The 115,343-nt window shown below is 35.8% G+C and carries 96 protein-coding genes, 1 pseudogene and 1 riboswitch (1 of these 98 cut by a window edge); of the genes and pseudogenes, 38 read left to right on the forward strand and 59 right to left on the reverse strand.

The features are described from left to right. Window positions 1-211: 211 nt before the first annotated feature. The 3 genes from mqnC to CRT24_RS20950 all read left to right on the forward strand — a co-directional run bounded on the left by mqnC (window position 212) and on the right by CRT24_RS20950 (window position 2,196). On the forward strand, window positions 212-1,336 hold the full coding sequence (gene mqnC, locus CRT24_RS16285) for a cyclic dehypoxanthinyl futalosine synthase (RefSeq protein WP_099372239.1): 1,125 nt from the start codon (window positions 212-214) through the stop codon (window positions 1,334-1,336). A gap of 12 nt (window positions 1,337-1,348) precedes the next feature. Further along, window positions 1,349-1,909, forward strand: coding sequence for an SMC-Scp complex subunit ScpB (gene scpB / locus CRT24_RS16290; protein WP_099372240.1), 561 nt, complete (start codon window positions 1,349-1,351; stop codon window positions 1,907-1,909). A gap of 113 nt (window positions 1,910-2,022) precedes the next feature. After that, the gene (locus CRT24_RS20950; RefSeq protein ID WP_171017625.1) at window positions 2,023-2,196 is read left to right on the forward strand and encodes a hypothetical protein; all 174 of its coding nucleotides are present in this window, start codon (window positions 2,023-2,025) and stop codon (window positions 2,194-2,196) included. A gap of 234 nt (window positions 2,197-2,430) precedes the next feature. On the opposite strand, the gene CRT24_RS16295 is transcribed toward CRT24_RS20950, so the two are convergent. From CRT24_RS16295 to fbaA, 9 genes are all read right to left on the reverse strand, one after another. Beyond that, on the reverse strand, window positions 2,431-4,728 hold the full coding sequence (locus tag CRT24_RS16295) for a GH92 family glycosyl hydrolase (RefSeq protein ID WP_099372241.1): 2,298 nt from the start codon (window positions 4,726-4,728) through the stop codon (window positions 2,431-2,433). Window positions 4,729-4,801: 73 nt separating this feature from the next. Further along, window positions 4,802-5,776, reverse strand: coding sequence for an NAD(P)H-quinone oxidoreductase (locus CRT24_RS16300; RefSeq protein WP_099372242.1), 975 nt, complete (start codon window positions 5,774-5,776; stop codon window positions 4,802-4,804). Window positions 5,777-5,784: 8 nt separating this feature from the next. Next, a complete protein-coding gene (locus tag CRT24_RS16305) occupies window positions 5,785-8,511 on the reverse strand; it encodes a TonB-dependent receptor (protein WP_144034601.1) in 2,727 nt (908 codons plus the stop codon). Between the two features lie 149 nt (window positions 8,512-8,660). Then, on the reverse strand, window positions 8,661-9,188 hold the full coding sequence (locus CRT24_RS16310; protein WP_099372244.1) for a ferritin: 528 nt from the start codon (window positions 9,186-9,188) through the stop codon (window positions 8,661-8,663). A gap of 171 nt (window positions 9,189-9,359) precedes the next feature. After that, on the reverse strand, window positions 9,360-9,722 hold the full coding sequence (locus CRT24_RS16315) for a DUF6686 family protein (RefSeq protein WP_099372245.1): 363 nt from the start codon (window positions 9,720-9,722) through the stop codon (window positions 9,360-9,362). Between the two features lie 162 nt (window positions 9,723-9,884). Beyond that, entirely contained in the window at window positions 9,885-10,226 is a 342-nt protein-coding gene (hpf, locus tag CRT24_RS16320; protein ID WP_099372246.1) for a ribosome hibernation-promoting factor, HPF/YfiA family, read from the reverse strand. 13 nt (window positions 10,227-10,239) lie between these two features. Then, window positions 10,240-11,121 carry a tyrosine-type recombinase/integrase gene (locus CRT24_RS16325; RefSeq protein ID WP_099372247.1) on the reverse strand — a complete coding sequence of 294 codons (882 nt, stop codon included), beginning with the start codon at window positions 11,119-11,121 and terminating at the stop codon, window positions 10,240-10,242. Window positions 11,122-11,297: 176 nt separating this feature from the next. Then, window positions 11,298-11,996 carry a DUF5025 domain-containing protein gene (locus tag CRT24_RS16330; protein WP_099372248.1) on the reverse strand — a complete coding sequence of 233 codons (699 nt, stop codon included), beginning with the start codon at window positions 11,994-11,996 and terminating at the stop codon, window positions 11,298-11,300. A gap of 185 nt (window positions 11,997-12,181) precedes the next feature. After that, entirely contained in the window at window positions 12,182-13,261 is a 1,080-nt protein-coding gene (gene fbaA, locus CRT24_RS16335; RefSeq protein ID WP_099372249.1) for a class II fructose-bisphosphate aldolase, read from the reverse strand. Between the two features lie 177 nt (window positions 13,262-13,438). On the opposite strand from fbaA, the gene CRT24_RS16340 reads away from it, so the two are divergent. The 4 genes from CRT24_RS16340 to CRT24_RS16355 all read left to right on the forward strand — a co-directional run bounded on the left by CRT24_RS16340 (window position 13,439) and on the right by CRT24_RS16355 (window position 17,221). Beyond that, window positions 13,439-13,783 (forward strand): ArsC family reductase, encoded by a 345-nt coding sequence (locus CRT24_RS16340; protein WP_099372250.1) that lies wholly within the window; start codon window positions 13,439-13,441, stop codon window positions 13,781-13,783. A gap of 7 nt (window positions 13,784-13,790) precedes the next feature. Next, on the forward strand, window positions 13,791-15,755 hold the full coding sequence (locus tag CRT24_RS16345) for a M1 family metallopeptidase (protein ID WP_099372354.1): 1,965 nt from the start codon (window positions 13,791-13,793) through the stop codon (window positions 15,753-15,755). A 2-nt stretch (window positions 15,756-15,757) separates the two neighbouring features. Next, window positions 15,758-16,462, forward strand: coding sequence for a carboxypeptidase-like regulatory domain-containing protein (locus CRT24_RS16350; protein ID WP_180269158.1), 705 nt, complete (start codon window positions 15,758-15,760; stop codon window positions 16,460-16,462). Window positions 16,463-16,570: 108 nt separating this feature from the next. Further along, window positions 16,571-17,221 carry an NAD(P)-dependent oxidoreductase gene (locus CRT24_RS16355; protein ID WP_099372252.1) on the forward strand — a complete coding sequence of 217 codons (651 nt, stop codon included), beginning with the start codon at window positions 16,571-16,573 and terminating at the stop codon, window positions 17,219-17,221. Window positions 17,222-17,230: 9 nt separating this feature from the next. Here the strand turns inward: CRT24_RS16355 and CRT24_RS16360 are convergent, their stop codons facing one another. Next, window positions 17,231-17,800 carry a DUF1543 domain-containing protein gene (locus CRT24_RS16360; protein WP_099372253.1) on the reverse strand — a complete coding sequence of 190 codons (570 nt, stop codon included), beginning with the start codon at window positions 17,798-17,800 and terminating at the stop codon, window positions 17,231-17,233. Window positions 17,801-17,845: 45 nt separating this feature from the next. On the opposite strand from CRT24_RS16360, the gene CRT24_RS16365 reads away from it, so the two are divergent. The 3 genes from CRT24_RS16365 to CRT24_RS16375 all read left to right on the forward strand — a co-directional run bounded on the left by CRT24_RS16365 (window position 17,846) and on the right by CRT24_RS16375 (window position 19,672). Next, window positions 17,846-18,742 (forward strand): serine hydrolase, encoded by an 897-nt coding sequence (locus CRT24_RS16365; protein ID WP_099372254.1) that lies wholly within the window; start codon window positions 17,846-17,848, stop codon window positions 18,740-18,742. Between the two features lie 73 nt (window positions 18,743-18,815). Continuing rightward, on the forward strand, window positions 18,816-19,250 hold the full coding sequence (locus CRT24_RS16370; protein ID WP_099372255.1) for an Rrf2 family transcriptional regulator: 435 nt from the start codon (window positions 18,816-18,818) through the stop codon (window positions 19,248-19,250). Between the two features lie 23 nt (window positions 19,251-19,273). Continuing rightward, entirely contained in the window at window positions 19,274-19,672 is a 399-nt protein-coding gene (locus CRT24_RS16375; protein WP_099372256.1) for a group III truncated hemoglobin, read from the forward strand. A 57-nt stretch (window positions 19,673-19,729) separates the two neighbouring features. On the opposite strand, the gene CRT24_RS16380 is transcribed toward CRT24_RS16375, so the two are convergent. From CRT24_RS16380 to CRT24_RS16410, 6 genes and pseudogenes are all read right to left on the reverse strand, one after another. Continuing rightward, entirely contained in the window at window positions 19,730-20,245 is a 516-nt protein-coding gene (locus CRT24_RS16380; RefSeq protein WP_099372257.1) for a thioredoxin family protein, read from the reverse strand. A 539-nt stretch (window positions 20,246-20,784) separates the two neighbouring features. Next, window positions 20,785-21,525 (reverse strand): annotated as a pseudogene (locus CRT24_RS21295) (sulfite exporter TauE/SafE family protein). A 319-nt stretch (window positions 21,526-21,844) separates the two neighbouring features. Beyond that, window positions 21,845-23,311, reverse strand: a complete 1,467-nt coding sequence (locus CRT24_RS16395) for an efflux transporter outer membrane subunit (protein ID WP_099372259.1) — start codon at window positions 23,309-23,311, stop codon at window positions 21,845-21,847. A gap of 5 nt (window positions 23,312-23,316) precedes the next feature. Continuing rightward, window positions 23,317-26,478, reverse strand: a complete 3,162-nt coding sequence (locus CRT24_RS16400; RefSeq protein ID WP_099372260.1) for an efflux RND transporter permease subunit — start codon at window positions 26,476-26,478, stop codon at window positions 23,317-23,319. 91 nt (window positions 26,479-26,569) lie between these two features. Next, window positions 26,570-27,736: an efflux RND transporter periplasmic adaptor subunit gene (locus tag CRT24_RS16405; protein WP_257214068.1), complete on the reverse strand. Its 1,167-nt coding sequence runs from the start codon at window positions 27,734-27,736 to the stop codon at window positions 26,570-26,572. Window positions 27,737-28,112: 376 nt separating this feature from the next. Further along, the gene (locus CRT24_RS16410; protein ID WP_257214069.1) at window positions 28,113-29,855 is read right to left on the reverse strand and encodes a chloride channel protein; all 1,743 of its coding nucleotides are present in this window, start codon (window positions 29,853-29,855) and stop codon (window positions 28,113-28,115) included. Between the two features lie 266 nt (window positions 29,856-30,121). On the opposite strand from CRT24_RS16410, the gene CRT24_RS16415 reads away from it, so the two are divergent. Further along, the gene (locus tag CRT24_RS16415) at window positions 30,122-32,293 is read left to right on the forward strand and encodes a S46 family peptidase (RefSeq protein ID WP_099372355.1); all 2,172 of its coding nucleotides are present in this window, start codon (window positions 30,122-30,124) and stop codon (window positions 32,291-32,293) included. Between the two features lie 90 nt (window positions 32,294-32,383). Here CRT24_RS16415 and CRT24_RS21100 read toward each other — a convergent pair whose 3' ends face one another. From CRT24_RS21100 to pckA, 3 genes are read right to left on the reverse strand one after another with little or no spacing between them, the layout of a single operon-like run. After that, on the reverse strand, window positions 32,384-33,238 hold the full coding sequence (locus CRT24_RS21100) for a DUF6265 family protein (protein ID WP_099372263.1): 855 nt from the start codon (window positions 33,236-33,238) through the stop codon (window positions 32,384-32,386). A 54-nt stretch (window positions 33,239-33,292) separates the two neighbouring features. Further along, window positions 33,293-34,318: a class 1 fructose-bisphosphatase gene (gene fbp, locus CRT24_RS16425; RefSeq protein ID WP_099372264.1), complete on the reverse strand. Its 1,026-nt coding sequence runs from the start codon at window positions 34,316-34,318 to the stop codon at window positions 33,293-33,295. A gap of 4 nt (window positions 34,319-34,322) precedes the next feature. Continuing rightward, window positions 34,323-35,903 carry a phosphoenolpyruvate carboxykinase (ATP) gene (gene pckA / locus CRT24_RS16430; RefSeq protein WP_099372265.1) on the reverse strand — a complete coding sequence of 527 codons (1,581 nt, stop codon included), beginning with the start codon at window positions 35,901-35,903 and terminating at the stop codon, window positions 34,323-34,325. 541 nt (window positions 35,904-36,444) lie between these two features. On the opposite strand from pckA, the gene CRT24_RS16435 reads away from it, so the two are divergent. The 9 genes from CRT24_RS16435 to CRT24_RS16475 all read left to right on the forward strand — a co-directional run bounded on the left by CRT24_RS16435 (window position 36,445) and on the right by CRT24_RS16475 (window position 50,638). Further along, window positions 36,445-37,458: an LLM class flavin-dependent oxidoreductase gene (locus CRT24_RS16435; RefSeq protein WP_099372266.1), complete on the forward strand. Its 1,014-nt coding sequence runs from the start codon at window positions 36,445-36,447 to the stop codon at window positions 37,456-37,458. Window positions 37,459-37,931: 473 nt separating this feature from the next. Further along, on the forward strand, window positions 37,932-39,833 hold the full coding sequence (locus tag CRT24_RS16440; RefSeq protein WP_180269159.1) for an FAD/NAD(P)-binding protein: 1,902 nt from the start codon (window positions 37,932-37,934) through the stop codon (window positions 39,831-39,833). A 363-nt stretch (window positions 39,834-40,196) separates the two neighbouring features. Then, complete coding sequence (locus CRT24_RS16445; protein WP_099372268.1) at window positions 40,197-40,751, forward strand: RNA polymerase sigma factor; 555 nt, start codon at window positions 40,197-40,199, stop codon at window positions 40,749-40,751. A gap of 46 nt (window positions 40,752-40,797) precedes the next feature. Then, a complete protein-coding gene (locus tag CRT24_RS16450; RefSeq protein ID WP_099372269.1) occupies window positions 40,798-41,958 on the forward strand; it encodes a FecR family protein in 1,161 nt (386 codons plus the stop codon). 94 nt (window positions 41,959-42,052) lie between these two features. Further along, window positions 42,053-45,721: a SusC/RagA family TonB-linked outer membrane protein gene (locus tag CRT24_RS16455; RefSeq protein WP_257214070.1), complete on the forward strand. Its 3,669-nt coding sequence runs from the start codon at window positions 42,053-42,055 to the stop codon at window positions 45,719-45,721. Window positions 45,722-45,731: 10 nt separating this feature from the next. Then, complete coding sequence (locus CRT24_RS16460) at window positions 45,732-47,207, forward strand: RagB/SusD family nutrient uptake outer membrane protein (protein ID WP_144034602.1); 1,476 nt, start codon at window positions 45,732-45,734, stop codon at window positions 47,205-47,207. A gap of 17 nt (window positions 47,208-47,224) precedes the next feature. After that, window positions 47,225-48,070: a substrate import-associated zinc metallohydrolase lipoprotein gene (locus CRT24_RS16465; protein WP_099372271.1), complete on the forward strand. Its 846-nt coding sequence runs from the start codon at window positions 47,225-47,227 to the stop codon at window positions 48,068-48,070. Between the two features lie 8 nt (window positions 48,071-48,078). Continuing rightward, window positions 48,079-49,353, forward strand: a complete 1,275-nt coding sequence (locus CRT24_RS16470) for a DUF4302 domain-containing protein (protein WP_099372272.1) — start codon at window positions 48,079-48,081, stop codon at window positions 49,351-49,353. 10 nt (window positions 49,354-49,363) lie between these two features. After that, window positions 49,364-50,638, forward strand: coding sequence for a DUF4302 domain-containing protein (locus CRT24_RS16475; protein WP_099372273.1), 1,275 nt, complete (start codon window positions 49,364-49,366; stop codon window positions 50,636-50,638). Window positions 50,639-50,696: 58 nt separating this feature from the next. Here the strand turns inward: CRT24_RS16475 and CRT24_RS16480 are convergent, their stop codons facing one another. The 3 genes from CRT24_RS16480 to CRT24_RS16490 form a co-directional block, all read right to left on the reverse strand. Beyond that, complete coding sequence (locus tag CRT24_RS16480; protein ID WP_099372274.1) at window positions 50,697-51,770, reverse strand: acyl-CoA dehydrogenase; 1,074 nt, start codon at window positions 51,768-51,770, stop codon at window positions 50,697-50,699. Beyond that, window positions 51,763-52,383 (reverse strand): nicotinamide riboside transporter PnuC, encoded by a 621-nt coding sequence (gene pnuC, locus CRT24_RS16485; protein WP_218962655.1) that lies wholly within the window; start codon window positions 52,381-52,383, stop codon window positions 51,763-51,765. Before pnuC ends, CRT24_RS16480 begins: the two co-directional genes overlap by 8 nt. 36 nt (window positions 52,384-52,419) lie before the next feature. Beyond that, window positions 52,420-52,556: riboswitch (TPP riboswitch) on the reverse strand. A gap of 4 nt (window positions 52,557-52,560) precedes the next feature. Next, the gene (locus tag CRT24_RS16490; RefSeq protein WP_099372275.1) at window positions 52,561-54,057 is read right to left on the reverse strand and encodes a malate:quinone oxidoreductase; all 1,497 of its coding nucleotides are present in this window, start codon (window positions 54,055-54,057) and stop codon (window positions 52,561-52,563) included. Window positions 54,058-54,292: 235 nt separating this feature from the next. Here CRT24_RS16490 and fabG point away from each other — a divergent pair, with 235 nt between their 5' ends. Together fabG and CRT24_RS16500 are read left to right on the forward strand one after the other, a co-directional pair. Continuing rightward, complete coding sequence (gene fabG / locus CRT24_RS16495) at window positions 54,293-55,036, forward strand: 3-oxoacyl-[acyl-carrier-protein] reductase (protein WP_099372276.1); 744 nt, start codon at window positions 54,293-54,295, stop codon at window positions 55,034-55,036. A gap of 82 nt (window positions 55,037-55,118) precedes the next feature. Further along, a complete protein-coding gene (locus CRT24_RS16500; RefSeq protein WP_099372277.1) occupies window positions 55,119-56,099 on the forward strand; it encodes an acyl transferase in 981 nt (326 codons plus the stop codon). A gap of 1 nt (window position 56,100) precedes the next feature. Here the strand turns inward: CRT24_RS16500 and CRT24_RS16505 are convergent, their stop codons facing one another. Beyond that, complete coding sequence (locus CRT24_RS16505) at window positions 56,101-56,970, reverse strand: neutral zinc metallopeptidase (protein ID WP_099372278.1); 870 nt, start codon at window positions 56,968-56,970, stop codon at window positions 56,101-56,103. A gap of 150 nt (window positions 56,971-57,120) precedes the next feature. On the opposite strand from CRT24_RS16505, the gene CRT24_RS16510 reads away from it, so the two are divergent. From CRT24_RS16510 to CRT24_RS16520, 3 genes are read left to right on the forward strand one after another with little or no spacing between them, the layout of a single operon-like run. Continuing rightward, window positions 57,121-57,696 carry an alkylphosphonate utilization protein gene (locus tag CRT24_RS16510; protein WP_099372279.1) on the forward strand — a complete coding sequence of 192 codons (576 nt, stop codon included), beginning with the start codon at window positions 57,121-57,123 and terminating at the stop codon, window positions 57,694-57,696. A 25-nt stretch (window positions 57,697-57,721) separates the two neighbouring features. After that, window positions 57,722-58,423, forward strand: coding sequence for a rhodanese-like domain-containing protein (locus CRT24_RS16515; protein ID WP_099372280.1), 702 nt, complete (start codon window positions 57,722-57,724; stop codon window positions 58,421-58,423). A gap of 20 nt (window positions 58,424-58,443) precedes the next feature. After that, window positions 58,444-58,818, forward strand: coding sequence for a DUF423 domain-containing protein (locus CRT24_RS16520; protein ID WP_099372281.1), 375 nt, complete (start codon window positions 58,444-58,446; stop codon window positions 58,816-58,818). Window positions 58,819-59,350: 532 nt separating this feature from the next. On the opposite strand, the gene CRT24_RS16530 is transcribed toward CRT24_RS16520, so the two are convergent. The 5 genes from CRT24_RS16530 to CRT24_RS16550 form a co-directional block, all read right to left on the reverse strand. Beyond that, window positions 59,351-60,073 (reverse strand): menaquinone biosynthetic enzyme MqnA/MqnD family protein, encoded by a 723-nt coding sequence (locus CRT24_RS16530; RefSeq protein ID WP_099372283.1) that lies wholly within the window; start codon window positions 60,071-60,073, stop codon window positions 59,351-59,353. After that, window positions 60,066-60,692, reverse strand: a complete 627-nt coding sequence (locus tag CRT24_RS16535) for a histidine phosphatase family protein (RefSeq protein ID WP_099372284.1) — start codon at window positions 60,690-60,692, stop codon at window positions 60,066-60,068. Before CRT24_RS16535 ends, CRT24_RS16530 begins: the two co-directional genes overlap by 8 nt. Window positions 60,693-60,706: 14 nt before the next feature. Continuing rightward, complete coding sequence (mqnE, locus tag CRT24_RS16540; protein ID WP_099372285.1) at window positions 60,707-61,906, reverse strand: aminofutalosine synthase MqnE; 1,200 nt, start codon at window positions 61,904-61,906, stop codon at window positions 60,707-60,709. A 61-nt stretch (window positions 61,907-61,967) separates the two neighbouring features. Continuing rightward, on the reverse strand, window positions 61,968-63,794 hold the full coding sequence (locus CRT24_RS16545) for an ABC transporter ATP-binding protein (protein ID WP_099372286.1): 1,827 nt from the start codon (window positions 63,792-63,794) through the stop codon (window positions 61,968-61,970). 182 nt (window positions 63,795-63,976) lie between these two features. After that, window positions 63,977-65,023, reverse strand: coding sequence for a LacI family DNA-binding transcriptional regulator (locus tag CRT24_RS16550; protein WP_099372287.1), 1,047 nt, complete (start codon window positions 65,021-65,023; stop codon window positions 63,977-63,979). A gap of 508 nt (window positions 65,024-65,531) precedes the next feature. Between CRT24_RS16550 and CRT24_RS16555 the strand changes: the two genes are divergently transcribed. From CRT24_RS16555 to CRT24_RS16565, 3 genes are read left to right on the forward strand one after another with little or no spacing between them, the layout of a single operon-like run. Next, on the forward strand, window positions 65,532-66,692 hold the full coding sequence (locus CRT24_RS16555; RefSeq protein ID WP_099372288.1) for a pyridoxal phosphate-dependent aminotransferase: 1,161 nt from the start codon (window positions 65,532-65,534) through the stop codon (window positions 66,690-66,692). Between the two features lie 43 nt (window positions 66,693-66,735). Further along, window positions 66,736-67,575, forward strand: a complete 840-nt coding sequence (locus CRT24_RS16560; RefSeq protein WP_099372289.1) for a prephenate dehydrogenase — start codon at window positions 66,736-66,738, stop codon at window positions 67,573-67,575. A 5-nt stretch (window positions 67,576-67,580) separates the two neighbouring features. Next, complete coding sequence (locus CRT24_RS16565; protein ID WP_099372290.1) at window positions 67,581-68,087, forward strand: GNAT family N-acetyltransferase; 507 nt, start codon at window positions 67,581-67,583, stop codon at window positions 68,085-68,087. A 49-nt stretch (window positions 68,088-68,136) separates the two neighbouring features. Here CRT24_RS16565 and CRT24_RS16570 read toward each other — a convergent pair whose 3' ends face one another. Further along, on the reverse strand, window positions 68,137-68,730 hold the full coding sequence (locus CRT24_RS16570) for a hypothetical protein (RefSeq protein ID WP_099372291.1): 594 nt from the start codon (window positions 68,728-68,730) through the stop codon (window positions 68,137-68,139). Window positions 68,731-68,900: 170 nt separating this feature from the next. Between CRT24_RS16570 and CRT24_RS16575 the strand changes: the two genes are divergently transcribed. Next, on the forward strand, window positions 68,901-70,784 hold the full coding sequence (locus CRT24_RS16575; protein WP_180269160.1) for an alkaline phosphatase: 1,884 nt from the start codon (window positions 68,901-68,903) through the stop codon (window positions 70,782-70,784). An 879-nt stretch (window positions 70,785-71,663) separates the two neighbouring features. Here CRT24_RS16575 and CRT24_RS16580 read toward each other — a convergent pair. From CRT24_RS16580 to CRT24_RS16630, 11 genes are all read right to left on the reverse strand, one after another. Continuing rightward, window positions 71,664-72,188 carry a hypothetical protein gene (locus CRT24_RS16580; RefSeq protein WP_099372293.1) on the reverse strand — a complete coding sequence of 175 codons (525 nt, stop codon included), beginning with the start codon at window positions 72,186-72,188 and terminating at the stop codon, window positions 71,664-71,666. A 10-nt stretch (window positions 72,189-72,198) separates the two neighbouring features. Then, window positions 72,199-75,303 (reverse strand): efflux RND transporter permease subunit, encoded by a 3,105-nt coding sequence (locus CRT24_RS16585; protein ID WP_099372294.1) that lies wholly within the window; start codon window positions 75,301-75,303, stop codon window positions 72,199-72,201. Window positions 75,304-75,305: 2 nt separating this feature from the next. Then, window positions 75,306-76,295 (reverse strand): efflux RND transporter periplasmic adaptor subunit, encoded by a 990-nt coding sequence (locus CRT24_RS16590; protein WP_180269161.1) that lies wholly within the window; start codon window positions 76,293-76,295, stop codon window positions 75,306-75,308. 116 nt (window positions 76,296-76,411) lie between these two features. Next, window positions 76,412-77,668, reverse strand: coding sequence for a TolC family protein (locus tag CRT24_RS16595; protein WP_099372296.1), 1,257 nt, complete (start codon window positions 77,666-77,668; stop codon window positions 76,412-76,414). Window positions 77,669-77,732: 64 nt separating this feature from the next. Continuing rightward, window positions 77,733-79,067 carry a HAMP domain-containing sensor histidine kinase gene (locus tag CRT24_RS16600; protein ID WP_099372297.1) on the reverse strand — a complete coding sequence of 445 codons (1,335 nt, stop codon included), beginning with the start codon at window positions 79,065-79,067 and terminating at the stop codon, window positions 77,733-77,735. Continuing rightward, window positions 79,064-79,753: a response regulator transcription factor gene (locus tag CRT24_RS16605; RefSeq protein ID WP_099372298.1), complete on the reverse strand. Its 690-nt coding sequence runs from the start codon at window positions 79,751-79,753 to the stop codon at window positions 79,064-79,066. The genes CRT24_RS16600 and CRT24_RS16605 overlap by 4 nt, the downstream gene beginning before the upstream one ends. A gap of 140 nt (window positions 79,754-79,893) precedes the next feature. Further along, window positions 79,894-81,453: a ribonuclease Y gene (gene rny / locus CRT24_RS16610; RefSeq protein ID WP_099372299.1), complete on the reverse strand. Its 1,560-nt coding sequence runs from the start codon at window positions 81,451-81,453 to the stop codon at window positions 79,894-79,896. A gap of 271 nt (window positions 81,454-81,724) precedes the next feature. Further along, complete coding sequence (locus CRT24_RS16615) at window positions 81,725-82,015, reverse strand: cell division protein ZapA (RefSeq protein ID WP_099372300.1); 291 nt, start codon at window positions 82,013-82,015, stop codon at window positions 81,725-81,727. A gap of 50 nt (window positions 82,016-82,065) precedes the next feature. Next, complete coding sequence (locus CRT24_RS16620; protein ID WP_099372301.1) at window positions 82,066-82,374, reverse strand: hypothetical protein; 309 nt, start codon at window positions 82,372-82,374, stop codon at window positions 82,066-82,068. Window positions 82,375-82,401: 27 nt separating this feature from the next. Further along, window positions 82,402-84,795, reverse strand: coding sequence for a phenylalanine--tRNA ligase subunit beta (gene pheT, locus CRT24_RS16625; protein WP_099372302.1), 2,394 nt, complete (start codon window positions 84,793-84,795; stop codon window positions 82,402-82,404). 178 nt (window positions 84,796-84,973) lie between these two features. Next, window positions 84,974-86,158, reverse strand: a complete 1,185-nt coding sequence (locus CRT24_RS16630; RefSeq protein WP_099372303.1) for an SAM-dependent methyltransferase — start codon at window positions 86,156-86,158, stop codon at window positions 84,974-84,976. A gap of 45 nt (window positions 86,159-86,203) precedes the next feature. Here CRT24_RS16630 and CRT24_RS16635 point away from each other — a divergent pair, with 45 nt between their 5' ends. Beyond that, a complete protein-coding gene (locus tag CRT24_RS16635; RefSeq protein ID WP_099372304.1) occupies window positions 86,204-86,992 on the forward strand; it encodes a Cof-type HAD-IIB family hydrolase in 789 nt (262 codons plus the stop codon). Window positions 86,993-87,116: 124 nt separating this feature from the next. After that, window positions 87,117-87,851, forward strand: a complete 735-nt coding sequence (locus CRT24_RS16640; protein ID WP_180269162.1) for a DUF3575 domain-containing protein — start codon at window positions 87,117-87,119, stop codon at window positions 87,849-87,851. 201 nt (window positions 87,852-88,052) lie between these two features. Here CRT24_RS16640 and trxB read toward each other — a convergent pair whose 3' ends face one another. The 4 genes from trxB to pyrE form a co-directional block, all read right to left on the reverse strand. Further along, window positions 88,053-89,030 (reverse strand): thioredoxin-disulfide reductase, encoded by a 978-nt coding sequence (gene trxB, locus CRT24_RS16645; RefSeq protein WP_099372306.1) that lies wholly within the window; start codon window positions 89,028-89,030, stop codon window positions 88,053-88,055. Between the two features lie 17 nt (window positions 89,031-89,047). Then, on the reverse strand, window positions 89,048-89,992 hold the full coding sequence (locus CRT24_RS16650; protein ID WP_099372307.1) for a 3'-5' exonuclease: 945 nt from the start codon (window positions 89,990-89,992) through the stop codon (window positions 89,048-89,050). Window positions 89,993-90,160: 168 nt separating this feature from the next. Then, window positions 90,161-90,559: an SRPBCC family protein gene (locus CRT24_RS16655; protein WP_099372308.1), complete on the reverse strand. Its 399-nt coding sequence runs from the start codon at window positions 90,557-90,559 to the stop codon at window positions 90,161-90,163. A 3-nt stretch (window positions 90,560-90,562) separates the two neighbouring features. After that, the gene (gene pyrE, locus CRT24_RS16660; protein ID WP_099372309.1) at window positions 90,563-91,210 is read right to left on the reverse strand and encodes an orotate phosphoribosyltransferase; all 648 of its coding nucleotides are present in this window, start codon (window positions 91,208-91,210) and stop codon (window positions 90,563-90,565) included. On the opposite strand from pyrE, the gene CRT24_RS16665 reads away from it, so the two are divergent. Beyond that, window positions 91,209-91,820: an NUDIX hydrolase gene (locus CRT24_RS16665; RefSeq protein ID WP_099372310.1), complete on the forward strand. Its 612-nt coding sequence runs from the start codon at window positions 91,209-91,211 to the stop codon at window positions 91,818-91,820. The genes pyrE and CRT24_RS16665 overlap by 2 nt on opposite strands. A 58-nt stretch (window positions 91,821-91,878) precedes the next feature. Here the strand turns inward: CRT24_RS16665 and CRT24_RS16670 are convergent, their stop codons facing one another. The 3 genes from CRT24_RS16670 to CRT24_RS16680 form a co-directional block, all read right to left on the reverse strand. Next, on the reverse strand, window positions 91,879-92,520 hold the full coding sequence (locus tag CRT24_RS16670) for a gluconate 2-dehydrogenase subunit 3 family protein (protein ID WP_099372311.1): 642 nt from the start codon (window positions 92,518-92,520) through the stop codon (window positions 91,879-91,881). Window positions 92,521-92,526: 6 nt separating this feature from the next. After that, a complete protein-coding gene (locus tag CRT24_RS16675) occupies window positions 92,527-94,260 on the reverse strand; it encodes a GMC family oxidoreductase (RefSeq protein WP_099372312.1) in 1,734 nt (577 codons plus the stop codon). A 242-nt stretch (window positions 94,261-94,502) separates the two neighbouring features. Next, a complete protein-coding gene (locus tag CRT24_RS16680) occupies window positions 94,503-96,128 on the reverse strand; it encodes an ABC-F family ATP-binding cassette domain-containing protein (protein WP_099372313.1) in 1,626 nt (541 codons plus the stop codon). Between the two features lie 233 nt (window positions 96,129-96,361). Between CRT24_RS16680 and CRT24_RS16685 the strand changes: the two genes are divergently transcribed. Then, entirely contained in the window at window positions 96,362-96,742 is a 381-nt protein-coding gene (locus CRT24_RS16685) for a PEGA domain-containing protein (RefSeq protein ID WP_099372314.1), read from the forward strand. Between the two features lie 57 nt (window positions 96,743-96,799). Here CRT24_RS16685 and CRT24_RS16690 read toward each other — a convergent pair whose 3' ends face one another. Beyond that, a complete protein-coding gene (locus CRT24_RS16690) occupies window positions 96,800-97,753 on the reverse strand; it encodes a hypothetical protein (protein ID WP_099372315.1) in 954 nt (317 codons plus the stop codon). A gap of 205 nt (window positions 97,754-97,958) precedes the next feature. Between CRT24_RS16690 and CRT24_RS16695 the strand changes: the two genes are divergently transcribed. Both CRT24_RS16695 and CRT24_RS16700 read left to right on the forward strand, forming a co-directional pair. Continuing rightward, window positions 97,959-99,410: a sodium:alanine symporter family protein gene (locus CRT24_RS16695; RefSeq protein ID WP_099372316.1), complete on the forward strand. Its 1,452-nt coding sequence runs from the start codon at window positions 97,959-97,961 to the stop codon at window positions 99,408-99,410. 335 nt (window positions 99,411-99,745) lie between these two features. After that, window positions 99,746-101,071 carry a Na+/H+ antiporter NhaC family protein gene (locus CRT24_RS16700; RefSeq protein WP_099372317.1) on the forward strand — a complete coding sequence of 442 codons (1,326 nt, stop codon included), beginning with the start codon at window positions 99,746-99,748 and terminating at the stop codon, window positions 101,069-101,071. 5 nt (window positions 101,072-101,076) lie between these two features. Here the strand turns inward: CRT24_RS16700 and CRT24_RS16705 are convergent, their stop codons facing one another. The 4 genes from CRT24_RS16705 to CRT24_RS16720 all read right to left on the reverse strand — a co-directional run bounded on the left by CRT24_RS16705 (window position 101,077) and on the right by CRT24_RS16720 (window position 106,789). Further along, window positions 101,077-101,793 (reverse strand): AAA family ATPase, encoded by a 717-nt coding sequence (locus CRT24_RS16705; protein WP_099372318.1) that lies wholly within the window; start codon window positions 101,791-101,793, stop codon window positions 101,077-101,079. Beyond that, window positions 101,794-102,198: a GNAT family N-acetyltransferase gene (locus CRT24_RS16710; RefSeq protein ID WP_257214072.1), complete on the reverse strand. Its 405-nt coding sequence runs from the start codon at window positions 102,196-102,198 to the stop codon at window positions 101,794-101,796. 66 nt (window positions 102,199-102,264) lie between these two features. Continuing rightward, window positions 102,265-105,912, reverse strand: coding sequence for a M1 family aminopeptidase (locus tag CRT24_RS16715; RefSeq protein ID WP_099372320.1), 3,648 nt, complete (start codon window positions 105,910-105,912; stop codon window positions 102,265-102,267). Continuing rightward, complete coding sequence (locus CRT24_RS16720) at window positions 105,905-106,789, reverse strand: ABC transporter ATP-binding protein (protein ID WP_099372321.1); 885 nt, start codon at window positions 106,787-106,789, stop codon at window positions 105,905-105,907. Before CRT24_RS16720 ends, CRT24_RS16715 begins: the two co-directional genes overlap by 8 nt. 166 nt (window positions 106,790-106,955) lie before the next feature. On the opposite strand from CRT24_RS16720, the gene CRT24_RS16725 reads away from it, so the two are divergent. Further along, window positions 106,956-107,312, forward strand: a complete 357-nt coding sequence (locus CRT24_RS16725; protein ID WP_099372322.1) for a hypothetical protein — start codon at window positions 106,956-106,958, stop codon at window positions 107,310-107,312. A 379-nt stretch (window positions 107,313-107,691) separates the two neighbouring features. Here the strand turns inward: CRT24_RS16725 and CRT24_RS16730 are convergent, their stop codons facing one another. The 4 genes from CRT24_RS16730 to CRT24_RS16745 all read right to left on the reverse strand — a co-directional run bounded on the left by CRT24_RS16730 (window position 107,692) and on the right by CRT24_RS16745 (window position 110,578). After that, entirely contained in the window at window positions 107,692-108,492 is an 801-nt protein-coding gene (locus CRT24_RS16730) for a M48 family metallopeptidase (protein ID WP_099372323.1), read from the reverse strand. Between the two features lie 75 nt (window positions 108,493-108,567). Next, the gene (plsY, locus tag CRT24_RS16735) at window positions 108,568-109,218 is read right to left on the reverse strand and encodes a glycerol-3-phosphate 1-O-acyltransferase PlsY (RefSeq protein WP_099372324.1); all 651 of its coding nucleotides are present in this window, start codon (window positions 109,216-109,218) and stop codon (window positions 108,568-108,570) included. A 13-nt stretch (window positions 109,219-109,231) separates the two neighbouring features. Next, window positions 109,232-110,089, reverse strand: coding sequence for a carboxylating nicotinate-nucleotide diphosphorylase (gene nadC / locus CRT24_RS16740; RefSeq protein ID WP_099372325.1), 858 nt, complete (start codon window positions 110,087-110,089; stop codon window positions 109,232-109,234). Between the two features lie 75 nt (window positions 110,090-110,164). Beyond that, window positions 110,165-110,578, reverse strand: a complete 414-nt coding sequence (locus CRT24_RS16745) for a DUF4783 domain-containing protein (RefSeq protein WP_144034603.1) — start codon at window positions 110,576-110,578, stop codon at window positions 110,165-110,167. Window positions 110,579-110,744: 166 nt separating this feature from the next. Between CRT24_RS16745 and gpmI the strand changes: the two genes are divergently transcribed. Beyond that, window positions 110,745-112,304, forward strand: a complete 1,560-nt coding sequence (gene gpmI, locus CRT24_RS16750) for a 2,3-bisphosphoglycerate-independent phosphoglycerate mutase (protein WP_257214073.1) — start codon at window positions 110,745-110,747, stop codon at window positions 112,302-112,304. Then, window positions 112,288-112,848 (forward strand): hypothetical protein, encoded by a 561-nt coding sequence (locus CRT24_RS16755; RefSeq protein WP_099372328.1) that lies wholly within the window; start codon window positions 112,288-112,290, stop codon window positions 112,846-112,848. The genes gpmI and CRT24_RS16755 overlap by 17 nt, the downstream gene beginning before the upstream one ends. An 805-nt stretch (window positions 112,849-113,653) precedes the next feature. Here CRT24_RS16755 and CRT24_RS16760 read toward each other — a convergent pair. The 3 genes from CRT24_RS16760 to CRT24_RS16770 all read right to left on the reverse strand — a co-directional run. Further along, window positions 113,654-114,433: a TerC family protein gene (locus tag CRT24_RS16760; protein WP_099372329.1), complete on the reverse strand. Its 780-nt coding sequence runs from the start codon at window positions 114,431-114,433 to the stop codon at window positions 113,654-113,656. Window positions 114,434-114,651: 218 nt separating this feature from the next. Continuing rightward, window positions 114,652-115,182: an adenine phosphoribosyltransferase gene (locus CRT24_RS16765; RefSeq protein ID WP_099372330.1), complete on the reverse strand. Its 531-nt coding sequence runs from the start codon at window positions 115,180-115,182 to the stop codon at window positions 114,652-114,654. Continuing rightward, on the reverse strand, window positions 115,182-115,343 hold the 3' portion of the coding sequence (locus tag CRT24_RS16770) for a helix-hairpin-helix domain-containing protein (RefSeq protein WP_180269163.1). It continues 726 nt past the right edge of the window; the window shows 162 of its 888 coding nt (coding positions 727-888); the start codon falls outside the window, past its right edge; the stop codon is at window positions 115,182-115,184. Before CRT24_RS16770 ends, CRT24_RS16765 begins: the two co-directional genes overlap by 1 nt.

The raw sequence follows: 115,343 nt of genomic DNA on the forward strand, positions 1-115,343 counted from the left end.
AAAATAAATGTGACGTTACAATGAAAACAACTGATTGATTCTTAAGTTTTTAAAATATGAAAATATATACTCCAACAGCAATTAAAAAATTTATCATGAGATAAAAAGACACCCATGAACATTTATTTAAAGAGTTACGGCATTATTGCGGATTTTCAATTCTTTTGTACGTCTTTCGTTTTCATAAAAAGCTACGTATCTTTGTTATTACATGAATGTAAACAAACTGTTAGAACGTGCCTTAAATTTTGACTTTCTAAGCAAGGAAGAAGGCATTTTCTTATATAAAGAAGCCGCTACTGCAGACTTAGCTTATGTAGCTAATGAATTGCGTAAAATTCAAGTTCCTCATGGTAAGGTTACTTGGCAGATAGACAGGAATGTCAATACAACGAATGTGTGTATTGCAAATTGTAAATTCTGTAATTTTTTCAGACGTCCGGGTCATGAAGAAAGTTACATTACGGATATTGAAACCTATAAACAAAAGATAGAAGAAACATTCCGATATGGTGGTGATCAGTTGTTGCTACAAGGTGGCCATCATCCAGATTTGGGTCTGAATTTCTATACGACTCTTTTCAAGCAATTGAAGGAGCTCTATCCTACCCTAAAGCTTCACTCACTTGGTCCTCCCGAAATTGCTCACGTTGCAAAATTGGAAGGCATGAGCCATATTGAGGTTTTAACTGCCATGAAAGAAGCAGGGCTTGACTCATTACCAGGTGCTGGTGCTGAAATCCTTAACGACAGAGTCCGTAGGCTTATTTCTAAAGGTAAATGTGGTGGTCAGGAATGGTTGGATGTCATGCGTGCTGCCCATAAAATAAACCTACCAACATCAGCAACCATGATGTTTGGCCATATAGAAACCATTGAAGAACGTTTTGAGCATTTGGTTTGGATCCGTGAGGTACAAAGCGAGAAACCTGCCGATGCGCACGGCTTTATCGCATTTATTCCTTGGCCATTCCAAGATGATGGAACTTTATTGAAGAGACTCAGAGGAATTACCAATGATGTAACGGCGGATGAATATATTCGCATGATCGCATTGAGCAGGATTATGCTTCCTAATGTCAAAAATATTCAAGCATCGTGGTTAACCGTTGGAAAGCAAACAGCACAAATCTGTTTGCATTCCGGAGCAAATGATTTTGGATCCATCATGATTGAAGAAAATGTAGTATCGGCAGCTGGTGCTCCGCATAGATTTACTTCAAAATCAATCCAGGATGCGATTACAGAAGCAGGATTTGAACCTCAGTTAAGAACTCAAACCTACCAATTCAGGGAATTGCCAGAACAAATGGAAGAGCAGGTGATAAATTATTAATAGTATAGGATTTTGAAGGATATTATATTAAATATAGAAGCTATCATTTTTGCATCTGCAGAGGGTATCAGTCAAAAGGATCTTCGGGAGGTTTTGCAGGATTCGTTGGCCATTGAAATCAGCAAGGTAGAATTGGCTGAGTTTATTGGCAAATTGAAGGCTAAATATGAGTCAGAAGACTATGCCTTAGCATTAGTGTCCATCAACGACCAATTGCAGTTCTTGACAAAGCCTGAGTACCATGAATCTATCAATCAATTGCAGGTTCATAAGGAAAGAAAAAAACTGAGCCAATCAGCATTGGAAACCCTAGCAATCATTGCATATAGGCAACCGATCACGAAATTGGAAGTAGAACAAATCAGAGGTGTAAACTGTGATTATTCGATCCAGAGGCTGTTAGACAAGGGCTTGATACAGATTGCTGGAAAATCAGACAGCATAGGAAAACCATTGCTTTATGCAACAAGTGGTGAATTTATGAATCATTTTGGTTTAACTAGTACAAGGGATCTTCCTCAGCTTAAAGATATTGTTGCTGAAGAGAACAGTATCGGTGAAATAGTTGATTAAAATATGTAAAATGAATATTCGAGACATGTTCCAATTATTTTAAAAAAAAATTTACGAATTGAATATTCTTATATAATTTTACATAACAATAGAAAAATATCATAATAAACAACATGGCTACAATGCAAGCAATTGAAACAGATGAAATGGTTGATGAAAGAGTTCTCAACTTCAACGGTCCTGATGACGATGATGATGTCTTTGATGACGATGATGATTTCGGGTTAGATGATATCGATTCGATCGGTGGATACGATGACATGGATGATGATGACGATGATTTTTAATCTTCACTAGCCAACAACAATTATTTTACCAGAAAATATCTCGTAAAAGGTACATGTGCGCGCCCAATTGGGTTAGATACAAAAGATTTTTTTTATAGGCTTGGAATAATTCCAAGCCTTTTTATTTTTAGATATTTATCATCCCTCAGATTCTATCAATTTATCCTGTAAACCTCATAAAATAAGGCCCCAAAGTTACTTGGAGCCAATTTATAGGTTGATTATGAATTCTTTTTATTGATCATCCTTGCTGATCGAGAATGGTAAGTCTGCTTTATCAATTCCTCTCTTCTTATTAGGCTCTGGTCCCATATCGAAAAATAGGTTTGCTCCTTTTACCAAATCACTGTGTTTAACGTAATTTTTGGTATAATTTTTCCCGTTCAATTTCATGGATTGGATATACCGATTTTTATCAGAATTGTTTTTGGTTTCGATCGTTACTTTTTTACCATTGCTTAAGTTTAATGTTACTTTATCAAAGATCGGCGATCCAAGTACATATTCATCAACAGCAGGGGTCACTGGATAGAAACCAATAGCTGAAAACACATACCATGCAGAGGTCTGGCCATTATCCTCATCTCCACAATAACCATCAGGATTTGGGGAATACATTCTGTTCATGGTTTCTCTCAGCCAATATTGAGCTTTCCAAGGTGTACCTACATGATTGTATAAATAAATCATATGCTGTATAGGTTGGTTACCATGAGCATATTGCCCCATATTGGCAATCTGCATCTCCCTGATTTCATGGATTGGAAACCCATAGTAACTATCGTCAAATACTGGTGGCAAAGTAAATACTGAATCTAATTTGATTTCCATTGCTTGATGACCACCCATTAACTTAGCTAATCCCTCAACATCCTGAAAAACAGACCAGCTATAGTGCCAGCTATTACCTTCTGTAAAAGCATCGCCCCATTTGAATGGATTAAATGGTGTAGACCATGAACCATCCTTATTTTTACCGCGCATCAATCCAGTAGACGGATCAAATAACTTTTGGTAATTGTAGGATCTTTGTTTATACAGATCTTTGTCTGCTTGCGGCTTATCCAATGATTTTGCCAATTGGTAAATAGCAAAGTCATCATAAGAATATTCTAAAGATCGAGCGGCATTTTCATTGATTTTAACATCATAAGGAACATAGCCTAATTCATTGTAATATTCAGCTCCAGCACGACCTACAGCAGTCAATGGTCCGGCATTTTTAGATCCTTTTAAGACAGCTTCATAAAGGGTTTCAATATCTTTTGATTTTATTCCTTTAATCCATGCATCAGCGACGACAGATGCGGAGTTATTTCCTACCATGACGCTTCTATAACCAGGGCTTGCCCACTCTGGTAACCATCCTCCTTCACGATACGCATTAGCTAAACCTTCCTGCATTTTTTCACTCATCTCAGGATACATCAAATTCAAGAATGGAAACAACGCTCTGAAAGTATCCCAGAATCCCGTATCAGTAAACATGTATCCCGGAAGAACCTTGCCATTATATGGTGAATAATGAACAACCTCTCCCGCTGCATTGATTTCGTAGAACATCCTAGGAAATAACAAAGACCGATAAAAGGAAGAATAAAATATACGCATTTGATCTATGCTTCCACCTTCGATTTCTATCTTGCCCAATTCTTTGTTCCAAATATCCTCTCCTTTTTGAACCTGCTGATCAAAAGTTACCCCATCAAGTTCTTTTAAATTGATTTCCGCCTGTTCAGGACTAATGAATGAGGAAGCAGCCTTCATCAATAGCTGATCTCCAGCATTCGCATTCTGAAAACCAACGATCGCTCCAACATGGTCAGCTTTGACCATATAACGCCCATCCGTAAGAACTGAATCTGCAAATGTTGAAACATTTGCAAAAGGCTTATCAAAAGTCATCACAAAATAGTTTTTGAAATTATCTGGAACCCCACCACTATTTTTGGTACTGTATCCGATGATCTTCTGGTCCTTAGGGATTACTTCTACATAAGAACCTTTGTCAAAAGCATCAATTAAGACATATGCTGAGTCAGTTTTTGGAAAAGTAAACCTGAAATAGGAAGCTCTTTCTGTAGGAGTTAACTCTACTTTTGTATCGTAATCTGCCAAGTAAACCGAATAGTAATGAGGTTTAGCTACTTCTGCTTTATGCGAGAAATAACTTGCTCTTTTATCTTGATCAAAAGTTTTGTTGTTCACCATGGCCATAATGGAGAATTGACCGTAGTCGTTCATCCAAGGGGAAGGTTGATGAGTCTGCTTGATTCCGCGAAGTTTTTCTGCAGTATATGTATACATCCATCCATCACCCATCTTGCCCGTCTGAGGGCTCCAGAAGTTCATGCCCCATGGCAAAGCAATGGCTGGATAGGTATTTCCACTTGATAAGAAATAAGTAGATTGAGTTCCCACCAAAGTACTGACCAAATCAATCGGCTTTTCAACTTTTCCGATCTTTTGACCAAAACTTGTCAAGACACTCGTACCTATCAATAAAGCTGTTGTAAGAAATTTTAGTTTCATTGTATAGAAAATAGGTTTTATCAATTTTGTTAAATATAATAAAATAAAAAGGTTTACAAACAGCTAAAAGTATTTAGCTATGCATTTTAAGCACTATTTTACCAAATTGATCTGGACTTTCAAAATAGATATGTGCATCAGAAACGCTTTCAAATGGGAAGATTTTCGACATAATGGGTTTAAACTTTCCATTTTCTATGAGAGGTAAAATATTTGTTTCAATTTCTTTAGTGAGCTTTGATTTGAAATCTTTTCCTCTTCCTCTCAAAGTTGAACCTGTCAAAACAATCCTTTTCTGCATTATTTTCATAATGTTAAGTTCCACTTTTGGCCCCTTCATAGCGTTGATATAAACCAAACGACCATCATCCTTAAGAACCTCTATGTTTTTGCCAAAATAATCACCACCTATACTATCTAAAATAACATCAACCCCATTTTCTTTTAATACTTCAACAAAGTCTTGGGTTTTATAATTTATGGCTATATCAGCACCTAATTCCTCGGCTACTTTCACTTTTTCCTGTGATCCAACCGTTGTATATACCACCGCCCCAAATAATTTTGCCAATTGAATTGAGACGGTTCCAATACCTCCCGTTCCGCCATGGATCAGAACATGCTCTCCAGCTTTTAATTGGCCACGTTCGAATATATTGTCCCATACGGTATAGATAGTTTCTGGAAGAGCCGCTGCTTCTTCAAATGAAATGTTTTTAGGCTTGTGCAAGCAAATCTTTTCAGAAACCAATGCTTGGGTTGCATATCCTTCTCCAGGCAATAAGGCCATGACTTCATCACCGATTTTATAATTCTTGACATCGGGACCAATACGGATGATCACACCAGCAACCTCAAGTCCTGGAATATCGGGAGCTGTTCCACTCGGTGCAGGGTAGTTACCTTTTCTCTGAAAAACATCCGGTCTATTGATACCTGCTGCTTTAACCTCAATCAATACTTGATCATTTGAGGGTATCAAATCTGGTCTTGTCTCTATTTCAAAAACTTCAGGACCTCCAAATCCTTTCATTACAGCTACTTTCATCTTAATTCTTATTTTGGATAATTTTGTAATCTCAAATTAAAGGTAAGCATAAAATATCTGCCAAGTCTGTTGTTTCTGGATTCAAAGACATCATTGCCAACATATGACGTCAATACACCAACATCTTTATTTTGATCCATGATATCATTGCATTGCAAACGAATTAATGCTGATTTATTTTTAAGGAAAGAATATTCAATATAGGTATTAATAATGGTGGGATTTACATCACTTAATTCACTAACGTATCCATCATAAAACTTCTGAGACATCTCTGCCCCTATTACAAAATTGTCTGACAGATACCCTCTCCCCGCTAAACTTAATAAAAAAGAATGTGCCGCAATTTTATTAATATAAGGAAGCTCATATGTTGCTCTATTTAAAAAATAGTTGGTGTTGAAAACGGATTCAAAATATTCTGAAGGTAAATACCTTACCTGCAGATTCTGATTGAACAATACTTGTTTTGTCGTGCTTTTAAAGCCATTTACATAGGAAAGATTATTATAGTAATCTACATTACCTGAGAGACCTAGATTCAATTGATCCGTAAACACTGGAGAATTGAACTCATAGTACCATTTAATATCATAATATCCATCGGTGTTTTCAAAGGTTGTCTCTTGGATAGTTTCGTTAAAAAGGGCTTTTTTGGAGCTTACAATTTTATTTGCAATGAATGTATAGGCAAAATCGGTTTGAAAATATTGACCACGAGTTGGCAAAAACTTCCTTAGTGTAGTGGAGAATTGATTTGAGAACTCTGCTTTTAAGGAAGGGTTACCTACAATAATATTCCTCGAATTAGAGTTATCCCTAACCGGTGAAATATGTAAAAACGTAGGTTGAATATTCCGGCCTAAATAAGCTAGCTTAATTTCTAGATCATTACTGAATTTATACCTTACCGTTGTGGAAGGGACAAGATTAACATTATTGTAATCATATACTGCTGTATCGCCTTTTACTCGCCCAGAGAGCGTTACTGGCTGAACAGTAAAACCCATATTGACCCTAAACTTTTTATTGGGCTCATATTGGTAGTTTAGACCTGTTTTAAAACTCTTAAATTGATAGGCATAGTTTACTGCTAAAGAATCAATAAATCCACCACCAAAAAAATTTGGATCTCTTACAGTACGTACCGCTTCGATATTATTGATATCCATATCGTGCATGATCTCCAACAAACTGTGTTCATAAAATGGTTCGACATAGGATACGGCAGCTTTGATACCAGCCACATCATTTCTAGCATCAACAAATTGCTTTTGACTGAAGCTTGTGATAATTGGTTCTGTACCTGTTGAATCGAAACTTTGGTAATACTCTGAAACCTCATCCTTTTTTGAAATGGATTGGTAGTTCAGTTTTAGATCAGCCACCAATTTTCTGCCGGGCTTGTTGAAATGCTTTGAATAAAGCATAGAAATATCAGCAGAAGGCTTGGAGTTGACGGAAGTATCTTGCCTTAGACCTTCATCAAATATCCTTCTGTTTGTAATATCTGTTATCCGTTGATTGTAAAAATGCTCACGGTTATAAGATAATTTTGGATTGATTTTTAACACATCATTGTTCTTGAATTTAGCATTCAACTCTAAATTCAGGGTATGGAGGTTGTCATAGGATTTGTTTTCATACTCTTCTCTCCTATGAATTTTGTAGCCTGTATAAGATGATGTCAATAGAGAGTTACCTTTAGTAAGGTTATATTTACTTTGGTAAGTATATCCACCATTGAGTGTCATATTATTTCCAATATTGTCTGTGAAAGAAATACCGATGGAGCCAAGTTTATTCAACCCATCATTTGGGTCTGAGAAATCGCCAATTTCCGAAAGATCAGTGTTTCTACTCCCTGCTCCATCCGGCGATCCAAACAGAAACAAACTCGTATTCGTGTTATTAATAGATCCTACAATGGACATTTCTTGCCCATCATTGAATTTATTGATTCCCAAGCTTCCTATAAATCGGTCACTTGTACCGATTCCAATGGTACCTTGTCCGAAGGTTATTCGTTTTTTATCGGGCTGGAGTACGATATTGATGATTTTTTCTGGATCTGAGGTTTTAATACCCTTTGCCATATTCAGTTCACCATAATCATTGATAACCTCGATCTGTTTGACAAATTCAGAAGGAAGGTTTCTTGTAGCTGTAAGTAGGTCTCCACCGAAGAATTTTTTACCGTCAACTCGAACTCCCCTGATCAACTGGCCATTATAATAGGTTGTACCATCTCGCAGGACTTGAAATCCTGGAAGTTGCTTGATAGCCTCTTCTAGGAGAGAATGCGTTGGAAAGGTAAATGCCCCCATATTGAATTGGATAGTATCTCCACGATCAACAACAGGGATAATCTTTGTAATCCTAACCTCAGGAATAAGGGTCGTTTGTGGGTACAGGGTTATTTTGGGAACAAATATATTATTGATTAAAAAAGAGGTTGATATACTTTTGTTTATGATTTGGTAACCAAGCATACTGAAAGAAAGATTGATGTTCTTTCCTTTTACGTTTGAGAAAGTATAGAAACCATTTTCATTCGTTGTAGTCGTCATGGTGTCGAGCTGGCTTACCAATCTTACCGACGCACCTTTCAGTCCCATACCGCTAGTATCTGTGACCACACCTTCGACGCTTTTCAAATCCACCTGAGCATTTGCATCCTGAAGATTCAGTAAGGTCAAAAGTAAAACAGCTATACTTATTAAGTAATTTCTCACAAAAGCAGTAGACTAAATTGGTAATCTAAAATTCACAAAAAAACTATAAAATGAAATTTACTATTAAAACGTATAAACTAAAAATAATTGTATAAAAAAAACGGGCTAAAATGATATTTTAGCCCGTTTTTTTAAATTATTGTGAAATATTATTCGCCATCGAATGTTACCTTCACTAAATGACGGTCAATTTCCCAACGACCAGTACCTTCTTCACCAATCACGTCGAATAATTCAAGGATACGTCTAGCTACGTATTCTTCTTCAACTTGCTCTTCTAAGAACCATTGGATAAAGTTGAAAGTAACGAAGTCTTTAGCTTTCATACATTTGTCAGCAATTTTGTTGAATTGCTCAGTAACGAACATTTCTTGCTCCAATGTTTGTTCAAATACGCCTCTAAAAGATTCAAAATCTACAGGAACATTTGTAATTTCTGGAGAAATCGAACGACCACCGCGGTCACTGATGTATTTGAAGATTTTCAACATGTGAGTACGCTCTTCGTCAGATTGTTTTGCGAAGAATGCTGCTGAGTTGTCAAGACCTTGATCATCACACCATGCAGACATTGCTAAATATAATGCTGATGAGTGAGCTTCAACCTTAACTTGTTCGTTCAATATGTTTTCAATCTCTTCAGAGATAGATGTTTTTAATTTCAATAAATCTTTCATAATATATTTTCCTTTATGTGTAATACAATTAGAAACCTATTTCGGATTTCTTATATACAAAGATAAGCTTAAGTGTAGGAAAACGTCTGAAAAATCTGCAATACAAATTCAGTCTAAATTAGCCTAATGAATCCTTAAACTATTTAGAATCAGTATAATTATAAAGAATTATTAAAATGCTAGTACAGCTTTGGAATTTAAGCAGGCTTTGATCTCACTGTTCAGTTCAATCATGAATTTCGCACCAGCAAGAATCTCTTTTAATGTTAAGACTTCGTCTACCGATAAAACAAAAATACTGTCAGTTCTAAAAGGCATAATGATCTCAAAATCTGCTGATCTTGATGGATCGGTTAACATTTTTTCAATGTTGATGCTGTCAATTCTCTTTTTAAAAGCAAAGAAATCTCTGACCTTAAAGGCTGTTGTAGATCCTTTAAAGTCTAACCAATAACAGTTTTTGCGGCTACATTGATATACCGCACCCTTCTCAGTTTGGAAAATCTCTTCAAAATTTGCTAAAGGACAAATCATCTGCTTTTTTAATTTGGAACAAATCTAAATATTGTTAAGAATTATTCCAAATAAAAATAGTTAATATAATTTTTAAATGAAGTTATAACAAGATTTATACAATTATCATCAACAAAAAAGGCTCCCTACTGGGAGCCTAGTCTGTTATTATATTTTATTTTTTTAAAATTCTTCTTCTTGATTTAACAATTCTTTGTGATTACTTAGATTACCTCTGGTCTTGGTTTTATGTTTATTGATTTGACGTCTAATAGATTCGATGGCAAGGTCAGTTGCCTCTTCAAAACTCTTAGCCTGTGCTTTGGCAAACAATTGATTGCCTGGAACATTAAATTTAAGTTCTACTATCTTATTCGCTTCATCTTCCACATTTTCCAACCTTAAATAACATACTCCTTCGATAATATTATCCAAGAATTGATTTAATTTTTCCGTTCTCTTCTTAATGAACTCGATTAGCTTACTGTCAGCATTAAATTTAATAGATTGCACTGTAATGTTCATTTTTCCTCCTTTTTTAAGCCTTTGGATGAGCTTGTTTATAAATTGATTTCAAACGTTCTGCTGAATTATGGGTGTATACTTGTGTTGCCGATAACCCAGCATGACCTAATAATTCTTTAATAGCATTTAAATCTGCGCCATTATCCAACAACGCGGTTGCAAAGGTATGTCGCAATACATGCGGACTTCTTTTTTTCTGGGAAGTGATGGTACTCAAATATTTATTGACTATCCGATAAATAAGTTTAGGATAGGCCTCCTTCCCTTCTTTGCTAACGATTAATTCTGCTGAAATGTTTTTGAAATTCATCTCTTTTTTGAGATTTAAATATCTCTTCAGTTCTTCAGCAAGTGTTTGGTGTATCGGAACAAAACGCTCTTTGCTCCTTTTTCCGAATATAAGTATTTTTTTATTATAAAAATCAATATCCTGTTCCTTTATTTTTAACAATTCAGCCAAGCGAATCCCCGTTCCAAACAGCATTTCCAAGACTATAAAATCACGGGTCTGTTCAAAATCCTGCGGCTCGGAATTCATGTGATCGAGCAACCTAACCATCTTTTCCTTTTCAACTACGACAGGTAGTTTCTTGGCCGTCTTCAGTGATTTAATTAATGCTATAGGATTTTGTTTTATCAATCCCTCACGCATCAAAAATTTATAAAAAGACTTCAAAGATGAAATTGCCCGGTTGACGGAAGAGGCTTCTTTTCCCTGCTCCTTCAGATTCGAAAAATAATACCTCAAAAAACGATAGTCGATTTCTTCAAATGGAACAGATTCAGCGGAAATAAAATCAAATAATCCTTGAATCTCCCTTTCATAAGCAATAATGGTATGTTCAGAATATCTCTTCTCAAATTTTAAATAATTAATGAATCGTTCTTTATACATATCCCCTTGCTTGTTATTGTAATATTAAGGATAAATTATCACAAAACATGTGATAACGGACAATTTTACTTTTGACTGATTTCACATTTTTAAATTATGACCTCTTTACAAAAAGTCCTTAATATATATACGTAAAAACTGAAAGGATAGTGTTAAGAATCATGGGAAATTGGAACTTAATTTCTTTCAGACTCTTCATAATAACGCGACCCAAAGTCAAATTTCAAATGGAGAACGTCCTCTTTATTTTCAGGATTGGAAAGCTCACCCTCAACTGACCCTTCTATTACAGGAATTGGATAAAATGGGTCTTCATAGACCTTATTGATGATGATACTTATAGGTTTGTTTTTAGGTATATATGTTGTGGTAAATTGATTGCCATCAGGACTACTGTATCGTACAGAGGTATATATGGAGTTTATATCTGTCCTATTTATATCATCGGTCTTATTTAAAGTAATATTTATTCTAGAAGGCTTAGGGGTTTTATCCAAATTGATTGCCATCATAAAATCTTCAACCTTATTGTTTTGTATGAAAAGACCATAATTTTGAATGCCGAATTTTATTTTATAGGGTTTTGACCCATCCTCTGCAAGCTCATTTTCAGCATAAAGTTTCACCACAGCAATCAAATTTCTCATATCTCCTCCAATCAATGGGGAAATATTTCCTCTGAAATACCCTAATTCCTCATCTTTATATTTGTGGTAGTATTTTTCGTTGTCGTCTTTTTTATATTCAAAAATTTCATCCTCCCGGCAAGAGGTTAACCCTAATAAAAGAATCAATATAGTAGCCAAATAAAATTGAGGGAAATTATTAAACAGGAATAAATTATTCGTTGGGAATTTTAAACATGTAAAAATCATAATTTTAACTTTAATAATAGTTTTGGTTTTTATATTTAAATATATAAAATTAAAAACAAAAAACTTATTAAAGCTAAACTTTAATTGTTTGGTTTTTAAATAATTATATCAAATTTCTAAATAGTAGATAAAAAAAGAGAGCTGTCAAATTTGACAGCTCTCTCAAGTATTTAAGAAGCTTTAGCTTATAGTTTGCTATTAGAATCTACAGCGTTTAATTCAGCGAACGCTTGTTCTAGACGTTCAACAAATGCTTCTTCACCTTTGCGCAACCATACGCGTGGGTCATAATATTTTTTGTTAGGAGAATCAGCACCTTCAGGGTTACCGATCTGAGCTTGTAAGAAATCACGGTTTTTAGCTTCGTATTTTCTTACGCCATCCCAGAATGCCCATTGCATATCTGTATCGATATTCATTTTGATAGCACCATAAGAAATAGCTTCTTTAATTTCCTCAGGTGAAGATCCCGAACCACCGTGGAAAACAAAGTTCACTGGTTTTTCAGCAGTAAGGTTGAATTTCTCACGAATGTATTCTTGAGAATTGTGCAAAATAACAGGTTGTAACTTTACATTTCCTGGTTTGTACACACCATGCACATTTCCGAATGCTGCTGCAACAGTGAATTTATCTGATACTTTGGAAAGTTCTTCAAAAGCGTAAGCTACTTCTTCAGGTTGAGTATATAATTTAGAACTATCTACATCTGAATTGTCAACACCATCTTCCTCACCACCAGTAACACCTAATTCAATTTCAATAGTCATACCTAGCGGTTTCATGCGCTCTAAATATTTTCTTGAGATTTCGATGTTTTCTTCTAATGGTTCTTCAGAAAGATCCAACATATGAGAAGAGAACAATGGTTTGCCATGTTGAGCAAAGAATTTCTCACCTGCATCTAATAAACCATCAATCCAAGGTAATAATTTCTTAGCAGCATGGTCAGTGTGCAAAATTACTGCAACGCCGTAATGCTCTGCCAATAAATGTACGTGCTGAGCAGCTGAAACCGCCCCTAAAATACATGCTTGTAAATTATCATTGTTCAATGATTTACCAGCATAGAATTGCGCACCACCATTTGATAATTGAATGATCACTGGTGAATTTACTTTCTTCGCAGTCTCCATAACTGCATTGATAGAATCAGTTCCGATAATATTTACCGCAGGTAATGCAAATTTATGCTCTTTAGCTATTTCGAATAGCTCCTGTACTTGATCTCCAGTTAAAACTCCTTTGAAATCTTTTAGGCTCATAGTGTATTTTCTAAATTTTGTTATTAGGAACTAAGATAAACTTTTTTATTCAGTTCAAAAAATATAGTGTAAAAAATACACTAAGAAGTTTTCAGCCTTTCCCCTATCCAAACTCAGCATTTAAATATTTTATTAATATCTTTAGCAGAGAAAATAATTATAAAATACTATACTAATATGCTTCAGGTTTACGGGATCAAGAATTGTAACACAGTTAAAAAGGCACTAGATTGGTTAAATGACCATAAGTTGGAATATGTATTCCATGATTACAAAAAAGAACCTGCCACTATACAAAAATTGGAAGAATGGGAGAAGAAAGTTTCATGGGATCAACTTGTAAATAAAAAAGGAACGACGTGGAGAAAATTGAGTCCTGAAGAACAAGCCAGCGTGCAAGATGCCGAATCTGCAAACAAAGTATTGTTGAACAACAATAGTATGATTAAAAGACCACTGATCGAAAGTCCAAAAGGGATTTTATTGGGGTTTGATGAAGAAGAATACAAATCTAAATTATAAACAAAGTATGAATAAATCTATTTTCAAGATTACCTTAGGTCTATTATTAGCACAGATAGGTATTTCTGAAGGCACCTTCGCCCAAACCCAAAAATCCGAAAGTGTCTATGATTATAAAGAGGCTTTTAGTCCAATATTTTACAAGAACAATGGTAATGTTTATCGTTCAGCATCTGGAAAACCAGGTCATCAATATTGGCAAAACGCAGCAAGCTATGATATCAAAGTAAGTCTGGACGATAAGACTCACGAAGTAAAAGGTACTGTAAAAATCCACTATACGAATAATAGTCCTGATGAATTGGGCTTTATTTGGCTTCAATTGGAGCAAAACATGTTCAGCCAAGAATCCATTGGTCAAGCTGTCGTGCCATTGACTAATAGTCGATATGGTGATGCAGGTTCTGATTTTGATGGTGGATATACTATCTCCAATGTCACAGGTGCTGGCAAAGATGTGAAGTATAGTATCAATGATACAAGAATGCGGATCGACCTTCCTACTCCATTGGCAGCAAAAGGAGGAAAAGTTGAGTTAAGCATGGATTTCTCGTATATCGTGCCTCAATATGGTGCTGACCGTACTGGTATCTTACCTACTGAAAATGGTGATATTTATGCTATCGCTCAATGGTATCCTAAAGTATCAGTTTATGATGATATAATGGGTTGGAATGCACTACCTTATACAGGACCAGGTGAATTTTATATGGAGTATGGCGACTTCAATGTTGAAGTAACAGCACCGGCTAATCATATCGTAGTACTGGGTGGTGAATTGTTGAATCCTGAGGAGGTTTGGACTAAAGAACAACTAGACCGATATAATAAAGCTAAATCCAGCGACAAGACCGTTATCATCCGTTCACAAGATGAAGTTACAAACAAGAATTCAAGGCCAAATAAAAGCACATTAACTTGGAAATATAGGCTAGAAAATGCGAGAGACGTAGCTTGGGCTTCCTCCAAGGCATTTATTATTGATGGTGCTCAGATCAATTTAGTGAGCGGCAAAAAAGCTTTGGCACTTTCAGCTTATCCAAAAGAAAGCAATGGTGGAAATGCTTGGGAAAGATCAACGGAATATACTAAAGCATCCATTGAATATTATTCGAAGAAATGGATGGACTATCCTTATCCTGTAGCGATCAACGTTGCATCAAATGTTGGCGGTATGGAATATCCTGCTATTGTTTTTTGTGGTAGCAGAGCTAAGGCCGGTAGTTTATGGGGCGTAACAGACCATGAATTCGGACATATTTGGTTTCCAATGATTGTTGGTTCCAATGAACGTTTGTATGCATGGATGGATGAAGGTTTCAATACCTTTATCAATGACCTTTCTACTGAGGCTTTCAATAATGGTGAGTACTTCAGAAGAATGGGCGATCGCAATGCCATGGCCAAAGCCTTAATGCACCCTGCTCTTGAACCTATCTTGACTACGCCACAAGGTATGAAAGAAAGAAACATTGGTCTATTAGCATATTATAAACCAGGATTTGCGCTTCGCTTATTAAGAGATGAGGTATTGGGTCCTGAGCGTTTCGATGCTGCTTTTAGAAAATATATAGACTATTGGGCATACAAACACCCTACTCCAGATGATTTCTTCAGAACAATTGAAAATGAAACCGGAGAGAGTCTTAATTGGTTTTGGAGAGGTTGGTTTTTGAACAACTGGTCCTTGGATCAAGCAATTACCGATGTTAGTTATACAGAACTAGATCCTACAAAAGGTTCAGTAATTACAATTGCCAATCTTCAGAAAATGGCAATGCCTGTAGTTATTGAAGCAACAACAGCAAGTGGCAAAAAAGTACGCAAAAAATTGCCTGTAGAAGTTTGGGAAAGAAATGCAACCTGGAAGTTTGCATTGAATACTACCGAGAAGCTTACAAGCGTTAAAATAGATCCAGACAATGTTTATCCGGACATCAATCCAGATAATAATGTATGGACATCAAAATAAATATGAATTTAAATAAGAATATATTTTTAATGGTTATGTTGCTTTTCAGCAGCATAACTATTTCTTTAGGCCAAGAGATTAAGGGAATAGTTTATGATTTGGAAACCAGCAAGAAATTGCCGGACGTTCAAATCAAAAACCTAAGGACCAATCAAGAAGTAAAAACAGATATGCAAGGGAATTTCACCATTCCTGGCCAGCTGAATGATTACTTAAGTCTGATGGTCCAAGGGTATGACCGTGATACTGCTTTTATCTATCAAGAAGGTGTCAACAGAATTTATTTGGTAAACGACAAAAGTACAATTACCATCGATGAAGTGGTGGTTTCGAGAATTACAGATAGTCGATTGACGAGAGAAATAGAAAGAGCAATCAACAATAGTAAAGCAGTAGAAACCAGCTCTACTAAAGGTGGATTGAGAATCTCCCCTTCTCGTTTATTCGGAAAAGAGGCTAAACAAGCTCGATCGTCAATTGAAATCTTGAAATTGGAAAGAGAACAGCGAAATGTAAACCGCGTATTTACGGATGATTTGATACTTTCATTGATACCGATGGAAAAACAAGAATTGTTACTTTTTAAGGATGGATATCGGCCAAGTTATGAGTTTATCAAACAAGCTTCAAAAGAAGATTTGACAGCTTATATCATGGATTCATACGCTAAATTCAAGCAAAATAAAGGTGAATCACTGAAGCAGTAAAAAATTCTAGTTAAACAATTTTAATATAAAATTGTATTTTAAACAGATTAGAAATTAGATGTAATGTCGATATTTCTAAACTGTTTTTTTTCATTTAAACTTTAATTCATGAAGGTAGCATTGGTTGGAGCAACAGGATTTGTAGGCTCACACATATTAAACGAACTTTTAAACCGAAACATTGAAGTAACTGCTATTGCAAGAGATGTAGATTCTATTAAGGATAAACCCAATGTCATTGCTGTACAAATGGACATCAATGAACCAAACAGAGTAGCTAGTGCTATCAAAGGTTCTGATGCTGTTATCTCTGCATATAATGCTGGCTGGACAAATCCTAACCTATACGATGATTTCACAGAAGGTTCAAGACATATTTTAGAAGCGGTGAAAGAGGCTGATATCAGGAGGTTTCTCGTTGTCGGTGGAGCTGGCAGCCTATTGGATAAAGATGACCAACGTATCGTTGATGGTGCTGACTTTCCTAAAGAATTTAAACCTGGAGCATTGGCCGCAGCTGATTTTTATGAAGTAATTCAAAGAGAAGATGAATTAGATTGGACATTTTTTAGCCCTTCAATTGAAATGAACCCTTCAACCTCTGGTACAAGAACAGGTAAATATAGAACAGGAACAGACCATCCCGTTTTCGATCATGAAGGTCGTTCTAGAATATCAGTCGAAGACTTAGCTGTTGCCGTGGTTGATGAAATTGAAAATAACAAATTTGTACAAAAAAGATTTACAGCAGGATATTAATCCTGCTTTTTACTTTTCTGACAATAACTTAGTTATTTTTAAATACCCCACTTCTAACGAATCTTCTTTTATTCCTGGGTTTTCAATGATGTCAATCTGATAATTTTCTTTGAATTTTGGACTCAAAAGATCTGAAACTTCATAGATATCATCTACGTCAATTCCATATTTATCATCAATATGCGAAGATTCATGATGCTTCCAAAAAACAGATTCCTTAGCTAACTTTGTTGCTTCTGCAAGACTTCCTGCTACAACCACTTGTTTATAATGGTATTCTTCCATATCATTTGGTTTGTAACCGCCCAAATTAACAAAGTACAATCTTTTCTCTATACGCTGTCTTTGATTGCTTAGTGGAATAATCTGAATTTTATAATCTCCTATTTGGCTTATCTTTCTCCAAGAATCTATATGCATTCGACCCTCTAATGCTGGCCAAAACTCATACATGCTTGGTACTAAATCCTTGAGCCCATCTCCTATTCCAAAAAACACATCGTGCTGCTCGGTAAACCTTCCTTCAGGTTTTCCACCGATCACAACCATAAATAAATCCTTATGATCAGAATTTTCCATCCTTTATTTCTTAAATTCGATTTACAATAAAAATAAATTTTATCTATGAAAAAACTACTTAGCCTTAGCATTATATTTTTATTAATTATCTCAAACGTAAATGCCCAGAAAACAGATAAAAGTCTAGAACGAAAAATAAATCAAGCAATTGAAGGTTTTCAGGGAGACATCGGGGTATATGTAAAACATCTCAAGAAAAACAAAGAGGTTGCAATCCATGCCGATAGTATATTTCCTACCGCCAGTATAGTAAAAGTTCCATTGTTGGTAGGTGTATTCCAAAAGATAAAAAATGGCGAACTAAGATTGGATCAAAAATTTCTATACCGGGATTCTAGAGCATACGGCGGATCTGGTTTAATGCAATTTTTCAAGGATAGCACCGAAACTGATTTAGCAACATTAATCGGTCTGATGTTGAGTTATAGTGACAATGTCACTTCCATTTGGTGTCAGGAGCTTGCAGGCGGCGGTCAGACTATCAATCCCATATTGGATGAATTGGGGTTAAAAAACACGAAAGTCAACTCTCGAACTCCAGGTAGAGAAGAAATATGGAAAAAATATGGTTGGGGACAAACGACGCCAAGAGAAATGTCTAAACTTTTCGAATTGATCCGAGAAGGAAAAGTCGTATCGCCTGAGCATTCCGATAAAATGTATAGATTTTTAAAGAACCAATTCTATAATGAACGGTCACTATCACAATTTCCAGCGATAATCAATACGATTAGTAAGACAGGATCATTGGATGATGCACGTGGAGAAATAGTATTGGTTAATGCTCCCCACGGAGATTTTGTGTTTACCATCCTTACTAAGAACAATAAAGATAGAAGCTGGACGAAAGAAAATGAAGCCGAAAATCTGACCCGAAAAATAGCAAACATCATTTGGAATCATTATGAAGATGATTATATGCCATATCCTAGAATCAACTAATCATTAACCAATTTAAGACAACATTGTCTTAAATTAAAAATTGTCCGTATCTTTACATTAAATAAATCAGAATATGTTTTCTAAAGCTTGTGAACACGGGATAAAAGCTATCATCTATATTGCTACGCAGTCTATGGATGGCAATAGAGTGAAGATCGGTGCTGTTGCAGAACACACAGGCACACCAGAAGCCTTTACAGCCAAGGTGCTAGGATTATTGACGAAACATAAAATCCTTCATTCCATCAAAGGACCATTTGGCGGTTTCGAAATGGACTATTTGCAAATCCAAAATACCACCTTGGCAGATATCGTTAAAGCTGTTGATGGAGATAAGATTTTTACAGGTTGTGCATTAGGTTTAAAAGAATGCAATGCATCCAAACCTTGTCCTATGCACCATAGCTTTGTGCAGATCAGAACTGATTTAAAGACAATGCTTGAAAATAGTACAGTCCATGATTTAGCAATAGGACTTATTTCAGGTGATAGTATTTTGGTTAGGTAAAAGAAAAATTAACAATTAATGATATGGAGAGCAATAAAAGGGATATAGAGAATATAGAGGACATAAAATTGATTGTAAATAATTTTTATGACCGCATTCGTGAAGATGAATTATTAGGTCCGATTTTCAATGGGGTAATTCAAGACAGATGGCCAGAGCATTTAGAGAAAATGTATAGATTTTGGCAAACTGTTCTTTTGGAGCAACACACCTATTACGGAAGTCCTTTTCCACCGCATGCAAAATTACCGGTCAGCAAGGAACATTTCGACCATTGGATAGGATTATTTTCTGAAACTGTTGATCATTATTTTCAAGGTGAAAAAGCAGACCGCGCAAAATGGCAAGGATCTAGAATGGCTGAAATGTTTCAGCACAAGATTGATTATTATCAAAGCAATAATCTAAAGCCTTTAATTTAAAACCTCAAAAAATATAAAAAGCAGTGAATCTACACTGCTTTTCTCATTTAAAACATTTTATTTTTTTGGCAACCATTCATTAAAAAATGCGAAGACTTTTGTTTCGTCATATCCTTTGCCTGCTTCTAGATTTCCGCTTTCACGTGTAGTTAGGACTTTGCCATTTTTATCTAATACTATAAAGAATGGATATCCGTATTCTTGTCCTTTACCAGGGGCATACTTATTGAATACAGCTTCGTTTTTGTTTTCAGGGGAAAAGTTAAGGTGATAATAAACGAAGTTATCATTCAATAGACCTGCAATTTTTTTGTTTTCGTGGATATAGTTATTGAATCTTAAGCACCAAATACACCAATTACCACCAGCTTGCACGATAATGTTTTTGTTTTCTTTTTGTGCCAATACCACTAAACTATCGATATCTTTTTGCGCGTCAGCTTCAGGATGATAGGGTTTTGCAAGGCTATCTAATTCTGGATTGGGCTTTTTTGTCTGCGCAAAAGTCTCCGAATTAGTAGTTGTAAATAATACTGTTAAAGCGATTCCTAATATTAAAGTCAATTTCTTCATGTAATCAAATTTTCCAATGGTAAAACGCTACTAATTTACATATTCGTATGTAATTTTAGCATCATTTTACTTAAGCGAAAACTGTGTACCATTATTTTTTGATTTTCCATTCCTATTATCGTTGGGCTGTATTATTTGCGCTCGTTTCTCAATTGATTTGGCTCTACATTAACCAACGCAACAATACAATCTTCCAGATCAAACACTACCAACTTGTGATAGTTTTTACTTTTATCTATAATATCCAATTTGTATTAGGATGGCTTTTATATTTGAATAGTCCGTTGGTTACTGGGTTTTGGTCCGATATTGCGTCCGGAGTTAAAAATAGACAGCTTCGTTTTTTTGGTCTGGAACATATGTCCATGATGACCTTAGCTGTGCTGTTGATCAATGTTTTCACCCTAACTGTTAAATCTAAAATAAATAAAAATGGGTTCAGATACCTTTGGAAAAGATATATCTGGATCACATTGATTATCCTCAGTTCAATTCCGTGGTCTTTTTCTCCTTTAACGAGTAGACCTAACTTGAGGTAATTAAGTACTGGCTGAACTTGAGAAGTAATTGATAAATTGAAATATTGACGTTAGGATAACTACTCCCAACACAATGTATTTAAAGACTTTCTCTGAGGTATATTTTAATATTATTTTGCCCAGATAACTACCAAGAATACTGACAATGATCAAAAAAGGGATCAAACTTATATATTCCTTGGGAAAATAGCCTTGAGAAACATAAATTACAGCCCTGCTAAGGTCTACACCAAGATCAATCAATGCAGAGGTTGCAATAAAAATATCTTTGGGTAAATTAAAAGCCGCCAATGTGATTCCCCTAATGGCTCCACCCGTCCCTACAAGACCGGCAAAGAATCCAGAAATTGCACCACCTAAATACAGGTTTTGGCTCGTTTGCTTCAATGGCTTATTAAATCTGAAGAGCAGGAATATCGCTAAACAAGCTATTAAAATATTCATTCCCAATTCCATCTACTTTACAGGCACATATTTCGTTAATAATGCGCCAATGATCACGAACAATACAGCCGGTATTCCTAATTTGATAGCGATATTTTTATTGATCCCCTTTCGAAATAAGGTAATTTTCGAGATATTGCTGAACACATGAAAAACTGCTGTTATTCCTAATACAGCTTTAAAATCAAAGAACAAAGAAGCCGTCGGTACAAACAGAATAGATGACCCGAAACCTGAAACAGTCCCGATAATTTCCGTTATCAACGCTAAGACTAAAAAAATAAAATATTTCTCCATTTATAAATGGTATTCAGGTTAATTGTTAATAATGTTTTTCGCAGTAAATGATTACTGGTTTGGTTCGGTAAAGATAAGGAATAGACACTAAACTTTAGACTTAAGTCTTAAGACATAAGACAAAAGACATTAGACATAAGAACTTTCCATCTCACATCTCATATCTCACATCTCACATCTAATAATCTAAAAGCAAATGAGTCGGAATTCTTTCGAAGACCGACCCATTCATTTTTGTTCTTTACTTTTTCGGATAAAGTTAAGAACGATGGAAATGTATCATAATGATACTGTGAAGTCTGTTTGTTGTGTTAATCTTTTATCTCCATCCTCCACCTAGGGATCTATATAAATCCACATAGGATTCAAGGTGTTCTTGTCTTAATTCTACTAATGCAAGGTCAGAGTCAAGGGCATTCCCTTGGGCAGTGATAACTTCCAAATAAGTAGCATACCCACCTTTAAACAATAGACTGGCATTTCTTACCGCTTTTTCAGAGTTTTCGACTCTCAATCTTGCAAATTCTAACTGCTCTCTCAATTTTTCAACCGTTACAACCGCATCGGAAACTTCACTTACGGCTTCAAGAACAGTCTTTTGAAATTCGATTTCTGCTTTATCTCTTTCTAGTTTAGCAACCTCCCACTCTGTTTTCAATGTTTTGTTTTTAAAGATTGGAGCTGTCAAACTACCACCAATTCCACCCAATAAAGATCCTGGAATGGAGAACCAATTTTTTGGAAGCATAGAATTGACTCCGAAAACACCTTCTAACGATAATGAAGGGTATCTCATAGCTTGCTTAATATTTGCATTTGCATTAGCAGCTACTAATCCCCACTCTGCTCCTCTTACATCAGGTCTATTTCTAATTATTTCTAATGGAGAGCCCAATGAAATATCTTTGTTTTCTGCAAAAAGGTGCTCAAAACTTGTACCTCTGCTAACCGAGTCAGGCATTTCTCCGATCAAAATCCTTAAAGCATTCTCCTGCAGCACAATTTCCTTTTCCAGTTCAGGAACTAGGGAAGCAGCAATCAATCTTTGAGACTCTGTCTGTTGGATTGCCAATGCCGTGATTTCTCCAGCCTCATACTGCAGTTTGATCATTTGCAATGTACTGTCATTCAAAAGGACGTTTCGTTTTGCAACTTCGATTTTTGCATCCAGCATTAATAGATTAAAATAACCTTTGGCAACACTAGCAATCAGATTAGTTTGAATTGCATTCTTTGCTTCTTGGGTATTCAAATATTCAGCTGTTAATTGCTCTCTTGCATTTCCAATCTTACCCCAGATATCGATTTCCCAGCTGAATCCAATTTCAGTTCCAAACTGAGAGAGATAGGTAAACATGTTTTCTGGCGCTTTTGTACCTTTTCTGTCGTACCATCTTGTGGATGGTCCAGAACCAAACTCTTTTGAACGATATTGCTTATTGGCACTGGCAATTGTTGCATCAACTTCTGGAAAATAGTTCCATTTATTTTGCCTAACCCATTTATTTGCAATTTCTATGTTCTTTAAAGCGGTTTGCATATCATAATTATTCGCAAGCGCTGAGTCTATTAAATCCTTTAATGTAGGATCATGGAAGAATTCTTTCCAAGATATTTGACTTATACTTGAAGTATCTCCAAAGTAAGCCAAGGTATCGCCTCTAAATTTCTCAGGCATGTTCAAATCAGGTTGTTGGTATTTCTGTCCAACTTTACAGCCCTGCACCATAAAGAATGCCGCACATAAACAACCGATTAAAACCCTTAATATTGATTTCTTATTCATGAATTTTATTCTTCTTCTTCTTCAGTTCTAATTTTATTGCGCACTTTTTCGTCTAAGGTTTTAAATACAACGAAAAGCACTGGTATTATGAAAATACCAAAAGTTACTCCGAACAACATACCACCAGCAGCGCTAAAACTGATTGAATGGTTACCGATTGCTGAAGGACCTACTGTCCACATCAACGGAATCAATCCGGCTACAAAGGCTAAACTGGTCATCAAAATCGGACGTAACCTTAACTTCGCTCCATTGATGGCAGCATCCACTATACTCAGTCCTTTATCACGCTCCTGCACGGCAAACTCTACAATCAAAATTGCATTCTTTGCCAAGAGACCAATAAGCATGATCAATCCGACCTGCACGTAAATATTGTTTTGAAGTCCAACCAAACCAATGGTCGCATATACTCCAATCAATCCCACCGGAATGGATAATAATACCGCCCATGGAAGGATATAACTTTCATACTGTGCGGCAAGCAAAAAGTAAACAAATAAGATACTCAATGCGAAGATCAATACGGTCTGAGAACCGGATTGGCTCTCTTCCAAACTCATACCTGTCCATTCATAACCGATATTCCCCGGCAGCTTTTCTTCAGCAAATTGTTCAATGGCAGCCATGGCATCTCCGGTACTGTATCCTTTTGCTGGTTCTGCATTTACAACAATGGCATTGTACAAATTGTACCTTGTAATAGTTTCTGGTCCTACAATCTTATTCAAGGTGACGATTGTGTTAATTGGAACCATTTTACCAGCATCATTCCTTACAAAAATTGAACTGAATGATTCTGGGTCTGTACGGAAATCAAAATCTGATTGCACATAAACACGATATTGTCTACCAAACCTACTGAAATCGGATGCCTGTACCCTTGCAAAGTATAAACGTATGGTTGACATCAAGCTATTGATACTCACACCCAACGACTTAGCTTTTACGACATCAATATTGACTTCATATTGTGGAAAAGTCGATTTAAAACTCGTATAAGCATTTCCAATTTCTGGAAGTTCATTCAATTGGTTGATAAAAGTATCTGCCAACACATTGAAATCACGAATATCACCACCTAATCGATCCTGTAGTACCATCTCTATCCCGGCAAAATCACCGAAACCTTGAACAGTTGGCCTTGGAAAAACGGTAAATGTAGCTTCATGCAATTGGGAAAGATCATTTCTAACCGTATCCATAAAATCCTGGATATTTTTGATTTCCTTACGGTCAGCATGTGGAACCATCGTAATATATCCTGCAGCAAAAGCCGGACTTGAACTTTGATCCAAAGCATTATATCCCGATACCGAAGTCATTCCCTCGATGTCTTTATGCCTTCTTAAGATACTATCCGCTTTCTTCAGTACTTCAGTTGTCCTAGCCAATGAAGCACCAGCAGGCATCGCAATATTGTAAGTCACAAATCCATCATCTTCCGTTGGAATAAAGGACTTTGGAGATTTCATCATTAAGAATGCTCCAATTGCCGTAATAACAGCCAATCCTGCCCATGCAACTTTTTGGTTCTTGATTAATTTCTTAACTCCGATAATATATTTATCTGTAAACCTATCAAACGAAGTATTGAAAGCCGTAAAAAATCTATCCTTATAGGTATTGAACTTATTTTTCTTTTTACCAACCTCTTTCTCATCATGAGGTGGTTTTAATAGCAAGGCACATAATGCAGGACTTAAAGTCAAGGCATTTAACGCTGAAATCAAAATTGCTGTAGCCAAGGTATAAGCAAACTGTCGATAGAAAATACCCGCTGGTCCTTCCATAAATCCTACCGGTAAGAATACCGCAGCCATAACCATCGTAATGGAAAGAATAGCTCCAGTAATTTCTGACATCGTTGATAAGGTAGCTTGTCTAGGTTTTTGACCGGTTGCATGCATTTTATGGTGTATGGCCTCGACGACGACAATCGCATCATCGACCACAATACCAATAGCGAGCACCAGGGCAAACATCGTCAAGACATTCAACGAGAACCCAAACAACGAAAGGAAAAAAAATGTACCTATCAAGGACACCGGAATGGCAATAGCAGGAATCAATGTGGATCTAAAATCCTGAAGGAAAATAAATACAATGATAAATACTAAAATAAATGCTTCGAATAAGGTATGTTTTACCTGGTCAATAGATTGATCAATCTGATCCCGTACTGAATAGGTAATATCATAATCAATCCCCTTAGGGAAATATCTCTTTTGTTCTTCCAAAACCTTTCGAACAGCAACGTCAATATCATGGGCGTTGGATCCACTGGTTTGGGTCAAGTTTAAGGTAAGTCCTGGTTTTCCATCGACTTTGTTATCCGAGTTCAAGTTTGTCGCACCAAACTCAACCCGGGCGACATCCTTCAAGTAGAGTACCGAACCATCTTTATTGGTCTTGATTACAATATTTTGGAATTCCTCTGGTTGGCTGAACCTACCCTTGTGTTTAATCACCGTTTCGAAAGCTTCGTCAGAAGTCTCACCAAATTTACCCGGAGCAATCTCAAAGTTTTGATCCTTGATGGCATCAGATATATCCTTAGGCACCAAATTATATAAAGCCAGTTTTTCTGGATTTAACCATACCCGCATCGCATAATCACGAGCACCCAACCTAGAAACCTGAGCCACACCATCAACACGTAATAAAGGACGCATTAAGTTAATTTGGGCAAAGGCTTGTAGGAATGTTTCATCATAAACCGAATCTTTCTGATTTGAAAAGATATTGATGGTCATGATAACACCACTCTGCCTAGGCATAGTGGTAATACCAGCTTCGTTTACCTCTGCTGGAATAGCTGATATTGCTTTAGATATCCTCGTCTGAACATTTACAGATGCTACATCTGGATTTGTTCCTGTTTTAAAATATACAGTTACACTACCAGATCCTGAATTGGATGCTGTAGACCTAATATACGTCATGTTCTCCACCCCATTGATTGCCTCTTCAATAGGCAACAATACAGAGGAGGCTACAGTTTCTGCGGTCGCACCAGGGTAACTTAAGGATACCACAACACTGGGTGGTGCAATTTCCGGGAACCTGGTTACTGGAAGTAGTTTCATTCCTACCAAACCCAGAATCACCAATATAATAGAAACAACGGTAGCTAAAACGGGACGACTTACGAATGTTTTAAGCATATAGAAAAGTTAGGATTTAGCTATTCTAAGCTCTTCCCTACTCTATAAGTAAGGAAAAGTTAGAATCAGCTTTTAAAATTTAATTAAACAATTATTTTTGCTGTGGAATAGGCATGATTTCTGACCCTTCAGTCAATTCTTCAAATCCACTTAGAATTACACGATCGCCTTCTTGAACTCCCTCAGATACAATATACTTATCCTTGGTCTTGCCATTTAACTTGATGTTTCGGCGTTGTGCTTGATTGTTTTTATCAACAACGTAGATGAAAGTCTTGTCTTGCAATTCATTCGTCGCAATCTGAGGAATTTGCAAAACATCTTTCTTCACTTCAGCAATCTTCAAAGTACCCGTACTTCCTGAACGTAAGATATTATTGGGATTAGGGAATGTTGCCCTCAATGAAATCGAACCAGTTGTTCTATCAACTTGACCGTTCACTGCATCCACAATACCTTTCGAAGAATACTCTTCCCCATCAGCCATCATTAAGGTAACTTCAGGGAATGTTAATCTCTTCAATTTATCATATTTACGTCCCTCGATACTGTCCATCTTCGCCTGTGCTTTTGAGAAATACAGGAAATCAGACTCATTCATCGCAAAGTAAATATATACTTCTTGAATATCTGAAAGATTGGTAAGAGGTTCTTTGTCTCCTTTTGTAATTAAGTTACCGATACGTTTTGGGATACGTCCTATGTAACCACTTACTGGAGCTGTAATCGTTGTAAAATTTCTACTTAATTGTGCAGATCTTACTTCTGCGGCAGCTTGATCTAAGCCTGCTTTAGCAACTTGGTAATCTGATTCTGCAGATGCTAATCTAACATCTGAGATGACATCATTTTCAACCAATGGTCTTAAACGGTCTACTTCAAGTTTTGCATTTTTCAATTTGGCTTGTGCTACCTTCTCTGCAGCGTACATATTATTCAAATCTTCTTGATAGAAAGACGGGTCTATTTTAAATAGTTTTTGACCTTTTTGAACATAAGCACCTTCATCCACATAGATTTCCTGCAGGAGTCCTTCCACTTGTGGACGAACTTCAACGTTAACCTTACCCTCTATGGTACCAAGGTAGTCCTTTACCGTTACAGCATCCGATCTCTCAACCGTGTAAACTGGTAAAGCCATTGCTTTTGTCGTATTTTCTTTTTCTTTGGATTTGCTCTCAGAACAGCTAGCCATGATGCTAACTGAACTAATCAATAAAAATGTAGCTTTTAAAATTGATAACTTTGTTTTCTTCACAGTAATTTTCCGATTTGTATTTTTTGTCTTCGTAATATTTTTATTACACTTCCATCTTATTAACGTATCATTTAACAATTATTGTACCGTTTAACATTTGTTAACATATTATTTTTTAGTTAATTATACGCCTGTTTTGGGATATTTAAGCGTTAAAACATTGATTCTCAAACTTTAGATAATGATTAATTGAAGACAATTAATTGTAAATTCTCGCCAATTTTAAATTAAACCTTCTCAAAAAAACATAGTCAAATAGCGCTATTTAGAGGAAAAAGACTCTAGAATGTAATGTCCTAAAGGATTTTGTTCATTAAAAAAGGCAATTGAATTTCAATCCAATTGCCTCTTTTCATAAATATATATAACAGATATTTTATTCTAAATATTGACCTTGACGAATTAGCAAACCCCTATATTTATTAAATACAGAGGATTTAGAGATAAAACCTAAGTATTGATCATCTTTATTCACGACTGGTAATATCCAAACATCCTCTTTATTCATCTTGTTCATTACCAATTCCATATTTTCAGTTTCTATTATTATATCATTTGGCTTTTGTGCCAATGCTGAAAAGGTCTTGTCCCTACCCTCTTCTTCGCCCAATAGAATCGAAAACAATCGTTCGCTATATAATATTCCAATCAGTTTACCTTTTTCATCAACAATGGGAAAGATGTTTCTTTTGGAGTGAATGATATCAGATTGACGATCTAAAGGTGTCTCATTCGGTCTGAGAACTACAAAGTTCGTTTCTAGGACATACCGGAGCTTCATCATACTCAATACGGTCCTATCTTTATCCTCATAGGAAAGCAAGTCTCCAGATTCCGCCAAAACTTTGGTATATATAGAATGCTTCATCACTCCTCTATTGATTAAATAAGAGATTGAAGCAACTAACATTAAAGGTACCATCATGGTATAACCGCCAGTAACTTCAGCAATCAAAAATATACCGGTCAATGGCGCATGCATAATCCCTGCTAGTGCCGCTGCCATACCCGCCATCACAAAGTTGGGAACATTTAATTGAACAAACCCTGTTTGATTCATCCCAAATGCAAAAGCGAACCCTATCAATCCCCCCATGACCAAACTTGGACCGAATACTCCACCGTTACCACCACCATTGATGGTAAATAGAGCTGCAAAAGATTTTGCAAACAATGTCAACACCGTATAGCACACAACAACCCAAGCCATATCTCTATATTCAGCAAACAGGGAATTCTTTACGATCGAATTGAAATGACCGTCGAGCATCTGCTGTATGGTAAGATAACCTTCTCCATAAAGTGCCGGAAAGATGAAAATCATCACGCCTAACGAAATACCACTTAACCATACTTTATTATATGGGTTTTTGATTTTCCCAAACCAGTTCTTGACAATCTGACTTATCTTGGAGAAATAAACCGTATAAACTCCAACCAAAACAGCCAATAGAATATAAAAGAATATCGAACTCACCTCCCAATCGGTAGCTGCTGTATGAAACAAAGGTTCACTATATAATATCCTGGAAATTACTGCTGCCAATGCTGAAGAAATCAACAAAGGTATAAATGCTGGAATTGAAAATTCTGGCAATAAGATCTCAATTGCAAAGATCATCCCTGCAACAGGGCTATTGAATGCTCCGGAAATACCTGCTGCAGCACCACAAGCAAGCAACATGGTAACTTCCTTATAACTTAGTCCGAAGAATCTACCAATGTTCGATCCAATCGCTGAACCAGAATAGGCAATCGGTGCCTCAAGTCCTGAAGACCCTCCAAACCCTACGGTAATCGCACTGGTTACAATCTGAGAATAAATGTTGTGAATATCAATCCTACTCGACCTTCTGGAAATGGAATAGATAATTGGAGTAATTCCATGCTCTAGTTTCTTACCTTTTATAAACTTACGCACATAAAGCACACTTAAGAAGATCCCTATCAATGGGAAAATAAGGTACAAAGAATATTTAAAATGCCATTCTAAATCATCTTGTAATTTAGCAGCAATAAAATGAGTGAGACCTTTTAATAAAGCTGCAGCCAAACCTCCAACAATACCAACCACAAACGCTAGAACAATCAAGAAGTTTCTGTTAGAAATCTTCTGCATTCTCCATCTATTTATTGCTTCTAGTTTCTTAAGGAATTTGTGTCTCATTTTTTATTGCTTCCAGGATTAATTTCAAAATAACAGAATTCTAAAATTAATTGGCCCTCATAGGATTATTGATTGAAAAATAGCTTTTACCTCATTAATTTCTGCAAATATATGAACCATTTATCGAATAGTTAAATATATCATCAGAGATGTTCATAGATATTTATGTTTTGACGGACAACATTTACTATTTTTGGGATGAAACAAAATCTATAGTTATGCTAAATTATATCAAAGCAGGATTAATTGCTGCTTTTTTGACCACAGGTACCCTAATAATTCCAAACACCGTACCTATTCCGGATGAAGGAATGTTCCCCCTCAGTGAACTGAGTAAAGCGGGTCTAAAGAAAGCAGGATTAAAAATCAGTGAAAAAGAAATTTACAACCCCGGTCAAATCGGTCTTGTAGATGCACTGGTACAAGTGAGTGGTTGTTCTGGTTCATTCGTATCACCTAATGGATTGATCATTACGAACCATCACTGTGCATTTAGTGCAGTTCAGTTAGCTTCAACACCTGAACACAATTATTTAGAAAATGGATTTGTCGCAAATTCACACGAACAGGAAATCGAAGCCAAAGGACTTAACATTCGGATTACAGACTCTTACGAAGACGTATCACAGAAAGTTCTTGAAGGCACAAATAATATTACCGATCCAGCTCAAAGAATAGATGCAATAAACAACAAAAGAAAAGAATTGGCCAAAGAAGCGGAAGCACAGGATCCAACTATAAAAGCCGAAGTATCTGAAATGTTTATTGGAAAGAGTTATGTTTTGTTTAGATATAAAACCATAGAAGATGTACGATTAGTCTATATCCCTAGACAGAATATTGGTGAATTTGGCGGTGAAACCGATAACTGGGTTTGGCCTAGACACACGGGTGACTTTTCTTTCCTTCGCGCCTATGTGGCTCCGGATGGTTCTTCAGCAAAATATTCAAAAGAAAATGTTCCTTATAAACCAAAGAAACATCTGAAAGTGAATCCTAAAGGAGTGAATGAAAATGATTTCGTATTTATATTAGGTTATCCTGGAAGAACATTCCGTCATAGACCAGCTCAATATATTGAATACCAGGAAAAATATTTATTGCCTTATACTTCAGAACTATATGATTTCCAAAATCAACAGATGCTTGAAGCCGGAAAAGAAGATAAAGCAACTGAGTTAGCACTTGCAACCCGTATCAAAAGAAATGCAAATGTGATGAAGAATTATCGCGGTAAACTGAAAGGTCTCAGAAACATTGACCTAGTAAATACCAAAATCAAAGAAGATGAGGAACTCTCGAAGTTTATCCAAGCAGATGCAGAATTGAAAGCTCAATACGGTACTTTGATGCAAGATATTGACAATCATTATAACCGAGTTTTTGAAAATGCTGAGAAAGAATTGTGGTATAATAATATTTACAGCGGTATAAGAGCATTGCAATTGGCAAGTCTAACGAATTCTTTCAAAGAAGCTCTGAATCAAGAAATGTCAACGAAAAGGAAAACCGATCTTTTCAATGCAAATATTGAAAGTTTCAAAAAACAATTAGCTGGACTTTATGAAAGCTACAATCTTGCAGTTGATAAAAATATAGCGAGCACGATGTTTTCTCAAGCATATCAATTGAAAGATGGAAATAGCTTACCTTTCGTAGCTGCACATAAGTTTAAAAATGAACAAGAAGCTGCAAATTATATCTCCAATGCAATTTCTAATTCTAAACTTTCGGATCAAAAAGCATTTGAAAATACAGTCTTAAAAGATGCCAATACCTTTTTGAATTATACAGATGAATTGATGGCATTCCAAAAAGAATTAGAAAAAGAGATGACTCCTTTTGCGCAAGAACAAAAAAGTAGAGAAGGAAATTTGAGTAAGCTAATGGCAGATTACATCGCCGTAAAAGAAAAATTCCAGTCGAAGAGCTTTATCCCAGATGCAAACTCAACTTTGAGATTGACCTATGGAAATATCAAAGGATATAGTCCAGCGGATGCTACTTATATGGAACCATTTACAACAGTAAAAGGACTTATTGAAAAAGGAAATTCTGGATTGCCTGAATTTTCATACCCAGAGTCCATCAAAACAAATTGGTTGGACAAAAATTTTGGAAATTATTTCAAAAAAGACCTTAATGATGTTCCTGTAAATATCCTTTATAACATGGATACCACTGGAGGTAATTCAGGATCACCGATAATGAATGCCTATGGTGAATTGATTGGAGTTAACTTTGATAGAGCTTACGATGCTACCATAAATGACTTTGCTTGGAACGAAAGTTATAGTAGGTCAATCGGAGTTGACATTAGATATGTATTATGGATTGCTGATAAAATTGACAATGCACAATTCATTATCAATGAAATGGGTGTAAAATAGCATTCAATTCATATACAAGAAGAATAAGTATTTCTACAATTAGATAAAAAAAGCCACCTTCCCAGGTGGCTTTTACTACTTAATAGAATATTAAAACTTTGATTTGGTTACTTTTTCTGAATACGGCAAGTACATGGGCAATGCCGCAGATCCATACCATGGATAGATGGTATAGGACAATAGACCTGATTTGATTGCTGGATCAGTTTCAAGGATCTCTTTAGCTTCCTCTTCTGTTTTAACATTGTTGAGGATAAATAAATCTCGAAATTGATCATTATTTTTTCCAAATGGTCCAGCAACGATTAATTTCTCTTCCTTTACTAGCCTATTGATATTTGACATATGTCCGCTGAATGCTTCATTAACGAATTCTTTATTTTTATTCTTTTCTGGTCCTGTCTTTAACACTACAAAATAATAAGACTTCATTCCATAATCATCTGCACCTAGCTTTTCTGCCAATTCTTTGTCGAATTCTATTCCCTTTTTTTCAGGAGAATTTAAGCGACTCATTTTCAAAAAAGATTCTTTACCCTTTCCATAAATCCTAACATTTAATCTCTCCAAAGAATCCTTTGAGTATGTATATGTAATTTGTTGTGGAAAATCATGATCAAAATTCTCAAATTGAATTTGTGAATTATCCTTAGTCATGCTTCCTTGAAATACTATTGCCTCACCATTATTTTGTCCTAAAACTGTAGCAATCAATATAGGCCTTCCATTTTCAATTTTAATATCCAGATATTCACTGATAACTGGAATATTATCTGAAAGGCTATAACCAAAACCTTTCATGCTTGAATTGGAGACCACGTCCCATTGTTCAAAATTTTTTGAACCTTCTATTCTCCAATGACCTTTTAAGAACAATGGAAGAGCTTCTTGAGCATGGACTAACTGACTCATTGCAGTTAAAACCAAAATAATACTGAATTTCATAATTAAATGTTTAAGCAAACTTAATATTTTATTGCTTCAACTTGTTAATTAAAATCAGGCAAATGAAGGCTCTTCATTGGAAAATTCAACAATAAATTTCTCGACAATTTCCACCATGTTCTTACTTCCAATTATTAATGGTGTTCTTTGATGCAATTTAGTTGGGATAATATCCAAAATAGGATTTTCTCCTGTTGTTGCTATCCCTCCAGCCTGCTCTGCAATAAAAGCTAGTGGATTGCATTCGTACATCAATCTCAATTTTCCATTTGGATATTGATAAGTATCAGGATAAAGAAAAATCCCTCCTTGAATCATATTTCTATGAAAGTCAGCTACCAATGAGCCTATATATCGTGATGAATATGGCCTATTGCTATCTTTATCAATCTCTTTACAATATTGCAGATATTGCTTAACTGCTATTGAAAATTGATTGTAATTACTTTCATTTACAGAATATGTTTTGCCGTTCTCAGGAATCTTTAATCTAGGATGCGATAAACAGAATTCGCCAATAGACGGATCTAAAGTGAATCCATTAACACCTTTTCCAGTACTATAGACTAGCATCGTTGAAGATCCATAAATAACATAGCCAGCAGCTACCTGTTCCCGTCCAGTTTGGCTAAAATCTACACTCTGCAATTCTTCTCCCGTACTTATTCTTTTGTATATAGAAAAGATTGTTCCCACAGAAACATTTGCATCTATATTAGACGAACCGTCCAAAGGATCAAAATATACCATGTATTTCCCTACTGCATATTTATTTCTTTTGGTTAGATCAATCCCATCTTCATGTTCTTCAGATGCCAAATAACAACACTCGCCTACTCTCTCCAATGCATCCATAAAATAATGATCGGCAAATACGTCTAATTTTTGTTGCTCCTCTCCTTGAACATTTGTATTGCCAAGTTTACCTAATATATCAGCTAAACCCGCCTTATTAACTTCCCGGTGAACGATTTTCGCGGCCAAGGATATTGCTTGCAATAATCTTGTGAATTCGCCTTTAGCCTGTGGAAATTGGGTTTGTTGTTCTGAGATAAATTGTTCTAGTGTTTGTATGCTCATAGTTTTAGCTCAAAACTTTCTCAACCACTTCTTCTTTAGGAATAAATTGAGCGTAGTTCTCGTCAAACATTCCTTTTAATTTTTCTGCTAATTCTTCATATGCTTCAGGATTATCCCAAACACGTTTTGGATTCAAAAGATTAGCAGGTATCTCAGGACATTCCCTAGGCATTTGAAGGTCAAATATCGGATGTTTCTCATATCCAGCTTCGCCGATGTGTCCTTCCATAGCGGAACGAATCAATTGACGAGTGTATTTTAGTTGTATTCTTCTTCCGACACCATAAGGTCCTGCTACCCAGCCGGTATTAACTAACCAAACTTGGATATTAGGGTTTTCTTGAAGCTTTTTCTTCAACATCTCTGCATAGTGCATTGGGTGAAGTGGCATAAATGCCGCGCCAAAACAAGCTGAAAATGTTGCCGTCGGAGTCTTAACTCCCATTTCTGTACCAGCAACTTTTGCAGTATATCCATTGATAAAATAATACATAGCCTGCTCAGCAGTCAATTTTGAAATCGGAGGAAGAACTCCAAATGCATCAGCACTTAAGAAAAAGATATGATTAGGTGATGCCCCAAAACCTCTTGGGTTTACATTTTCCAAAAATTCAATTGGATATGAAGCTCTCATATTCTCCGTGATGCTGCTATCCTCGTAATCAGCTTCACGAGTTCCCGATTTAAAATTTACATTTTCTAAAAGAGATCCAAATCGGATAGCATTGAAGATTTGCGGTTCGTGCTGTTGAGTTAAACCAATTGCTTTGGCATAACAGCCTCCTTCAAAATTGAACACTTCATTGTCAGTCCATCCATGCTCATCATCACCAATCAGAAGCCTTCCTTCATCTGCTGATAACGTGGTTTTACCCGTTCCTGAAAGACCAAAAAATAATGCTGTGTCATTTTGTTTTCCCACATTCGCTGAGCAATGCATAGTTAATACATCATGCTTCAACGGTAAATAATAATTCAATGCGGAAAAAATACTTTTTTTGATTTCTCCTGTATACGCAGTACCGATTATAATGACGATATGTCTACTTAAATCTAAAACCACACAGTGCGAAGTTGGAAGACCCAATTCAGCGTAATCATCAACTTTCAAGTTGGATGCTGCTAGAACTGTCCAGTCAATATTTTTTTGTTTATTAACATCAACGTTGATGAACATATTATTAACAAAGATATCCTGACATGGGCTTTGAGTCACAGTCAATACATTTTGCGCATAGTTTTTATGGTTACACGCCTGAACTGACCTAACATAAATCGGCTTTGTGGATAGATATAGGCACACTCGCTCCAGCAATAGATCAAATAGTTCAATGCTCATAGGTTTGTTAACCTTACCCCAATTTACATTTTCTGAGGTCTCAGCATCTTTCACGATAAATCTAGACTCTGGAGATCGCCCGGTGAATATCCCGGTTTTGAAACTTAAAGCACCCGTTTCTGTAAGAGCTGCTTCTTGATTTTTAATCGCTTGTTCAACCAGTTCTGGTACTGGAAGTTGAAAATAAATTGGACCTTTTGGACGAACCCCAAGTGACTCCAATTGATTACTGATTAAATTTGTCATATATAGGATTTATTTTGCGAACAAAGCTATATATATTTTTAGCAATAAAAAAAGTAAATTTAGCATATTGTAAATTTTACACATTTTTAAAATGCTGATTATCAGGTAAATAAAATTAAAAATATTGAAATAATTAATTTAGCAAAATAACAACGTAATTTCCATGATTTTTATCAATGTCGGTTTAAATGATTTAAACGCATTTTTATGGGTTTTTGAGTTGAAAAAAGCCGTTTATACTGTAGTATTAAATTAATTCAAATGAAAATGTAGAGCCTTATCTACTTTGCTAAAATGAATTGACAATATAGATTGTAAATTCGATAATATATGTTCATGTTTATTTCAATTTTATTTACGATAATCCATATTTTATTAAAGTAAATTAATAGCCTGCTCCCTCAAAATCCATCTCTTAAATAGATTAACATCGTTTAAAATACATGTGAAAACATATATTGTTCAAAACATGACAATAAGGAAATAATTCATAACATTAGAATTACTATTTATTGAAATTTTCAAATGTATATTTACCTCCATGAAAAACGTCAATTATTCTCTCCTAGAACTAGCAACACTTTGCAAGGGTAAAACTGCTACTGATGCAATTGTCAGAGCGACCAATGGAGCACAACATATAGATCAATTGGGCTATACTAGAATCTGGTTGGCCGAGCATCATAATATGGAACATATTGCAAGTTCAGCAACATCAGTGCTTATCGGACACATCGCCGGAAAAACTAAAAACATACGAGTTGGATCTGGAGGGATAATGCTTCCAAACCACGCTCCTCTAGTTATTGCGGAGCAATTCGGAACTCTTGAATCTATGTATCCTGGCAGAATTGACCTAGGATTGGGGAGAGCACCGGGGACAGATCAAATTACAGCAATGGCTTTAAGACGAAACAATCTCAATACAGCATTTTATTTCAAAGATGATGTATTAGCGCTTGAAAGGTTTTTCAGCAAAGATAATTTCGACTCAAAAGTTCGGGCATTCCCAGGAGAGGGATTGGAAATTCCAATTTGGATTTTAGGATCGAGCACGGACAGTGCTTACCTAGCTGCGGAATTAGGATTACCTTATGCTTTTGCAGCACATTTTGCTCCAAATATGCTCAAAGCTGCTTCAGATATTTATAGACAGAATTTCAAACCATCAAAACAACTACAAGAACCATATTTTATGGTGTGTGTGAACATCATCGCAGCAGATACCAACGAGGAAGCTGAATTTCTGTCAACAAGTTTACAAAATCTATTTGCAGGAATTGTCACCAACAGGAGAATGCCTCTTTCTGCTCCAACAGAAAAACCGATCTTCGCTGGCATACCTGAAATCGAGCAAGCAGTTTACTCCATGACATCAAGTACTTTCACCGGAAATCCTGATAAATTAGCTGTAGATTTAAAAAATCTGATAAGAAATGTGAACGCTCAAGAAATTATGACTACGAATTACATCTTTGATGATGAAAAAAGATTGAAAGCTTTCGATTTAATCAAAAATACCTTCGACATAATAAATCAAGATTCCAATAAATAATATAGTGAGATAATCTTTAAAAAGGATGTTTTAAATAGAACATCCTTTTTTTATACCCTATTATTAGGATAAATAGCCGAAAAACGCAAAATCTCCCTAAAAAAAAGAAATTATACAAACCGTTTTGGGTAATTACTGTTATATTTACTACATCACACAACTAAATCTTTTTTTTAAAGAAAAGATTGCAAAGCAGGTACCCATGGTACTTATTGCTTAATAAAGGTATTGGAATAATTATTAATGTGATTTAGTGATTTACAATTTTGGAGATATCAGTTAGGTATCCCTGGATAATTCCATATTATCCTATAGGTATAGATAATTTTTGATTGAAGCAAAAATAGTGATTTCTAAATAAGTGAATCTAAACCGGCTCTATATTTCTGCATAGAGGGATTTGCATATGCACTGAAAAGCTGAAATCTGTTATTAAATTTAACTGAGATCCAATGATTAATAAAAAATTAATTATGATTTGGAATTCTGCATATCTGGACCCTTTTCTTAATAAGGCACCCAAGACCATTTACAACAGGGTTGTAAATGAAAACAATTTACCGACTGAAGAGTCAGAATCTATTTATATAGCTATTATAGGAGGCGGACCTAAAGGTTTTTATGCCTTAGACCGTTTTATCAATAAAATAATTCATCTAAATACTGAAAAAAGGATCAATATACATTGGTTCAACCATACTAGAGATTTTGCAGCAGGACCGAATTTTCAGCCGCACCTACCCTCTTATTTGATAATGAATGATTGTATCGCTGAAATAAGTTGCTGGGAAGACCTGAATAAACCTCATATTTTACCAAAACGCCTCAAATTAATTGATTGGATAAATGAGAATAAATCGGGAGAAAATGAACCAAGGCATGGAGATTTCTGCTCCAGAGAGTTAATGGGTCTATATCTGATGGATGCCCTCAAAAACATTTTAGAAAATATCCCCAATACAATGGACATCAAACTGATCAATGCCAATGTAATTGATATTGATGTCGTTGAGGAAAAAACAAAAGTCACCACCTCCAAGAAAAGATTGCCTTATCAATACGAATCTACAATCATTTGTACTGGCCATAGTTATGCAAATATGGAAGAGGAGAATTTATTGGCTACTGATGTTTCTGAAAACATAATGTACCTGCCTCAAGCATATCCTGTAGAATTGTTGGATGACATACCTTCACAAGTCGATGTAGCAATCAAAGGCATAGGTCTGACTTTTATGGATGCTGTATTACACCTTACTGAGGGAAGAGGTGGAATATTTTATAAACAAGATCAAGAGTATAGATACCTGCCCTCTGGTTATGAACCTACAATCTATCCTTTTTCTAGGAGGAATTTGCCAATGCTTCCAAGAAATGCATTTTGGGAAGGAAACAAATATCAGTTAAAAATAATGACAGACGATTGGGTGAATTCCTTAAAATCAAGAAATGGGCAACTAAATTTTGAAAGGGATATTTTACCTATTTATAATTTAGAAACGCAAATAGCATTCTATTCGCACGTTCATTCTACAAAGGAATTATCTGATTCAGAAATACTAGATTTTATTGATTCATTTGATTCTTCGAAGTTATTCTCCATAAGTGCATTGATTGATCCTATGACCTACTCAAAAGTACAAATGGAATCGAATTACCATGAATTTATTGTTGATCTAGGAATCTATAGCTTAAAATTATCCGATCAAGGGGAGCTCAAAAGTCCTATGGCTGCTGCAATCGCTGCCCTTCGAGAAGGTTTTTATAAAATCGCAGATTTATTTGCTCATAACGGATTTGACGAAGAATCCCAGGAATCTTTTGAAAAACATTGGATGGCATTTATTAACCACACAGCTTTTGGACCGCCTAGAGACTCGATAGATAAATTGTTTTGCTTGGCGAAAGATGGTTTTGTAAAATTTATTTTCTCTGAAGAACCATCCATCTCAATAAGTGACAACAGTTTGAAAATTAAAAATTCTTATATCGAAAAAGAATTCAATTATTTTATAGATGCCAGGATTCCTAAAGGGAATTTGAAATTGAAAAACAATTTGCTGTTCGAAAGAATGCAAAAGAAAGGGTATGTACGCGAAATTGTAAATGGCAAATATGAAAACGGAAAAATTGCAGTTCAAAAAGACGGCAGATTAATAGGTAATATTAACAATGCTCTAATATATTTATACGGGATACCTACAGATGGTACATTTCTTCAGAACGACAGCTTATCGAGGAAAATAAATAATTTCAGCGATGAATGGAGTGTTGCTACAATGGATAGAATTGCTGAGAAGTATAGCTGCAGAAACAATAAAATGGAATGCATCAAGTTCTCAAACCTTAATTACATAAACTTAACATCAAATTAATACTTTCATTAAAGTCCATTTGTATTTTTGATAATAAAAATTTATTAAAAATGATAAAAGACGAAGTATTAACACAAGACTTGAATTCACATTTAGTTGAATTCCTTTATGATGGTGATGATTTTAATTCAGAAGAGGATTAAAATCCCACCATCATAATTTTTCCCTTCCCCAAAAAAACCTACTCCCCTTCCAAAATATAATTTTACAATTTCAATTTTCATCAATCTCTATTATAACACTTATTTCCCCCAATTACCCCGATTCTTTTGTATCATTTCAACTTAATTTCATTAAATTAATTTTGAATTATATATATTTATTTCTAATTAACAACTAATTACAAACTTAAGTATTTGAATAATGAACCAATCAGTCTCCACGTCTGACAGAAACTTGTACATTAATTTTTACAAATACATAAATTTTTATGCATTTAAATTAACTGGCAATTATTCCTATGCTGAGGATTTAACACATGATGCATTTACCTCCTATTTTGCTAACAAAACGAAAGTTTCCGAAAATCCAGCAGCTATTAAATCATTCTTATACAGTTCCGTCAGAAATAAAATTATAAACGAACATAAAAGAACAAAAGTAAATGATAGATATTGGCAAAAAACAGGGTTTAATGAACAAGACTCTTTAGAATTAGATAGAGTACTTATTTATACAGAACTTCTGGCAGAAGTAGAAAGATTAGTGAATAACCTCCCGGCAATGTGTAGAAAAGTCATAAAATTGAGTTTCTTTGAAGGTTTATCTAATAGTGAAATTAAGGATAATCTCAATATCAGTATCAACACTGTAAAAACCCATAAAAAAAGAGGTTTAGCCTATTTGCAGAAAAACCTAAATCCAGAATATTATCTCTTATTCGTTGCGATAATTAATCAAGAATTAAAATTATTTTAATAATTAATTCACCCTTTTTTCTCCTCTTCTTTTCTTATGGATAATTATGAGCCAAAAGGAAAAAACCATTACTCAACTCTTGATCAAATATTTAAACGGAAAATGTTCTGTAAAAGAAATCCGTAAGCTAAATAATTGGATCATGGAAAATGAAGAGAATAGAAATTTATTTAAGAAATTTCTAAACCCTGAAATACTCCAGCAAGATTTGGATCTGCTAAATTCTTTTGTTGGTGAAACCGCTTGGCAAAAAAGATTCAACCAAAATAAATCATTAAAACAGAAACATAACTTGAAATGGTTAGCAGCTGCATGTATAATATTAATCGGGTGTCTAAGCTTATTTCATTTCAATTATTCCTTATTTTCTATATCACAAACTCCTAATTACGCAGATCGAACCGAGGTAAATGACAAGGATCGAAAAGCTGCAGTAATAGGTGCAGAATTAAAGTTTCAAAACGGTGAATCAATTGTATTAAATAACCCTGTTAAACTCAATGCTACAGGAGAAATCATCGATAAGGCCAATAATATAGCTATTGAGCACAGTTTTCCAAAAGATAAAATAGAATGGTTAGAAATTAAGGTTCCAATAGCACAGTATTACAATCTAACGCTGCCAGACAGCACCTTAGTAACATTAAATTCTAATAGTACTATAAAATTTCCTTCCAAATTTATAGAGAAAAACAGAGAGGTATTTGTGGAAGGTGAAGCTTTCTTTGATGTAAAAAACAACCAGAACCAATTATTTATAGTCAATACAAATCAGGCTAATATTCAAGTTCTTGGCACTTCTTTTAATGTCAACAATTACAATGAAAAACTGATTACAACCTTAGAGAAAGGTAAAGTAAATGTCCAATCCAAAAACGACTCAAGGATATTAAAACCGTCCCAAAAAGCAATAGTTAAAGACAATAGTATTGAAATTCTCGATGCTAACATCTTAAAAGATTTAGCATGGAAAAACAAAAAATTCTATTTTGAAAATGACAGGTTGGAAGAAATATTGTTTCAGATCCAAAATTGGTATGGAGTCAAAACCGATTATAAAAAATTCAAAAATCATCAGGAAACTTTCTCAGGAACCATCAATAGAGATGTAAACCTCTCCCAATTCCTAGAAATGCTCTCAAAAACCTCAGATTACAACTTTTCAATTCAAAATAACCATTTAATAATACATAATAAGCATATATGATAACATAAATACTCCAGGAAATGGATCAATTTGCCGCGCAAAGTATCCAATATTAGTAATTAAAAAACCAATTATTAACTAAATCAATCTTAAAATGCAGTACAATTTAGCTACCACAAAAATGGTAAGAAGGAAACGTATTGACTTAACTTTCCTTTCTAAACTGGCAAAATTTGTTATACTTCTGATACTGTTATTGGTATATTCCATAATAGTAAAAGCAGATGACCAACTAATTTCATTAAACTTTCAGAAAGCCTCACTCAAAAAGGTCCTGAATGAAATAAAAAACCAAACAAACTATCAATTCTTTTATAATGACCGAGTGACCAAGATTATTGGACCTGTCACCGTTAATATCAATAAAGGAACATTATCTCAAGTCCTAGAAATAATTATTCCACAAGATAAATTGGAATATTCAGTTCAAAACAATCAGATAACCATATCTCAAAAGAATGATAAACTAATTGTATCCACTGAAGTAACCCAGGAAATTATAAAAGGAACCGTGAAGGATATTAATGGCAATCCTTTAGCAGGTGCATCAATCACAATAAAAGGAACAAATACCAGTACTACAACCAATGAAAAAGGTGAATATCAAATTATTGCTAAATCCACCGACATTATCGTAATCACATTTTTGGGCTACCAAAAACAAGAAATTTCTGTCGCAGGAAGAAAAAGCCTGAATATAGCCATGACAAGAGACCAACAGACTCTCGAAACTGTCGATGTCGTAGCAACAGGATACCAGACTATAGACCGAAGAAAATTTACCGGTGCAGCAACCAAAGTCAAAGCGGAGGATGCTCAACGTTTCGGGGTACCGGATGTTTCCAGAATGCTCGAAGGTCAAGTATCAGGTGTATCGGTTCAGAATGTTTCAGGAACATTTGGAGCCGCCCCTAAGATACGTGTTCGCGGTGCAACATCTATTACCGGTGACAATAAACCGCTATGGGTAATCGATGGAATTATACTAGAAGATGTTGTGAACATTTCCAATGACCAATTGTCAACTGGGGATGCCTCTACCCTATTAGGATCATCTGTAGCAGGTATAAACCCCGATGATATCGAAAGCTTTGAAATCCTCAAAGACGCCGCAGCAACATCACTTTACGGAGCAAGAGCCATGAACGGCGTAATTATCATCACCACAAAAAAAGGTAAAGCCGGAACACAAGCAGTATCCTATCTAGGAAATGCAACAACCTATCTAAGACCATCTTATTCGCAGTTTGATATTTTAAACTCCTACGACCAAATGTCCATTTATGCTGAATTGGCAAGAAAAGGTGCTATAGATTATGCCTTGATCAGAAACAATATGAATTCTGGGATTTTCGGTAACCTTTCAAGAGCGCTAACGACTTGGAAAGAAGATGGTACTCCGATGGTAGAAAACACAGTTGAAGGAAGAGAAGCCTTTTTAAATAGGTATGTATATCAAAACACCGATTGGTTTAAAACATTATTCAACAATTCTCTATTGCAAGAACATTCCTTAAGTTTTTCAAATGGAACTGAGAATGTTCAGACTTATATTTCATCATCATTTTTACAGGATGATGGCTGGGCGAAATCTAATGGTGTAAGAAGATATACTGCAAATATTCGTGGAAATTTTAAAATTGACGATAATCTTTCTATTGGGATAATATCTACAGGGTCTATCCGTGATCAGAGAGCACCCGGAACACTAGGCCAAGACAGTAATCCTGTAACTGGTGTTGTTGCCAGAGATTTCGATAAAAACCCATTTTCCTATGCATTAAATACCTCAAGAGTAGTTGCTCCATTTGATCAAAATGGTGACCGTGAATTTATAACCATGAATTTTGCTCCCTTCAATATACTGCATGAGCTTGAAAAAAATTATATGGAATTAAAAATGTTAGATTTAAAAGTACAAGGCGAAGTCAATTATAAACTTCCAGCTAACATAAATTATAATTTCATCGGCGCCTATCGATATGCAAGTACAGGAAATGAACACAAAATGTATGAAAATTCAAACCTTGCAAATGCATACCGAGCAGGTACTAGGTTCGGCGTCACTGGATTTGAAAATGCAACGATAGCTGACGCAAATAGATTTTTATATCGAGATCCTAAGAATATCGAAGGTCGACCTCAAACAGTTCTTCCCTATGGAGGAATGTATATCACTTCTGATAATGGCCTTAAAAGCTTCTATCTCCGAAATAGCTTGAATTGGAACAAGGAATTCAACAATCATTTTCTTACAGCATTTGCGATTCAGGAAATCCGATATCTCGATAGAATGAATAAAGAATCAATTGGTTTTGGTTATCAATTTGAAAAAGGAGGTGTTCCATTCATTGATCCAAATATGATTAAAAGAAATGTTGAAAGCAATTTCCCTTATTACAAAATGGAAATGTTTCAAGACAGGTATGTAGCATTTGCTACTAATGCCACTTATTCATTTCAAGGAAGATATCAATTGAGTGGAACTGCAAGATATGATGGATCAAATCAATTAGGTAGAAGTAATGTTGCAAGATGGCTTCCAACTTGGAACATTTCAGGCTCTTGGAATATAGACCAAGAAAAGTTTATGCAGAATCAATCTTTTATAAATACCCTATCCTTAAGAGGAACTTACGGATTGACCGCTAGTATGGGACCAGCTACAAATGCAAGTTTAGTTTTAAGGTCAAACTCCGTTAATAGACCTCATATTAGAGACCAAGAACCAGCGATTAACATACAATATCATGAAAACCGTGACTTAACTTGGGAGAAGCAATATGAAACAAATATTGGATTAGATGCAACTTTTATGAATAGAAAATTCCAAGTTATATTGGATTTCTATAATAGGAATGGTTTCGATTTAATTGGTCCTGTGAGGGTTTCCGGTATCGGTGGTGAACCTATAAAATTTGCAAATTATGCAAATATGGACTCTCAAGGTATAGAGGTATTATTAAAAGCTACCATATTAGACAAACCAAATTGGAAATGGAAAACACAATTAACAAATGCTTTTAATAAAACTAGAATTACTGATGTCCGAAATGAACCTAATATTTGGAATTTAGTAAGTTCTGTAGGGGCTGCGAAAGAAGGATACCCGCATCGAAGCCTATTTTCAATAGATTTTGTCAGATTAAACTCAGAATTAGGTACTCCTTTATATGTTAATGAAAGTGGTGATATATCTGACAATATATTCCTTCAAAGCATCCATACAGAATATTTGAAATATGAAGGACCAGTTGATCCAACATTTAATGGTGGTTTTTATAACACATTTTCTTACAAAGACTTTCAAGTAGGATTTTTAGTAACATACAGTGCCGGAAATAAAGTAAGATTAAATCCAATTTATAGAAATTATTATTCAGAATTGGACGCCATGTCCCATGAATTTCTAAACCGATTCGTCTTGCCTAATGAATCCATGTCACCATCGATTGCCACGGCTAGAACAAATGCAAGGCTATCTGGTGATCAAGTGTATAATGCATATAACTATACATCAGAAAGAATTGCAGATGGCGGTTTTGTTAGGATGAAGCAGGTAACATTAGGTTATAATTTCCCAAAGAGATTATTGGAAAAAACTAAGTTTAATAATCTTTCCTTAAACCTCGTAGCAAATAATCTTTTTCTAATCTATTCAGACCCTAAACTGAATGGACAAGACCCTGAGTTTTACGGATCTGGTGGAGTAGCATTGCCACTTCCAAGACAATTTACTCTTTCATTAAAGGTTGGATTATAAAAATAATAACATGAAAATTTTAAGATTAATTATATGTGGATTTGGAATATTCTTCTTTTCGAATTGTACCAAATTTTTAGAAACTCCACCAGATTTAAGAACAGAGTTGGATTCTTATGATAAAATAGCCGAATTATTAACAACAGCATACCCCAAAGGAAACTATATCCCATTTTTTGACGTAGCATCAGATAATGCTGGCGATAAAGGGATTGGAAGAACTGAAGGTGATATTACAAATATTCACCCTTGGATGTACAAAGATGTTGACAGCAGGGATATGGATTCTCCTACATTTTATTGGTATGCTTGTTATGCTGCCATCAGTGCTGCTAATCACGCTTTAGAGGCAATTGATAAATTAGGAAATAAAAAAGAATATAATCCTCTAAAAGGAGAAGCTTTAATAGCAAGAGCTTATGCTCATCATATGCTGGCAATGACTTTTGCTAAAAATTACGACCCTAAGACAGCGGCTTCAGACCCTGGTATTCCATACGTGACAGAAACTGAAAAAGTAGTCCTAAAAAAATACGAAAGAAAAACTGTAGAACATGTATATCAGCAGATAGAAAAAGATATTGTGGAAGGATTACCATTGTTGGACAACAGTCGTTATAAAGTTCCTAAATTCCATTTCACTACAACTTCTGCAAATGCTTTTGCGGCAAGATTTTATCTGTTTAAAGGTGATTACGCAAAAGTAGTGAAACATGCAGAATTAGCATTAGGGCAAGATATAAAATCTTATATAAGGCCAATCAATAGTGTTAAGCATATTTCAATGGAATATTTTACCAAACAAGAGTGGTATACTTCAACTGAAAATCCTTCAAACCTATTGATTTGTGAAACACCTTCTTTATGGGGAAGATCATATGTTGGCAATAGATATGGATTTACATCTACTATATATTATAATCTATTTCTAGCCCCAAATATTACGACTGGTCGATATATATATTCATTTTTTGGAGCTACTGAAACTGTTATTCATATCCCAAAATTCCGAGAACATTTTGTTACCACTAATGTTAATGCAAGTTTTGGTGTACCCTACAATATGTTACCTCTTTTTACGGCAGACGAACTGTTACTAAATTGGGCAGAAGGGCTTACTAAATTAAGAAGATTCAACGAAGCCATAAACCTCTTAAATACATTCATTAGTCATAAAGTCATTTATAACTCAGAAATCTTAAGGTATGTGTCGGATATCCACGATCTAAACGTGACCAAAATAAATAATTTTTATGGAGACCAAGACCTTGAACAGAATCTAATAAAAACAATTCTGCGATTCAAACAAATTGAATTTGTATTCGAAGGACTAAGATGGATGGATGTATTAAGACATCGCATTCCAGTACAACATTGGTCATATAATGGAAATGAAAGTTATATCCTCGATCCTGGAAGTAATAATAGAATGTTTCAATTACCTGATGAAGTCATATTGTCAGGTATCGAACCAAACCCTAGATAAGTTAAAAACCAAAAATTATGAAAACAAAATTAATGATTATGCTAGTAATAGTCTTCGGATTATATAGTTGTGAAAAAGAAGGAGCCCTACCAAAAGATACAATATTTGATTTAGGTGGAGAAAGGTGGAAACGAACCGATATAGATAATTTGATATATAAAGATTTCACCAAACCTTATAACATTGAAATCAAATATAAATGGAATCCATACGAATTAAATCATAACAGAACCTTAGTACCAATTAGAGAAAGTCAAGTCCCATTTGTTTTAAAAGCAATTAAGACTGTATGGATGGAGCCTTATGAAAAAGTTGGTTCTAAGAATTTTCTAAGACAATTCCCATTTTTAAAATTTATTCTAACAGGAAGTCCAGAATTTCAAAGTGATGGATCTGAAATCATGGGTTTAGCAGAAGGTGGAGCAAAAATTATCTTATTTAATATGAATGAATTTTTAATTGATAATAGGCCTTCAATAGAAAATACAATGCACACTGTTCACCACGAGTTTGCACATATTCTACATCAAACAATACACTATCCTGAAGAGTGGAGAGGCATCAGTACCAAATGGTATACCCCAACTTGGTTTAATTCAGATATGCCTACAGCTAATGCACAGGGGTTAATAACTCCATATGCAAAATCATCAGAAAGAGAAGATTTTGTAGAAACAATAACATATTTATTAATCCACGGACAAGACGAATTTGATTGGATTGTAGATGAATATAAAGATGCTGCGCATATTTTCAGGCTCAAGGAAAGCTTAATAGTAAAATACTTTAAAGATGCTTTTAATATAGATTTCAGAGAGCTACAAAAAGAAGTTGAAAAAGGAATAAGTAAAATAGTATTATAAATAAGATCATGAAAAAATACCTTATATATATAAATATGGTCCTTTTTGGCTTGCTTTTTTATTCTTGTAATAAAAAAGAATTAACCATTATAAGACCTGACAAAAAACTGATTGAAAATCAGAATGAGTATACAAAAATTTTAACTGAAGCTGAATATGGTTGGATTGGATATTTATATCCCGCAGGTGGTAGAGCATATACCTTTAAATTTAACTTCACAAATGAAAATAGAGTATTTACTTCCGGAACGTTAGATGAAACCTATACTACGACAGGCATTGAAAGCTCATATAGACTAGTTGCGGATCAAACTCCATCTTTATCCTTCGATACATACACTTATTTACATCTATTATCTGATCCAGATGAATTAATTTTCGGAGGTGCAAGAGGTCGAGGTCATGTATCTGATTTTGAATTCGCTTTTTTAAAATTAAATAAAGATACCATACATCTTAAAGGGAATCATAATGGAAGTAAATTAATCCTGGTTAAAGCCACTAAGGATCAGGATAAAGATTTTATAAAAAAATCTTTTGCAACATATGCACGAATTGGTCAAATCAATGATTTTCAGCACTATCATAAAAAAGTTAGGATAAACAATCAAGATTTTTCCTTTACAATTTCTCCGCATATTAATGCAATGAGTTTCTATTATATGGAAGGAGATGTTTTTAAACAAAAAATTGGAATTTTCACCACTAATGAACATGGACTGCTATTTAGAGAACCAATGGAGTTAGCTGGAGTAAGTTTTCAAGAAATAACAAATTTTGATATCGTTTCTAAACAGAACACTGGGACATTCAAGATTAACGGAGAAAAAGTTAAAATCGAACCACTTCAAAAGCCTTTATATATTGACAAACATGCCCCAAATCGTTTCAGAGAAGTAAATAAACAATTCTATTCCCGATGGATGTTTACTGTGAATGGAAAACATGAGGCTTTGTCTTTACGTGAATTACCTGGTTATGCTGGTGGTGTATATCTCTCTAACGTAAATGTTGACAGAATGGATGCAATGTATCTATTATATATATCAGGAATGAGATATGTAGGTCCTGTTTTCTCAACTATAATTGACCAAGATGGAGTGATGAAATTTAATAAATATATGGAAGCCTACGGATTTAATCCCGGTGAATTAATTTCAGTTGTCAGAAGGTTTAATGAAGTTTGGTTTAACGAAGCAGGATATTATGTTTTCCAAACTGGACCTACGGACTATGATCTCGTAAATGCAAAAGACAGTAAAACTTGGGTAAGATTCAATTAGACTTAATGTTATGAAAAATATATTTTATATAATTCCATTGCTGTTCCTTTTTATCAATTGTTCAAAAAACAGCTTTGAGGAAAATCCAGTAGAGAAAGTTTGGAAGGACCCAAACAAAGAAATGGAAAAATTGAAAGAAGAATTATTAAATCAAGAAAATGGATGGGAATTCAAATTAGAAGATGGCCTTACAAAAGCAATATTTTTCGGTCATATCAACTTTGATTCTGACACAGATATAAGCTTTTTAACAGATTATTCTAAAAATTATTATAAAAAAAATAAAGGTAAAATCATCTTTTCAATTAAAAATAACAAACCAACCTTTCATTTTCCAAAAACAACCAGATTCGCTCAGCTTTTAGAACATTCTAGAAACTTAGACAGTCTATACATTCTAAATAGAATAGACAATGACACCATTTTCTTTGATGGCCATCAAATAGGTACCAAATTCAAATTATTTAAAAGTACAAATGAAAGAAAACAGGCTTTAATGTCTAATAATATTGAAAAGAATAGAAAGGATTTAATTAAAACATTCGAAATGAAAAAGTATTTTTTTTATCTCAGAAAAGGAGAACATACTTTTGACATAAAATTAGATACATTTAGAAAAGAATTCATTATTAATCACGGTACAAATACTGATTTTAAATTATTTATAAGTAAATATTATTTTGACCATGATGGTATTGTTCTCAATAAAACTTTCAATGTAAACGGAGTAGAAATAAAGAAGTTAAAACCCAAAAACATTCAAGCTGATTTTGCCGAATTTGAAGATGGTATTACCATAACAAATGAATCAAAACCAAAAATCTACGACCTCAGTATTACAAAAGATTTCCATGGCCACATAGTAGGATTCGGTTGGGGATCATATGCCGGATTTGGAACAAGAGACAAAAGGGACATTGCCAATATAAGGGCAATGCCAGAACTAAATGTTCATGCAATTTTCCCAACCTTAATTATTCAAGAAGATGCGGAAAGATTACATGGAATGATCGTATTCATAAATAGAGCCGGTGGTTTTATGTTAGGTGCTGAACTTCAATTAACCAATTATACAGAGGATGGACGAGTAGTTTTCACTAAATATGTGATTGAAGACGACCCAAAAAATCCATTACTAATGGCATCAAAAGCAATATTAACCCCAATTCTGTACAATAAAGAAGGATTTTATATCATAAGAAATGGTGCAGGTGTGGATCTTGTAGACGCTAGAGATGCATTAACTTGGGGAAATTATGTTCCTGTAATGAGAAAACAAGATTAAAAAATAAAATTTAATGCCCATACATAAATTTCTATTTATGTATGGGTTATTATTAGTTTTACAAATTCAACAAACTATGTTGGCTCGCCGTAAACAAATTTCGAATCACAATATTCATCTCATTTTCCTTCTGCGCTGCTCTAATTCCTAACAAAGGCATTAACTCTGCCACATTCATCCTAATCTCTTTCGCTAATTCCCTTGAAGCCCTTCCTACTTCTGCAAAAACCTCTTCATCCCCAACTTTATTCAACAAGGCATCATCCCAAATTTTACCAGCCAATTCTTTACAAACCTGTACCTTTGTATCAAATTCACTCCTTATCCCATCTATCTGCCTAAATCTTGATTTACTAAACTTTTCCGCCCAAACTTGATCTTTCGATTTTTCGAAATAATATTTCTCTATTAAATCCAAAAATCTCCTGAACATACCCGTATAATTCATTAACAAAGTCAATTCTGCAAATGGCATAAAAGGAATATTAAAAAGAGCTGAATCAGATGATTTATAGGCAGGGTCTAAAATAAACGCATGTGATTTCGGAACTTGAATCTTATCTAGGGAAAAAGAATGACTTGCCGTACATTCCAAACCGAATGTATCCCAATCATAATGCACCAATACATCTTCACGAGGGACGAAAAATGAATAATAAACAGATTCACCAGCGTCATTTTTTAACACTTGTCCTTTTTCGACTATTTCTGCGTTCAATGTAAAGTGCGTTAAATGAGGTGCTCCGGTCGCATAACTCCAAAAACCAGAAATAACATAGTTATCGTCTATCAATTCTGCCTTTCCTCCTACTCGACCACTTCCACCAAAACAGACTTTAGGATCTTGCCAAACCAATTTTGATAATTGAGGATCGATAAAGCCGGCAAACATATTTGCCCCGGCACACAAGGTAACCGTCCAAGCTAGTCCCCCATCCCAATATGCCAACTCTTCCAATAGCTTCAACCCATTAGGAAAAGGAATTTCCAAACCATTCAATTCTTTTGGAACCCATAGGTTGAACCAATTATTTGAATATATAAGGTCCAGTTGATCTCGAGTAAGCGCTTTATTTTTTATTCCCGAAGCTTGTAATTCTTGTATTCTTTGTATCGTATCTTGATTAAGCATTTTGCGATTTAATAAGTTCTTGCCCCATAATTTTCCGCCATTTTAGATAGCCGAAAATAGCGACAATAAATAAAAAGGTTGTCAAAGCAGCAAATAGATAAAGGTTTTTATGGATTAACAACGGTATTGCAAATAAGTTGCTGATATTCAACAATATCCAGTTCTCAATCTTTCTTTTTGCCAAAAGCCACATTCCTGCCCATGCAGTAGAGGTTACCCAAGCGTCCCAAATTGGAACATCAGAGTCAGTAATTCCTTTTAATAAGAAATAAAAAATAAAGAATCCGATAAATACAATACCAAGTACAACCATCCATTCAGATTTCGAAGCCTTGGTGATCGGTTGTTCTTTAGCTTGCCTATTACTCACCCAATACCACCAACCATAGATGCTCATAATGAGATAATAGATCTGTAATGCAATTTCTGCATACAATTTAGCATGGAACAAAACCATCATACCGCTAGTGATGCCAAGGATACCAAAGAAGTAATTAGAAACCTTATTGTTCTTGGACAGCAAGACTTGAACAATGCCGCAAAGCACAGAAAAACGCTCCAACCATGAGGTTGCTTGAAAAGCTTGAATTATGTTTTGTAATATTTCCTCCAAAATATATGCATTAGGATTTGCACTTATGGAGATTAAAGAAGGGATTCTTATTATTCCTACGCCAGCATTACCTGGATCAGGTTCATTCCAAAAAAACGGAATTGGGTATAATCTCAGCCTAAAAATATGTCCCGTCTCTTCGACAGGACATATCAGCACCCCATAAGTATTCTTATGTTATTTATCTAACTGCAGAATTGAAGATGTACGCGCTCTTGTAGATTCACATAACGCTGGATCATCATTCAATTTCTTACCCCATGAAGGGATCATTTCTCTCAATTTCTTACGGTACGAGTCCGATTTTGCACGATCAGGAAAACATCTCTTCAACAGATTGATCATAATCGCTACGGATGTTGAAGCACCTGGTGAAGCACCCAACAATGCAGCAATAGAACCATCAGCGCTAGAAACTACTTCAGTTCCAAATTCCAAGATACCACCATGTTTTGGATCTTTCTTAATTACCTGAACACGTTGACCTGCCTTCTCAATCTCCCAGTCTTCCATTTTGGCAGTTGGCATAAATTGTTTCAAGGAATCCAATTTATCCTGAGGCTTTTTCATAACCTCGGTAATTAAGTATTTTGTCAAAGGTAAGTTATCCAATCCTGCTGAAAGCATCGGACGAATATTCGAAAGTTTAATCGACGCTGGCAAATCGAAATATGAACCCTTTTTCAGGAACTTAGTCGAAAAACCTGCGTAAGGACCAAATAACAAGGCTTGCTTGCCATCGATATATCGAGTATCCAAGTGAGGCACAGACATTGGAGGAGCTCCAACAGAAGCCTTTCCATATACCTTGGCGTGATGTTGTTTAATGATTTCCTCATTGTTACATCTCAGCCATTGGCCACCGACAGGGAATCCACCGTATCCTTTTGCTTCAGGAATACCAGATTTCTCCAGTAATAATAGGGAGTGACCACCTGCACCTATGAATACGAATTTCGCTAAGATTTCACGTTTTTGACCAGTTTTTAGGTCTTTAACTTCTACTTCCCAGCGACCATCATCTTCACGGTCTATATCTTTTACCTCTTGATTAAGGGATAATTTAATATTATCCTTTCCATCTAAGTAAGTGATTAAATCTTTTGTTAAAGCACCAAAATTCACATCTGTTCCGATTTCCATTTTAGTAGCTGCAACTGCTTCATCATCTGAGCGACCATTCATCATCAATGGAACCCACTCCTTCAACAAAGCCTTATCCTCAGTATATTCCATACCTTTGAATAAGTTTTCCTTAGTCATTGTTTCAAACCTTGTCTTCAAGAAGTTCACATCCTTCTCACCGAATACGGCAGACATATGTGGTACACGACGGATAAAATGACTTGGATTTTTAATGATATTCTTTTCGACTAGGTAAGACCAAAACTGCTTAGAAATTTCATATTGTTCTGCAATACTGATTGCTTTATCAATTTTTACACTTCCATCAGGTTGTTCTGGTGTATAGTTTAATTCACAAAGGGCCGAGTGACCTGTTCCGGCGTTGTTCCATGCATCTGAACTCTCTGCAGCAACAACATCTAAACGTTCTATAATCTCAATATTTATGTCTGGACTTAGCTCATTAATTAACGTACCTAACGTCGCACTCATGATACCTCCACCAATCAATACAACGTCGACTTCCGTTTTCTTTGTTTTCTTACCCATGGTTTTTAAATGAAATACAAAATTAATATTCAGTTTATATTTAAGCGAATAAATTTGTCAGAAACGTTTCAAATATTTGTGATTTTATCAATATTCCCCCTCCTACTTATTCAATTCTACCACAAACCCATTTTTTTGGCACGGCAACCTTTCTATTCAGCAACATTTTTTGTATTATGCAGTTTATTTTCCACTTTTGTGGACTTTATAGTATTGAACATAAATAATTATTTATATGAAATTGTTAGCCGGGAAAACAGCCTTAATCACTGGGGCATCAAAAGGAATAGGACGTAAAATCGCTGAGGTATTTGCCCAAAATGGTGCAAATGTGGCGTTTACTTACCTATCATCAGTAGAAAAAGGGCAATCTTTAGAAAAAGAACTTGAACAATTCGGAACAAAAGTAAAAGGTTACCGTTCGGACGCTTCCAAATTCGATGAAGCAGATAAACTGATAAACGATATTGTAAGCGATTTTGGAACTCTTGATATCGTCGTAAACAATGCTGGAATAACCAAAGATGGTCTGCTAATGAGAATGACCGAAGAAAATTGGGATGATGTCATCAACATCAACTTAAAATCTATTTTCAACGTGTCTAAAGCAGCATCTAAAGTAATGATGAAAAACCGTAAAGGTAGTATCATCAACATGAGCTCTGTAGTAGGTGTTCAAGGAAATGCTGGCCAAGCAAATTACGCTGCCTCCAAAGCTGGAATCATAGGATTCTCTAAATCTTTAGCTAAAGAGTTGGGATCTAGAAATATACGCACAAACGTAGTAGCACCTGGCTTTATCCGTACAGAAATGACAGATGTTTTAGATCCAAAAGTAGTAGAAGGTTGGGAAGCAAACATTCCTTTGAAACGTGCTGGTGAACCAGAAGATGTAGCAAATGCTTGTTTATTCTTAGCATCTGACCTATCTTCATACATTACAGGTCAGGTAATCCCTGTATGTGGTGGTATGTTGTAAAATTTAATCCTATTCATCAATCCATAAAAAGACTTCCTTGCGGAGGTCTTTTTTGCTTTTTGGTTATTGTATATTTGCAGCAATGGAACTGCAACAAAAAATTTTCAATATAAAGACTGAAACTGAGTTTAATGAAATTGCCATTGATATATTCAGATATCAGGCAACAAATAATCCTGTTTACAAACAATATATTGATATTTTAAAAGTGGATCAATCACAAATCAAAAGCTATAGAGAAATCCCCTTTCTACCCATTCAGTTTTTCAAATCCCAGGACATTATTACGGATGGAAAATCTCCAGAAATAACATTCTCATCTTCTGGTACAACTGGAATGATCACCAGCCAACATCTTGTAGCTGATGTAAATCTGTATATTGAAAGCTTCAGGAAAGCTTTTGAACTGTTCTACGGAAATGTTGAAGATATGGCTATTGTTGCACTGCTGCCTTCTTATCTAGAGCGATCTGGATCTTCATTAATCTATATGGTTGATGATCTGATCAAGAGATCTAATAACTCCGAGAGTGGATATTTCCTGTACAACCATCAAGATTTATTCAACACACTAAGTACACTGAGAGATAAAGGTAAAAAGACAGTTTTATTTGGAGTAACCTACGCCTTATTGGATTTCGTTGAAAACTTCAATATAGATTTCCCCGAATTGATTGTCATGGAAACAGGCGGTATGAAAGGTAAAAGGAAGGAGATGATTCGAGAGGAGCTGCATAAAATCCTCTGTGCAGGTTTCCATGTTGAAAGCATTCACTCCGAATATGGAATGACTGAACTACTTTCCCAAGGATACTCCAAAGGAAATGGTCTCTTTCATACACCGCCATGGATGAAGATCTTGATCAGAGATACAAATGATCCTCTTTCATTATTGGACAATAAAAAAACAGGAGCAATAAATGTCATTGATCTTGCCAATTATTACTCCTGTTCATTTATAGCTACTCAAGATCTGGGCAAGTTCCATCAAGATGGTTCTTTTGAAATCTTGGGTAGATTTGACAACTCTGATATCAGAGGTTGCAATCTTTTAGTTCAATAGTTTATTGTAAACTAGGGTCATCAAAGGTATTGCCCGCATTGATATCTCCAGTATCATATCCTTTCTTAAACCAATACATACGTTGTTCAGAAGAACCGTGGGTAAAAGATTCTGGATTAGATTGACCATAAGCTTGCTCTTGGATATGGTCATCTCCTACCGCAGCAGCAGCGCGCATACCTTCAACAATATCATCATAGGTAATTTCTACATCCGTAGTTTTATTCAAGTGATGAGCCCAAACACCAGCATAAAAATCTGCTTGTAATTCGGTCATTACCGAAATTTTATTGTTCTCACGTTCACTCAACTTAGATCTCAAAGCATTTGTCTGAGAAAGAACTCCAAAGATGTTCTGGATATGATGACCTACTTCATGCGCAATAACATATGCAAGTGCGAATTCCCCTTTCGCCCCATATTTTTGAGCCAGTTCTCTATTGAAACTTAAATCAAGATAAACTTTTTGATCCCCAGGACAATAAAATGGCCCAAAAGCAGATTGACCCATACCACATCCTTCAGTTTGTGCAGCATCTGTATAGATTACCATAGTAGGCTTTGGATAGGATTTGCCATTCTCTTGGAAAATCTTGGTCCAAACGTCATCAGTACTTGCCAACACTACATCAGCAAAATCCATCAGCTTATCTTCCTCAGGAGTAGATTGGTATTCACCTTGTTCATTAACAGTTCCCTGTTGCTGTGAACCACCCATTTGATTCAGGATTTCATTGGGGTCTCCACCCATCAAGAATCCAATGATTAAAACGATTACACCACCGATTCCTCCTAGAGTCATTTTCTGTCCACCAGACATCCCTCTACGATCTTCAATATTTCCGCCGCGGCGGCCACCTTGCCATTTCATAAGTATATTTTATTAAATTTTAGTTTGTTCTCGGTTACACTACAAATTCTTTGCCACAGCATAGCGTGTACAATAACTTAGTTCTAAGGTACAATTCATTCTCCTCATTTAAAATGCTTATCTTTGAATTCATTTAATATTACCAAACATATGTTATTAGACGATCTGAAAAACAGAAGTGAAAATCAATGCGAACTATGTCGCTCTTCAGAAAACCTTGAAATATACGAAGTCCCTCCTACCTCAAATCCTTCTTTAGATAACAGTATTTTGATCTGTTCTGTTTGCAAAGGACAGATAGAAAAAACAGAACAAATTGACCCTGAGCATTGGAAAGTTCTTGGTGAAACCATGTGGTCTGAATTTGCACCAGTTCAAGTGGTTGCATGGAGGATGTTGAGCAGATTGAGAAATGAAGCTTGGGCAGCCAACAATCTTGATATTTTATACCTTGATGATGAAACCCTCGAATGGGCTAAGAAAACAGGAGACCACGAAGCAGATGCAACAGTGGAATTTCATCAAGATTCTAATGGAACAAGACTTTTTGAAGGTGATACAGTCGTATTAATCAAGACCCTAGATGTAAAAGGATCGAGTATTTCTGCCAAATTGGGAACTGTAGTTAAAAACATTAGACTTGTTCCTGACAATACAGAGCAAATAGAAGGCAAGATTGAAGGCCAAACTATCGTTATATTAACAAAGTACCTTCGCAAAGGTTAATATTAGTGTAAACGGAAATTTATTTATGAAAAAGTTATTGTTCACAGCATTAATTGGATTGGGTTGTTTACAAGCCTATTCGCAAGAGAAAATCGATGCTGTTAAAATGGAAGAAGTGATTGCGAAACCTCAGACCCAAATTCTGGACGTTAGAACTTCCGAAGAATATGCAGGCGGACATATTCCAAATTCAGTAAATCTGGATTGGAAAGAAAAGGAAAAATTTGCCGAAGCTATCAAAAATTTTGACAAAGACCAACCTGTCTATGTTTATTGTCTAGGTGGTGGTCGAAGCAAACAAGCAGCACAATATCTGACAGAAAATGGCTTTAATGTTTATGATTATTCCGGGGGCATGATGGACTGGAGAAATGCTGAAAAACCTGAAATCAAACCTGAGGCTGGTAAAGAAGCTAAAGGAATGAGTACAGATGAATTTGACCATGTAATCAATTCATCAGACTTGGTTCTCGTAAATTTCTCAGCAGTTTGGTGTGTTCCTTGCCAAGAATTAAAACCTACAATCGACAAAATCGAAAAAGAACAAGCTGGAAAGGTAAAAGTGGTAAGGATTGATGCTGATAAAAACAAAGAATTGATGAAAGTTTTGAATGTGCGCGGGATTCCACAAATGATCCTTTACAAAAAAGGAGAAGAAGCTTGGAACAAATCCGGAATAGCAACAGAAACCGAAATCATGGCTCAAGTGAAAAAAGCCTCTAAATAAATATCCTTAATTCAAAAAACGTGAATCAAATAGCACTCATTTCCGGATCAATATTAGGAATTCTATCCATAGTATTCGGAGCCTTTGGAGCGCATGCTCTTAAAAAAGTACTCACTGAGGAAAGATTAAATTCTTTTGAAGTTGGCGTCCGCTATCAAATGTATGCAGCTATAACTCTTTTGATTATTGGCTTCCATTTAGATTTTGCAACAACAACAGAAAAATGGGCATACTACGGCATTTTTTGGGGTTGTATCCTTTTTTCAGGCAGCATTTATTTCTTAAGCCTTAAAGATGTATTAAAAGCGAACCTAAGATTTTTGGGTCCTATTACACCTTTGGGCGGTCTATTGATGATCGTAGGTTGGGTCATGCTGTTGATATCATTCTTATAAGATAAAGAATTAATATAGAACGGTCCATGGAAATCTCCATGGACCTTTTTTTTGTGTCAAATCTGGTAAAGTTCATGGTGTCCTTGCAGCACTCCTGCTAGCGCAAGTATTCGACTTGTGCTTGACTCTTGTTCCTCTCTTGTGCGCACCTTGGCCGCACCTCATTCGGACCTTGTTCGGACATGATCCGAACAAGGTCCGAACAAGGTCCGGCTGAGGTCCGAACGAAAGAGGACTGAGTCCGCTATTTGTTATGTGAGATATGAGATGTGAGATATGAGATTTGAGATATTAAATTTGATAAAATATTGTTCTATAATAGTGACACCCTTACAGGGTTGTAAGGATAAATGGTATAGGCATGCATTATGTGGCAGGTGGGGACACCAGCCACGGTTTGCCGTATTGGCCGAAGGATGGACCCTGAGCAACGGAACCATCATATCTACTTTGATGGTTGCTGGGGACACCATGGCGACTTGACTTGTCTAATGTCTTATGTCTATTGTCTAATGTCTATTATATAAATCCCCTACCCCAATTCCTTAAACCATTCCAAATATTTCTCAATGGCTTTTTTCTTATCTGCATCTAAATGATAGTTTAGATTTTCATTTAGGTATTTGTGATAATCAAAGTTTGGAAAAGAAGGTAATCCTGGGATAACATCGTCTGGCCTTGAAACCCCATCCGCTAAGGCTGCATTGAATTTATTTTCAAATGAGTCTGGGAGCTTTTTGTTTGACACCCAAACGGCATAAGCAAATGGCAATCCTGTTAATTCTTTCCAGTAATGACCCATATCATAGACGTAAGGAACTTCTTCCTTTTTGCCAAAGGTTCTATCTCCTATTAAAACGTAAGCATCGGCTTCTCCTTCAGTAACAATCTTTACTTCTTTTTTCCAGTAATGCTTCAACAATATTCTAGCTAAGCCATTGGATGTCCGAGATTGTTTGTCTAACAGTAAGGTTTCTACCTCCTCAATTGGTTTGTTGGAAAATATAAATACAGAATCGACATAGTCGGTTGAACCGATACAATAATCTCCAATAAAATGGTATTCTTTTAGATCTGTAAGGGCTGCAATGGGAATAATTCCCATATCCGACTCGTCAGAAATTACTTTTCGGGCACATTCTGCTGGAAAATCTACAGACAGCTCAATATCATTCATCACATCTGAATTTCTTATTCCCTGTAAAAAAGGCAAAGTGTTGGTATAAGAAACCGCAGATACTCTTATTTTACTCATCTAATAATCCTTCTAAATGCTTTACGTTGTAGTGATCGACGATAGCGAATTCATTGTCGCTATATTCTAATTTGTACAAGGCTGTGTTTGTGTGAGGAAAATCATCCATATTGCATACCGGAACATTTGTCAAATGGCATAGCATCACACGTAATGCTCGGCCATGCATACAGACTAGTATGGTTTCTTCTTCAGGTTGTTGAAGCATATACTCGACAGCTTCTTTTTGCCTAGTAACTAATGTGTTTGGAGATTCGCCTTCTTCAATAGCTAAATCCAAATCATTGTTGCGCCAAGATGAAACTACCTTGTCAAAACCTGTTAAGATTTCTTCTGTTTGGGTTTGACCTTCATATATACCCCAACTAATTTCATCCAACCCAATTAGTTGTTCCATTAGAATACCATCCTTTAAAAATGGAGCAACAGTTTGATGAGTACGAATTAATGTGGAAGTATAAATCTTGTCGAATGGAATATTCTTGTACGTATCATAAAAAGCCTGAGCCTGTTTAATTCCATTTTCATTTAATGGACTGTCTACACCTCGGCCTTGAACTATACCTTTTAGATTTAAATCCGTTTGCCCGTGACGAATAAAATAAAATGTTTTCTTCAATTTGGTTCCCTTACTTAAGAATTAACTACTGGTAATGAATAATACTGTTTTTTAGGATTTGTTTCTTCGAATACAAAATCCTTATAATCTGTAACTACATTATAAATAGTATCTCTTTCAATTGGATGTCTACCTACATTTTTAATCAGCTCTACCAATTCTTTTGTACTCATTGCCGGCGTTTGTTCTTCTGCACCTGCCATACTGTAGATTTTGGTAGTGTCATCTAAAGTACCATCGATATCATCGACACCAAAACTCAATGACATTTGAGCTGTGTTTCTTGAAATCATTGCCCAATATGCTTTTATATGAGCAAAATTGTCCATATAAATTCTTGCGATGGCATAATTTCTAAGATCTTCTATAACAGAAACCTCAGGAACATGGTCCATTTGATTGTCTTTATTTCTGAATTTTAGAGGAATAAACGTCTGGAATCCTCCAGTTTTATCCTGCAATTGCCTTAATCGCTCCATATGGTCTACACGATGGCAAAACTCCTCGATATGACCATATAACATTGTTGCATTGGTATGCATTCCCAATTTATGTGCCTGTTCATGAATATCAAGCCATTGTTCTGCCGTACATTTATCGTGAGCAATCTTCTCGCGAACTTCAGGATGAAAAATCTCAGCTCCTCCACCAGGCATAGAATCTAAGCCACAGGACTGAAGGTATTTCATTCCATCATAATGACTCAATTTCGCTTTCTTAAAGATATAGTAGTATTCAACGGGGGTTAATCCCTTAATGTGAAGTTCAGGGCGGTGTTCCTTACAGCGCTTGAAGAATTCAGCATAGAACTCCAGGTTTTGCTTTGGTACTACTCCCCCTGTAATGTGGACTTCAGTTACTGGTTCCCCATCATATTTTTTGACGATGTCCATCATTCCATCGACATCCATTTCCCAACCGTCCGTACGATTCTTGATTAATCTGGAATATGAACAGAATTTACAGTCATAAACACAAACATTGGTGGGTTCGATATGGAAATTACGATTGAAGTAAGTGTAATCTCCGTGTTTTTTCTCTCTGATATAATTTGCTAATACGCCTAGATAGCCCAATTCTGCATTTTCATAAAGGTAAACACCTTCATCAAATGTAATTCGCTCACTATTAAGGACCTTCTCAGCAATTAGCTTTAACTCTTCTGATAGATTCTTGTCGTTTATTAAAAACGCTAATTTTTCTGTTGCTTCCATTTCGCTTCCTTACTATACAAATGTAGGAAAACATAGCCGAAAAAGCTAAATTTAACAGTCGCTATGCTTCTACAAATTGCTGCATATCAATCAGTCTTTTGTATAAACCGTTTTGAGCTATCAAGCCCAAATGTGAACCTACCTCAACAATCCTGCCTGCTTCAAGAACGATAATCTTGTCGGCATTCTGAATCGTACTCAGTCGGTGTGCAATAACAACCGTAGTTCTGTTCTCCATCAATTTATATAATGAATCCTGAACCAAACGCTCTGACTCTGTATCCAAAGCTGAAGTCGCTTCATCCAGCAACATTATTGGTGGATTTTTAAGAACTGCTCGAGCAATACAAATCCGCTGGCGCTGACCTCCTGATAATTTGGAGCCTCTATCTCCGATATTCGTCTGATAACCATTCTCCGTACCCATGATAAAATCATGTGCGTTTGCAATCTTAGCAGCTTGTATAACCTGCTCTTCTGTAGCCTCAGAATTGGCAAAAGCTATATTGTTGAAAATAGTATCGTTGAATAAAATAGACTCTTGATTGACTACCCCTATTATTTTACGAAGAGATTCCTGCTGAAGATCTTTAACATCTATACCATCAATTGAAACCTCACCCGTAGTAGCGTCCATAAATCGCGGAATTAAGTCCACCAACGTTGATTTACCACCTCCGGAAGGACCTACCAGAGCTACAGTTTCACCCTTATCGATCGTTAGATTGATGTTTTTCAGAACCTCATTATCTTCATAGGCAAATGACACATTGTTGAATTCGATTTTGTCATCAAATTTTTTGATTTCAAATGCATTCGGTTTATCTGCCACTTGATTTTTCTCATCGATCAACTGCAATACTCTTTCACCGGCAGCTATACCATTATGGATATTGCTGAAAGCATCGGTAAGAGCTTTTGCCGGTCTCATCACTTGTGAAAATATGGCAATGTATGCTATAAACTCAGAAGCCTCAAGATCTCCTTGACCACTTAACACTAAGTGACCACCATAAAGCAAGATTACCGCCACCATACCTACACCTAACAGCTCCGAAACTGGCGATCCCATCTGTTGCCTGCGAACCATTCTTCTATTTACGGTTGCATATTCATCATTCTCAGCGTTAAATCTTCCTTTAATAAAATCAACTGCATTGAACGATTTGATAATCTTAATTCCAGAAAGTGCTTCTTCCAATAAGGTTATCATATTTGCATAAATCCGTTGTCCTTGTTGGGCTTGTTGTTTCAGGGTCTTAACTATTTTGGAAATAAAAAATGCTGAAACAGGAATAACCAATAAGGAGAACAAGGTTAATTTAGCTGATATAATAAATAGCATAACCAGGTATGCAATCAACTGTAAAGGCTCTTTAAATGCTACTTGCAATGTACCTGTAACAGAAAATTGTACAACCTGTACATCAGATGCAATTTTAGAGATAATATCCCCTTTTCTTTGATTTGAAAAATAACCAAGATGTAAGTTCATTACATTATTGAAAACAGATTTTCTCAGATTCAATAAAGTATGTATCCTCAGGTTCTCCATTATTCTTTGAGAAAGATATCTGAATAAATTGCTTACAAAAACCGAAGCAACAATAACAATACAGATATATTTCAGGGCATCATATGGGCCTAAGCGATTATTAAGATCATAGGCGAAATAATTAAAATACCCCATAATATCGGTCAGGTTTTCCGGTTTAGAAACCGGTTCAATAACAGCATCTTGGGAATTAAATAAAGTGTTTAATAATGGTGCTAATAGAGCTAAATTCAAGGTGCTGAACACCACCATTATCAAAGTACATATGATATAAGGAATAGCATATTTTTCAATTGGTTTCGCGAACGAAAGAAGTCTAAAGTATGTCTTCATGCAGATTACTAAGATTACAAATGTAAGAAAAATTGTAACCTATGGTGTTTTTCATCCAGCCATGCACTAAATTGTTGCAAATAAATGTCAATTTAGTGGACAAAAAACACCGTTGTAAGGATGCTTAGGGGCATACTATCTTTAATTGTCTAATAGGTTCACTTTACTATTAGAATCAATTTTCATAGTATATGTAGTTTTCCTTGGTTACAATCGATAGGCATATATTGTAATTTTATCACTTTCCTTTTTGCGATAAAATATTCATAGAGTGCCAAAAAGGCTTTATAACCTTGTTCTAATGGTTTTTGGCATATCAAGAAGTCAATATATCCTTCTTTTAAGAAATCAATGTTTCGGGTATGATATCCATTACCTACAAGCTTAATATGGTTTAAGCCCCTATCTTTTAAATATTTAGCAACAAGATAGGCTCTGGAATTTGTAACATAGATTAGTTTGGGCTGTTGATGATTTAAATAATCTTCCATAAAAGCTGTGATCTCTTCATCGTCAGCAATTTCTACATTGAAACTTTTTATAGAACATTGGTAGCTCGTATCAATAAAAAATTGTTCAAATCCTCTGATTTTTTCTTCCAAGTGGTTTGATATATCTTTTTCTTTGGCAACATTCAACACTAGGATTTCATCTTTGGGTTGGATCAGATATTTACAGAGGTGAGCCACTACCCTTCCGGATTGTATGATGTCTTGACCTATATAACTCAATGGATGCACAGATGGCACTTGCGATTCAATAAATACGAACTGAATACGTTTTTCAGTGCATTTAGCTGCAAAATCTTTTGTTTCGTTGAGAAAAATTGGAGCTACGATTACACCATCAATATGCTTTTTGAGCAATTCATCACTTTTTGCCAGGAAACTTTCTCTGTCATCCCGATCAAAGAAATAATATCGAAGATCAACACCAAAATCACCAAATTCCGACAGAGCTTCTTGGATTCCGGAAACTGGAGCATTCCAATATTCAGCTTCTGAACATTCCTTTGGAATTAAAATTCCAAATTTATATACACGCTTTGAAGCTAATCGCTTTGCTAAAATATTCGGCTTATAATCCATCTCCTTAATGATAGACAATATCTTTTCTTTCGTTTTTTGCGCAACACCGGTACGGTTATGCAAAACTCTATCAACTGTAGCTATGGAAACATTCGCCCGTCGGGCAATCTCTTTTACACCAGATAATTCAGATACTTTCATGGGATTTAAAAATTAAAGAAAATATTTTACACTTATAAACATTAAACTAACCTTAAAACGAAAATACACTTTTATATCATTAAATATTATTTTCTTTAAAATTAATTTTAATCTTTTTGTTTTTATCATGTAAAACTTGAATTATAAATTATACATTTTTTCTCAAAAAGAATAATAATTTATAATAATTTATTTTTATTGCTCATTTTAAGCTTATTTAAGGCATGTTTCAATAAAAATAAGTATCAAAAGTATTTCCATAGTTGAGAATATTTAATAATGGAGAAATTTTTTACAAGCTATTTATCAAAAAATTCTTGTAGCCAAAAATTTCCTAATAATTACTTTCGAGGGGTTGCTTGGAAATGGCTGGGTCCCTAATGCCGAAACCTAAAGAGTTAAATAACAGGTTGCTTCATAAATTATTCAATCATGAGCTTTATTATTTGTCATAATTGAAATAAAACCATTAAGTTTTTATAATTTTATCGCCAAATCAAATTAAAAAATGGAAATAGAAGTAGCGAAAAGGCTTCAACGGACAGAAGAATATTACTTTTCGAAGAAGTTGAGAGAAATCGATGAAATGAACAGGAATGGTGCTCAAGTAATTAACCTTGGCATCGGAAGTCCTGACCTACCTCCTCATCCAGAAGTGATTAAAACACTTCAAGAGCAGGCAGCATTACCAACTACTCATGGCTATCAAAGTTATAAAGGAGCACCTGCTCTTAGAACGGCTATGGCGGATTGGTATCGTCGATATTATCGCGTTAATCTAAATCCAGACACTCAAATATTACCACTTATTGGTTCTAAAGAAGGTATAGTGCATATCTGTATGACCTACCTTCAAGAGGGTGACTATGCTTTGATTCCAAATCCTGGTTATCCGGCCTATTCAAGTGCGGTTACGATTACTGGCGCAACGCCATTAACATATGACCTAAAGCTTGAAAACAATTGGGTGCCAGATTTTGACCAATTGGAACAGATGGACCTGTCAAAAGTGAAGCTTATGTGGATCAATTATCCCCATATGCCGACTGGTGCCCTGGCCAACCGTGATTTTTTTGAAAAAATTATAGCATTCGGAAAAAAGCATGAAATATTGATATGCCATGATAACCCATACAGTTTTATCTTAAATGATAGTCCACAAAGTATCATGGAAGTTCCTGGAGCTTTAGATGTAGCTATAGAACTTAATTCTTTGAGTAAATCATCAAATATGGCCGGTTGGAGAATTGGCATGTTGATAGCGGATGAAAAACGTATTGGCCAGATCATGCGATTCAAAAGCAATATGGATTCAGGAATGTTTCTACCTATGCAATTAGCTGCTGCAACTGCTTTATCCTTGGATAAATCGTGGTACACGGAATTGAATGAAGAATACCGTAAGCGTAGAAATAAGGTTTTTGAAATCATGAATCTGTTGAACTGCAGCTACGACGAAAATCAAGTAGGATTGTTCGTTTGGGCCAAAATCCCTGCAGGATATGAAAATTCATATCAACTTTGCGATAATATTCTCTATAATGCGCATGTATTTATCACCCCAGGAGGGATTTTTGGATCTGAGGGAGAACAATATATCCGCATCAGCTTATGTGCCAAGATAGAGGTGTATGAACTTGCGATTGAAAGAATTAAAAAATCATTATAACTTTCGATCTGCAAATTTTTAATTTATTTGAATTGTATTTAAAATGAATATAGCAATTGTCGGGATAGGTTTGATTGGTGGTTCAATCGGTATCCGACTTAAACAAACTAACTTTTTCGATAAAATAATAGGTGTCGAGAAAAGTGAGATAAATCAAAAGAAAGCATTGCAGCTTAATTTAGTGGATGAAATTCAATCTTTGGAGGATGCCATGAAATCTTGTAAGGTTATTGTATTGACTGTGCCTGTCGATGCCATCATGACCTTATTGCCCAAATTACTTGATGTAGCAACCGACCAGGTGATAATTGATATGGGGTCTACAAAATCCAATATCCTGAACTTAATAAAGGATCATCCAAATAGAGGCAGATATGTAGCAGCCCATCCCATGGCTGGTACCGAATATTCAGGTCCGGAAGCAGCAATTCCAGATTTATTCAAAGATAAAATGATGGTATATGTTGAGGCTTTCCGTTCTGATGAGGATGCATTTGAATTGGCAGATGCAGTTACAGAACAACTTGAGATGAAGACCTCATTTATGACTGCAGAAGAGCATGATATGCATACAGCTTATGTATCTCATATCTCGCACTTAACATCTTTTGCTTTAGCTTTGACAGTATTAGAGAAAGAAAAATCACAGGGCAGGATTTTTGAGCTTGCAGGATCGGGTTTTCAATCCACTGTTCGTCTTGCAAAGTCATCACCTGATATGTGGACACCAATCTTTAAACAAAACCGGACCAATGTATTGGAAGTATTGGAAGAACATATCAAACAGCTTCAGCACATTTATGATAAAATCGAGAAAGAAGATTATGAAGCTGTCCATAAATGGATCAAGAAATCCAATAAAATCAAACGTATCATAAAATAAATGTTATGTTGGAAAGAAAAACTCTTAGCAACGAATTGGTAAAATTGATACCCATGATCAAAAACGATTATGAATGGGTATTTGCCGCTGCTTCGGACCCAGAGATTTGGGCCCAGCACCCGGATACTACACGCTATACGCCTGTAGGATTTACAAGATATTTTCAAAAGTTAATTGATACCGATATCCCCTACTTGATTTTAGATGCTAAAACAGAACAGGTAATCGGAGCAACCTCATTCTATCAATACGACAGACACGAGAAATCTGTTGCTATTGGCTACACTTTCTTGGGAAAGAAATATTGGGGTGGTGAATACAATCAATCCATTAAAAATTTAATGATGGATTTTGCCTTTGAAAAGCTGGACAAGGTTATTTTCCATGTTGCATCTGAAAATATCCGTTCGCAGATGGCTTTGGGAAAAATTGGCGCCATTAAAGAAAAGGAAGAAGAAGATGAAAATGGTAAAGTAAAGTTTACCTATTCCATCTATAAGAACAAAAGCTAATCCATAAAAAGATATTAAGATCCCTTATAGTCATTATAAGGGATTTTTTTTATCCATTATCCCTTTCCATTAAGACCATTAACATCAAGCTGAGCACAAATCGTTCATCATCAACAGGTTTATCTGTTAATTTTTGAACGGTAAATTTCCTGCCGAAAAATGAAGGCTCTTTGATGATTTCGAACATGGGTTCGTCCTGTTCATTTCTCAATATATAAGATGGATTGAAAAAGTAGCCTGACAACATGCCAACGAGAGGCAATTCACCGAATAAACCATCCCACATTTTTACCCATGGATTTTTCTCTTTTATCGTATGATCTAATTTATCCTGGGGATCCATCAAGTTGAAAGTTGATCTCCAAAGGGATTTGATAGATTTACGTCTCACCTTTCCAATTACTTTACCTGTATGATCAGTTATCGTAAATGTCTGTTGGAAATCGATCAGTTTGTTTGATTTTAATTCATAAAGTATTTCTGATTTGCTCTCATCTCTATAAACCATTATATGATCTCTCCAAGTAAAGATTTTCTCGCGAACGTAATAAATACTGTTGCCATTTGCATCTTTTGCAGAAAAATCATTTGATAAGCTGGTGACACGGAATGTGAAATGCAGTGGGTATTGAAGATCCTTCATCGGATTTGAAATAAGTTAATCAAATATGAATTATTTTAAAAACTATTAGTTTATCAAAAGTTAATATAAAAGTAATAAATCAATAATAGTTGAATTATAATTTAGCCGAATCTATTACTATTTTTATTAACGATTTACAACATATACAAACTCTCCTAAACTACATGTTTATGAACATCCGATTTTATAATTTTCTGTTACCTGCTGTATTACTGTTTTCTGGAATAACTTATGGACAGATAAAACCTATAGCCTACCTGCCTAATGCTCATTCTCATAATGATTATACTAGAAACAACCCCTTTAAACAGGCATACGGATTAGGTTTTGGTTCTATTGAGGTAGATTTGTTTTTGAAGGATGGTGAACTTTATGTGGCCCATGACCCACATGAAATAACTAAAGATAGAACCTTTACTAAGCTCTATTTAGAACCTATTTTAGAAGCCTATAAACATAGTGAAGATGGATTTCTGTATCCAAACCAAGGCCAACTTCAATTATTGATTGATCCAAAGACGGAAGGTGCTCCAATCTTGGACCATTTAACAAAATTATTAAAGCCTCACAGGCAATTGTTTGACAGTAAGAATAATCCAAAAGCTGTCAAATTACTCATTAGTGGGAATAGGCCTAAAGCTGAGGATTTCCCTAAGTATGATGATATTTTCTATTTCGACGGTAATTTAAGTGAAAACTACAGTCCTGCCCAACTGGAGAGAATTGGCTTGATCAGTGTATCCTTTGGTTCATTGTCAAAATGGAATGGACTTGGAAGACTTACGGATAAGGACCTAAAAATTATAAAAACGAAAGTTGATTCTGTACATAGGTTAGGGAAAAAGATTCGTTTTTGGGCATCTCCTGACACCAAAACCACCTGGTATGAGTGGCCAAAAATTGGAATAGACTATATTAATACTGATAAACCTTTTGAATTGAGCGAATTCCTAATAAATTATCCGAAGGAATCCTATAAAGAGGAAAGCGTTTACAATCCTTACGAGATAAAAACTAAGTTCAAAACAGGTTTAAAACCAAAAAATATTATCCTTTTGATCAGTGATGGAGCAGGGTTATCTCAACTATGGGCAGCAGCTATGGCAAATAATGGCAAGCTTAACGTTTTGAACATGCCTCATACTGGTTATTTAAAAACTCAACCAAAAGACAATTATCATACAGACTCTGCAGCAGGTGGTAGCGCAATAGCAACTGGTTCAAAAACCAAGAACAGGCATATTGGTGTCGACAGTATGGGCAACAAAGTAGCAAATATACCGGACAGATTAGCAGAATTGGGAATGCGGTCTGGAATAATCTCGAACGACGAAATAACAGGTGCTACCCCATCCGCATTCTATACCCATGTGAGCGAGCGAGATCAGTCGGATAGTATTGCAAATGATCTAATCAACTCTAATCTCGATTTGATCATAGGTGGAAAAAACAGTGCATTTGAAAAAGATAATAATGCATTGGTGAATTCTTTAGAGAACAAAGGTTTCAAGATTGAATCATCTTTAGATGAATTATCCAAGATTCCTGGCAAAAAAGCATTGATTTTTCAAGAAGATCAGGTTGACCATAAATGGAATAAGCTGGACCAAGACCAATCTAAAATCAAAACTTCTTACAGGTTTATAGAACATGCTCTAAATCCTGCCATTAATTTTCTGCAGAAGGACCATTCCAAGGGTTTCTTTCTGATGATTGAGGGTGCTAAAATTGATGGTGGCGGTCATAGCAATTCTATGGGATTTACGATAACTGAATATCTAAGTTTTGATAGATTAGTTGGTCAAGCATTGGAGTTTGCTGAAAAGGATCAAGAAACTTTGATTATTGTAACCTCAGATCATGAAACTGGAGGTTTGGTGATTCTGGATGCAGATCAAGCGAGCAGAACTGTGCTAGGAGATTTTGCCACAACGGATCATACTGGTATTCCTGTACCACTTATGGCATTTGGCCCAGGAGCGGAAAATTTTCAAGGATTTTTGAACAATACTGATATTGCCAAAATTATTTATCGGTTAAAGGATATTAAATAAGGGAATGGGGGGCTTTTTTTTGCCATGGTTGCAGTTTCCACGAAGCCCATGGTTGCAGTTTCCACAAAGCCCATGGTTGGTGTCTTCACAAAGGCCATGGATGGTGTCCCCACCAACCATCTTAAGCTTAGCTAGCGCAAGTCTAAGCACCGGACATTGCGATGGGTGACACCTTCTTTTTTTGTAAAGGGCGCTTTACAAGAATTTTGATCGTTACGGAGCCTAAAATTTAATTGAACAGGAATTTATAGTTACACCCCTACAGGGTTGCACCGGGGTGATAAAACCGCTTCTATAATAGTTACACCCCCCTGGGGTTGGCTCGCCGTGCCACAGGTTTATAACCTGGTATAAAAAAAATAGTATAACCCTATCAAGGTGACACTMTTATAGCAGAATTTAACAAAYATGCCACACCTACGRCGTTGGTTTTTGAGGCGATTTTAATGCTATAGATATTACATGCCTACGGCATTTAAGAGAGATTTCATGCCTACAGCATTTAACCCCGATGGGGTTTTTGGGGTGTATGGCCATTTTTTTCTATAATAGTGTCACCCCTAGCGGGGTTGTGCTATTATAGAAAATGACATTAATCGCCATATAACCCTGTAAGGGTGCAATTATTATAGAGATAAATATAATACGACAAATAACCCCTGTAAGGGTGTAACTATTATAGAGATAAATATAATACGCCATTTAACCCTGTAGGGGTGTAACTATTATAGGGATAAATATAATGCGCCAATTAACCCTGTAGGGGTGTAACTTTTATAGAGATAAATATAACACGCTAGTTGGTTTCTCCATCTTCAGCGGTCATTTAGATCTGAATTTGTAAAATTCATCACCAACATCTAAATACTAAATACTCTTTTAATACTTCCACTTTAACCTATCAAATACTTTTGACCACAACCATATTGGTCCAATTGTCAATAGATTTAAAAATGAAGCTTCACCTTTTTTGGCGTTATTACTGGTAAAAAATAAGCCAGCCAGACCGATGATAGCTAAAATGGAACAAACCAAGACTACTGAGGGTCCGCCATCACGTTCGATATATTCCAATTGAACGATGAAATAACTCATGATTCCGATGGTAAACAATACCGCATAAGAAAGTGTTGGTGCTAGTTTTAAATAGCAATAAATAACTATTGCAATGAAAAATGAACCCCAGTTCAAAAAGGTATGAGCGTTCATTTTTACCAAAAAATCTAACTGTGGAAAGGGTATCATCCAGATCAAACCCATTATTGCGAAAAATGACAGGAATAAAAATATGGCATATAAGGTATAGTTTCCTTCACCGTAAGTTTTATCTAAATCGTAAAAATATCTCTCAACAGGCCTTGAAAATTCTGGCTTTTTATTAATAGCAGTCCCCTTTTTCTTCATGCCTGCAAAGTTAATTATTATTAGCTAACAATTTACTCTTTCTATAAGCATAATAAAACACGACTGGCAGAACCGCAAACGACAGCACCAAACAAATTAACAGGCCTCCTACAATCATAATAGCCAATGGCTTCTGAATTTCTGAACCCATTCCCCCTGAAAGTGCCGCTGGTAATAACCCTACTGAGCCCATCAAGGCAATCATCACAATGGAGCGGATACGGCTTTTCACACCCTTGTCTATCGCTTCTTTCAATGAATACTTCTTCAGAAAACCCTTCATGACAGCAATCAGGATAATCCCATTGATTGTATTTACACCAAATAGAATAATGAGTCCTATCCCTGCTGAAATCCCGAAAATAGTTCCTGTTACCCATAGCGATAAAAAGCCACCAATAAATGCAAATGGAATTGTGATTGCAGCAATAGCGGTATCTTTCATATTTCCGAAATTGCTGTATAGCAATAATAATATGAGAGCCAGTGAAATAGGAATTACGGTCATCAATTGCTTGGTTGCTCTCTCCTTACTTTCAAACTCGCCTGCCCATTCCATATAATTTTCTTTAGGCAATTTGATATCTTGTGCTACTACAGATTTTGCTTCCTCAATGGTGCTTCCCAGGTCTCTTCCCGAGATACTGAACCCAACACCGATATAGCGACTATTGCCTTCTCTATAAATAAACGCCGGTCCAGTAACATAACCAATTGTTGCTATTTCTTGCAATGGAATATTTTCTCCCGTACTTGTTGGAATGAGGATATTCCCGATTTTTTCTGGAGTATCTCTGTATTCTTCATTGAAACGAAGAACAATATCAAACTGTCGGTCTTTTTCATAGAATTTAGTTGCCGCTTGTCCACCTATGGTCATAGCAATTACAGCCTGAACATCTTGAGTAAAAACACCATATTTGGCCATTTTTGAATCATGCAACTGAATCCGTAATTCTGGCAATCCTATATTTTTATAAACATTGATATCGGTTATCCCATTTACTTTACCTATAGATTCGGCAACTTGATTGGCATAGTCTTCAAGTTTATACAGATCATCACCAAATATTTTGATTACCAAGGAACTCTTGACACCAGCAACATATTCTTCAACATTGTCTTGAATAGGTTGGCTAAATCCAAAATTTATTCCAGGGTATTGGCTGAGTTTTGTCCTAAAATCTTGAATGATACCTTCTTTATCCAATCCACGCTCCCATTCACTTTCATCCTTTAATTGAACATTGAATTCGATGTTGAAAAATCCGGTAGGATCAGTACCATCATTTGGTCGACCCGTTTGTGTCATAATAAAATCAATCTCAGGGCATGATTCAACCATTAGTTCCTTCATTTCCTTTGTGAGACGACTCGATTCATCCAGGTTTATGCTGTTTGGCAAAGTTGCCCGAATATAAATCGCACCTTCATTCAACTGCGGCAAAAATTCCGAACCGTAGTTCATAAATTTAATAACGCAAAGACCTAAAATTCCTATGAAAACTCCTATTGTTATTCTCTTAAATTTTAGGGAAACTCGATAAAGTCTATAAATAGATTTATTGAAAAACTTGGTTATGAAGTTCTCCTTTTCTTCAATTCCTTGGGTAAAAAGTAATTTACACATTGCAGGAACATAGGTCAAGCTCAGAATTAATGACCCTAACAATGCATACCCTAAAGTGAAAGCTAATGGTGAAAACATTTTGCCCTCTACCTTTTGAAATGAAAATATCGGCAATAGTGCGACAATCAAAATCAAGAGCGCAAAAAAGATATAAGATGCAACACTACCGGCACTTTTCTTAATAACCCCTAATTTGCTCATTTTAGCAAATCTTTCAGGCCCCACCTTATGGGAAAGAGTAGCTAATGCAACAAATACTGTTTCAACGATAACCAAAGTTCCCTCAAGTAATAGGCCCAAATCTAATGAACCCATAGATATAAGGTTGGCCGGTAAACCTTGGAATTTCAGCATGATAATAGCAAACAGAAAAGATAATGGGATTACTGATGCTACTATTAAAGTCGATTTCCAATTATATAAAAAGATGAAAACGATCAGAGAAACAAGCAATACTCCTTCGATAATGTTTTTAGAAACTGTTTTTACGGTATTATCAACTAAAGTAGTACGGTCAATAATAGTTTCGATTTGAATATTTTGAGGAAGAGTACGTGTATTTAATTCTTCAATTTTCTCTTTCAGTCGACCAATAACCTCGGAAGGGTTTTCGCCACGTAACATAACAACGATCCCCTCCACGACATCATCATTTTCATTATACCCGACCTTACCCAACCTTGGTTTATTGGAAACTACAACTTCTGCAACATTTTTGATCAATACTGGGGTAGAACCATTTAATTTGACTGTAATATTGCCTATATCTTCAATTTTGTCCAGTAGACCAACCCCTCTGACAACATAAGCCTGATCTCCTTGTTGGATAACATCTCCACCTACATTGACATTGGATTTTGAAACCGCTTCAAATACATCCGACGGAGTTAAATTAAAACTCTTAAGTTCATTTGGATTGATCTTGATTTCATATATTTTCTCTTCACCCCCAAAACTAATCACATTGGCTACACCCGGAACACTCAACAGCTCTCTTTCTATGACCCAATCCTGAATTKCTGAGACTTCTTTGATTGGCAGGTCACTCTTTAGAATGTACCTAAATATCTCTCCAGTTGCCCCTGATGGAGGCTCGATGGAAACGCTGGTTCCTTCAGGAAGTTCTACGCCACCTAATTTATTGGAAGCATATTGCTGAGCATAAAAATCTTCTACTCCATCTTCAAACTGAACCGTTACTACAGAAAGACCAAAAAGGGAAATGGAACGAATATTTGATTTTCTAGGAATGCTGTTCATCTCCTTAGAGATTGGCAGCGTTACTAGTTTTTCTACCTCTTCTGCACTTCTTCCAGGCCATTGAGTAATTATCCTTGCACGGGTATTGGTAACATCGGGAAATGCCTCAATAGCCGTATGTTTTAAAGCATAAATACCTCCAAACAATAGCGCAAGTGTAGCGAACAGTATAAATGTGGTATTCCTTAATGAAAAGGTTACGATATTTTGTACAAATTTCTTCATGCCTATTGATCTCTCAATTGTTCAAAAATCAACAATGCATTGGAACCTATTATTTTTTCGCGATCATTAAAATCGCCTTTTACATAAGTCACTTCTTCATTGCTTGTCAGCACTTCAACTTTTCGGGATTCTATATTGCAATCATCGTGATAGATCAAAAGATAATTTTCATTATTACTGAATATCAAAGACTTATTTGGCACAGCCATCGCAGTTTGATCCAATCGTTTTTTGTCAATAATAATATCTGCGTTCAATCCAGGCATCAGATTCAAGTTTTGGTTTTCCAAAACCACTCTAGCTTTCATGACATGCTCACTCGCATCGAATACATTATAGATCTTATCGATTTTTCCAATATAAACCTCATCAGGGTAAGCTATTGTTCTAACTTTTACCTGATCGCCGGTTTTAATATATCTTAAATTACTGGCATACACATTCAACATTACCCATACCTCTTTGAGGTTTGAAATGGAAAACAAGGGGTCACTTTCATGAGTTATTATTTGTCCTTGGCTGATGTCTTTTTGAATGATGTATCCATTTTTAGGGGCTAAAATCTGAAAGGTTCCCTCTCCTACTGCATGATATAATTGAAGGGATTGATTAATCCTGTTCAGTTCTAATTTTGCTGTTTCCAATTCATGCTCCACTTGTAGCATTTCAGGCTCGGATATCATCCCATCGTTCAATAAGTCTTTTTTTGTATTGAGAAGCTTACCTAATAGATTGATTTGATTTTGTTGAGACTTCTTTTGCTGGAAAAGGCTTTGGATTTCGGTTGATTTAATGACAGCGAGTACCTGTCCTTTTTTAACCTGATCTCCTAATTCGAAATCAACTTTTTCGACCACGCCTAGCAGGAGGCTTCTGAAAGTCACTAAGTCGTTTTCATTATATTCAATTTTACCAGAAAGAGTCAATTGCTCAACAATTGGACTTTCACTAGCTTCGATAATTTCTGTCGACTTCTTAAGTTGATCACTCAAGCAGAATGTTTTTACGGAGTCGATCGATTTATCTTGTTGTTGCTGGCTGCGGTTGCAGCCAAAGCAACATACAAGAAGAGTTAAAAAAACTATTGGTAAACTTTGGGTATTCTTCATTATAATTCTTGACCTGTTAGGTACTGTAATTCTTCAAATGTGTTGAGGTAATTTTCTTGAAGCTCAAAATATGCTTGTTGAGCTTCTCGATAAGCTTGCGAGAAGTCGATGAATTCTATTAAAGTCACTTGCTTCTCTTGAAGATGCTTGATATAATTTTCAAGGACTTGGCCGTGGATGTCGTTATTTTTGAAATCCCATTGCTTTAAATTGGATTCGTATAATGACAATCGCCTCAATAATTTATCGATCTCATTTTCGAGCTCGCGTTGTTTTGCTTTTAAACTTGCTTGGCTTTGCTCAACTTGGATTTTTGCAGCTTGAATATTTCCTTTGTTTCTATTGAACATGGGTAAATCAATGTTTACTCCAACTCCAAAAAAATTGTCCATTACATTCCCACCACGTTCATAGTTCATTAGAAAATTCAAGTTTGGTGTTCTCTGAGCTTTTTCTAATGAAAATTGCTTTTCAGAAAGATTGATATCATTCCCTAAAAATTGTATAGTTATGTTTTGAGCCATAGCAGTTTCTTTTAGGTTGATTGGAATAGTTTTCGGAAAGTGTAATTCTACATCACCAAAATCTATATTTTCAAGATCCAACTTAGGGTTCTGTGTAAGGATTCTAAGATGTTGTAGCTTGTCGTTTTTTTCTGTTTGCAAGTCCATCAATTCCTTTTGGATTCCGATAAGTTCTGTATGAATCCTTATATAACTGACTTGAGATACATGCTGTTTTTCAGATTGAGCCTTATACTGGCTATTGAGCTGTGTGAACAATTCATAGATTGAATTCAACTGAAATTCTTCAAGTTGAATTCTGCCAAGGCTATGGAAGTTGGTCCTCAATTCCAATTTCAATTGCCTCAGCAGTTCTTCGAACTCCAATCTTGCTGCATTTCTTTCTAAAGTTTTAATGGCTACTCTCTTTTTTCTCTTCCCTGCTGTTTCAATTAACTGTTCCAGATCCATGTTAACCTGTTGCTTACTGCCATAATTCCCAATAATATTGGGCATAGTTTCAAAAGATGGGTTTGACCATAAATTGATATTATCAACTGTAAAGCTTGGGTTAGCCCATAATTTCTCTTGTACTATAAGTGCATCAGCTTTATTGACATTGAATTTATTGGCAATTAATTGCAGGTTATTTTCTAGGAATTGAGATTCCAAATCCTGCAATGAATAGGTTTGTGCTTTTGCTGCCAGTTGGAAGCAAAACAGTATCAAAAGTATATGTAATTTCTTTTCCATTTAATCCTTGTGCAAAGATTAAACTTCAAGATTAAGGTGAATTTTAAATTAGATTAGAATTTGATTAGAAATTCAATTTCACTTCAGTACCAGTTGGTTGGCTTTGAATTTCCAACTCGATTTTATGGAGGTTTAGAATGATATTGGCCATCGATAAACCAATTCCTTTACCAGAATATTTATCTGTATTCTTACCGCGGTAGAAGTTCTGTTTAACTTTTTTTAGATCATCCCCAGTTATACCTATCCCCTTATCCTTTACTATTACTTGAAGTTTCCCGGCGATTTCATGGATGATAATTTTAACAGGTTTATTATTTGAGTATTTGATAGCGTTCTCTACAATGTTATTTATTGCCAGTGCCAATAATTTATCATTGCCCTGCCATTCCAATAATTTGGTATCTTCAACTTTCAACTCCACCTCAACATTAGCCTCATAATATAGAAAAGCATTTTCTATCACTTGCCAAATGATTTCATCAATTCTTAATCTGGAGAACTCAAAACTAGTTTTGGCTCCAGACAACAGCATCATATGTTCTAATGTTTCCTCAAGATCATTGGTATACTGTTTTAATTGGTTCACTACCTCTTCATACTCTTCTTTACTACGACCCTTATAATTTGTCACTTCTAATGTACCCAACAAAGCTGTAATAGGTGTCCTCAATTCATGAGAAACATAGTCAATGAAATTCTTCTGTACATTGAAGGTCTGTGAAATACGATCTACGAATAAGTTATAGGTATTAACCAAATCCTGGATTTCAGAATAAGAACGGTCTAATTCAATGGGCTTATCGAAATTCTTGCTATCACGGTCTTTGATTTGATTAATGACATCAATGATAGGTTTATAGGCTATATAACCCAAATACCTTGAAAAGAAATAGATAATCAACAAACCAACTAAAAAAGAAACCACAAGAATCTGCAACAAAGATTGCATCTGGCTATTGAAATTATTTTTGGATTCTCTGGTTACAATTACAAAATCGCCTTCATTATCGCTGTAATAAATTCCGTTATAAAAGAAATATTTGGTGTTAAATGAAGCTTTTCTATCTGATCTGGCTTCATTGATAAAGTTATGAGAAATATCGCTTATACTGGCCATATCCCCCGCAGTCTTACGATTCAGGCTATCAAAAACAACGATATCCCTTCTTGAAATAGTTTTCTGTAGCTGACGTTGGATATTTTCATGTTCAGGGCTTGTCAATTCATCACGCTCCAAATAATAGATTGCAGCCAACAGAGATTTGCTTTCTAAAGCATGGTGATGAGACTTCTCCATCTGTACATAATATGAGAAATAAATTGCAATAGAAATCAGTAGCGTAATAACACTAAATATAAGTACAGAATATAACGCTAGCCTATGCTTTAATTTCATGAGTCATACTTAAACATATAACCAACACCTTTGGTGGTATTGATAAATTTCTGATCAGTGGTTTCAATCTTATTTCTCAAATAAGAAATATATACATCTACAACATTACTGTGGTTATTGAAAGTAATCCCCCACACTGCATTCAAGATTTGCATACGACTAACTGTTCTGTTCTTGTTTTCTACCAAGTACATTAACAGCTTGTATTCCCTTGGGGATAGATCAATGAGTTCATTGCTCAAGAATACTTGATATTGATCAGTATCGATTACCAAATCAGAAAAGGTTAAAATGGCATTCTTGGGTTTATTTTGCAAATGATAGGTCCTTCGTCTGCTCAAAGCATTGATTCTGGATAATAATTCTTCGAAGTGAAAGGGCTTGGTCAAATAATCATCGGCTCCATTATCTAGGGAAGAAACTTTGTCTTGAACAGAGTTTAATGCACTCAACATTAATACAGGAGCGAATACTTGTTTGTATCGAAGGGTTTGTAGAAGTTGTATACCATCTATACCTGGCAACATAATATCGATAATGATAATGTCCCACTGAATTTTTAGATTTTCTTCAATCAAAGCCTGCTCTGCATTCTTGCATAACGTGACTAAAAAACCATTTTCTTCCAATCCTTTGATAAGAAAGGAACTTATTCTGTGGTCATCTTCTACAACTAATATTTGCATAATCATCAAAATACCACAAATTTAACTATTTATCAAGATGTTTACCTTAGTCAATCATAATTCTAATCGAACTCTAATCTTTAAACCAATAAAAAAAGACCCACCTATTGGTGAGTCTTCTATTGATTTAAATATCTGTCTTACTTTGCGTAAGATACTGATCTTGTTTCCCTGATAACAGTTACTTTAATTTGACCAGGGTAAGTCATTTCAGTTTGAATACGATTTGATATATCTGCTGCTAAGATCTCTGCTTGTGCATCAGAAACTTTTTCGCTTTCTACAACTACACGTAATTCACGTCCTGCTTGAATAGCGAAGGTTTTCTCTACACCTGGGTAAGATAATGCTAGATCTTCAAGTTCTTTCAATCTCTTGATATAGCTTTCTACAACTTCACGACGCGCGCCTGGGCGAGCACCTGAAATAGCGTCACAAGCTTGTACAATTGGAGAAATCATGGACGTCATTTCGATCTCGTCATGGTGCGCACCGATAGCATTACAAACGTCAGGATGTTCTTTGTATTTCTCTGCCAATTGCATACCTAAAATCGCGTGTGGAAGCTCTGGATTATCATCGGGAACTTTACCAATATCATGCAGAAGCCCAGCACGTTTAGCATGTTTAACATTTAAGCCTAATTCTGCAGCCATTGTAGCAGCGAAATTCGCAACTTCACGAGAGTGCTGTAATAGGTTCTGTCCATAAGAAGAACGATATCTCATTCTTCCGACCATTCTGATCAATTCAGGGTGCAATCCATGAATACCTAAGTCAATGACAGTACGTTCACCGATTTCAACGATCTCATCTTCGATTTGAGTACGAGTTTTAGCAACTACTTCCTCAATACGAGCAGGGTGAATACGTCCATCCGTAACCAATCTATGTAGTGACAAACGAGCGATCTCACGTCTTACAGGATCAAATCCTGAAAGGATGATAGCCTCTGGAGTGTCATCCACAATAATCTCAACACCTGTCGCAGCTTCTAGAGCGCGGATATTACGTCCCTCACGACCGATGATACGACCTTTAATTTCATCATTTTCAATATTGAAAATAGATACTGTATTTTCGATTGCAGATTCTGTAGCAGTACGTTGGATCGTTTGGATAACGACTTTCTTCGCTTCTTTTGAAGCTGTTAATTTTGCTTCATCAACGATATCTTTGATTTGCATGATAGCCTGAGAGCGAGCTTCTTCACGTAATGAACTAACCAATTGCTCTTTAGCTTCATCAGCAGATAGTCCTGCAATGCTTTCCAATTGCTTGATATGTTGACCTTTTAATTGCTCAACTTCTTCTTTCTTCTTGTCATTCAATTCGATCATTTGATCCAATTTCTTGGTTTTATTATCTAAATCCTGTTTTTCACGGTTTAGATTTTCCAATTTTTGATTCAATGACTGTTCTTTTTGACGGATAGTATTCTCTTTCTGAGAGATTGTATTGTTTTTTTGGTTTACTTCCTTTTCATGTTCAGCTTTCAGCTGCAAGAATTTCTCTTTAGCTTCTAACTGCCGTTGTTTTTTAATGTGTTCAGCTTGTTGTTCTGCATCCTTCACAATCTGAGCAGCCTTATCATTCGCTGACTGTTCTTGTTTTTTGAACAGCATCTGCAAGAGATATCGCCCAATAAAAACACCGACAACCAGTGAAATTATTATTGATATAGTAGTTGTATACTCCATTTGTTATTATTTATATGTATTTCTGTTATGTTAATGTAATAGCATTTATTCAAAAAAAAACCGCAATTAAATTAATCAGGTACCATGTATTATTAAACTTCGATTACACATGATTTGAGCGTATGATCATGACCTAGATGGCTTTCGCAAAATGGCCTACATCTTTGTGTTGCTCGTGATATTGAAGCGTTAAGTTTAAAATAGTGACAACCCGAATTTAATTGCGGCAAATTCGTCGTTACAAGCTCTAAATTCTAAGAACGTAAACGTATTATTTCTTGAAGAAATCTGTCAAAATATTATCAAGCTCGTGAATGGAACTTTCTAAACCAGTATCTTGGTTTTTGCTGTTCCTTTCAGCCTTTATCATCCCCGTTGCATATTGCAATACACACATCGACAATAAGTCCTGTTTATCACGAACCGCATAATTATCCTGCAGTTCTTTTATTTTTTCGTTTATAAGCTTCGCAGCATATCTAATTACCTCTTCCTCCTCCGTTTCTACACGTAATGGATATACTCGATCAGCGATATTTATTTTTATGGAAATTTCTCCCATTTTCTTTGAGCTTTATAACGTTATAAGTCTGTTTCCAACTTCCCTGTTCCCTACTTCAATAGACTTATACATTTGTCTATTTCTCGCACAAAATCGTTAATTTTTCGTTTTGTGTCAAGTACTTTTTCATTTATGGCATCTTTGTCAATCTCCGAATTGTCTAAAGTCTTCGCTACTGCCAAAGCTTTAACCTTGTCTTCCAGCTGTTTAACCTTTTCTGAACTCGTCTCAAAGGCAACTTGCAAAGATTGAACTTCTAACTTTAATAGATCATTCTCTTCTTGCAAGGCTTCACACAATTGAATAAGATTTTTCGTTTTCTCAACGATAATATTCATTTGGGAAGATAATGACGCCATAGTATTTCGCAATTAATTTATATTGATTTAGCGCACTGTAGCGCCAACTTCTTTCTCAAAGTTAATAATTAATTTTTGAATTATGGTATCAATTTGTTTGTCCGTTAGCGTTTTTTCTTCATCCTGAAGGATAAAACTCAACGCGTATGACTTCTTGCCTGAAGGCAATTTATCGCCTTTATAAACATCGAAAATCTGAACTTCCTTCAATAACTTCCGCTCTGTCTTATTGGCAATTAAACGCAATTGCTCGAAACTAACAGACTCATCCAACAATAAGGCTAAATCACGTCGAACTGAAGGGAATTTAGACACCTCTTTGTAGGTGATTTTATTTTTCTTGATAACCTTAACTAATAAATCAAAATCAAATTGTGCAAAGAAAACAGGACCATCAACATCCGTCTTCTTCAGATTTTTCTTCGAAACAGCACCCAAAGAAACTAAGACCTTCTCACCTTTTTTATAAGACAAGCCATAATCAAAATACGTTCCTTCGTATTCTTCAATACGAATGCCCTCTACCTTTAATCTTTTGATGATTGCATCTACTGGAGCTTTAATATCAAAAAAGCTAACAACATTGTTGCTGTTGTTCCATTGTTCAGATTCTTTTCTACCAGCAATTGCTAATGAGAATAATTGTTTTTCAACATAGTTCTCCTCAACCAAATTATAAGATCTTCCGTATTCGAAAACTTTTAGATCAGCTGATCTACGTTTTTGATTATAGCCTATTGCAACCAATGCTGAGAACAATAGATTCTGACGCATAACGTCCAAGTCACTGCTTAGTGGATTCAATAGCTTCACTGCTGTTTCTGGATTTTCTAGATACTCATCCTTAGTCAATGAATTACTCAGGATTTCTCTATATCCATTTGAAATCAGCAAATCAGCAATCTGATTTAGAACAACCTCTCTATCTGGTTTTTCAGAAGTATTTAATGAAGCTTTAATTTGAGTCTTTAGCTCAATATTATTATACCCATAAATTCTTAAAACCTCTTCTACGACATCAATCTCACGAGTTACATCCACTTTGTATGGAGGTACCAATACATCGAAACCTTCATTTGTTTCATTTTTAATCTCGATGCCTAAGCTGATAATGATTTCCTTAATAGTTGCTGCAGGAATATCCTTTCCAATAACGCGTTGAATATTAGCATAAGTTATTGGGAACTCAAACGGAGCAATAGGATTAGGATATAAATCCACAATTTCTGAAGACACTTCACCACCTGCGACTTCTGCAATCAATATAGCAGCTTTTTTCAACGCTTCTACCGTAATATCTGGGTTAGTACCGCGCTCAAAACGAAACGATGAGTCAGTTTTTAAGGTATGTCTTTTCGAGGTCTTACGTACAGAAACAGGATTGAAATACGCAGATTCTAAGAATATAGAAGTAGTTCCTTCTGTTACTCCAGAATGTTCACCTCCAAATACACCAGCGATACACATAGGCTTTTCAGCATCTGCAATTACAAGATCTTCTGAGGATAATTTGCGCTCAACTCCATCTAATGTAGTGAATAGCTCCCCTTCTTTTGCTTTTCTTACAATAACTTGATTTCCAGAAATCTTATCCTGATCAAATGCATGTAAGGGTTGACCTAAATCATGTAATATATAATTGGTAACATCTACGATATTATTGATAGATCTTACTCCGATTGCAGCTAACTTATTCCTTAACCACTCCGGCGATTCTGCAACCTTAATATTTTTAATGTTGATACCTGAATATCTAGGAGCATCTTCAATAGAATCCACTCTTACAGATGTATCTTTATTTGTTGAGGCTTTGAAATCAGACAAGTCTAACGGTTTAATCTCGGTTCTGAAATAAGCCGCCAAATCTCTAGCTACACCTAAGTGCGATGCAGCATCAGCACGATTAGGAGTCAATCCAATTTCATAGCAATAATCATCTTCCATATTGAAATATGATTTCACTAGACTCCCAACTTCGGCATCTGCTGATAATTCAACGATACCTGCATGTGAAGTACCCAAACCTATTTCATCTTCACCACAAAGCATACCTTCAGAAGCTTCACCACGAATTTTTGATTTTGTGATTTTAAAAGGTTCTCCAGTGGTTGGGTGACATGTTGTACCTACTTGTGCAACAATAACCTTTAAACCTACTCTTACATTTGGAGCACCACAAACAATGTTCAGAAGTTCAGGTTGACCTACATTAACGGTAGTAATTTTTAATTTGTCAGCATTTGGATGTTGCTCACAGGTGATCACTTCACCAACTACTAACCCTGCTAATCCACCAGGAATACTTTGTTCAACTTCGAGGGATTCAACCTCTAAGCCTATGTCTGTCAGAATTAAGGAAAGCTCCTCAGGGGTTTTATCTATATCAATAAAATTCTTTAACCAATTATAAGAAATTCTCATCGCTACAATTTTTCAAGACACAAAGATAGAACTTTGTGACCTATTTGCACAGGTTTTTTGGACTATTATCAGGATTTGACCGATTTTATAAATAAGCTTCTAATAAGAATGTATATAATATCAAAAATTGTAAATCCAAGTTATTTTAATTTGATTTTATCTAATTCGAGATAATTAGCTAACTATCAAGGCCACATAATCTTTCAAGGTACTGATAATTAATACCAAAATAAGATTTCAAGCTTTTGATTTTTTCTAAGATTAATGATTGTTTTTTTGGATCTATTGATTTTTTCAGACCTACGATCATCACATTTTTTGGAGTATGTTGATCAGAAATAAACTGCATTACTTTTGTTTCATAACCGTAGAATTCTAAGATGAGGGCTCGGATGCTATCCGTCAACATTTCTGCATGACGCTCCATAAAGATTCCATATTTGGTCATAAATTCCAGGTCATTCTTTGCTTTTACTTCTTCAAGCTGTCTACGGACTTGTTTATGGCAACAAGGCGCTACTACAATGAGCGAAGATTCATCTTTTATCCCTTTAAAAATGGCATCATCGGTGGCAGTATCACAAGCATGAAGAGCAATTAAAACATCAACAGGCTCTTTAGATTGATAGTCTTCAATAGTTCCTTCAACAAATCCTAGGTGATTAAAATCGGATTTCACAGCCACTTCATTACAAAAGTCAACCAGATCTTTCCTAAACTCCACTCCCTCTACTTCGACATTTCGGTTCAAATTATTCTTTAAATAATCATACAGTGCAAAAGTCAAATAACCTTTACCTGCTCCCATATCAACAACCTTAAGATTTTTATTTTCAGGCAGATGAGAAAGTGAAGAACTCAGCAACTCAATGTAATGGTTTATTTGTTTCCATTTGTCTTGAGCATTTTTATAAACCTTTCCCTCCTGATCTGTGAGGTTCAATTCATGTAAATAGGATTTAGTTGAATCACTCAGTTTTCTATCCTTTTGTTTATCATGAGTATAAGATTGAGGCTCCCTACCAACTACTTTTTCTTTTTGCACTCTCCATTCAGCTTTTTTATTCATCTGATAAATCACGTTTTCAGAGGTCGTTTGAAGATTTACCAATCTAAAACCCTTGAAACCAACATAGCTGCTGATTTCATCGATTGCTTGATCTATGCTAAAGTTTTTGGTTATATCATTTGTTTGATATCTGAAAACAAAAGAAAGGAGCAATTCTTGTTTTATCAGTACAGGTTTGATGTAAATGTTTTTCAAGTTTGCTTCAGTTCCCTTATAATTACCCAAAGACACTTTTACCAATTTTTGCTCTTGAATGAGTGCCTTCAAGTTCTTTATTAAATCTTCAAATACCATTTTATTTTGATTTGTCTACAAAGATACAGAAATGTACATTTGTATATGCTAAAACCTAAGATCAAAGCAGTATTTTTCGACATAGATGGAACATTATTAAGCTTTAAAACACACGAAGTTCCAAAATCCACAGTTGAAGCTATCAAAATATTACAGACTCATGGTATAAAAACCATTCTATCTACTGGAAGGTCCATTAATAGTATTGATCATGTGAAATTCCTGGATTTTGACGGGTATATTACTTTTAATGGTGGTTACTGCGTGACCAATACATTTGAGATATTGTTCAAACAGGCAATCGATAAACAGGATATTGAATCGGTATTGAAATATGCTCAAGAGCAGCCATTGAGCTTCTCATTTATGTCTGAAAAAGAAATTACCATTCATGATGTTACTCCAGAGATCGCAGGAATGTATGCTCATCTAAATTTACCCGTTCCAAAATTAGTGAACATGGATACTGTGGACACCTCAAGTATTCTACAAACCAATATATTTTTAGGGCCAGATGATGAACAGCAATTTATGGACACTGTTATGCCTAATTCTCTAGCTTCTAGATGGACTCCACTTTTTGCTGATGTAAACCCTAAAGGTTTGAGTAAAAAGGTAGGCATTGATATTTTCTGCAAACATTTTGGAATTGAGCTTGAAAACACCATGGCATTTGGAGATGGTGGGAATGATATCAGCATGCTGAAACATGTTCATATTGGCGTTGCTATGGGAAATGCAAACCCTGAGGTTAAAGAAATCGCAGATTATACAACTGATGATGTAGATAATAATGGAATTTGGAATGCCTTAAAACATTACGGAGCGATTTAGGAAAAATTAACCTGTCTTAATTTAAAATTAACTCTAAAATAATTTAAATATACCTCTATATAGGTATATAATTTTTTAATTAAGATGTATACATTTGGTTCAACAAACCAAAATGTTAACTAAAATGAATAATAACTCTAAATCGCCAATTACTAATTGGCTCATTCTGATTATGTTGGGATTATTTCCAAACCTTTTATTGGCCCAACAGAACACGGTTAAATTTAACCTGCTGCCATTAGTCTCTAAGACATTTGCATTTGAATATGAGAGAGAGATCAAACCTAAGATGACTGTCAATGCAAGTATTGCTTTTAGAGGAAAGTCTTCGGTTCCATTTAAGGACAGACTGGAAAATTTAATTGATGATGATAAAATCCTTCAGGATGCTACTCTAAGTCATTTTACTTTTACTCCTGAGTTTCGCTTTTATACGAGCAGAGGCAGTGAAGGTGCCAGAGGATTTTATATCGGTCCATTTATCAAATATGGTAAATATAACATTCAGTCTAATTATGAGTTTGAGGTTGAAGGAGAAGCACCAGAAAATATCCCGCTAGATTTGGACATCAAAACCTGGAGTGCTGGATTTGTTATCGGAAGTCAATTTAAGCTTGCCAAATCTGTGTTTATGGACTTACGTATTTTGGGTCCGCACTATGGTCGATCGAACCTAAATTTAGTAGGAAAGAAAACATTGACTCCTGAGGAACAAGAAACATTAAGAGAGGAATTGGACGGTATAGGTGGGGATGTAATCGACGTTGAAACGGAGGTGAACGGCGAAGGAGCATCGGCTAAAGCTAAAGGCCCTTGGGCTGGTATCCGAGTTGGACTTTCAATTGGGTATAGGTTTTAGAGAGATTTGAGATGTGAGATGTGAGATGTGAGATAGTAAGGGTTTTATCTATCTTCTTTTAAATCTTCTATTTTATTATCTTCTCTGTTTTCATTGCTGTTGTTTAAAAAGTATTTCAAATTAGAATTAAGTCAAAAAAAGAGCCTGTATAATTGAACTATACAGGCTCTTATGTCTTATGTCTATTGTCTACTGTCTATTTTATCCTTCCACTTCGACAACATCTTCTTTTGCCATCAAGTAGCGTTCTGCTTCTAGGGCTGACATACATCCAGTTCCTGCTGCTGTGATCGCTTGGCGAAATACGTGATCTTGAACATCTCCACATGCAAAAACTCCGGGGATATTAGTTGCTGTACTATCTGGTTTAGTAATTAAATAACCAGTTTCGTCCATATCAAGAATTCCTTGGAAAAGTTCAGTATTTGGCTTATGACCAATTGCCACGAAAAATCCAGTTACATCAATATCCTGAATATGCTTAGTTTGGTTATTGATAACTTTAACGCCATTGACAACTTGTCCATCACCTAAGATTTCAATAGCCTCAGTATTGTAAAGCACTTCAATATTTGCTGTATTGTTTACACGGTGAACCATTGCTTTCGAAGCTCTAAATTCATCTCTACGCACAAGCATATACACTTTTCTACAAAGTTTAGCTAAGTAGGTAGCCTCTTCAGCTGCAGTATCTCCTGCACCTACAATGGCAACATCTTGACCTTTAAAGAAAAAACCGTCACATACAGCACATGCAGAAACACCAAAACCATTATATTTTTCTTCTGAATCAAGTCCTAACCATTTAGCTGTAGCACCTGTAGCGATGATTACAGTTTCCGCTTCAATAGTTTTCACATTGTCGATCTCTACTTTATGAATACCACCATCGGTTGAAAAATCAACTTTTGTAGCATAACCAAAACGAACATCTGTTCCGAATCTTTCAGCTTGAGCACGAAGATCTTCCATCATTACAGGACCAGTTATCCCTTGCGGATAACCCGGAAAGTTGTCAACTTCAGTAGTTTGTGTCAATTGACCACCAGGGACCATACCGGTATAAACAACAGGTTTTAAATCAGCTCTCGCTGCATAAATTGCTGCAGTATATCCTGCGGGACCTGATCCTATAATCAAACAGGATACGCGTTCAATTTCTTGTTCTTTAGTAATCATAATATTAAAATGGTTCTTTATTTTTTAAATTTATCCTGTAATCCCTTTAACATATCATCTGTTATGGGTTTACTTGGCTCAGATTTCTTTACTGGTCTATTGACCTCCTTTACAGGATTAGACGATTGTACCGGGTTGTTTGTCCTTGCTTCTTTCTTTTTATTTTTATGCTCGTTCCAAATTCCCTCCAATACTTTCTTGGTATACAATGGAAAATCTCCATTCTGCATCCATGAATAGTAACTAGGTTCAACTTCAAATACATCTACAACTTTCTTGCCTTTATGTTTTCCAAAGTTAATCGTAGGATCGCCATCAGCATCGAAAACCAAACGACCAGCAAAATCCACTGGTTTACTAAGATTAGTGAAAGCATGTAATGCTTCGACATCGTTTACTACTGGTTTTGATACCACACCATGCTTATCCTCATATTCTACATTTTCGTACTTTGCTAACTGGGCTTTAAGAACTTCATAAGTAGCTTTTACATCGGCTTCAGCAGTATGGGCGTTATCCAAGTTTTCATTGCAATAAAACTTATATGCAGCTTTTAGAGTCCTTTGTTCCATTTGATGGAATATGTTTTGCACATCAACAAATGAACGGCCATCAAGGCTGAAGTCTACACCAGCTCTCAGGAATTCTTCCATCAACATGGGTACATCAAATTTATTGGAATTATATCCAGCCAAATCAGCATCGGCAATGAAGTCTGCAATCTCCTGAGCACGTTCACGGAAAGTCGGAAGATCTTTGACATCCTCGTCATAAATACCATGGAACATCGATGATTCTGCAGGAATAGGCATTTCAGGATTCACTTTTAACGTCAGGGTCTCTTCCTTACCTCCCGGGCTAACCTTTAAGATTGAAACTTCTACTATTCTGTCATTTGAAACCATAACTCCCGTAGTTTCCAAATCAAAAAATGCCAAGGGGCGCTTTAACTTTAACTCCATTATCTAATAATTACTAGCAAATTGCAAATTGTACAAATTTACGAAAACTATCCTTGAGAATAACCTCTATTCTTGAACATTAAATCTCTTGGATGTAAATTTTTATACTGGTTTATATAAAAAAAGCTCCAGAAATATCTGGAGCCTAATTATTTCGATTGTCCTTGATTAACCAAGAACCTCTTTAAGTCTATTCACTTGATAATCCACCAATTTTTGTAATGGACCTGAAGCCATCATCTTCATCATCATATTCAAACCTGCTTCGATTATGAAAGTTGAATTCGTGCTATTTTCAGAAGTAGGTTCCAATTGCCATCTCAATGTTAATGGAAAAGGTGCTTCTTCAAAAGGTACACTTACCAATTCTTTATTTTCTAATCTTTCACTGATACGTAAAGACAATTTAGCCATGTTTTTAATGGTAAATCTAGTTTCATCAGCAGTTGATGTCCAATTAACAATATTGTCAGGCATCAGCTGTTCATGGTTGTTCATATCAGACAAGAAATTATAAACCTCTGATACGGGTTTATTAATTTCAACAGTATTTTGAATTACAGTCATAGTTTAAGATTCTGGGTTCCAATTTTCGGGATCAATTTTCCACTTCTCCAACAATTCGATATCTGATTCCAAGATATAACTATTAGAGGCAGCAACATGAATTAAAGCATCGTAATTACATAGACTATGGAATGTACATTTTGCTTCTTCGAAGTTTTTGCGAGCAATTTCCAATCCATAAGTAAAGATAGAAACTAAACCTACCACATTGCATCCGGCGTCACGTAAGGCTTTAACAGCTTGCAAACTGCTTTTACCTGTAGAAACTAGATCTTCGATTACAACGACGCGTTGTCCACTATTTACTTCGCCTTCAATAAGGTTTTGGCGACCGTGGTCTTTTGCACTGCTGCGAACATATGAAAACGGAAGACCTAAATCTTGAGCAACCAGAACACCTTGAGGTATACCTGCAGTTGCAACTCCGGAAATCATATCAACCGAACCAAACTCCTCTTGAATCAACTGAGATAGCTTCTGACGAATGTAAGTACGGATGGATGGATGCGACAATGCAACCCTATTATCACAATAAATTGGTGACTTCCATCCCGACGCCCATGTAAAAGGGTTTTTAGGTTGTAATTTTATTGCTTTAATTTGCAATAAGGATTCAGCAACTTTTTGTTCAACCTCATTTAAATAATTCATGGCACAAATTTATAAAATTTATATGAACCAATCTCTGTTAATTTTGGCAGATTACACCCCTCATATTAAAGAAAAAGCTCAAACAATTGGTTTACAAGACATTGATTTGGAAAAACTTTTTAACGATTCCGCACATACAACTGATAAAACCGTGTACCTATACATACATCCCAATATCAGAAAAGTTTTCAAAAAAATATTATCAACAACAAAGATTATAAAAGCAGCAGGTGGATTAGTAACAAATGGCAATGGTGAATACCTGTTTATTCATCGGTTAGGAAAGTGGGACCTCCCTAAAGGAAAAGTCGAAGAAGGCGAAAAAATGAAAGATGCTGCAGTGAGAGAAGTGGAAGAAGAATGTGGAATAGAGATAGATTACCTAGGAAAAAAAATAGCGACAACTTATCATACCTATTACATGAGAAACAGATTTGTTCTCAAACAAACAAAATGGTACCAAATGGGAGTCAATAAAATCCCAAAACTAACTCCGCAATTAGAAGAAGATATTGATCAGGCAGAATGGTTAAAAGCTTCAGAACTTAAAAAAGTAAAAGAAAATACCTATCCCCTAATTTCGGAAATCGTTGCAACGATAAAAAATTAAATAAAAAAGGAGCTATATTGAAATAGCTCCTTTTTTATTTGACATTTTAGTTTCGTTGTTATCCGAAAAACTTATTCGGGTCAAATCCATGCGTTGCCAATACATCAGCTGGCACACCATTCCATACCCCAGGAGTATTTCCTTTATAACCAATATCTTTTACGCCCATCTCACTGGTAAAAAATCCTGTTGATGTCAAATCACGCATCATCGAGAAAAATGCCACCCCATATGCCATTTCTGGCTTTGCTTTCTGAGGGTAAGCTATTTCATCAATCATCGCTATTTGTTGATCCTTTTTACATTTGATGAAGGCATTTCCATAAGTTTTCTGGCACTGCACATCCAGCCATTTCAAACCTCCCCTTAATGGAGTTTGATAGCTTGGAATATCTTTTGACATAAACTCTATAAATGCAGGAACACCAGCCTCAGAAGCACTTCCTGAAACGTCATCTTTGGGAATAATAATATCAGCCAAAACCGTAATGGTGGCCATTTCATGTTCCGTGAAAAATTTCTCAGCTTTTAATGCTTCCGTTCTTTTGTGTTCAAATTCCTGAACACCAGGCATCATATCTGAACTTCCTTCGGTCGCAACCTTGGCTGCTTGACCTTTTTCATCTTTACAGGCTGAGGCCAAAACTCCTGACCCTGCAGCAATTAACCCTAAAGCTTTTAATGAATCTCTTCTATTCATATCTGTTTATGCTAATTTCTTGTTCTGTTCTAAAATATACTCAGCAGTACGCATCGACAAGGCCAAAATAGTCCAAGTCAGGTTCTTATCTCCTTGTTGCACAAAAGGACCGGCATCTACCACATACACATTCTTACAATCATGCGCTTGCCCCCATTTGTTTAATACAGAAGTTTTGGGATCATCGCCCATGCGAGTGGTTCCACCTTCATGAATAATCTTTCCAGGAGCTTCCAATCCGTATAGGGTTTCTGGACCAGGAATTTTCGAAGTAATGATGGCTCCCATTTCATGCATAATCGATTGGAAGGTCTCCTGCATATGCTTAGCCTGTTGAATTTCCTCATCCGCCCATTTATAGTTGAATCGAAGAACTGGAATACCATATTTATCGACACGAGTAGGATCAATTTCACAGTAATTTTCTTTACGAGCTAAAGCAGTACCTCGTCCCGCCATACCAACATTGGCACCATAAAAACGACGGTAATCATCCTTCAATCCCGCACCATATCCACCTGCTTCTTTCTTCTCACCGTTTCTTCCCGCCACCATTCCATTTACATTCGGAACAAAATTCAAGAAACCATAGGATGGCATATGTAGACCACCACCATATTCAATATGGTAACCTCTAGGGAAATTTAATTTGCTATGGTCGCCCCACCATGGTGAATAAATATGGACACTTCCTGCCCCATCCTCATTGTATCTCTTTCTATCCAACAATTGCGGTAAGAATCCACCTAAACTAGCACCTGTAGAATCATGTAAATATTTTCCTACCAAGCCACTGCTATTACCGATACCTCCTGGATGTGCTTTTGATTTTGAGTTCAACAATAATCTCGCACTTTCGCAAGCACTTGCACCAAGGATTACCTTTTTTCCTTTCACTGAGTATTCCTGCAAATCTTTCGTATTTACATAAGAAACTCCGATTGCCAAACCTTCATCATTGGTCAAGACTTCACGAACCATCGCATTGTCTATAACTTTCAGATTACCAGTCTTCATAGCAGGCATAACTAAACAAGATGAAGACGAAAAATCACCGTAAACTTTACAAGATCTTCCACATTGACCACAGTAAAAACAAGTTCCTCTTCCTTTGATTTCAGGGGATGATTCTGTCAATACTGCACCCCGACCTGGAATAACAGGAACACCTGCTTTCCTTGCTCCTTTGGTAATATATAGCTCATTCAAACGAGGCTTTGGTGGTTTCATAAAGATACCATCAGGCTCATTGTGAATTCCTTCTACAGTACCATATATACCGATCATACGGTCTACACGGTCGTAAAATGGCTTCACTTCTTCGTAAGTAATCGGCCAAGCGTCGGTTACTCCATCAGTTGGCTTAAAATCATCTGGTCCCATCCTTAGGGATATACGGCCCCAGTGATTGGTCCTTCCACCTAGCATCCGAGCACGGAACCATTCAAATTCAGTTCCATCTACCTTGCTATATGGCTCTCCATCTAATTGCCATCCGCCGTAGGCAGCATCAAAATCCCCGAATGGACGGGTTACCCCGGCCCCTCTTCGTGGCGATTCCCAAGGCCAGCGTAGTTGCATGGCATCCTTTGCCGGATCAAAAAATGGACCCGCCTCAAGCATTAAAACTTTAAGACCAGCGTTAGCCAATATGTAACCTGCCATACCCCCGCCAGCGCCAGATCCCACAACAATGGCATCAAAAACTTCAGGGTTTTCTTTTATTTCAAAAACACTCATAAACTTTTGTGATGTGATTTAATACGGTTTAAATTCTCTTTATCTACTCTGCTTATTCTATTTAGCAGTCTTAAATATAGGAAAACAATCCTGAAATCAGTATTTATACCTATAATATTTTTGATACGTTTTAAAACCGCTATCGATATGGGTTAATATACCCGTCTGAAATATTCTAAAAGAAGAATAATAAAAAAAGGGAAATGAAGTCATTTCCCTTTTTTAATAAGATTGTATTGTTGTTATTTATACATTTCTTCTCTTTGAGCTTTTACAGCATCCGAGTTAATGTATTCATCGTAACTCATCAATTTATCAATGATTCCATTTGGAGTCAATTCAATTACGCGATTTGCCACTGTTTGTGTCAACTCATGATCTCGTGAGGTAAATAATACAGATCCTCTAAAGTCACTCATACCGTTGTTCAATGCAGTAATGGATTCCAAATCCAAGTGGTTGGTTGGTTCATCAAAAATCAAGAAGTTTGCTCCTTGCAACATCATCCTTGAAAACATACAGCGCATTTTCTCACCTCCGGATAAAACTGAGCTTTTTTTAAGAACCTCTTCCCCTGAGAACAACATTTTACCCAAGAATCCACGGATAAATTGCTCATCAGCATCAGGTTTTGTGGTATAATCCCTTAACCAATCAACCAAGTTCTCATTTTTACCTTCAAAAAATTCAGCATTGTCAATAGGCATATCTGCTGGTGTAATTGTAATACCCCATTTGAATTCACCTACATAATCTTTATCCCTACCCGTAAGAATATCGTAGAATGCAGAGGTTACCAAGTTATTTTCAGCAAGGATCGCAATTTTATCGCCTTTATTAACCATAAAACTGATATTCTTGAAATAAACTTCGCCATTGATGGTTTTGCCGAGGTTCTCTACGGTCAAGATTTGGTCTCCAGGCTCTCTGTCCATCATATTGAACATGATAGCTGGATATTTTCTGTTCGAAGGCTTAATGTCTTCGATATTGATCTTGTCTAATGCTTTCTTACGAGAAGTTGCTTGTTTAGATTTCGAAGCATTGGCTGAGAATCGACGGATAAACTCCTGCAATTCCTTAACCTTGTCTTCCATTTTCTTGTTTTGGTCGGCACGTTGTTTCAATGCCAATTGCGATGACTCGTACCAGAAACTATAGTTACCAGTGTAGATAGTCATTTTACCAAAGTCAATATCGACGATATGAGTACATACCGCATCCAAGAAGTGACGGTCGTGAGATACTACTAAAACAATTGCCTCATAACTAGCTAAGAAATCTTCCAACCAAGCGATGGTATTGATATCCAAGTCGTTGGTAGGCTCATCCAGAATTAAGATATCAGGATTTCCAAATAAAGCTTGTGCCAATAACACACGAACTTTTTCATTACCATCCAGTTCTTTAACTAATTTGTGGTGTAGTTCTTCTTTAATACCTAAGTTACTCAATAAGGTCGCTGCATTACTTTCAGCATTCCATCCGTCCATTTCTGCAAACAGACTTTCCAACTCACCAGCTCTTTCACCGTCGGCATCAGAGAAATCTTCCTTCATATAGATTTCATCTTTCTCCTTCATGACCTTATATAGTTCTTGGTTTCCCATCATTACCGTTTCGATAACAGGGAACTCATCGAATGCATAGTGGTTCTGGTTCAAAACAGACATACGCTCTCCTGGCGTAAAGGCTACTGAACCTGACGTTGGATCTACTTCTCCAGAAATGATTTTTAAAAATGTTGATTTTCCGGCACCGTTCGCTCCAATAATACCATAACAGTTTCCAGGAGTGAACTTTAAGTTGACATCTTCGAAAAGGACACGTTTGCCATAGCGAAGAGATAAATTCGAAACGTTAATCATGTCGCAAAGATACAGTTATTTATTCAGTTTTTGAAGGCTACTAATATGCCAATATGGAAAGTTATTTATTTTCTAAAACCCAATCTAAATCTCCAATAATCTCAATTTCATGTTGTTGAATTACTATTTCGTAACACAGGGTTAAAAATTCTCAAAATTATCATGTCAATCAATTAAACCTTTCCTAATTTTAACTGTCGTACAATTAAATTAACGAAATCAATTATTTTTACATGAAAACAAAAATCTCAATTGCACTAGCTTCTATTTTATTATTGACTACGTCGTGCGCAACTGTTTTTACAAGATCTAAACAAAGTGTCCTCATCAAATCAAATCCCAGTGGAGCTTTGATCGAAATCAATGGTGTTGAACAAGGGACTACTCCAGCTAACATTGAATTAAAAAAAGGATTTTCTGGACAAATCATCACCTTAACAAAAGAAGGTTTTAAAAGTCATACATTCACACCTGCCACAACATTCAATCCTGTATCGGTCGTCAACTTATTATTCTTGCCTGGATTTATTATCGATGCTGCAACTGGAGCAATGATGAAATACGACCCAATTTTCTATGAAATAAATCTCAAACCCGAAGACCAACAATTATAATATAATATATTAGCCATTACGGGTCTCTGTAATGGCTTTATTTTTTTTCAACCTAACTTATAATTTCTCGATTTCAGAAGACAAAGCCTTTAGATCCTGTTTCATTAAATTAATATTGGATTCTAACTGATCATACATATCAGCTCTATTCTCTAACTGCTCACTGGTATATTTTCCTCCTTCACCAAAGTAGATATCCGACATTTCCTCTTCAGACGATTTTTTAACCTGGCCAAAGCTTCTCCATTTTTCGATTATCTGTTCTCTCAAAGAAGTTTTAATACCATTCTCAGGGTTCGAATAATTTAAATAATACCAAACTGCGGCAGGAAAATTTTTGGAGGTAGGTGCACCAAACCAAACATCCTTCAATGCATTTCGTTTATGATAAAACTCAGTGGTTTCATCATTCAATAACATCATCACACCAAAAGTAGCTTCTGCAACACCGGTGGAAATACCAACAATATGGCTTGCGCGTTCTTCTTTAATAACACCTTCCGTTAATATCGCACCCAATGCACCGACAACGATAGCTCCAATGGTCAATTTCGATTCCTTTTCTCTTATTTTTCCCACAAGGTAATTCGCTACCTGACTGGTCCTCTCCTCTTCACAATCCATTTCCGATGATATGGCTGAAATCTCTAAAGAAGAACTGTTGATCTTTTGGTCAATCGCCTGCTTGAGCTCCAGCAATTCCAACCGATAAGCTAAATCATCCATTGGTTTTGGGTTTTGCCTCAGTTCTACAAATCGTGTAACAGAACCTAATATCCCGATGGCATTGGCCATATTAAGATTATTAAAACTCAACTTTTGAGCAACTATTGGTGAGATATCACGCTCATGCAATGGAATAGGAAGACTATCTTGAGTGTATTCATACACATTCTGTTGGTTGCAATTGCTATGGTGCAATAAATCTCGAATTTCAATATTCTTGACAGAGCTGCAGGAAGTCACAAAAATAAATAGCAATGAAGTGAATAATAGATTGGCCCTTTTCATATTGTGTGAATTATATAACAAATTAGGTGCTTGCAATCGGTAATTCCAAGGATTTTTAAAATTTTTAAATTTAATAAAGCATCCAATTCCATTTACATCTCTTCTATTGCTTCAAAGTAATCATCAATTTATTTTGTGAATTTTTCTAAAAAAAATCTTTTCTTTACAAAATATTTAATGGCTAATAACTATTTAAACCAAATTAATGGATAATATCATTTCCTCGATCTCCAATCTAGTGTGGAGCGAAGTCTTCATTTATTTGTGCTTATGCACAGGACTCTACTTTTCTTTTCGTACAGGATTTCTTCAAATTGCATATTTAAAAGACATGTTGCGTTTGCTTTTTGCAAAGAAAAAGTCAGACGAAGGTATTTCCTCTTTTCAGGCATTTGCTTTGGCAATTTCTGGTCGTGTTGGCACTGGAAATATCATCGGTGTAGCAACAGCTATATTTTACGGTGGACCAGGGGCAATTTTCTGGATGTGGATTATTGCTTTTTTAGGATCAGCATCAGCATTTGTTGAAGCAACATTAGGACAATTGTACAAGCAGAAAGAAGGTAATGAATTTAGAGGTGGACCAGCATTCTACATAGAAAAGGGACTAGGAGTAAAATGGTATGCAGCCATCTTTGCGATTTTAACAATCATCAGTGCTGGATTACTATTACCAGGAGTACAAAGTAACGCAATTGCTTCTTCAGCTTTCAATGCATACGCTATACCGACTAATTATACAGGGATTGGAATTGTTGTTTTACTAATCTTAATAATTTTTGGCGGAGTTAAACGACTTGGTACAGTTGCAGAATTCGTTGTTCCATTTATGGCTGGAGGTTATATAATTATGACTTTGGTAATAATTGCCATGAATTACCATCAAATTCCTGAGGTATTTAGTTTAATCTTTAGCAGTGCATTTAGTTTAGATGCTACTTTTGGAGGTATTATCGGTATGGCCATAGCTTGGGGAGTGAAACGTGGGATTTATTCCAATGAGGCGGGACAAGGTACAGCACCACATGCCGCGGCAGCTGCGGAAGTATCACATCCAGCACAGCAAGGTCTTGTACAAGCCTTCTCAGTATATGTAGATACCTTATTTGTATGTACTGCAACAGCTCTAATGATATTATTTACAGGGATGTACAATGTAACAGAAGTCAATGAAGCAGGGCAACCGACTACATTATTAGTTGAAAACTTACCTGGAGTAGATTATAATGGATTTACCCAAGCTGCAGTATCACATCACTTCCCTGGTTTTGGAAATGGATTTGTTGCTATCGCACTATTCTTCTTCGCCTTTACAACCATAATGGCTTACTTCTATTATGCAGATACCAATATTGCATACTTGGTTAAAAATGAAAAAACAAGAAAAATAATCGGTTGGATCTTTAAGATTGTATTCCTTTCGACAGTTTATTTTGGAACAGTGAGAACTGCCGATACCGCATGGGCAATTGGTGATATTGGTGTTGGTCTGATGGCATGGACCAATATAATTGCTATCCTTTTGCTTAGTAAAACAGCCATGAAAGTATGGAAAGATTACAAAACCAAAAGAAAACAAGGTATGGAAGTTCTAGATTTTGATCCAAAAGCAATAGGTATTAAAAACGCAGATTACTGGGAAAACAAACCAGAATAAAAAAAGCGAGGTTTGATTTTAAAAATCAAACCTCGCTTTTTTTAATGAATCCCGAAGCAGGTAGTAGCAAATACTAAAACGAATGCCACTAGTAACAACAGAATTAAAGTTGTCAATGGGGTTCTTTTCATTTCGATTGTTTTATGTTTATCTTGGTGATAGTTACTAAAGTTACATAATATTTCTAATTACCAAAACATTAAGACATTGAAAATCAGTTTTTAAAAGGCTTTAGCACGATTAATAATCTCATTCAAAAACTCAAATCTCCCTGATTCTGTTGATTTTGTGAATAATATGCTACTTTTGAAAAATTTTTAATTTAATCTAATCTTATGAATAAAGGCAGTTTTTGGGCCTTATTACCATTAATCCTCTTTGTAGTTATTTACTTCGCAGGATCATATATTTTAGGAGATTTTTATGCACTCCCTGTCTTAGTTGTATTTGTAATAGCTCTATTTGTTGCTTTCTTCCAGTTTCCTAAAAAGAATTTCAACGAGAAATTAGCAAGTTTTGCAAAAGGCTCTGGGGATGAGAACATCCTGATCATGATCTTGATTTTCTTATTGGCAGGTGCGTTTGGGGAGTTGTCAAAAAATATCGGTGCAATATCCTCCACCATCAATTTTGCACTCACCTACATTCCTCCACAATTTGTCATAGCAGGACTGTTCTTGGTTTCTTGTTTTATTTCTACCTCATTGGGTACGTCAGTAGGAACTATCGTAGCCCTCGCTCCTATTGCTGTGGGACTCGAAGAGAACATAGCCGGGATTATGCCTATTGCATTGGCATCCGTCATTGGTGGATCAATGTTTGGTGATAATTTATCCTTCATCTCTGACACTACTATCGCAGCTACCAGAACCCAGAATGTTGCAATGAAAGAAAAATTCAGAGTCAACTTTAAATTAGTACTTCCTGTTGCCATTATCGTAATGATAATCTATGGACTCCAAGGATTTAACATGCTGAATAATGCACATGATATGCAAATTGGCGATTACGAATTGATTAAAATATTACCTTATATCATCGTCTTTATATTGGCTTTATCAGGTTTGAGCGTAATTTGGACTTTAGGTGTAGGAATTCTGAGTGCTGCAATTATCGGAATATCCACCGGATCCATTGATTTTCTTTCTATCCTAAAATCGATTAATGATGGTTTTGCTGGAATGTTTGAGTTGAGTATTCTCTGTTTGATTATCGGTGGCGTTGTCGGAATTATTAGAATGAACGGTGGAATAGATTATTTACTTCATGTGGTAACCAAAAAAATCAATTCGAAGAAAAGAGCTGAATTGAGCATTGCATTTTTGGTAAGTTTAGTGAATTTAGCGATTGCAAATAATACCATTACCATTGTCATTGTAGGTCCTATTGCAAAAGATATTTCAGATGAGAATGGGCTAAATGGTGGTCGGGTTGCCAGTATTTTGGACACGATTTCTTGTTTCATCCAGGGATTAGTACCTTATGGTGCACAAATTTTAGCTGCATTGGCAGCAGCGAACGTGGTGCTTTCTGAAGAAGGTAAGACTCTCCTTTCGCCGATCGATATTATGCAATATCTATATTATCCAGTGTTGATGGGATTGGTAGCCTTTTTATTTATCATTTTCAGAAAGGACAAAAAAGAAGCTCAATTAACATAAAGATCTTACAAAAATCTGCCTTTCATATCCAACTTTTTGATCAGATTGGATTTGACAACAGCGAATAAGCTATCCTTTGCCTCTGCATAAGATATTCCATATCGCCTGGATTTAGGATGAAGTTCTTCAGGAAATCTAGCCAGTAAAGAATCATAGTATTGGTTCAAGGCTTCATTGGAAGGCATCTCATACTGAATTCGAAATTGAAACCTTCTAATCAAGGCAGAATCTATAATATCAATGTGATTTGTCGCACAGATGAGCAGAACATCATCCGGCAAGTAATCTATTTGCTGAATGATCGAATTCACCAGTCTTCTCATCTCACCAACATCATTGTCGTCATCGCCACGTGCTTTTCCCAATTGGTCAAACTCATCCAAGAATAAAACTCCTTTGTCGCGTGCTGCTCGGTCAAAAACCTGCTTCACATTTTGCGAAGTCTCACCTATCCTAGAGTTAATTACATTGCTGAGATTTAAAATGATCAATGGTTTTCCCAGACTATTTGCAATTGCCTTTGCCGTTGTTGTTTTGCCACAACCGGAATGGCCATATAACAGGACCTTATTACTTACCGGAAGACCATAACTCTTTAAATCCTCAAGATATTTGTGTTCTTTAATTAACTGATCGATTTGTTCTCGGTTTTCATCACTTAAAAACACGTCTTGAAGTAAAACTTGGTCTTTGTCCTTGATAATAAGGTCCTGAATATTCATTTAATCTATATTTTTATCCTTCTGCAAAGATAAGTGTAATATTGGATAATCTCTGCCAGAACTATCTCGCAATGACTTGCCAAATTGCGAAAATCCAAATTTTTTATAAAACCCTATCGCCTGTTCATTTTGTTCATTCACATCTACATATTTTATGTTTAGATGGTCTATAGCATATCTGATTAATATGCTTCCAAATCCTTTTCCCCTAGACTCAGCATCTACAAAAAACATCTCTAATTGATTATTATTATAGGCCAGAAATGCTTTCAATCCATTTTCAATAAGAACGTAAATATTCAAGTTCGGCAAGTAATCTCTTGGAATCACCTCCTTAAAGAATTCAAAATCTTCATCCTTTAAAAAATGATGAGTTTCCAGAACAGAAGATTCCCAAACTTTCATAATTTCACTGTAATCCTTTGAATTAAATTGCTCAATAATCATTATGTATTTTCAGTCTTATCTTTATTAAATTTTCTTTCTATTATCATTGGAGTCAGTATCCAAAAGTTTATTGTCGGGATCTACTCCAACTTCATAAGGCATTTTGTCCAGCACCATCTTAAATTTATTATTGATCTTATCAATTTTGATCTTTTTTAAATATAATGGATTATCTACCTCAAATTCTCCTTTCTTAACTGGCTTAGCATAAATCGCAACTTCCACATAATCTTTTAATGGCAATGACTGTATATTTTTCTTGCCATCCTTCACAGATAATGCAGTACCTTTCACATCTTCATACATCCTTTTTCCTAATGGATCTGTTCTGTATTTTGAAACTTGATAATCCATCTCCACTTCATACTTGCCATTGGAAAGAGGATTGACTTTTACATCTTTGACCTTATTGTCATAAATAGTTACCGTTTCTATAAGGTCAGTTACCAAATATTGCAGAGAATCTGGTACTACAAGCTTCAGCATATCAACAAATTCAATCGAGGTGGTATATGGTGGATTTTGAAATTTCACCTTCGACAAATAAGCTTTCAAGAAATCATTGAACTTTTGCTCACCAAGGTAGTCACTCAAAGCATACATTACTAAAGAACCTTTATTGTAATGAATATAACCCTGATTTTCATTGAACATCAATGGGTTTTCCCGAATGATCTCATTTGATCTTCCTAACAAGTAATTATCCAATGCATCTTTTAAGAATCTTTTCATCTGTCCTTTTCCATAGGTATGTTCAAGAACTTTCAATGAGCTATATTCTGACAATGATTCCGACATCATAGTTGACCCTTGAGCAAATGCACCAATAGCTTGATGAGCCCACCATTGATGAGCAAACTCATGTGACACTACAGAATAGGGATAATCCACGGCGTTAGGGTCATTTTCATCAACCTTCGCAATAAACCCAATGCCCTCAGAAAAAGGAACAGTATTGGCAAATGCTTGAGCGAAGGTACCCATAGTTTTAGGAAATTCGATGATTCGCATCTGACGGAATTGATAAGGACCATAATTGGATTCAAAATAATCCAACGATTTCTTCATCGAAGCCATGATTCGTTCCAAATTATATTCGTGTCCTTTATGATAATAGATTTCCAAATCCTTACCCTTATATTTTTCTTTCTTGACCTCATATTTAGCGGACATAAAAGAATAAAAATTCAAAATCGGTGCATCCATTTTGTAATGGAAATATCGCTTTCCGTCTTTTTCCCATTCTTTCTGCAAATATCCCGGAGCGATTGCAATCTGATCAGGACTGGTACTAATGGTAGCTTCAAAGTCAATCCAATCTGCATCTTGAGATATATAATTATTGCCCAATTTTGAACTATCCCGAGGATCCGGCATTCTTCTCTTATCAGGAAGTCCATATTTTTTCCTAACCCTATTGTCAGCCAACTCCCCTGTTTCATTATAACTCAAGACAGGGAACATTAAATTGTTCATAAAAGTTCCATTTGCCAAAACTTCAGAACGGTCAAATAGAAAGTTATTAGGCTTATTCTTAATTTGATAATCAATCTTGAGAGTATCACCAGGGTTCAATGCATTACTCAACTGATATATCTCGATGGCTAGAACTGAATCTTTAAGTATCTTTTTCGCTCCTTGATGAAATTTAGCATCGATTAAGATATTTGGTGACATATTCATAAAGATGGTATCAATAGGCACCCCAGTCTTATTTACGTAAGTAAAGTTAGCATTAGCAACAAAGTTTCTATTTTTTGGATCAATGTCGATAGCAACTTTTGAATCTATTAACCTAGGAATAGGTCTCCCGTCATACTTCTTGTATTTCTTCTCATAATCAACTTGATGCATTTCAGACTCTTTATTGGAATAGTTAGGCTGATTTACATTCTTCTCAACATATATGGAATAACCAAGCCCTATGAATCCAGCTAATGCTAACAAAGTAGGAATATAGATTGCAGGCTTCAGTCTAGTGAAAAAGGATTTAAATTTTTCACCTAGATTAGAGATAATCCCTCTTCTCCACAAGAGCAATGTCAATCCAAATAAAACTAACCCAAATAAAATCCAATAAATTCGGTAATAAATAAAATGTCTGATATCGCCATAACCATTCATGTCTGAATAATTGTAGGACGGATCCGCATTTGGAATAAAAATCATTTGCTCGACCCCAATTCTTGGTAAAAATGGTAATGCAAAATAAAATATCAAACACACAATGAATCCTACAAAATAATTCTTAAATAGATTCTGAATAAAGAATGCGAACAGAATTAGATATAAAAACTTGATTGGATAAAGGACAAATAACTCATAGGAATAATGTCCGATTTCAAAATTAAAATACCCTTTATAAACCTGATATACTATTCCATTGATCATGCAAACTAGCATAACTAAGTACACTAATTTTACTAATGCAATAACTTTGGATAACAACAACACCCAATTTGGAACAGCCGTGGATTCTATCAACAAAAACATATTGGTCTGCCTAGATTTATGTACCAACATTCCGGAGAATAGGAAAATCATGATACTCAAGAAAAACCCATAAATACTCCCCATAGCAATTAATACTTGCCATGTCACCGGATAGGTGTTTGTACCGAACATTTCTCCGGATACAGAAATCACAATCAGGACAAATAAAACTGCAATCAGCAACAATATATAGAAGGTCCAATTTTTTACCAGAAATTTGAAATCAATATTGGAAAGTCGCCAGCTCAGTTTTATGTTTGACAAAAAACTATAGTCGAAATTTACTTTAGGCAAATCAATTTTTAGGATACTGCCGAAATTATCCTTTATCATTCGAGCACCTCCTTTAGACTTTTTAAAGGATATACCCAATTGAGAAAAACTGAATTTGTAATATACTATTCCAAAAAATATAGAGGCAACGGCAAGCCAGATCAATCTATTGTAAAATAATACCCCTTGTATAGGAACAAAATTATTGTTTTGCTCTTCTACACTCCAATAGCGAGAATAGTACATTAAAGGTTGGAATCCAAATGGATCCAATAAAGCAACAAGATATCTATTGTCTACATTTTGTGTGACTACATCCAATAACGATTGCAATAAGAACAACACCAATACAAAAACAAATCCCACATAAATATTCCTGCTGAAGGTTACTAAAGCAAATATGATGCTTCCAAATAAAATAAAATTGGGAACTACCGTAATAAAGAAACCTTCCAAGTAAGCTCTAGGATTATTTGGACCCAACAATTCTTTGTTTATCCCCGGATAAAATTGCGCAAGATAATATGCTACGACACATAGAAAAGCTATAAAAGTAACGACCACCAACGAGCTCAAAAACTTTGCAGTTAGGTAGTTAAACTTACTCAAAGGGTAAGAGAACAATAAAGTATGCATATTATACAGGTAATCTCTGTATACAGATGCACCTATTATAGTTGGAAGCAGAAAATAGATTAATGTTGCAAAACTATTCAGAAACCCTGCAATTTTTATAGGAGAGTTCACATACACTGGATCTGAAGTAGTGCTTGTAATAGCATCGAAAGCCCCAAGATTTGAAATAACAGTAAAAAAGGCCAGTGCAAAATAAATGGCACAATACACATAAAACACGGGTTGCTTCAACCAACGTTTTATTTCGAATAGAAAAATCGTACTAAACATTTACTTTATCACTTTTAAGGGTAACAAAATAAACATCTTCCAAAATTGGAGTTGCCGGACTAAATGATTCATCAGGTAAGGTATCATGGTATACCCGAATATTCAAGCTGTTGTCCTGGTTATAATTGGAGGAGATAATATTATATTTTAGATTTTCAGCATCAAAGTCTGCCCTCTCAATTTTCTTTTTCCATATTTTCCCGTTGAGAGAATCGGTCCCTTGTTGAGTGCTTCCACGGAAAAGTACCTTTCCCCCATTCATAATAGCCAGCTCATGGCACAGTTCCCGCACGTCATCAACAATGTGCGTAGAAAAAATAACGGTATGTTGAGCACCAATCTCTCTTAGAACATTCAAAAATCGATGTCTTTCTGCAGGGTCCAAACCAGCAGTAGGTTCATCGACAATAATTAGTTTTGGATCATTCAACAACATCTGAGCAATACCAAATCGTTGTTTCATACCGCCTGAATAACCACTTACACTTTTATTCCTGAAATCATATAGATTAGTGATCTGAAGAACACTTTCAACAATCTTGTTTCTATCTTTTCTATTACTGATTCCTTTCAAATCAGCAAAGTAATTCAACAATTCCTCAGCACTAAGATTAGGATAAACACCAAATTCTTGCGGCAAATATCCCAATACCCTTCTCAAGGCATTGTTATCATTCAGCACATCAATGTCACCAAATTGAATGCTTCCGCTATCAGGGCTTTGCAAAGTTGCAATGGTACGCATCAATGATGATTTTCCAGCACCATTAGGCCCCAGTAAACCAAACATACCCGGACCAATCTCCAAGTTTACATCATCCAAAGCCTTGACTCCGTTGTTATATGTCTTCGTTAAATTCTGAATCTTAAGTTCCATAGAAATTTCGTTTTTTGTTAGTTATATAATTAGTAGCTTAAACTTAAAAAATGTAACAGAAAAGATTGAAAATTATTTAAAATTGGTTTTAGACATTAGACATATGACATAAGACATTAGACATTAGACATTAGAATTGGTATGGTGCTTTACATAACTTGCTAACATGGATGGTGGACTAACCAAACAAACAAACACTATTGCCGGACTGGTTGATGTCCCCACAGCCGCCATGGTTGGTGTCCCCACCAGCCATCATTGCCGCCAGCTAATTGTCAAAAAAGTGGTCGGTGGGGACACCGACCACGGCTTCGGAACTGGCTTCGTGATTGACTTCGTGACAAGCTTCGATATTGCTCTCGTTACCATCTTCGGCACACCTTCCTTACCCACTTCGCCCCCTCCACGATCTGTTTCAGCTATGATGATAACACAAAAAAACCGGCTAGATTATCCTAGCCTGCAATTTCATTTATACCAAGACAAAAAGTCTAATGTCTTATGTCTTGTGTCTTATGTCTAAGCTTTGCCGCCATGGTTGGTGTCCCCGCTGCCGCCATGGTTGGTGTCTCCACCAACCATCATCCCAGCCAGCTAATTGTCAAAAAAGTGGTCGGTGGGGACACCGACCACGGCTTAGTCACACCGACCACGGCGTCGTACCACCGACCACAGCTTCTTGACCGGCTTCGATATTGACTTCGTGAACGGCTTGGTGATAGGCTTCGGAACTGGCTTCGTGATTGCCTTCCTTACCCACTTCGACCTCCTCACGACCTGTTTCGGCTATGATGCTAACAAATAAAAAAGCCGGCTAGGTTATCCTAGCCGGCAATTTAATTTATACCAAGACAAAAAGTCTAATGTCTTATGTCTTGTGTCTTATGTCTAAAGCTTCGTTCTTACTTCTTATAATACTTCATTGCTTCTGGTATCAATGCTTGCAATTGGCTGATACGTCTTGCATCGCTAGGGTGAGTGCTTAAGAATTCAGGAGTGCTTCCTTTTTTACCTTGCGACATTCTTTCCCAGAAACCGACAGCTTCTTCAGGGTTATAACCTGCCATTGCCATCAAGATTAGTCCTGCTCTATCTGCAGCCAACTCATCGTTACGTGAAAATTTCAATGATCCTACTTGGTAACCAATTCCATACACTTGGTTAATAATACCTGTATATCTACTGTTACTGATTGTTCCAGCAGCATTTAATAATTGCGCACCCAATTGAGCAGCCATAGCATTTGACACTTGAGAAACTGAATGTTCTTCGATTGCGTGTGCAATTTCGTGTCCCATTACTGTTGCTAATCCGGCATCATTTTTTGCTACAGGCAAAATACCAGTATACACTGCTACTTTACCACCTGGCATACACCAAGCATTTACTTGGTCACTTTCGATAAGATTGAATTCCCAGTTGAAATTGAATTTATCAGCAGCCCCAATCTGCCTTAAATATTCATTCGTTGCTTGAGCAATTCTATTACCTACTCTTTTTACCTGCGTTGCTGCTGCAGATCCTGTTTCAACTTTAGAGCTGTTTTTACTCAAAAAGTCCTTATAAGCCAATGCGGCTTGATCGTTTATGGTCTTGGAATCAACTAATTTTAAGTACCTACGTCCAGTGATTGCGGAAGTAGCACAACCTACCAAAGTAGCTCCTAAAAGCATCATGGCAGCATATTTTGTAATTCGTTTCATAAGTTTTATTTGATTTAGTTTATCTAATACATTTTTAACATCTCGAAGTATTAAACAAAACTTGTACCCAAAAGTTTAATCCTTAGATTTTTTCTTGAATAAATATATTTTGGATTCTTTCCCTTTGAGCAGTCGTTCTATATTTTTTTGGTGGGTAACAAGAATTAAGGCACATATCGCAATTCCATATAATAGAATAGATGGTACGGTAGTCTTGAAAATAAAAGCCACGGAAAATGGAAAAGCAAAACCTGCCATAATAGAACTTAGAGAAACATAATGGGTTATCAAAAGGACAAGTAAGAAGACTGATACACAGATAAGGGCTGCTGGCCAATGGATAGCGAGAACCATACCAAACAAAGTAGCCACGCCTTTTCCTCCTCTAAATCCTGCAAAAATCGGGAATAAATGGCCTAATACAGCAATAACACCCAATGCAAGCTGAACATTTACAAATTGGGGTCCATCATGGTTCCCAACAATTGAACTATCCAATAAATATGGTAGATTAGTCGCTGTCCATCCTTTTAGAATGTCAACGAACATTACAATGGATCCTGCTTTTTTCCCTAATACTCTAAAAGTATTGGTGGCACCGGCATTTCCACTTCCATATTCACGAACATCTACTCCATAAAATGCCTGCCCAAACCAAACCGCAGTAGGGATTGAACCGAAAAGATATGCTAATATGACTATTCCTACTAGATATATTGATATCATCTACAGCAATTTACTAAATAAGTTTTGCTTTCAAGCTCAAGTCCAGACTTTTAACCGAATGAGTTAGTGCACCTACAGAAATATAATCAACTCCTTGTTTCGCATAGTCAGCAATGGTTGCCAAGGTTATTCCACCTGATGCTTCGGTCACTAATCTTCCAGCCACCAAATCAACAGCTTCCTTAACTTGTTCAGGACTAAAGTTGTCAAACATTACGCGATCAACAGCATCTAGACTCAAAACTTCGTTTAACTCTTCAAAGTTTCTAACCTCCACTTCTATCGCTATATCCAATTGTTTTTCTTTTTTATAGGCAAATGCGGCATTTACAGCAGCGGAAATCCCTCCTGCATAATCCACATGGTTATCTTTGATCAAAATCATGTCATACAAACCAAAGCGATGGTTCGCTCCCCCTCCAATTTCTACAGCCTTTTTTTCCAAAAAACGCAATAATGGAGTCGTTTTCCTGGTATCTAAGACTTTTGCTTTAGTGCCAGAAATTGCTTGAACATATTTTGCGGTTTGAGTTGCGATTCCTGACATCCTTTGCATGATATTCAGAACCAATCGCTCACCCTTCAAGATCGTATGAATCTTGCCTTTAATCTTAAAAGCAATATCACCATATTTAACGGAGCTGCCGTCCGTAATTAATTGGTCAAATTCTAATTCGGGATCAATCTGAGAAAAAATTTCTTTGGCAACTTCAACACCCGCCAAGATACCTTCTTCTTTAACTAATAATTGAGCCTCTCCTAATTGTTCTTCTTTTATCGTAGATAATGAGGTATAATCCCCTGCTCCTACATCTTCTACAAGGGCTTCTTGAACAAAATGTACCAGTTTATCTTTGAATTCTCTCTCCATTTAGCAAATTAAAATTAAGCGAAGATGAATAAAAATATATTTATTTGAAAACTTAAATAAGAAAAATTAAAAACTTTATTCAATTCGCAGTTCATTTATTTGTGCTTCGCCACCTGTTTGGTTAAACTTCACAAATACACGATATGAACCTTGATTGGTCTTAATCTGGTAAACAATATAAAAACTATTGTTACTTCGGTTAGTGCGTTGTACCTGTTTGACTTCTGTAGTTTTTGAAGTTCTAAAGAAGTCGCTTAAAATAACTTCAGCCTGAAATTTCGAATAATAGCCGGAGTCATTTTTTATGGACAATGAAACATTTTGACCGAACATATTTGCTACATTTTTCGCGCTGTTCGCTTTTAATGCTCCAAGCAATTCCAAAGCAATATCCGTTTGGAAGCTCGCGAAAGCAACCAATGGCAAAAACAGCATTGCAAATGCAAACCGTCTCAATATCAAACCAAAATCACGAATAACTTTTAACATAATTGCTTGGGTGTTAACAGCAGAATTATAAATAATTTCCGCCAATTAACATTAAATTCATTTTCCGCTCTACAATCAGCGAAAATTATGCCAATCCTTGTTTATTTTGGTCATTAACGAATTTGTTGCTTTTCGATACAACCAAATTCTCTTTTTAGTGTTTCTAATGGAGAATAAGTATATTTGTGTAATGAGTTCTGAACATAAAAAAGTAGCATTATTAATCTTGGATGGATTAGGCTACGGAAAAAATGATAATTCAAACGCTGTAATAGCTGCTAACACCCCTTTTTTAGACTATCTTCTTGCAACCTACCCTAACTCCAAACTTGAAGCTTCAGGTGAAGCTGTTGGCTTACCGGCAGGGCAAATGGGAAACTCCGAAGTCGGGCACATGAACCTCGGTGCAGGTAGAATCGTATATCAAGAATTAGGTCGTATCAATAAAGCCGCACAAGAAGGTGTATTCAAAACTGACCCTACCATTCAGGATGCATTCGCCTATGCCAAACAAAACAATAAAAAAGTGCACTTCATCGGTCTTTTGTCTGATGGTGGTGTCCATGCACATATCGAACATCTTAAAGCTCTCTGCGACGCCGCAAAAGATGCAAACCTAACTGACGAACAAGTCTTTATCCATGCTTTCCTGGATGGTCGTGATACAGACCCTAACGGTGGTTTTGGATATGTTAACGACTTGACGACTTTTCTAGAAAATTCTGTAGGGACCATAGCATCCGCAATCGGAAGATATTATGCAATGGACCGCGATAACCGTTGGGAACGCGTAAAAGAGGCATATGACCTATTGACAAAAGGAATAGGTATCCCTTCTACAAACCTTGCGGAATCCATCGAACAATCTTATAGCTTAGGAATTACAGATGAGTTTTTAAAACCAATAGTTATGGTGGACTCACAGGGGCTTCCTAAAGCAACAATCAAAGATGGTGATGTGGTAATCTGTTATAATTTCAGAACAGATCGTGGTAGGGAAATTACAATTGCCCTAACTCAACAGGCTTTCCCTGAATATCACATGCAACCATTAAATCTTTATTATGTAACCATGACTTCTTATGATGAAACATTCAAAAATGTCAAGGTTATTTTTCATAAAGACAATCTTACCCAAACATTGGGAGAAACTTTATCCTTGCAGCATAAGACTCAAGTCCGTATTGCTGAAACTGAAAAATACCCTCACGTAACATTCTTTTTCTCAGGAGGACGCGAAGATCAATTTGAGGGTGAAAGAAGATTATTAATTCCTTCTCCAAAAGTTGCAACTTATGATCTGCAACCCGAAATGAGTGCCAATACCATAGCAGACTCCATCTGTAAGGATATGGAAGAGAATAAACCGGATTTTATTTGTTTAAATTTTGCCAACCCAGACATGGTAGGCCATACTGGAGTTTTTGAAGCTGTAGTTAAAGCTGTGGAAACAGTAGATAATTGCACCAAACGTGTGGTTGAAACTGGAATCAACAATGGCTATTCGTTTATTATCCTTGCCGATCACGGTAACTCTGAATTTATGATCAATGAGGATGGATCAGTCAATACCGCACACACTACTAATTTAGTGCCTTGTATCTTGATTGACAACCAATACAAAAATATTAAAGATGGTAAATTAGGGGATGTGGCTCCAACGGTACTGCAATTGCTGAACTTGCCAATACCTTCAGAAATGACTGGAAATGTCCTTGCATATTAATATTAAGAGAATCAAAAATATCGCAGCAGTAATTTGTATTACTGCTGCTTTTTATAGTTGCGAAAATAAGGAGCAACAAGCGAAAATTGAGAACCAGGAAAAACTATTCGACCTTCCCTCCTTCTTTCAAAAAGAAATCGACTCATTGGCAGCACTGAATCCTGAAGTGAACAAAACAGTGAAAAAAGATGAAAACGAAGAGTCCAAAAAATTGAAAATTAAAGATTGGGCAGTAGAATTATCCAGCTTTAAGGCTATTGATCTCAACAAACCAGCCTATGCAGGTTTTGTTAAAGTTGATACTGCTGACTCTGTAATCCAATATTCCTTCACCAATCCTGAACTCGACCTTTCATGCGTCAGAATTCAACTCGATCAACAAGGACAACCCAAAATGATCTCCGTAGAAAAAGAAGTTAGAAACACCCTTTATAAAACTTCAGAGTTCTTGGTCTACGAAAAAAACAACTTCTACCTCGTTGAAAAAAATCAACACGTCAAAGTTATGGGCGACAACTATTACAAAGTTCAAGGCGAGTTTTAGTGGAGCCTTTGGCTAGATATGAGATGTGAGATGTGAGATGTGAGAAATGAGAAATGAGATAGTAGAAAGAATATTAAGCGGAATGATTAATCTCATATTTTTTCGGAACGATGGTTCATCCTTAGGTATCGAAGTGTTGAGCGCTGGCAGAACGCCATGGTTGATGTCTCCACCAAACATCTTCAGATGAGCTAGCTAAGTGTTTTGTACACGCATTGTGCGGTTGTTTGACAGGTGCTTCGGAGAACGCCATGGTTGGTGTCTCCACCAACCATCTTCAGATGAGCTAACCAAGTGTTTTGTACACGCTCTGTGCGGTTGTTTGACAGGCGCTTAGCCTCAAAACGCCATGATTGAAGTCTCGACAAAACATCTTCAGCTGAGCTAGCGCAAGTGTTGTGTACACGCTCTGTGCGGTTGAATGACGGGCGCTTCGGCTCAAAACGCCATGGTTGGTGTCTCCACCAACCATCTTCAGCTGAGCTAGCGCAAGTGTTGTGCGCGGGTTTTGTGCTTTGGATCACTTGCGTTAAAATTCCGCTCAACCACCGTATTCGTGTCTCCACCAACCATCTTCAGCTGTGCTAGCGCAAATATTGTGTGCGGGCTTTGTGCGGCTGAATGACGGGCGCTTCGCCTCAAAACGCCATGGTTGGTGTCTCCACCAACCATCTTCAGCTGTGCTAGCGCAAGTGTTGTGCGCGGGCTTTGTGCTTTGGATCACTTGCGTTAAAATTCCGCTCAACCACCGAAGGTAAATAGACTTTATTTCACGTTTTCTATCTCAAATCCCACATCTCACATCTCATATCCCCTTCTTTTTCTCCTCTTCCAATTGCAATTGAGCTTTTTTCTCAGACCTGATATTCAAGAACTCAACCAATACGGAGAATGCCATTGCGAAATAAATATATCCTTTAGGGATATGTTGGTCGAATGCTTCTGCTGTAAGAGATACCCCGATCAACAATAAGAAAGCTAATGCCAACATCTTAACGGATGGATAATCATTAACAAATTTTGAGATACCTTCGGCAGAAATCAACATTATTCCTACTGCTACAATTACGGCCGCCACCATAACACCAATACTGTCCACCATACCTACAGCGGTAATAACGGAATCCAAAGAGAACACTAAATCCAGAATAATAATCTGTACAATGACATTGGCGAATGTAGCAGGTTTATTCCTTGCTTTTGCTGATTCAGTATGTCCTTCTACTTTATGATGAATTTCGGTTGTAGATTTATAGATCAGGAACAAACCTCCAATAAACAAGATCAAGTCTCTTCCTGACAATTGAAGATAGCGGCTCCATTCAGGATGGTCAACACCAATGGTATCCGCCAAATTAATAAATGGCGCCGTTAAGCCCATAATCCATTTGATCGAAAACAACAATCCTACCCGCATAACCAATGCCAATAGCAATCCCAATTGCCTAGCTTTCTTCTGTTGCTCTACTGGCAACTTTGCACTTTGTATTGAGATAAAAACAATGTTGTCAATACCCAGGACAATCTCCAAGACCGTCAAGGTTAAAAATGAAATCCAAATATTAGGATCCGATATCCATTCCATAAAATTATTCTAGTAGTGTGATTATTTAATTATACCAATTATCTAATTATAAATTTTTTGTATAGTTTATTCTAGTAGCGTGTGTGTGTATGTGTGTGTGCAAATAATTCAAGTATTGCGTGTGTGTAAATTTTTCCAGTTTTACGTTTATTAATTTCTGAGAAACTATACCAAGTCTTTTGTCTTATGTCTTATGTCTTATGTCTATCGAATACCGTCTAGTCATAATGCACCAGAGAAACAATATTTTCACTAAATCTCGTTAGTCGACCAGCGCTCTGTAAAAAGTCAAGACTGATTACAAAGGAATATCCAGCGATTACACCGCCTAATTTTTCGACCAATTTACTGGCTGCGACGACAGTTCCACCGGTAGCTAGCAAGTCATCGTGCATTAAAACTTTAGTACCTTTTTTAATGGCGTCTTCATGCATTTCTATCGTTGCTTGGCCATATTCCAATTTATAAGATTCTGAAATGGTATGAAAAGGTAATTTTCCTTGCTTACGGATAGGAACAAATGGTTTGTTCATTTCTTGAGCAAGCAGAAAACCAAACAAGAACCCTCTACTTTCAATTCCAGTTATTACGTCAATCTCAATGCCCTCAAGTTTTCTGACAAATTCTTTAACGGCCAATTTCACAACCTCTGGCTTTTGTAGTAAGGGGGTAATATCTTTAAAAACAATTCCCGGTTGGGGAAAATCCGGAATGTCACGGATAAAGGCTTTAAGCTGTTCTTCAATCATTAATGTTCGGTAAAATCCAAATAAAATTCAATTTTACGGAAAAAATCCTCATCTAAAGAATGAATTTTCGACAAATCTTCAACCCTATCAAAAGCTCCATGCTGATTTCTATAGTTGATAATTGTTTGTGCTTGCTTATAAGTAACATAAGGATGTTTAGA

The organism is Sphingobacterium sp. 1.A.5 (assembly GCF_002734235.1).
GTDB lineage: Bacteria > Bacteroidota > Bacteroidia > Sphingobacteriales > Sphingobacteriaceae > Sphingobacterium > Sphingobacterium daejeonense.

Coding starts and splice junctions, on each gene's coding strand:
- mqnC (WP_099372239.1), top strand. CDS start 212: ATGAATGTAAACAAACTGTTAGAACGTGCCTTAAATTTTGACTTTCTA.
- CRT24_RS20950 (WP_171017625.1), top strand. CDS start 2,023: ATGGCTACAATGCAAGCAATTGAAACAGATGAAATGGTTGATGAAAGA.
- CRT24_RS16295 (WP_099372241.1), bottom strand. CDS start 4,728: ATGAAACTAAAATTTCTTACAACAGCTTTATTGATAGGTACGAGTGTC.
- CRT24_RS16300 (WP_099372242.1), bottom strand. CDS start 5,776: ATGAAAGTAGCTGTAATGAAAGGATTTGGAGGTCCTGAAGTTTTTGAA.
- CRT24_RS16310 (WP_099372244.1), bottom strand. CDS start 9,188: ATGAAAGATTTATTGAAATTAAAAACATCTATCTCTGAAGAGATTGAA.
- CRT24_RS16315 (WP_099372245.1), bottom strand. CDS start 9,722: ATGATTTGTCCTTTAGCAAATTTTGAAGAGATTTTCCAAACTGAGAAG.
- hpf (WP_099372246.1), bottom strand. CDS start 10,226: ATGAACATTACAGTGCAATCTATTAAATTTAATGCTGACAGTAAGCTA.
- CRT24_RS16325 (WP_099372247.1), bottom strand. CDS start 11,121: ATGTATAAAGAACGATTCATTAATTATTTAAAATTTGAGAAGAGATAT.
- CRT24_RS16330 (WP_099372248.1), bottom strand. CDS start 11,996: ATGATTTTTACATGTTTAAAATTCCCAACGAATAATTTATTCCTGTTT.
- fbaA (WP_099372249.1), bottom strand. CDS start 13,261: ATGAGCCTAAAAGATTTCAAAGGAGTTTTAACTGGAGATCAAGTACAG.
- CRT24_RS16340 (WP_099372250.1), top strand. CDS start 13,439: ATGCTTCAGGTTTACGGGATCAAGAATTGTAACACAGTTAAAAAGGCA.
- CRT24_RS16345 (WP_099372354.1), top strand. CDS start 13,791: ATGAATAAATCTATTTTCAAGATTACCTTAGGTCTATTATTAGCACAG.
- CRT24_RS16350 (WP_180269158.1), top strand. CDS start 15,758: ATGAATTTAAATAAGAATATATTTTTAATGGTTATGTTGCTTTTCAGC.
- CRT24_RS16355 (WP_099372252.1), top strand. CDS start 16,571: ATGAAGGTAGCATTGGTTGGAGCAACAGGATTTGTAGGCTCACACATA.
- CRT24_RS16360 (WP_099372253.1), bottom strand. CDS start 17,800: ATGGAAAATTCTGATCATAAGGATTTATTTATGGTTGTGATCGGTGGA.
- CRT24_RS16365 (WP_099372254.1), top strand. CDS start 17,846: ATGAAAAAACTACTTAGCCTTAGCATTATATTTTTATTAATTATCTCA.
- CRT24_RS16370 (WP_099372255.1), top strand. CDS start 18,816: ATGTTTTCTAAAGCTTGTGAACACGGGATAAAAGCTATCATCTATATT.
- CRT24_RS16375 (WP_099372256.1), top strand. CDS start 19,274: ATGGAGAGCAATAAAAGGGATATAGAGAATATAGAGGACATAAAATTG.
- CRT24_RS16380 (WP_099372257.1), bottom strand. CDS start 20,245: ATGAAGAAATTGACTTTAATATTAGGAATCGCTTTAACAGTATTATTT.
- CRT24_RS16395 (WP_099372259.1), bottom strand. CDS start 23,311: ATGAATAAGAAATCAATATTAAGGGTTTTAATCGGTTGTTTATGTGCG.
- CRT24_RS16400 (WP_099372260.1), bottom strand. CDS start 26,478: ATGCTTAAAACATTCGTAAGTCGTCCCGTTTTAGCTACCGTTGTTTCT.
- CRT24_RS16410 (WP_257214069.1), bottom strand. CDS start 29,855: ATGCAGAAGATTTCTAACAGAAACTTCTTGATTGTTCTAGCGTTTGTG.
- CRT24_RS16415 (WP_099372355.1), top strand. CDS start 30,122: ATGCTAAATTATATCAAAGCAGGATTAATTGCTGCTTTTTTGACCACA.
- CRT24_RS21100 (WP_099372263.1), bottom strand. CDS start 33,238: ATGAAATTCAGTATTATTTTGGTTTTAACTGCAATGAGTCAGTTAGTC.
- fbp (WP_099372264.1), bottom strand. CDS start 34,318: ATGAGCATACAAACACTAGAACAATTTATCTCAGAACAACAAACCCAA.
- pckA (WP_099372265.1), bottom strand. CDS start 35,903: ATGACAAATTTAATCAGTAATCAATTGGAGTCACTTGGGGTTCGTCCA.
- CRT24_RS16435 (WP_099372266.1), top strand. CDS start 36,445: ATGAAAAACGTCAATTATTCTCTCCTAGAACTAGCAACACTTTGCAAG.
- CRT24_RS16440 (WP_180269159.1), top strand. CDS start 37,932: ATGATTTGGAATTCTGCATATCTGGACCCTTTTCTTAATAAGGCACCC.
- CRT24_RS16445 (WP_099372268.1), top strand. CDS start 40,197: ATGAACCAATCAGTCTCCACGTCTGACAGAAACTTGTACATTAATTTT.
- CRT24_RS16450 (WP_099372269.1), top strand. CDS start 40,798: ATGAGCCAAAAGGAAAAAACCATTACTCAACTCTTGATCAAATATTTA.
- CRT24_RS16455 (WP_257214070.1), top strand. CDS start 42,053: ATGCAGTACAATTTAGCTACCACAAAAATGGTAAGAAGGAAACGTATT.
- CRT24_RS16460 (WP_144034602.1), top strand. CDS start 45,732: ATGAAAATTTTAAGATTAATTATATGTGGATTTGGAATATTCTTCTTT.
- CRT24_RS16465 (WP_099372271.1), top strand. CDS start 47,225: ATGAAAACAAAATTAATGATTATGCTAGTAATAGTCTTCGGATTATAT.
- CRT24_RS16470 (WP_099372272.1), top strand. CDS start 48,079: ATGAAAAAATACCTTATATATATAAATATGGTCCTTTTTGGCTTGCTT.
- CRT24_RS16475 (WP_099372273.1), top strand. CDS start 49,364: ATGAAAAATATATTTTATATAATTCCATTGCTGTTCCTTTTTATCAAT.
- CRT24_RS16480 (WP_099372274.1), bottom strand. CDS start 51,770: ATGCTTAATCAAGATACGATACAAAGAATACAAGAATTACAAGCTTCG.
- CRT24_RS16490 (WP_099372275.1), bottom strand. CDS start 54,057: ATGGGTAAGAAAACAAAGAAAACGGAAGTCGACGTTGTATTGATTGGT.
- fabG (WP_099372276.1), top strand. CDS start 54,293: ATGAAATTGTTAGCCGGGAAAACAGCCTTAATCACTGGGGCATCAAAA.
- CRT24_RS16500 (WP_099372277.1), top strand. CDS start 55,119: ATGGAACTGCAACAAAAAATTTTCAATATAAAGACTGAAACTGAGTTT.
- CRT24_RS16505 (WP_099372278.1), bottom strand. CDS start 56,970: ATGAAATGGCAAGGTGGCCGCCGCGGCGGAAATATTGAAGATCGTAGA.
- CRT24_RS16510 (WP_099372279.1), top strand. CDS start 57,121: ATGTTATTAGACGATCTGAAAAACAGAAGTGAAAATCAATGCGAACTA.
- CRT24_RS16515 (WP_099372280.1), top strand. CDS start 57,722: ATGAAAAAGTTATTGTTCACAGCATTAATTGGATTGGGTTGTTTACAA.
- CRT24_RS16530 (WP_099372283.1), bottom strand. CDS start 60,073: ATGAGTAAAATAAGAGTATCTGCGGTTTCTTATACCAACACTTTGCCT.
- mqnE (WP_099372285.1), bottom strand. CDS start 61,906: ATGGAAGCAACAGAAAAATTAGCGTTTTTAATAAACGACAAGAATCTA.
- CRT24_RS16545 (WP_099372286.1), bottom strand. CDS start 63,794: ATGAAGACATACTTTAGACTTCTTTCGTTCGCGAAACCAATTGAAAAA.
- CRT24_RS16550 (WP_099372287.1), bottom strand. CDS start 65,023: ATGAAAGTATCTGAATTATCTGGTGTAAAAGAGATTGCCCGACGGGCG.
- CRT24_RS16555 (WP_099372288.1), top strand. CDS start 65,532: ATGGAAATAGAAGTAGCGAAAAGGCTTCAACGGACAGAAGAATATTAC.
- CRT24_RS16560 (WP_099372289.1), top strand. CDS start 66,736: ATGAATATAGCAATTGTCGGGATAGGTTTGATTGGTGGTTCAATCGGT.
- CRT24_RS16565 (WP_099372290.1), top strand. CDS start 67,581: ATGTTGGAAAGAAAAACTCTTAGCAACGAATTGGTAAAATTGATACCC.
- CRT24_RS16570 (WP_099372291.1), bottom strand. CDS start 68,730: ATGAAGGATCTTCAATACCCACTGCATTTCACATTCCGTGTCACCAGC.
- CRT24_RS16575 (WP_180269160.1), top strand. CDS start 68,901: ATGAACATCCGATTTTATAATTTTCTGTTACCTGCTGTATTACTGTTT.
- CRT24_RS16580 (WP_099372293.1), bottom strand. CDS start 72,188: ATGAAGAAAAAGGGGACTGCTATTAATAAAAAGCCAGAATTTTCAAGG.
- CRT24_RS16595 (WP_099372296.1), bottom strand. CDS start 77,668: ATGGAAAAGAAATTACATATACTTTTGATACTGTTTTGCTTCCAACTG.
- CRT24_RS16600 (WP_099372297.1), bottom strand. CDS start 79,067: ATGAAATTAAAGCATAGGCTAGCGTTATATTCTGTACTTATATTTAGT.
- CRT24_RS16605 (WP_099372298.1), bottom strand. CDS start 79,753: ATGCAAATATTAGTTGTAGAAGATGACCACAGAATAAGTTCCTTTCTT.
- rny (WP_099372299.1), bottom strand. CDS start 81,453: ATGGAGTATACAACTACTATATCAATAATAATTTCACTGGTTGTCGGT.
- CRT24_RS16615 (WP_099372300.1), bottom strand. CDS start 82,015: ATGGGAGAAATTTCCATAAAAATAAATATCGCTGATCGAGTATATCCA.
- CRT24_RS16620 (WP_099372301.1), bottom strand. CDS start 82,374: ATGGCGTCATTATCTTCCCAAATGAATATTATCGTTGAGAAAACGAAA.
- pheT (WP_099372302.1), bottom strand. CDS start 84,795: ATGAGAATTTCTTATAATTGGTTAAAGAATTTTATTGATATAGATAAA.
- CRT24_RS16630 (WP_099372303.1), bottom strand. CDS start 86,158: ATGGTATTTGAAGATTTAATAAAGAACTTGAAGGCACTCATTCAAGAG.
- CRT24_RS16635 (WP_099372304.1), top strand. CDS start 86,204: ATGCTAAAACCTAAGATCAAAGCAGTATTTTTCGACATAGATGGAACA.
- CRT24_RS16640 (WP_180269162.1), top strand. CDS start 87,117: ATGAATAATAACTCTAAATCGCCAATTACTAATTGGCTCATTCTGATT.
- trxB (WP_099372306.1), bottom strand. CDS start 89,030: ATGATTACTAAAGAACAAGAAATTGAACGCGTATCCTGTTTGATTATA.
- CRT24_RS16650 (WP_099372307.1), bottom strand. CDS start 89,992: ATGGAGTTAAAGTTAAAGCGCCCCTTGGCATTTTTTGATTTGGAAACT.
- CRT24_RS16655 (WP_099372308.1), bottom strand. CDS start 90,559: ATGACTGTAATTCAAAATACTGTTGAAATTAATAAACCCGTATCAGAG.
- CRT24_RS16665 (WP_099372310.1), top strand. CDS start 91,209: ATGGCACAAATTTATAAAATTTATATGAACCAATCTCTGTTAATTTTG.
- pyrE (WP_099372309.1), bottom strand. CDS start 91,210: ATGAATTATTTAAATGAGGTTGAACAAAAAGTTGCTGAATCCTTATTG.
- CRT24_RS16670 (WP_099372311.1), bottom strand. CDS start 92,520: ATGAATAGAAGAGATTCATTAAAAGCTTTAGGGTTAATTGCTGCAGGG.
- CRT24_RS16675 (WP_099372312.1), bottom strand. CDS start 94,260: ATGAGTGTTTTTGAAATAAAAGAAAACCCTGAAGTTTTTGATGCCATT.
- CRT24_RS16680 (WP_099372313.1), bottom strand. CDS start 96,128: ATGATTAACGTTTCGAATTTATCTCTTCGCTATGGCAAACGTGTCCTT.
- CRT24_RS16685 (WP_099372314.1), top strand. CDS start 96,362: ATGAAAACAAAAATCTCAATTGCACTAGCTTCTATTTTATTATTGACT.
- CRT24_RS16690 (WP_099372315.1), bottom strand. CDS start 97,753: ATGAAAAGGGCCAATCTATTATTCACTTCATTGCTATTTATTTTTGTG.
- CRT24_RS16695 (WP_099372316.1), top strand. CDS start 97,959: ATGGATAATATCATTTCCTCGATCTCCAATCTAGTGTGGAGCGAAGTC.
- CRT24_RS16700 (WP_099372317.1), top strand. CDS start 99,746: ATGAATAAAGGCAGTTTTTGGGCCTTATTACCATTAATCCTCTTTGTA.
- CRT24_RS16705 (WP_099372318.1), bottom strand. CDS start 101,793: ATGAATATTCAGGACCTTATTATCAAGGACAAAGACCAAGTTTTACTT.
- CRT24_RS16710 (WP_257214072.1), bottom strand. CDS start 102,198: ATGAAAGTTTGGGAATCTTCTGTTCTGGAAACTCATCATTTTTTAAAG.
- CRT24_RS16715 (WP_099372320.1), bottom strand. CDS start 105,912: ATGTTTAGTACGATTTTTCTATTCGAAATAAAACGTTGGTTGAAGCAA.
- CRT24_RS16720 (WP_099372321.1), bottom strand. CDS start 106,789: ATGGAACTTAAGATTCAGAATTTAACGAAGACATATAACAACGGAGTC.
- CRT24_RS16725 (WP_099372322.1), top strand. CDS start 106,956: ATGGATGGTGGACTAACCAAACAAACAAACACTATTGCCGGACTGGTT.
- CRT24_RS16730 (WP_099372323.1), bottom strand. CDS start 108,492: ATGAAACGAATTACAAAATATGCTGCCATGATGCTTTTAGGAGCTACT.
- plsY (WP_099372324.1), bottom strand. CDS start 109,218: ATGATATCAATATATCTAGTAGGAATAGTCATATTAGCATATCTTTTC.
- nadC (WP_099372325.1), bottom strand. CDS start 110,089: ATGGAGAGAGAATTCAAAGATAAACTGGTACATTTTGTTCAAGAAGCC.
- CRT24_RS16745 (WP_144034603.1), bottom strand. CDS start 110,578: ATGTTAAAAGTTATTCGTGATTTTGGTTTGATATTGAGACGGTTTGCA.
- gpmI (WP_257214073.1), top strand. CDS start 110,745: ATGGAGAATAAGTATATTTGTGTAATGAGTTCTGAACATAAAAAAGTA.
- CRT24_RS16755 (WP_099372328.1), top strand. CDS start 112,288: ATGTCCTTGCATATTAATATTAAGAGAATCAAAAATATCGCAGCAGTA.
- CRT24_RS16760 (WP_099372329.1), bottom strand. CDS start 114,433: ATGGAATGGATATCGGATCCTAATATTTGGATTTCATTTTTAACCTTG.
- CRT24_RS16765 (WP_099372330.1), bottom strand. CDS start 115,182: ATGATTGAAGAACAGCTTAAAGCCTTTATCCGTGACATTCCGGATTTT.